Annotated in this window: 74 protein-coding genes and 3 pseudogenes; 41 read left to right on the plus strand and 36 right to left on the minus strand. The window is 60.4% G+C overall.

The window, feature by feature from the left end; genetic code table 11:
- Window positions 1-126: 126 nt before the first annotated feature.
- Window positions 127-948, minus strand: a pseudogene (locus OO306_RS13885) (aldo/keto reductase); the annotation flags it as partial.
- Between the two features lie 247 nt (window positions 949-1,195).
- Between OO306_RS13885 and OO306_RS13890 the strand changes: the two are divergent.
- A complete protein-coding gene (locus OO306_RS13890) occupies window positions 1,196-2,074 on the plus strand; it encodes a DMT family transporter (RefSeq protein ID WP_265969068.1) in 879 nt (292 codons plus the stop codon).
- Window positions 2,075-2,086: 12 nt separating this feature from the next.
- On the opposite strand, the gene OO306_RS13895 is transcribed toward OO306_RS13890, so the two are convergent.
- Window positions 2,087-2,992 carry a LysR family transcriptional regulator gene (locus OO306_RS13895; protein ID WP_027595347.1) on the minus strand — a complete coding sequence of 302 codons (906 nt, stop codon included), beginning with the start codon at window positions 2,990-2,992 and terminating at the stop codon, window positions 2,087-2,089.
- A gap of 459 nt (window positions 2,993-3,451) precedes the next feature.
- Between OO306_RS13895 and katG the strand changes: the two genes are divergently transcribed.
- The 3 genes from katG to OO306_RS13910 all read left to right on the plus strand — a co-directional run bounded on the left by katG (window position 3,452) and on the right by OO306_RS13910 (window position 8,624).
- Complete coding sequence (gene katG / locus OO306_RS13900) at window positions 3,452-5,710, plus strand: catalase/peroxidase HPI (RefSeq protein ID WP_265969070.1); 2,259 nt, start codon at window positions 3,452-3,454, stop codon at window positions 5,708-5,710.
- 245 nt (window positions 5,711-5,955) lie between these two features.
- Complete coding sequence (locus tag OO306_RS13905; protein ID WP_265969071.1) at window positions 5,956-7,167, plus strand: M24 family metallopeptidase; 1,212 nt, start codon at window positions 5,956-5,958, stop codon at window positions 7,165-7,167.
- 122 nt (window positions 7,168-7,289) lie between these two features.
- Window positions 7,290-8,624 carry an MFS transporter gene (locus OO306_RS13910; protein ID WP_265969072.1) on the plus strand — a complete coding sequence of 445 codons (1,335 nt, stop codon included), beginning with the start codon at window positions 7,290-7,292 and terminating at the stop codon, window positions 8,622-8,624.
- Window positions 8,625-8,745: 121 nt separating this feature from the next.
- On the opposite strand, the gene OO306_RS13915 is transcribed toward OO306_RS13910, so the two are convergent.
- Window positions 8,746-9,738 (minus strand): GlxA family transcriptional regulator, encoded by a 993-nt coding sequence (locus tag OO306_RS13915; protein ID WP_085274324.1) that lies wholly within the window; start codon window positions 9,736-9,738, stop codon window positions 8,746-8,748.
- Window positions 9,739-9,896: 158 nt separating this feature from the next.
- On the opposite strand from OO306_RS13915, the gene pssA reads away from it, so the two are divergent.
- Complete coding sequence (pssA, locus tag OO306_RS13920; RefSeq protein ID WP_265969074.1) at window positions 9,897-11,225, plus strand: CDP-diacylglycerol--serine O-phosphatidyltransferase; 1,329 nt, start codon at window positions 9,897-9,899, stop codon at window positions 11,223-11,225.
- A gap of 395 nt (window positions 11,226-11,620) precedes the next feature.
- Here pssA and OO306_RS13925 read toward each other — a convergent pair.
- Both OO306_RS13925 and OO306_RS13930 read right to left on the minus strand, forming a co-directional pair.
- Window positions 11,621-11,789 (minus strand): annotated as a pseudogene (locus OO306_RS13925) (transposase); the annotation flags it as partial.
- 134 nt (window positions 11,790-11,923) lie between these two features.
- The gene (locus OO306_RS13930; protein WP_265969075.1) at window positions 11,924-12,700 is read right to left on the minus strand and encodes an RHS repeat-associated core domain-containing protein; all 777 of its coding nucleotides are present in this window, start codon (window positions 12,698-12,700) and stop codon (window positions 11,924-11,926) included.
- 263 nt (window positions 12,701-12,963) lie between these two features.
- Between OO306_RS13930 and OO306_RS13935 the strand changes: the two genes are divergently transcribed.
- Window positions 12,964-14,124 carry a GGDEF domain-containing protein gene (locus OO306_RS13935; protein ID WP_027595353.1) on the plus strand — a complete coding sequence of 387 codons (1,161 nt, stop codon included), beginning with the start codon at window positions 12,964-12,966 and terminating at the stop codon, window positions 14,122-14,124.
- 246 nt (window positions 14,125-14,370) lie between these two features.
- On the plus strand, window positions 14,371-14,502 hold the full coding sequence (locus OO306_RS13940; protein ID WP_265969076.1) for a hypothetical protein: 132 nt from the start codon (window positions 14,371-14,373) through the stop codon (window positions 14,500-14,502).
- A 9-nt stretch (window positions 14,503-14,511) separates the two neighbouring features.
- Here the strand turns inward: OO306_RS13940 and ppnN are convergent, their stop codons facing one another.
- Both ppnN and OO306_RS13950 read right to left on the minus strand, forming a co-directional pair.
- A complete protein-coding gene (gene ppnN / locus OO306_RS13945) occupies window positions 14,512-15,885 on the minus strand; it encodes a nucleotide 5'-monophosphate nucleosidase PpnN (protein ID WP_085274328.1) in 1,374 nt (457 codons plus the stop codon).
- Between the two features lie 50 nt (window positions 15,886-15,935).
- Entirely contained in the window at window positions 15,936-16,997 is a 1,062-nt protein-coding gene (locus OO306_RS13950) for a YeiH family protein (RefSeq protein ID WP_027595355.1), read from the minus strand.
- A gap of 112 nt (window positions 16,998-17,109) precedes the next feature.
- Between OO306_RS13950 and OO306_RS13955 the strand changes: the two genes are divergently transcribed.
- Together OO306_RS13955 and OO306_RS13960 are read left to right on the plus strand one after the other, a co-directional pair.
- The gene (locus tag OO306_RS13955) at window positions 17,110-17,997 is read left to right on the plus strand and encodes a LysR family transcriptional regulator (protein ID WP_265969077.1); all 888 of its coding nucleotides are present in this window, start codon (window positions 17,110-17,112) and stop codon (window positions 17,995-17,997) included.
- A 160-nt stretch (window positions 17,998-18,157) separates the two neighbouring features.
- Complete coding sequence (locus OO306_RS13960; protein WP_265969079.1) at window positions 18,158-19,084, plus strand: glyoxylate/hydroxypyruvate reductase A; 927 nt, start codon at window positions 18,158-18,160, stop codon at window positions 19,082-19,084.
- Between the two features lie 45 nt (window positions 19,085-19,129).
- On the opposite strand, the gene OO306_RS13965 is transcribed toward OO306_RS13960, so the two are convergent.
- From OO306_RS13965 to OO306_RS13995, 7 genes are all read right to left on the minus strand, one after another.
- A complete protein-coding gene (locus OO306_RS13965; RefSeq protein WP_063427187.1) occupies window positions 19,130-19,846 on the minus strand; it encodes an ABC transporter ATP-binding protein in 717 nt (238 codons plus the stop codon).
- Complete coding sequence (locus OO306_RS13970; RefSeq protein WP_063427185.1) at window positions 19,843-20,715, minus strand: ABC transporter ATP-binding protein; 873 nt, start codon at window positions 20,713-20,715, stop codon at window positions 19,843-19,845. Before OO306_RS13970 ends, OO306_RS13965 begins: the two co-directional genes overlap by 4 nt.
- Complete coding sequence (gene livM / locus OO306_RS13975; protein ID WP_265969081.1) at window positions 20,712-21,992, minus strand: high-affinity branched-chain amino acid ABC transporter permease LivM; 1,281 nt, start codon at window positions 21,990-21,992, stop codon at window positions 20,712-20,714. The genes OO306_RS13970 and livM overlap by 4 nt, the downstream gene beginning before the upstream one ends.
- Before the next feature lie 4 nt (window positions 21,993-21,996).
- On the minus strand, window positions 21,997-22,914 hold the full coding sequence (locus OO306_RS13980; RefSeq protein WP_099430890.1) for a branched-chain amino acid ABC transporter permease LivH: 918 nt from the start codon (window positions 22,912-22,914) through the stop codon (window positions 21,997-21,999).
- Window positions 22,915-22,974: 60 nt separating this feature from the next.
- Window positions 22,975-24,090, minus strand: coding sequence for a branched-chain amino acid ABC transporter substrate-binding protein (locus OO306_RS13985; RefSeq protein ID WP_063427181.1), 1,116 nt, complete (start codon window positions 24,088-24,090; stop codon window positions 22,975-22,977).
- A 465-nt stretch (window positions 24,091-24,555) separates the two neighbouring features.
- Complete coding sequence (locus OO306_RS13990; RefSeq protein WP_265969082.1) at window positions 24,556-25,536, minus strand: GTP-binding protein; 981 nt, start codon at window positions 25,534-25,536, stop codon at window positions 24,556-24,558.
- Window positions 25,537-25,545: 9 nt separating this feature from the next.
- Window positions 25,546-27,147: an amidohydrolase family protein gene (locus tag OO306_RS13995; protein WP_265969083.1), complete on the minus strand. Its 1,602-nt coding sequence runs from the start codon at window positions 27,145-27,147 to the stop codon at window positions 25,546-25,548.
- Between the two features lie 515 nt (window positions 27,148-27,662).
- Between OO306_RS13995 and OO306_RS14000 the strand changes: the two genes are divergently transcribed.
- The 13 genes and pseudogenes from OO306_RS14000 to OO306_RS14060 form a co-directional block, all read left to right on the plus strand.
- A complete protein-coding gene (locus OO306_RS14000; RefSeq protein ID WP_265969111.1) occupies window positions 27,663-28,907 on the plus strand; it encodes an MFS transporter in 1,245 nt (414 codons plus the stop codon).
- 243 nt (window positions 28,908-29,150) lie between these two features.
- Window positions 29,151-32,057, plus strand: coding sequence for an FAD-binding and (Fe-S)-binding domain-containing protein (locus OO306_RS14005; protein ID WP_265969112.1), 2,907 nt, complete (start codon window positions 29,151-29,153; stop codon window positions 32,055-32,057).
- A 106-nt stretch (window positions 32,058-32,163) separates the two neighbouring features.
- Window positions 32,164-33,726: a PucR family transcriptional regulator gene (locus tag OO306_RS14010; protein WP_265969084.1), complete on the plus strand. Its 1,563-nt coding sequence runs from the start codon at window positions 32,164-32,166 to the stop codon at window positions 33,724-33,726.
- Between the two features lie 6 nt (window positions 33,727-33,732).
- Window positions 33,733-34,305 (plus strand): hypothetical protein, encoded by a 573-nt coding sequence (locus OO306_RS14015; RefSeq protein WP_265969085.1) that lies wholly within the window; start codon window positions 33,733-33,735, stop codon window positions 34,303-34,305.
- Window positions 34,306-34,508: 203 nt separating this feature from the next.
- Window positions 34,509-35,933, plus strand: coding sequence for a GABA permease (gene gabP, locus OO306_RS14020; RefSeq protein ID WP_265969086.1), 1,425 nt, complete (start codon window positions 34,509-34,511; stop codon window positions 35,931-35,933).
- Between the two features lie 576 nt (window positions 35,934-36,509).
- On the plus strand, window positions 36,510-37,793 hold the full coding sequence (gene gabT / locus OO306_RS14025; RefSeq protein WP_099429039.1) for a 4-aminobutyrate--2-oxoglutarate transaminase: 1,284 nt from the start codon (window positions 36,510-36,512) through the stop codon (window positions 37,791-37,793).
- A gap of 46 nt (window positions 37,794-37,839) precedes the next feature.
- Window positions 37,840-38,169 carry a tRNA-binding protein gene (locus OO306_RS14030; RefSeq protein ID WP_099429040.1) on the plus strand — a complete coding sequence of 110 codons (330 nt, stop codon included), beginning with the start codon at window positions 37,840-37,842 and terminating at the stop codon, window positions 38,167-38,169.
- 68 nt (window positions 38,170-38,237) lie between these two features.
- Window positions 38,238-38,960: a haloacid dehalogenase type II gene (locus OO306_RS14035; protein WP_238217181.1), complete on the plus strand. Its 723-nt coding sequence runs from the start codon at window positions 38,238-38,240 to the stop codon at window positions 38,958-38,960.
- 57 nt (window positions 38,961-39,017) lie between these two features.
- On the plus strand, window positions 39,018-39,881 hold the full coding sequence (locus OO306_RS14040; protein WP_265969087.1) for a DMT family transporter: 864 nt from the start codon (window positions 39,018-39,020) through the stop codon (window positions 39,879-39,881).
- 268 nt (window positions 39,882-40,149) lie between these two features.
- On the plus strand, window positions 40,150-41,559 hold the full coding sequence (locus OO306_RS14045) for an amino acid permease (RefSeq protein ID WP_265969088.1): 1,410 nt from the start codon (window positions 40,150-40,152) through the stop codon (window positions 41,557-41,559).
- Window positions 41,560-42,087: 528 nt separating this feature from the next.
- Window positions 42,088-43,563 (plus strand): NAD-dependent succinate-semialdehyde dehydrogenase, encoded by a 1,476-nt coding sequence (locus OO306_RS14050; protein WP_265969089.1) that lies wholly within the window; start codon window positions 42,088-42,090, stop codon window positions 43,561-43,563.
- 86 nt (window positions 43,564-43,649) lie between these two features.
- The gene (locus tag OO306_RS14055) at window positions 43,650-45,002 is read left to right on the plus strand and encodes an aminotransferase class III-fold pyridoxal phosphate-dependent enzyme (protein ID WP_265969090.1); all 1,353 of its coding nucleotides are present in this window, start codon (window positions 43,650-43,652) and stop codon (window positions 45,000-45,002) included.
- A 189-nt stretch (window positions 45,003-45,191) separates the two neighbouring features.
- A pseudogene (locus OO306_RS14060) lies at window positions 45,192-45,378 on the plus strand (hypothetical protein); the annotation flags it as partial.
- Between the two features lie 24 nt (window positions 45,379-45,402).
- Here the strand turns inward: OO306_RS14060 and pncB are convergent.
- On the minus strand, window positions 45,403-46,602 hold the full coding sequence (gene pncB / locus OO306_RS14065; protein ID WP_265969091.1) for a nicotinate phosphoribosyltransferase: 1,200 nt from the start codon (window positions 46,600-46,602) through the stop codon (window positions 45,403-45,405).
- Window positions 46,599-47,249, minus strand: coding sequence for an isochorismatase family protein (locus OO306_RS14070; protein WP_027595358.1), 651 nt, complete (start codon window positions 47,247-47,249; stop codon window positions 46,599-46,601). Before OO306_RS14070 ends, pncB begins: the two co-directional genes overlap by 4 nt.
- A 138-nt stretch (window positions 47,250-47,387) precedes the next feature.
- Between OO306_RS14070 and OO306_RS14075 the strand changes: the two genes are divergently transcribed.
- Complete coding sequence (locus OO306_RS14075) at window positions 47,388-48,098, plus strand: NUDIX hydrolase (protein ID WP_265969092.1); 711 nt, start codon at window positions 47,388-47,390, stop codon at window positions 48,096-48,098.
- Between the two features lie 26 nt (window positions 48,099-48,124).
- On the opposite strand, the gene OO306_RS14080 is transcribed toward OO306_RS14075, so the two are convergent.
- Both OO306_RS14080 and OO306_RS14085 read right to left on the minus strand, forming a co-directional pair.
- On the minus strand, window positions 48,125-49,054 hold the full coding sequence (locus OO306_RS14080; RefSeq protein WP_265969093.1) for a DMT family transporter: 930 nt from the start codon (window positions 49,052-49,054) through the stop codon (window positions 48,125-48,127).
- Between the two features lie 294 nt (window positions 49,055-49,348).
- On the minus strand, window positions 49,349-49,942 hold the full coding sequence (locus OO306_RS14085; protein WP_027595361.1) for a cupin domain-containing protein: 594 nt from the start codon (window positions 49,940-49,942) through the stop codon (window positions 49,349-49,351).
- Window positions 49,943-50,214: 272 nt separating this feature from the next.
- Here OO306_RS14085 and glnT point away from each other — a divergent pair, with 272 nt between their 5' ends.
- The 5 genes from glnT (at window position 50,215) to OO306_RS14110 (ending at window position 56,012) form a co-directional block, all read left to right on the plus strand.
- Window positions 50,215-51,549, plus strand: coding sequence for a type III glutamate--ammonia ligase (gene glnT, locus OO306_RS14090; RefSeq protein WP_027595362.1), 1,335 nt, complete (start codon window positions 50,215-50,217; stop codon window positions 51,547-51,549).
- A gap of 65 nt (window positions 51,550-51,614) precedes the next feature.
- Window positions 51,615-52,520, plus strand: a complete 906-nt coding sequence (locus OO306_RS14095) for a glutamine amidotransferase family protein (RefSeq protein WP_027595363.1) — start codon at window positions 51,615-51,617, stop codon at window positions 52,518-52,520.
- 27 nt (window positions 52,521-52,547) lie between these two features.
- Complete coding sequence (locus OO306_RS14100) at window positions 52,548-53,222, plus strand: protein glxC (protein ID WP_099453777.1); 675 nt, start codon at window positions 52,548-52,550, stop codon at window positions 53,220-53,222.
- Between the two features lie 15 nt (window positions 53,223-53,237).
- Window positions 53,238-54,563 carry an FMN-binding glutamate synthase family protein gene (locus OO306_RS14105; protein WP_027595365.1) on the plus strand — a complete coding sequence of 442 codons (1,326 nt, stop codon included), beginning with the start codon at window positions 53,238-53,240 and terminating at the stop codon, window positions 54,561-54,563.
- Between the two features lie 147 nt (window positions 54,564-54,710).
- Window positions 54,711-56,012: an ammonium transporter gene (locus OO306_RS14110; RefSeq protein WP_238216757.1), complete on the plus strand. Its 1,302-nt coding sequence runs from the start codon at window positions 54,711-54,713 to the stop codon at window positions 56,010-56,012.
- Window positions 56,013-56,134: 122 nt separating this feature from the next.
- Here OO306_RS14110 and OO306_RS14115 read toward each other — a convergent pair whose 3' ends face one another.
- The gene (locus OO306_RS14115; RefSeq protein ID WP_027595367.1) at window positions 56,135-57,547 is read right to left on the minus strand and encodes a cytosine permease; all 1,413 of its coding nucleotides are present in this window, start codon (window positions 57,545-57,547) and stop codon (window positions 56,135-56,137) included.
- Between the two features lie 472 nt (window positions 57,548-58,019).
- Window positions 58,020-58,472, minus strand: coding sequence for an Lrp/AsnC family transcriptional regulator (locus tag OO306_RS14120; RefSeq protein WP_099429055.1), 453 nt, complete (start codon window positions 58,470-58,472; stop codon window positions 58,020-58,022).
- 111 nt (window positions 58,473-58,583) lie between these two features.
- Between OO306_RS14120 and OO306_RS14125 the strand changes: the two genes are divergently transcribed.
- The 3 genes from OO306_RS14125 to OO306_RS14135 all read left to right on the plus strand — a co-directional run bounded on the left by OO306_RS14125 (window position 58,584) and on the right by OO306_RS14135 (window position 62,120).
- Entirely contained in the window at window positions 58,584-59,198 is a 615-nt protein-coding gene (locus tag OO306_RS14125) for a LysE family translocator (protein ID WP_265969096.1), read from the plus strand.
- 66 nt (window positions 59,199-59,264) lie between these two features.
- On the plus strand, window positions 59,265-59,897 hold the full coding sequence (locus OO306_RS14130; protein ID WP_265969098.1) for a LysE family translocator: 633 nt from the start codon (window positions 59,265-59,267) through the stop codon (window positions 59,895-59,897).
- 87 nt (window positions 59,898-59,984) lie between these two features.
- Window positions 59,985-62,120 (plus strand): response regulator, encoded by a 2,136-nt coding sequence (locus OO306_RS14135; protein WP_265969099.1) that lies wholly within the window; start codon window positions 59,985-59,987, stop codon window positions 62,118-62,120.
- A 3-nt stretch (window positions 62,121-62,123) separates the two neighbouring features.
- Here the strand turns inward: OO306_RS14135 and OO306_RS14140 are convergent, their stop codons facing one another.
- From OO306_RS14140 to OO306_RS14185, 10 genes are all read right to left on the minus strand, one after another.
- A complete protein-coding gene (locus OO306_RS14140) occupies window positions 62,124-63,920 on the minus strand; it encodes an ATP-binding protein (RefSeq protein WP_265969100.1) in 1,797 nt (598 codons plus the stop codon).
- A gap of 206 nt (window positions 63,921-64,126) precedes the next feature.
- Complete coding sequence (locus OO306_RS14145) at window positions 64,127-64,690, minus strand: NUDIX hydrolase (RefSeq protein ID WP_027595373.1); 564 nt, start codon at window positions 64,688-64,690, stop codon at window positions 64,127-64,129.
- 2 nt (window positions 64,691-64,692) lie between these two features.
- On the minus strand, window positions 64,693-65,457 hold the full coding sequence (locus OO306_RS14150) for a GntR family transcriptional regulator (protein WP_033697319.1): 765 nt from the start codon (window positions 65,455-65,457) through the stop codon (window positions 64,693-64,695).
- Between the two features lie 89 nt (window positions 65,458-65,546).
- The gene (locus tag OO306_RS14155) at window positions 65,547-65,936 is read right to left on the minus strand and encodes a carboxymuconolactone decarboxylase family protein (protein ID WP_016499260.1); all 390 of its coding nucleotides are present in this window, start codon (window positions 65,934-65,936) and stop codon (window positions 65,547-65,549) included.
- A 195-nt stretch (window positions 65,937-66,131) separates the two neighbouring features.
- Window positions 66,132-66,617, minus strand: a complete 486-nt coding sequence (locus tag OO306_RS14160) for a flavin reductase family protein (protein WP_265969101.1) — start codon at window positions 66,615-66,617, stop codon at window positions 66,132-66,134.
- A gap of 13 nt (window positions 66,618-66,630) precedes the next feature.
- Window positions 66,631-68,112, minus strand: a complete 1,482-nt coding sequence (locus tag OO306_RS14165; protein WP_027595376.1) for an aldehyde dehydrogenase — start codon at window positions 68,110-68,112, stop codon at window positions 66,631-66,633.
- The gene (locus tag OO306_RS14170) at window positions 68,109-68,942 is read right to left on the minus strand and encodes an alpha/beta fold hydrolase (RefSeq protein ID WP_265969102.1); all 834 of its coding nucleotides are present in this window, start codon (window positions 68,940-68,942) and stop codon (window positions 68,109-68,111) included. The genes OO306_RS14165 and OO306_RS14170 overlap by 4 nt, the downstream gene beginning before the upstream one ends.
- 68 nt (window positions 68,943-69,010) lie before the next feature.
- The gene (locus tag OO306_RS14175; protein WP_003256068.1) at window positions 69,011-69,607 is read right to left on the minus strand and encodes an amino acid synthesis family protein; all 597 of its coding nucleotides are present in this window, start codon (window positions 69,605-69,607) and stop codon (window positions 69,011-69,013) included.
- A gap of 334 nt (window positions 69,608-69,941) precedes the next feature.
- The gene (locus tag OO306_RS14180; protein WP_027595378.1) at window positions 69,942-70,982 is read right to left on the minus strand and encodes an LLM class flavin-dependent oxidoreductase; all 1,041 of its coding nucleotides are present in this window, start codon (window positions 70,980-70,982) and stop codon (window positions 69,942-69,944) included.
- Between the two features lie 66 nt (window positions 70,983-71,048).
- Window positions 71,049-71,534, minus strand: a complete 486-nt coding sequence (locus OO306_RS14185) for a flavin reductase family protein (protein WP_027595379.1) — start codon at window positions 71,532-71,534, stop codon at window positions 71,049-71,051.
- 317 nt (window positions 71,535-71,851) lie between these two features.
- Between OO306_RS14185 and OO306_RS14190 the strand changes: the two genes are divergently transcribed.
- Window positions 71,852-73,255: a cytosine permease gene (locus OO306_RS14190; protein WP_099453786.1), complete on the plus strand. Its 1,404-nt coding sequence runs from the start codon at window positions 71,852-71,854 to the stop codon at window positions 73,253-73,255.
- A gap of 145 nt (window positions 73,256-73,400) precedes the next feature.
- Here OO306_RS14190 and OO306_RS14195 read toward each other — a convergent pair whose 3' ends face one another.
- Together OO306_RS14195 and OO306_RS14200 are read right to left on the minus strand one after the other, a co-directional pair.
- Complete coding sequence (locus OO306_RS14195; protein WP_099429060.1) at window positions 73,401-75,026, minus strand: methyl-accepting chemotaxis protein; 1,626 nt, start codon at window positions 75,024-75,026, stop codon at window positions 73,401-73,403.
- A 230-nt stretch (window positions 75,027-75,256) separates the two neighbouring features.
- Window positions 75,257-76,459 carry an NAD(P)/FAD-dependent oxidoreductase gene (locus tag OO306_RS14200; RefSeq protein ID WP_265969103.1) on the minus strand — a complete coding sequence of 401 codons (1,203 nt, stop codon included), beginning with the start codon at window positions 76,457-76,459 and terminating at the stop codon, window positions 75,257-75,259.
- Between the two features lie 586 nt (window positions 76,460-77,045).
- Here OO306_RS14200 and OO306_RS14205 point away from each other — a divergent pair.
- Window positions 77,046-78,425, plus strand: a complete 1,380-nt coding sequence (locus OO306_RS14205; protein WP_265969104.1) for an NAD(P)-binding domain-containing protein — start codon at window positions 77,046-77,048, stop codon at window positions 78,423-78,425.
- 93 nt (window positions 78,426-78,518) lie between these two features.
- Entirely contained in the window at window positions 78,519-79,058 is a 540-nt protein-coding gene (locus tag OO306_RS14210) for an Rrf2 family transcriptional regulator (RefSeq protein WP_265969105.1), read from the plus strand.
- A 154-nt stretch (window positions 79,059-79,212) separates the two neighbouring features.
- Here the strand turns inward: OO306_RS14210 and OO306_RS14215 are convergent, their stop codons facing one another.
- Window positions 79,213-80,121, minus strand: coding sequence for an AraC family transcriptional regulator (locus OO306_RS14215; protein ID WP_265969106.1), 909 nt, complete (start codon window positions 80,119-80,121; stop codon window positions 79,213-79,215).
- A 102-nt stretch (window positions 80,122-80,223) separates the two neighbouring features.
- Between OO306_RS14215 and OO306_RS14220 the strand changes: the two genes are divergently transcribed.
- The 5 genes from OO306_RS14220 to OO306_RS14240 are packed head-to-tail and all read left to right on the plus strand — an operon-like array spanning window position 80,224 to window position 84,661.
- A complete protein-coding gene (locus tag OO306_RS14220; RefSeq protein WP_099454458.1) occupies window positions 80,224-80,784 on the plus strand; it encodes a carboxymuconolactone decarboxylase family protein in 561 nt (186 codons plus the stop codon).
- Between the two features lie 47 nt (window positions 80,785-80,831).
- Window positions 80,832-81,896: an acyl-CoA dehydrogenase family protein gene (locus OO306_RS14225; protein WP_265969107.1), complete on the plus strand. Its 1,065-nt coding sequence runs from the start codon at window positions 80,832-80,834 to the stop codon at window positions 81,894-81,896.
- Window positions 81,893-82,714, plus strand: a complete 822-nt coding sequence (locus OO306_RS14230; protein WP_027595388.1) for an ABC transporter ATP-binding protein — start codon at window positions 81,893-81,895, stop codon at window positions 82,712-82,714. Before OO306_RS14225 ends, OO306_RS14230 begins: the two co-directional genes overlap by 4 nt.
- Window positions 82,701-83,906 (plus strand): ABC transporter substrate-binding protein, encoded by a 1,206-nt coding sequence (locus OO306_RS14235; protein ID WP_085274347.1) that lies wholly within the window; start codon window positions 82,701-82,703, stop codon window positions 83,904-83,906. Before OO306_RS14230 ends, OO306_RS14235 begins: the two co-directional genes overlap by 14 nt.
- Window positions 83,906-84,661: an ABC transporter permease gene (locus tag OO306_RS14240; protein WP_099429067.1), complete on the plus strand. Its 756-nt coding sequence runs from the start codon at window positions 83,906-83,908 to the stop codon at window positions 84,659-84,661. Before OO306_RS14235 ends, OO306_RS14240 begins: the two co-directional genes overlap by 1 nt.
- Before the next feature lie 33 nt (window positions 84,662-84,694).
- Here OO306_RS14240 and OO306_RS14245 read toward each other — a convergent pair whose 3' ends face one another.
- On the minus strand, window positions 84,695-85,381 hold the full coding sequence (locus OO306_RS14245; RefSeq protein WP_027595391.1) for a GNAT family N-acetyltransferase: 687 nt from the start codon (window positions 85,379-85,381) through the stop codon (window positions 84,695-84,697).
- A gap of 80 nt (window positions 85,382-85,461) precedes the next feature.
- Window positions 85,462-86,403, minus strand: a complete 942-nt coding sequence (gene argC, locus OO306_RS14250) for an N-acetyl-gamma-glutamyl-phosphate reductase (protein ID WP_265969109.1) — start codon at window positions 86,401-86,403, stop codon at window positions 85,462-85,464.
- A 103-nt stretch (window positions 86,404-86,506) separates the two neighbouring features.
- Between argC and OO306_RS14255 the strand changes: the two genes are divergently transcribed.
- Window positions 86,507-87,385, plus strand: a complete 879-nt coding sequence (locus OO306_RS14255) for a LysR family transcriptional regulator (RefSeq protein WP_099429069.1) — start codon at window positions 86,507-86,509, stop codon at window positions 87,383-87,385.
- Window positions 87,386-87,438: 53 nt separating this feature from the next.
- Here OO306_RS14255 and OO306_RS14260 read toward each other — a convergent pair whose 3' ends face one another.
- Window positions 87,439-88,089 (minus strand): TIGR04211 family SH3 domain-containing protein, encoded by a 651-nt coding sequence (locus tag OO306_RS14260; protein WP_265969110.1) that lies wholly within the window; start codon window positions 88,087-88,089, stop codon window positions 87,439-87,441.
- A gap of 243 nt (window positions 88,090-88,332) precedes the next feature.
- Between OO306_RS14260 and OO306_RS14265 the strand changes: the two genes are divergently transcribed.
- Window positions 88,333-88,812, plus strand: a complete 480-nt coding sequence (locus OO306_RS14265) for a VOC family protein (RefSeq protein WP_252823726.1) — start codon at window positions 88,333-88,335, stop codon at window positions 88,810-88,812.
- The last annotated feature ends 79 nt before the right edge of the window (window positions 88,813-88,891 follow it).

An 88,891-nucleotide genomic window follows, 5' to 3' on the forward strand; every position in this document is an offset into this window, starting at 1 on the left:
CTGCCTGCATAGCGCACACAGTTGTTCAGCGACTTCTGCCGGGCAATGCTCAGGGTATTGCCCCAGGCCAGGCCACCTTCGCCCGTAGTCGGTACGGCCTTGGCGAAGCAGTTGGAGCCAACGGTGGGTATTCCAGTCAGGCGCAAAGTCGGGGCTGACCACGCGCTGATCCTTCGGCAAACCCGCAATCAATGCCCGGTCTTCATCATCCAGCTGCACGTCCAGCGCCGCCAAATTCGCCAACTGGTTCTCGCGGCTGCTGGCCTTGGGGATCACCGCGACGCCGTCCTGGTCGAGCAACCACTTCAGTGCCACCTGGCTCGGCAGGACGCCATGCTTACGGGCAATCGCCTGGATCACCTCTTGTTGCGCCGCCTGCCCGCGTGCCAGCGGGGTGTAGGCCGTGAGCAGCAAGTCGTGGCGGCGCGCATAGTCGAGCAACGGCTGCTGGTCGAGCAGCACGTGGTACTCCACCTGAATGGCCGACAACGGCGCGCCCAGCGTCTCGACCACTTGGCGCAGCAGGCCAAGCGGGAAGTTGGCGACACCAATGCTGCGCGCCTTGCCTTCGTCACGCAGGGCTACCAGGGTCTCGATGCTGCGGGCCAAGTCCCAGTCCTTGCCCGGCCAGTGGATGTGGAACAGGTCGACCTGCTCGGTGCCCAGCACGCGCAGGCTGTCTTCCAGCGACTGACGCATGGCCTTGGGGTCCAGGCGGTCCCACCAGACCTTGGTGGTCAGGTGGATCTGCTCGCGTGGCACGTCGCTCTCGCGCAGGGCCTGGCCCACGGCCGCTTCATTGTTGTAGGCGGTGGCGGTGTCGATGTGTCGGTAACCCAGGTCCAGAGCCTGGCGCACAGCCTGGGTGCACTCGCTGCCGGTCATCGGCCAGGTGCCCAGGCCGATGCAGGGCAGGTCCAGGCCGTTAGGGGTGGTGAGCCTTCGCATGACAGTTCCTTGTAGTGGTTACAGAGTCCGTAGGGGATGGTCTTCGATCAGCCCGGCGCGGACCATGCGCGGCGGGGCGAAAGTGGTCGATCAGCGAACGGAAATTGCGTTTGGCCTGGACAAGCGCCAATTGAACTTCCTTATCCTCGTCTATCTCTTCTAGAATTCGAGCTGTTTCATCCGCCAGGCCAGCCCTGTGCGGCTTTTCCTGGGCGCAGCATCCGGCCGCGCCGCCGTCGAGAACGCCATGAGTTCCAGCACACCGCTGTCCGGAGTCAACCAACCGCTGCGTGGTATCGCCCTGGTGGTGGTGGCGACGTTCCTGTTCGCCAGCCACGATGCCCTGTCCAAGTTCCTCGGCGGCCTGTACCCGATCATCATGGTGGTGTGGGCGCGTTATGTGGTGCACACCCTGCTGATGGCCGGGATCTTCCTGCCCAAGTCTGGCCTCAATGTACTGCGCACCCGTCGCCCGCTGTTGCAGACCCTGCGTGCCCTGAGCCTGCTCAGCACCAGCCTGCTGTTCACCACCGGCCTGCAATACCTGCCGCTGGCGGAGGCCACGGCGGTCAACTTCCTCGCGCCCGTGCTGGTCACGGCCTTGTCGGCACCCCTGCTCAAGGAGCGGGTGACGGTGGGGCAGTGGGTGGCGGTGGTGATGGGCTTTATCGGGGTACTGGTGGTGGTGCACCCCGGTGGTGCGATGTTCACGCCGGCGATCCTGTACCCCTTCGGCTCGGCGCTGGGCTTCTGCTTCTATCAGTTGCTGACGCGGATTTTGGCTGCCCATGACAGCCCCACCACCAGCAACTTCTATGCAGGGCTGTGCAACACCCTGGCGATGAGTGCGCTGGTGCCGTTTTTCTGGGAGGTGCCGCGCTGGGACCACGCGCTGTTGATGCTGGCGCTGGGTGGTTTCGGCATGACGGCCCACCTGCTGCTGACCCAGGCGTTTCGCCATGCCGCACCGGCGCTGCTGGCGCCGTTCAGCTACTGCCAGATCGTGTTTGCCGGGCTGCTTGGGCTGCTGTTCTACAGCCAGGTGCCAGACAGCCTGGGCCTGGTGGGGATCTCGATCATCTGCATCAGTGGCCTGGGCGCGGCGTGGATGCAGCGGAGCAAGTGACACGGCCTGGGTTCATGGCGATGCCATGAACTGCAGGATCCGCTCACGCAACCAGCGCTCGGCCGGGTCGTTGTCCTGGGCGCCACTCCAGACCATCGACAATTCTGCCTCGGTGATTTCGAAGGGCGCTGGGTCGGCGCGCAAGCTGCCGTCATCGGCCAGGGCGCAGGCGGCGTAGTCCGGTACTGTGGCGATCAGTTCGGTGTTGCGCAGCAGTGCGCGCAGGCTGCCGAACTGCGGCACGGCCAGCACCACCTTGCGGCAACGGCCGATACGCGCCAGGTCCAGGTCGATGTTGCCGCTCATGTCGCCAGAAAACGACACCATCACATGCGGGCGGGCGCAGTACTCGTCGAGGGTCAGTGGCCCCGGTCGATCGTCGGCGCGCAGCACGCGCACGCCAATGTCGCGCAACTTGCGGCGCTTGGCGTTGGCCGGCAGGTCGGTGGTGTAGCTCACGCCCACCGAAATCTCGCCGCTGGAGAGCAGGCCTGGCATCAACAGGAAGTTGGCCCGCCGCACCACCACGCTGATTTCGGGTGCCTCTTCGCGCAAGGCTTGAAGCAGGGCAGGGAGCAGGCCGAACTCGGCGTCGTCCGAAAGCCCAAGGCGGAATACGTTGCAGCTGTTGGCGGGGTCGAACGCCCGCGCACGGCTGATGGCGGAAGAAATCACATCCATGGCCGGCCCCAGCTCGGTGAAAATCTGCATCGCCCGTGGCGTGGGCTCCATGGCCCGACCGTTGCGGATCAGCAGCGGGTCGTCGAACAGCTCGCGCAGGCGGGCGAGGGCGGCGCTGACGGTGGACTGGGTGATGAACAGTTTTTCGCCGACGCGGGTCAGGTTGCGTTCGATCATCAGGGCTTCGAACAGCACCAGCAGGTTCATGTCGACGCGGCGCAGGTCGTTGCGGTTCATGGGGGTTGGCTCACGGGGTCTGAGGGGATTGGCGGTGTATTGAAGCACGGCGCAGGCCCGATTGCCTTGTATGGATGTGCGGGCCTCTTCGCGGGGCAAGCCCGCTCCCACAGGTTTGGTACGGGGCTCGAATCTCCTGTGGGAGCGGGCTTGCCCCGCAAAGAGGCCGGCACGGCAAAACGCTGACAGAGCCAGCCTATTACCCCGTAATACTCGCTCTATTAGAAGTCTGCCCAAGCTCGGCTAGTCTTTCCCCTGGCCCTGTGAATTCCGCGGCCGGGGCGCGCCTGAGCACCTGTGTTCAAGACCGTAGCGCCCCGCCGTGACAGCTTCGCAAGCCCCGTGTCGGCAAGACACCGACCAGACCTGATGAGGGGTAGGCACGAGCCCAAGCGCTCGGCTGATAGAACACCTGGCATAGACCGGAAATCTGGATAACCGACCCAAAGGTACCCACAGATGTCGAACGAATCGAAATGCCCGTTCCATCAAACCGCAGGTGGCGGCACCACCAACCGTGATTGGTGGCCTGACCAGCTCAACCTGAGAATCCTTCACCAACATACCGCCAAATCCGATCCGATGGACCCGGATTTCGACTACGCCAACGCCTTCAAGAGCCTCGATTTCCAGGCCCTGAAGCAAGACCTGACGGCCCTGATGACCGACTCCCAGGACTGGTGGCCCGCCGACTTCGGCCACTACGGCCCGCTGTTCATCCGTATGGCCTGGCACAGCGCCGGGACCTACCGCATTGGCGATGGCCGCGGTGGCGCCGGTTCCGGTCAGCAGCGGTTCGCCCCGCTCAACAGCTGGCCGGATAACGTCAGCCTGGACAAGGCCCGGCGCCTGCTGTGGCCGATCAAGCAGAAGTACGGCAACAAGATTTCCTGGGCCGACCTGATCGTCCTCACCGGCAACGTCGCGCTGGAGTCCATGGGCTTCAAGACCTTTGGTTTCTCTGGCGGGCGTGCCGATGTGTGGGAGCCGGATGAAGACGTGTACTGGGGCTCGGAAAAGGTCTGGCTGGGCGGCGATACCCGCTACGGCAAGGAGCAGGTCAAGGCACAGGAACCCGGCCAGGGTGACCTGGTGGCCGAACCCGCCAAGCACGGTGAAGAACAGAGCCGCAACCTGCAGGCCGAGCGCAACCTGGAAAACCCGCTGGCCGCCGTGCAGATGGGCCTGATCTACGTCAACCCGGAGGGCCCGGAAGGCAACCCTGACCCGGTCGCTTCAGGCAAAGACATCCGCGAAACCTTCGGCCGCATGGCCATGAACGATGAGGAGACCGTGGCGCTGATCGCCGGGGGCCATGCGTTCGGCAAGACCCATGGCGCAGGCCCCGCCGACAATGTGGGGGCCGAGCCCGAGGCTGCGGGCCTGGAGATGCAGGGCCTGGGTTGGGCCAACAAATTCGGCTCCGGTAAAGGCCCCGACACCATCACCAGCGGCTTGGAAGTGACCTGGACCTCGACGCCGACGCGCTGGAGCCACGACTACCTCAGAAACCTGTTCAACTTCGAGTGGGAGCTGACCAAGAGCCCGGCCGGTGCACACCAGTGGCGGCCGAAGGAAGGCAAAGGCGCAGGCACCGTGCCGGATGCCCATGACCCCAGCAAAACCCATGCGCCGTCCATGCTCACCTCCGACCTGGCGCTGCGCTTCGATCCGATCTACGAGCCGATCGCCCGCCGCTTCAGGGACAATCCCGAGCAATTAGAGGACGCGTTCGCACGTGCCTGGTACAAGCTGATCCACCGCGATATGGGCCCGCTGGCGCGCTATCTCGGGCCAGAAATGCCCAACGAGGAATTGCTGTGGCAAGACCCGCTGCCTAAAGCCGACCCGGTATCGTTGGGCGAGCAGGATGTCGCAGCGCTCAAGGCCAAGATTCTGGCTTCAGGCTTGAGCGTGGGCGAGTTGGTATCGACTGCTTGGGCCTCAGCCTCGACCTTCCGTGGGTCCGACAAGCGCGGTGGAGCCAATGGCGCACGCTTGCGCCTGGCACCGCAGAAAGACTGGGCTGCGAACCAGGGCGTAGGCAAGGTCTTGGCAGCGCTGGAGAAGATCCAGGGCGAGTTCAACAACGGTGGCAAGAAGGTCTCCCTGGCCGACCTGATCGTGCTGGCAGGTACCGCCGCCGTCGAGAAGGCTGCCAAGGATGCGGGTTACAGTGGCAGCGTCGGCTTCCGCCCCGGCCGCGTCGATGCGTCCCAAGAGCAGACCGATGTTGAGTCGTTCGCTGTGCTGGAACCGCTGGCCGATGGCTTCCGCAACTTCACCAAGGACCGTTACAGCGTCAAGGCCGAGAAGCTGCTGCTGGACAAGGCCCAACTGCTGACCCTGACGGCGCCCGAGCTGACCGCGCTGATCGGCGGCCTGCGTGTGCTGGGCGCCAACCATGGCGGCAGCAAGGACGGGGTGTTCACCGACAAGCCGGGTACGTTGAGCAACGACTTCTTCCGCAACCTGCTGGACATGGGCGTGGAATGGACGCCGACGTCAGCCGACAACGAGCGCTTTGAAGGCCGGGACCGCAAGACCGGGCAGGTTAAATGGACGGGCAGCCGTGTTGACCTGGTGTTCGGTTCGCATGCCCAGTTGCGGGCGTTGAGCGAGGTGTATGGCAGCAGCGATGGCAAGGACAGGTTTGTGAAGGCCTTCGTTGCGGCTTGGGTAAAAGTCATGGAGCTGGACCGCTTTGATCTGAAATAAAGCGTGCCTGAAACCCCACAACCTGTGTAGGAGCAGCCTTGTGCTGCGAAGAGGCCGGTACAGAGAGCCGCAATTCGGGCTGCCTGTGCCGGCCTCTTCGCAGCACAAGGCTGCTCCTACACGTCGGTGGCCATCCCGCCAATTCCAGGTCGGATAGATACAAAAGCGTCCTCGTTCGTTCTGTTGCAATGCTTCTCAGGCGGCCGGCCTGAAACAGCGTGCTCACAACGACAAGGAACCCGACCATGCACATGCCAAAAACCCTGAAGATCCGCAACGGCGACAAGGTCAAAGCGACCTTCTCCGCTCAGGAATACGCAGCCCGCCACGCCCGCCTGCGGGCCTACATGGCCGAGCAGGACATCGAAGCGGCGATCTTTACCTCGTACCACAACGTCAATTACTACAGTGATTTCCTCTACTGCTCGTTTGGCCGCCCCTATGCACTGGTGGTGACCCAGGACAAGGTCGTCTCGATCAGCGCCAACATCGATGGCGGCCAGCCTTGGCGGCGCACGGTCGGCACCGACAACATCGTCTACACCGACTGGCAACGCGACAACTTCTTCGTCGCCATTCAACAAGCGCTGCCGCTGGCCTCGCGCATCGGCGTGGAATACGACCACCTCAACCTGCAAAACCACGCTAAGCTCGCCGCCTGCTACCCCAAGGCCGAGTTGCTGGACATCGGCGCCCCGTGCATGCGCATGCGCATGATTAAGTCCGCAGAAGAGCAGGCGTTGATCCGGCACGGCGCGCGGGTGGCCGATATCGGCGGCGCGGCAGTGGTCGAGGCCCTGCGTGAGCATGTGCCCGAGTACGAAGTGGCGCTGCATGCCACCCAGGCGATGGTTCGCGAGATCGCCAAGTCTTTCCCCGACGGCGAGCTGATGGACACCTGGACCTGGTTCCAGTCCGGGCTCAACACCGACGGCGCGCACAACCCGGTCACCAGCCGCACGGTGGGCAAGGGTGAGATCCTCAGCCTCAATTGCTTCCCGATGATCGCTGGCTATTACACCGCCCTTGAGCGCACCTTGTTCCTCGACCATTGCCCGGATGATCACCTGCGCCTGTGGCAGGCCAACGTCGAGGTGCATGAGGCTGGGCTGAAACTGGTGCGCCCGGGCATGCGCTGCAGTGACATTGCCCGTGAGCTGAACGAGATCTTCCTGCGTCACGACCTGCTGCAGTACCGCACGTTTGGCTATGGCCATTCGTTTGGGACGTTGAGCCACTATTACGGTCGCGAGGCGGGGCTTGAGCTGCGCGAAGACATCGACACCGTGCTGGAGCCGGGCATGGTGGTGTCGATCGAACCGATGATCATGCTGCCCGAAGGGCGGCCGGGTGCTGGCGGCTACCGCGAGCACGATATCCTCATCGTCAACGACAGCGGCGCCGAAAACATCACCAAGTTCCCGTACGGGCCGGAGCACAACATCATCCGCAAATGATGCTGGGTGCCGGCCCCTGTAGGAGCGGGTTTACCCGCGAAGAGGCCGGCACCAACAACAATAAAATCACTGTATGACCACCAGACCCTGCCTCCAATTAGAAGAACCAGAGGGTACCCGTCATGTCCAGCACCACCCTGAACGCCTCAACCCTCGGCGGCGCCGTGTACAGCGCCGAACGCCAGGCACTGCGCAAGGCCGCGCGCGCCAGTTTCATGGGCAACTTCGTCGAATGGTTCGACTACGCCGCCTACGGCTACCTCGCCACCATCATTGCCGCCACGTTTTTCCCGCAAACCGACAAAACTACCGGCCTGCTGGCGACCTTCGCGGTGTTCGCCCTGTCGTTTCTCGTTCGCCCGCTGGGCGGCGTGGTCTGGGGCCACTTTGGTGATCGCCATGGGCGACGCAACGCGCTGTCGTTGTCGATCCTGATCATGTCGATCTCGACCTTCTGCATCGGCCTGCTGCCTGGCTATGCGCAGATCGGCCTATGGGCACCGTGCCTGTTACTGGTGATACGCCTGGTGCAGGGCTTTTCGGCGTCGGGCGAATACGCGGGGGCATCGGCCTTCCTGGCCGAATACGCGCCCCAGGGCCGGCGTGGCCTGTACACCAGTATCGTGCCGGCCAGCACGGCAGCAGGGTTGCTGTTCGGTGCGGCGTTTGTGGCGGTGCTGCATGAGCTACTCAGCACCGAGGACCTGCACAGCTGGGGCTGGCGCCTGCCGTTCCTGCTGGCTGCACCGTTCGGGCTGGTGGGCCGTTACATCCGCATGAGCCTGCAGGACACCCCAAAGTTTCTGGAGATGGAGCAGCGTCTTGAGAACAAGGCCTGCATGACCCCGGCACCGATTCGCGAGTTGCTGACCCAGCATCGCCGCAGCCTAGGCATCGGTATCGGCGTCACGTGCCTTAACGCGGTGGCGTTCTACCTGCTGCTCAGCTACATGCCGACGTACCTGTCCACAGAGCTGGGCATGACCGAGCGAGATGCCTTCATTGCCTCGACGGTTTCATTGGCCACTTACATCGGCCTGATTTTCCTGATGGGGCGGCTGTCGGATCAGTTTGGCCGCAAGACCATGCTGGTGATCGCCTCGCTGCTGTTTTTGGGGCTCACCGTGCCCTTGTTCACGTTGCTCGATGGGCAACCGCTGCTGGTGATTCTGGCCATCCAGATTCTGTTTGGCGCGATGCTGGCGATGAACGATGGGACCTTGCCGTGCCTGTTGGCGGAGATCTTCCCGACGCGGGTGCGCTTCAGTGGTTTTGCCCTGAGCTTCAACGTGGCCAATGCCTTGTTTGGCGGGACGGCGCCGTTCATTGCCACTTGGCTGATACAGGCGACCGGCAGCAAGCTGGCGCCGGCGGGGTACCTGTTGGCCGCAGCACTGGTGGCGCTGGTGGCGATGCTGATGTGCCGGGAGACGGCGCATGCGGCCCTGAAGGATTGATTCAAGCTGTGCCGGCCTTTTCACGGGCAAGCCCGCTCCCACCGGTCCCCCACCGCGCTCAAGGTGAGTGGAAATTCTGTGGGAGCGGGCTTGCCCGCGAAGAGGCCAGCACTGTTTGATATCAGTGCAACGAAGCCTGCCGCCGCTCCCCCAGCGGCGACAGCCCAAAAAACCGGCTGTAACTCTTGGAAAAATGCGCCGGCGAGCTGAACCCACAGGCCAGCGCCACCTCACGCACCTGCACATCGCTGCGCAACAACAACTCCCGCGCCCGCGACAGCCGCAACTCCAGGTAATACTGGCTGGGCGTGCGCTGCAGGTATTTATGAAACAACCGCTCCAATTGGCGCACGGTCACTTCATTGAGGCTGGCCAGCTCCTCCAGCGCCAGTGGCTCCTCCAGGTTGGCTTCCATGATCGCCACCACCTGGCTCAACTTGGGCTGAGCGCTGCCGAGCAGGGTGCGCAGGGGCACCCGCTGGCGTTCGCGCTCGCCACGCACACGGTCGCACAGCAGCAGTTCGGCGGCCTTGGCGGCGATGTCCTGGCCACCTTCTTCGCGGGCCACCAGTTGCAGCATCATGTCCATGGCCGCCACACCGCCCGAGCAGGTGTAGCGGTCGCGGTCCAGTTCGAACAGCTGGCCAGAAATGACGATACCGGGGAACTGCTCCTGCAACGTCTGCATGTCTTCCCAGTGGATGGTGCAGCGGTAGCCCTTGAGCAACTCGGCCTTGGCCAGCAGGTAACTGCCTGTGCAGATGCCGCCCAACGGCAGGCGTTGACGGGCCAGCTGGCGTAGCCAGTCGATCAAGGGCCGGTTGCCACGGCTGCGATCGATCGGGTTGGCCCCGACCACCAACAGGGCGTCCAGCGCCGGGGCGTTGCCGATGCTGTAGTCAGGCAACACGCGCATGCCGTTGCTGGCCGCCACCGGTTCATCGCTGGCGGCGATCAGCACGGTGCGGTACATCGGCCGGCGGGCCGCCAGGTTGGCCATGCGCAGGGTCTCCACCGCCGACGCCAGGCCGATGGTGGTGAAGTTGGGCAAGATCAGAAAACCGAAGGTCTTGGCGGGCGAAGGCGTTACGATTGCAGAAACGGGGTGGACCATTGCGATCTTCCTGTGCAAGCTGAGGCGTGATTTGTCGGGGGCAGTGAGAAAAACAGGCCTCGCATGGTTCTTGTTGTTATAGGTCGTTACCCGGTCGATCTTACACCCCGGGCTGGTGGCCAGGAATGGACCTGAATGCAGACAGAAGGTGAACCTACGTGAACCCCGAATCCATGCTGGCGGCGCTGCCAGGTTTCGCCCTCGCGCCTGAGGCGATCCAGGTATTGCCCGATGCCGCGGCGTACCGTCGCTGCCTGCTCGAGCGCATCGCGACGGCGACCCGGCGTATCGTCATCGTCGCCCTGTACCTGCAGGAGGACGAGGCCGGGCAGGAAGTGCTCGATGCCTTGTACCAGGCCAAGGCCGCGCGGCCAGGCCTGGAAATCACCATTGTGGTTGACTGGTTCCGTGCCCGCCGTGGCCTGCTGGGGGGCGGGCGGCAGCCGGGTAATGCGGCCTGGTACCAGGCCCAGCGCCAATTGCGGGGGCTGGATGTAGTGATCCACGGCGTTCCGGTGCAAACCCGCGAGCTGTTTGGTGTGTTGCACTTGAAAGGCAGCATCATCGACGACTGTGTGATCTACACCGGTGCCAGCCTCAACAACGTGTACCTGCACCGTTTCGACCGCTATCGCCTGGATCGCTATCACCTGTTCCAGTCGCCTGCGCTGGCCGATGCCATGGTCGACCTGGTTAGACGTTTGCTGCACCACACCGCCACACCGCGGCTGGACTTGCCGGCACCGCCAGCGACCCGCAGCTTGCGCGGTGACATCCGGCGTTTGCGCGCGCGGCTGCGGCGCATGGTCTATGAGGTACCCGCCGGCGAAGCGGGGCAGGGCTTGCGGGTCATCCCGCTGCTTGGCGTTGGGCGGGGCAACCCGCTCAACAAAGCACTTTGCGCACTGCTGGCCGCTGCACGCACGCAGATCATCATCAGCACGCCTTATTTCAACCCGCCTCGGGTATTGATGCGCGAAATTGACCACGCGCTTGACCGTGGCGTGCGCGTGGAGCTGATCGTTGGCGATCGCACGGCCAATGACTTCTATATAGCCCCGGGTGAGCCGTTCAGTGCTAGCGGCGCGTTGCCCTACTTGTACGAGGACAACCTGCGCGCCTTTGCCCGCCGTCGCCAGACCGCGCTTGCCAATGGCCAGCTCGAAGTGCGGATTTGGAACGACCCCGGGCACACCTTCCATGCCAAGGGGCTGTGGATCGACCAGCGTTATTCGCTGCTGACCGGTAACAACCTCAATCCGCGTGGGTTCAACCTGGACCTTGAGAATGGCTTGCTTATAGATGACGCGCAGGGGCAGTGGATCGTGCCGCGTGAGGTGGAGCTGGAGGGCATTCGCCGGCATGCGCCGAAGATCAGCTCAGCCGAAGAACTGGGCGTCAAGGCCGAGCACCCCAAGGAAGTGCGCAAGTTCCTGCGGCGATTGCGTTACAGCCGCCTGGAACCGTTGATCAAACGAGTCCTGTGAGTATCTGCAGCGGCATCACATCCGCCACCGCAGCGCAGCTCGGGTGGCCGCTGCTGACTTGATCGCAGAGCCCTGGTAGGAAAGCTCCCGGACGACGGAACGTCACATGAAGAGTAAAAGGCAAGTCAACAAAGATCTGACTGCTAGCCTCGCCGACAGCTACAGTGATGGATATTTAAGTCATGCCAGCATCGCTAGATACGGTCAACTGCGAGCCGGCGATAGCGGCGAAGTTATCAGTGCAGGCTACATAAGTAAATTTGATGGCGTCTTTGTTTTGAATAATTATTCAGGGCACTACCAGCCACCGATAGAGCGGCTAGGTCCACCCAGGGATTACCTTGAGAGGTTAGGTATGAAAATAAGACTTGCGGAGTAGGCGCTGTACGAAAAAGCTGTCGCAAACAACGCATGGAACAAGCCAGTGAAGCCATGGTGGCATAGCTTTTCGCGAGCTTATCGAAGCGTGTCACGACCCGGCGGTTCTCTTTCAGCCAGCCAAACATGCGCTCGATGATGTTGTGCTGTCGGTACTTGGGCCGAATCCCGTGGTTTATCCAGCCCCGAAATCATTGATAAACCGTTGTTCCGGCCTATCTCGCTACGCAGCACCCGAGCAGAGCACCAAACTGTACAAAAATTCAGCTTCCGAGAGGCCTTAATTGGGTTTCTAGGGATCTCGTACAGAGCCTAAGTTACTAAAATCGCGGGTTGGTAGCGATAGGGTTATTCAACGACTTTGCCATGACGTGGTCCAATACGGCCCGGACTTGGGAACCAGCTTGTCGACGCAGATTCATGTTGAGAGACGGTGTTGAATTTATCATTTGTACAGCAGTGTCATAATCAAGGCGCCCTAAGTAAAAAGCGCCTAGCCAGGCCCCCATGGTGAGCCTGTATTCAATTACATGCTGTTCTCGCATTGCTGGAAGTGTCGCAGCAATTTGGTTGATGGTGTTGTCCGCTGCGATATATTGACCTAAAGAAATTTGTATTCTCGGACCGGTGGCGGAAGGCGGCGCCTGGAACTGCCCGCTGTTCGAAGAGGTCGTAGGTAGCACATCGCCAAGGTAGGACTGGATTGTCCCAGGTGATAGTGATCGGTTTCGGGTGGCGACCGAGACCTGAGGTGCAGTTGGAACGTTACCGGGAGCCCCCTCTGGCCTAATAACAAGCTGATCAACGCCGGTCTTCATGTGCCCGGTCGGGTCGCTGTTGTTGATAGGGTCACCTTCACAATATGCATAAGCATTTATACCTCCGGCTTCGAAGGGGCTTACGTTATCGGGCGACAAGAATCGCATAAGGATCGGACTGTAGGCGCGGTATCCATTGCCCAACCAATAGACTGCCATAAGCGAATCTTTTCTCTGACCATGGAAGCCACAGACGGTTTGAGAATACACAGATGTTGGAATAAAACCGTAGGCAGTGTAGTCACCGGGAAAATTAGGGTAAAGCTCATTTGCATTCATTTATGCAGCCATCGGAGGTGAGCGCTTCAGGCATTCTTAACGTTCAACGCTGAATGTGCTACTGGTAAAATTGCTAGGTTCATAGATGCGTAGTGAAAATGGGTACTGATACGCAACCTGGAGCACAGTCAACAACTGGAGGGTGCTGCGCTGTGAGGGCGCTTCGAATTGATATGATCGTTTGCGTGTTCCCCCTCTGAAAACCAATGGCAAACGAATACAATGAGGCGTTTCCCACGTTAACCAGATAGGCCAAACCGTCTATGGCGCTTGATCCACCCACGATGCTGACGATTACGATCGCCCTGGCAGCCGCTGCTGCTTTGTACCTGGCGATCGAATGGCGCAGCGTTCGCGAGGCTTCACTCCTGTTTTGGAGCGCGGGCTTCGCCACTATTACCGTTGGCTCCACTCTGGCCCTGTTGCGTGGCATTGGCTTGCTGTTGATCGGCATCTGGTTCGCCAACGGGTTGCTGGTGGTGGCGCATGCGTTTTTCCTGATGGGGGTGCTGCGCTTTACCCAGAACCGCCTGTCGCGCACCTGGCTGCTGATGGTGCCGGTGTGGTTCGCCTTACTGCTGCTGCCCGCGGGGCCGGAGTGGTCGAAGGTGATGCTGATGGTCAACTCGTTGCTGGTGGCGCTGTTGACCCTCAAGGCCAGCTTTTTGTTGAAGCCCCACGGCAGGTCGCTGAGCGTGGGCGCGGTGCAATTGCGCTATGTGTTGCTGATCCATGGGTTGTTCTATGTGGCGAAGGCGATCATTGCGATCACGCCGGGCACCTTGATTGACCTGGCGACCTTTGGCGGGCTGATCATTCAAATTTCCCTGGTCGAGGGGGCGATGGCGATCATGTTGATTGCGCTGTCGATGACGGGGACGGTGCGTTATCGCCGTGAAGAACGTATCGCCAGGCTGGCGGCGCGCGATCCGTTGACGGCACTGTACAACCGGCGGGCGCTGGAAGTGCGGGCGCCGCACTTTTTCAAAGAGGTCAGCCCGGCGCGGCCGGGGGCCTTGCTGTTGATCGATATCGACAACTTCAAGCTGGTCAACGATTTGCACGGGCACATTGCGGGGGATCGGCTGTTGATCGCCTTGAGCGAGATGATTCGTGCGGTGTTGCCGGAGCGCTCGCTGGCGGCGCGGCTTGGGGGGGATGAGTTTGTGATTCTGCTCAGTGAGGCGACGCGGGAGCGGGTGGTGGAGCTGGGTAGCCAGTTGCGTGAGCGGTTTCAGCTGTTTGCTGGGCAGACGGTGCCCACGCCGCAGGCGGTTACGTTGAGTATTGGGGCTAATGTGTTTGATCAGCCGCCGGTGAGTTTGGCGGCGTTGATTGAGCAGGGGGATGTGGCGTTGTATGAGTCGAAGCGCGGGGGGCGTGACAGTATTCGGCTGGTTGAGCGGGAGGGTTTGGTTTCTTGATCGTTGGTGTGGGTGTTGGTGTTGGTTTTGAGGGGGTGGTTGATCCAGCATTGGGGCGACGCTTAGTCACCTTTCCGCCCTTACGGCGGGTCACTTTTTGGCAAACGCCCCAAAAAGTAACCAAAAAGGGCTGCGCTCCATCATACGGCCCCTACGCTGCGCTTCGGGGTCCCCTCGCTACGGCCTTGCTCCCGGGAGGACCGCGCTGCAGGGCCCATCCTGGGCCCCAGCGCTTGACGGGCATCCTTGCCCGTCACCTCCCTCCGCAAGGCCTGCGCTCGGCCTCCTGAGTCGCTGAAGGTCAAAAGCCAGATCAAGATCAAGATCAAGATCAACAGCCAGATCAAGATCAACAGCCAGCTCGAGAGCTGGCGCTAGACATCGTTTTCAGGTCACTACCTGGTAGCACGGCACATAGGCGGCACCACCCGGCAATTTCATGCGGTGCTGGTCGACGAATGCTTGTAACAATCGCCCCAGTGGCTCCAATACTGCGCTGTCGCCGCGGATCTGGTAGGGGCCGTGTTCTTCGATCAGGCGGATGCCTTTGTCCTTGACGTTGCCAGCAACGATGCCGGAAAACGCTCGGCGCAGGTTGGCGGCCAGTTCATGGGGCGGTAGCTCGCGGCGCAGGGCGAGTTCGGCCATGTTTGCGTGGGTCGGGTCAAACGGGTGCTGGAAACCCTCGTCGATCTTCAGCAGCCAGTTGAAGTGGAAGGCGTCGTTGCGCTCGCGGCGGAACTGTTTGACCTCCTTGAGGCCTTCGACCATGTGGCGCGCGACTTCGGCCGGGTCATCGATGATGATCTGGTAGTGGCTTTGCGCGGCTTCACCGAGGGTGGCGCCGACGAAGGCGTGCAGTTGCAGCAGGAACTGCTCGGCACTGCGGGGGCCAGTGAGCACGACCGGGAAGGGCAGGCCTTGGTTGTCCGGGTGCATGAGGATGCCGAGCAGGTAGAGGAACTCTTCGGCAGTACCGGCGCCGCCCGGGAAGATGATGATGCCGTGGCCGACACGAACGAAGGCTTCCAAGCGCTTCTCGATGTCCGGCAAGATCACCAGCTCGTTGACGATCGGGTTGGGCGCTTCGGCGGCGATGATGCCCGGCTCGGTCAGGCCCAGGTAACGGCTGCCGTGCATACGCTGCTTGGCGTGGGCGATGGTGGCGCCTTTCATCGGGCCTTTCATTACGCCAGGGCCGCAGCCGGTGCAGACGTCCAGCTTGCGCAGGCCCAGTTCGTGGCCGACCTTTTTGGTGTATTGGTATTCCTCGCTGCTGATCGAGTGGCCGCCCCAGCACACCACCATCTTCGGCTCCACGCCTGGGCGTAGGGTGCGGGCGTTGCGCAGCAGGTGGAACACGTAATCGGTGATGCCCTGGGAGCTTTCCAGGTCGATGCGCTGGCTGGCCAGCTCGCTTTCGGTATAGACGATGTCGCGCAGGGCGCTGAACAGCATTTCACGGGTGCTGGCGATCATTTCGCCATCGACGAAGGCATCGGCGGGAGCATTCAGCAGCTCAAGGCGTACGCCCCGGTCTTGCTGGTGGATACGCACCTCGAAGTCCTTGTAGGCCTCGAGAATGGTTTTGGCATTGTCGACATGCGCGCCGGTGTTGAGGATGGCCAGCGCGCACTGGCGGAACAGGGTGTAGAGGCTACCGGTACCGACTTCGCTCAGTTGCTGGACTTCACGTTGCGACAGCGTCTCCAGGCTGCCTTTGGGGCTGACGGATGCATTTATGACATGGCGTTGGGGCATCTAAGTCTTTCCTGTGCAGGTAAAACATCCTTCTTAGACAACACCATAAGTCATGCGAAGAGCTTTTGCACACCCAGCGTAATTGCCAGCCCGCCCCCCACCAGCCAAAGGTTCAGTATCGCCCCGGTCAGCAGCGCCCGTGGCCCTGCCTGGCGGATCTGGCTGAAGCGTGTCTCCATCCCCAGCGCCGTCATGGCCATGGTCAGGGCAAAGGTGTCGAGGCTATTGATCGCCTGGGTCACACTGCCAGGCAGCACCTGCAGCGAGTTCACCAGCACCAGCGCCAGGAAGCCGAAAGCGAACCAAGGCATGGCGATGCGGCCGTTGCCTTGCGCCTGGCCCGGCTGGCGCGAGCGGCTGATCCACAGGCCTACCACCAGCAGCACCGGCACCAGCAGCATCACCCGGGTCATCTTGACGATGGTGGCGATGTGCGTCGCCTCGGGGCTGACGTTGCTGGCTGCACCTACCACCTGGGCCACTTCGTGGATTGTGCCGCCCAGGAACAGGCCCGCCCCCAGGGTATCCAGGTGCAGCCAGCCGGCATTGATCGCCAAGGGGTAAAGGAACATCGACAGGGTGCCGAACAGCACCACGCTGCCAACGGCCATGGCACTCTTGTGCGGGGCGCTGCGCAGCGCCGACTCGAACGCAAGTACTGCAGCGGCGCCGCAAATGGCACTGCCAGCAGCGGTGAGCAGCGCGGTGTCGCGGTCCAGCTTGAGCAGCTTCATGCCGCACCAGAGCCCGATCAGCAGGGTGCTGACCACCACCAGCAGCGAAACCGTCAGGCCAGACCAGCCGACTTCGGCGATTTCCTGCAGGCTGACCCGCAGGCCGAAAAAGGCCACGGCGATGCGCAGCAGCCCGCGGGCCGAGAAGTTGATGCCCGCCGCCCAGCTCGCCGGCACACCATCGCGCAGCGCGTTGCCGTACAGGGCACCGGCAACGATACCGACGATCAGCGGGCTGATGCCCAGGTTGGCGATGGCGGGCAAGGCTGCCAGTTGGGTGACAGCAAGCGCGAACAGCGCCACGAACAAAATGCCATTGAGCCGCCCTCGGGTAGAGAGGGTAGGCGCGTAGGCGGGGTGGGATGGAACCGTGGCCATGTGAGTCCTCCGGGAAAAGTATTTCGACAAGGCCTACGTTAATCTGGTTATAAGCTTATAAAAAATCGTAATTCAGGATGTGAAGTATCCGTTTAGCTGATATTTTGAATTCATGACCCCAGAACAGCTGATAACATTCGCCACCGTCGCCGAGCATGGCAACATCAGCCACGCGGCCCAGGCGTTGCACCTGTCGCAGCCCGCCGTGTCCGGGCAGCTCAAGTTGCTGCAGGAGGCTTTCGGTGAGCCCCTTTACCAACGCGCGGGGCGCGGCGTGCGCCTCACGGCTGCAGGTGAGCAGTTGTTGGCCCATGCCGAGCGGCTGCGCGATACCTTCCGCCAGGCCCAGGCCCTGCGCGAGGCCATGCGCGGCCTGGAGCGCGGCACCTTGCTCATCGGCGCCAGTACCACGCCGGCCAGCTACCTGCTGCCGTACCTCATCGCCGACTTCCACGCACGCTACCCAGACGTGTCGGTGAGCACCTCCAATGGCAACACGGCTGAAATTGTCGCCGCGCTGGGCAGTGTCGATATCGCCTTGATCGAAGGGCCTCCCGGGCAGGAGTTGCCGTTGGGCACCGGGGTCACGCCGTGGCGGGAGGACGAGATCGTCGCGATCGTGCCCAGTACTCATCCGTTGGCCGGTGACGAGGCGCAGACCTTGGAATCTTTGGGGGCCTACCCACTGGTGCTGCGCGAGAGTGGCTCCGGGGTGAGGCAGATTGTCGAGCGGGCGTTTGCCCGCAGTGGCGTGGCAATGCGCGTCGCGATGGAAATCGCCGGTGTGGAAGGGGTAAAGGAAGCGGTGCGGGCAGGTATGGGAATTGGCTTTGTGTCGGCCATGTCGATTCGCCATGAGGATGGCGTGTTGCGGCGGCTGCGCATTACGCCGCAGCCGTTGGTCAGGCGCTTTTCCATCTTGATGCCCCATGCCGCCACGCCGTCGCGGGCGGCGGCGCGGTTCATGGAGTTGTGTGTGGGCGAGCCGAAAGAGGGTTAGCAGAGCTGGTCTCTAGCGGTGGTATTAACCCACATTCAACACGTGCTGCGTAACAACCGGCTCCGAGTAGTAATGAGCGCGAGCTCTATAGTGTTTTGGTGTCAAGCAATCACTGCTGAAAGGCAGGCATGATGTCTGGTCAGAAATCTAGGAGCTAGACATGTGTATCCTGTACATGGCCGAGCCCAGCAGCGCAGCTGAATGGCGTCAGGTTTTTTCTCAACAGGCCCCAGAACTTGATTTTCGTCTGTGGCCAGATGCGGGTAATCCAGAAGAGGTTCAGTACATCATCGCCTGGGAGCCGATTCCGGATCTCATGCAGCGATTCCCAAACCTCAAGGCGCTGTACTCAGCCGGCGCCGGTGTCGATCAGTTCGACCTGTCCCAGCTGCCAGAGCATGTCTCGATGGTGCGCCTCATCGAAACGTCGATGGCCGATATCATGGCCGAGTACGTAGTGTTTAGCGTGCTCGCCCTGCATCGTGACATTTTTGATTACCAGATCAGTCAGCGGGAGAGATGCTGGACGCCCATGCCCATCATTCCAGCCAGCGAGCGCCGCGTTGGCATCATGGGCGCAGGTAATTTGGGGCTAGTCGCTCTCGACCGTTTGCGACCCTTCGGCTTTCAGTTGAGCGCATGGAATCGCTCCTACAAAGAGGTACCGGATGGGCGGTGTTATGTCGGACGAGAAGAGCTGTATGACTTCTTGGAGCAGTGCGACATTCTGGTCAACCTTCTGCCTTTAACTCCTGAAACTCAGGGGATTCTGAATGCTGCCACGTTGAATCGGTTACCGCAGGGTGCTGGGCTTGTGAATGTCGCTAGAGGTGCGCACGTAGCTGAAGAAGACCTTCTGCAGGCATTGAATGGAGGAAGGCTCGGAGGAGCGGTTCTGGATGTTTTCGATCAGGAGCCACTTTCGCCTGATCATCCGTTCTGGTGCCACCCTCGAGTTTTGGTGACGCCGCACATTGCGAGCAACGTGCAGGTCAAAGGTGCCGTGGCTGTGATTAAGGCGAATGTGGAGCGGGAGCAGCGTGGGTTGCCACTGCTCAACGTTGTTGATCGTTCAAAGGGCTATTGATGCGCTTGGGGGAGGGAGGCGTGTGAGGAGCCTCCCTCTCTTCATCTAGTGTCCGCCCAGATACGCCTCGCGCACCTCTTGGTTGCCGAGCAGTTCCTCGCCAGTCCCTGTCATCCTGATTTCGCCGGTCACCATGACATAAGCCCTGTCACTTAGGCGCAGGGCATGGTTGGCGTTTTGCTCCACCAGGAAGATGGTCATGCCTGACTTCGCGAGCTCTCTTAGAGTTGCAAAGATTTGCTTCACTACGATAGGTGCCAGTCCGAGTGAGGGCTCGTCCAGTAGCAGGAGTTTGGGTCGGCTCATGAGTGCTCTGGCAATGGCAAGCATTTGCTGCTCGCCACCCGACATTGTCATTGCTCGTTGATTGCGCCGCTCCCTGAGGCGAGGGAAAAGATTGAACATCTGCTCTCGATCCTCCTCGGCGTGACTCATGCCGACAGGAATGGTACCCATAAGAAGATTTTCTTCGACTGTCATGTCCGGAAAGACGCGCCGTCCCTCGGGCGACTGAGCGATACCGTTAGACGCCACGAAGTGGGTGCTCTTGCGCGTGATGTCCTGCCCTTGATAGAGGATCTGCCCGCTAGTGGCTCGTGGCTGTCCAAATATCGACATTAACAGCGTCGACTTGCCCGCTCCGTTAGCCCCGATCAGGCTTACAGTTTCTCCGGTGTTGATGTGGAGGTTCACCTTTCGCAGAGCCTGGATAGGGCCATAGTGAACGTCGACGTCTTTGAACGCGAGAATGGGTGTGCTCATGCTACTTCCTCTTCTTCTGCACCGAGGTAAGCAGCGATTACCTTCTGGTCATCTTTGATCGCGCTTGGTGCGCCTTGAGCGATGACCAGGCCATGATCCAGCACGATAACGTGATCAGAAATGCTCATGACCATACCCATGTCATGCTCAATCAACAGTACGGTCAGCTGATGATCATCCCGAAGCTTGCGGATGATAGCGCTCAGAGCAATTGTCTCGGCAGGATTGAGGCCGGCAGCGGGTTCGTCAAGGCATATCAGCTCCGGGCCGGTACACATCGCTCGGGCGATCTCCAAGCGTCGCTGCTGGCCATAAGAGAGCTCACCTGCCAGTCTGTTGCAGTGCTCGACCAGGTCGACTACTTCCAACCAGTAGAAGGCCGTATCGAGTAGCTTGCTCTCTGTTTTTCGATAAGCGGGGGTGTTCAGGATGCCAGTCAGCAGGTTGCGTTGAGCCAGCATGTGCTGAGCGACCAGCAGGTTTTCCAGGACAGTCATTTCCTTGAATAGACGGATGTTTTGAAAGGTACGCGCAAGTCCTGCGCGGTTAACCAGATGCGTTCCGCCGAACATCTTGTACCAGAGCCGTGACCCGAACTGTCCAGGCTTGATGAAGTCCTGAGCTTTGAAGGGTTCACCCAACACTTGGATGACGTCCGTCTGTTTACCTTGTGCATTGAGCAGGATCTTGCCGCCAGTGGCTGAGTAGAATCCCGTCAGGCAATTGAACACGGTGGTCTTGCCGGCGCCGTTGGGGCCTATCAACGCTGAGATCGAATGCCGCTTGATTGAGAAATTGACATCGTTGAGTGCTTTGATGCCCCCAAAGTGCATCATGAGGCTGTCCACGGTGAGGATATTGTCTTTCATGGAGCTACTCCTTTGCGCGGGGCGATGCCAATTCGATTAATGCGAATCAGCCCGCGCGGACGCCAGATCATCATTAGCACCATCAGGATGCCGAACATCAGCACACGGTAGTCGGCGAAGCTACGCAAAAGCTCCGGCGCAATCGTCAGGACAAATGCTGCAATTACCACTCCGACGGTTGATCCCATGCCTCCAAGTACCACGATGGCGAGAATCAGTGCCGACTCGAAGAAGGTGAACGAGGTCGGGTTCACAAAGCCTTGATAAGTTGCGAAAAATACGCCCGCTATCCCGGCAGTTGATGCGCCAATCATGAACGCGGAAAGCTTCACCAAAACATGGTTGAGGCCCATCGAACGGCAAGCAATTTCGTCCTCTCGCAGCGCTTCCCATGCGCGCCCGACTGGCATACGGGTCAAGCGATGCTTGATGTACAGCACTGCGAGAACGATCAACAACAGGACGGTGTAGATGAAGATAAACTTCATGTTCGAGTTGTAGGTGATTCCGAAAAACTCGTGATACGGAACGCCACCATCCTTGGCGCGGCGAGCGAATTCGAGACCGAAGAATGTGGGGGACGGTGCCGTCATCCCATTGGGGCCGTTGGTGAACGAAACCCAGTTGGTGAGAACAAGCCTGATGATTTCACCGAAGCCCAGGGTGACGATCGCCAAGTAGTCGCCATGCATCCTCAGCACCGGGAATCCGAGAAGCATCCCTGCAAAAGCAGCGAGCAGGGCGGCCAGCGGCAGCATGCTCCAGAAGCCCAGACCAAGATATTCGTATCCTAAGGTCAACCCGTAGGCACCAATCGCATAGAATCCGACAAAGCCGAGGTCGAGCAGTCCTGCCAGCCCCACGACGATGTTGAGGCCTAGCCCGAGCAAGACGTAGATCAGGCCCAGGATCACAACTGTCAGCAGATACTTGTTGGCGTAAAACGGCAGCACGAGCGCCATCAAAATCAGCACAGGGAGAACCCAGCGCATGATCGATGCGTGTCCCGGCGGCTTTACTCCAACGCCACCGCCTGCTCGGTCGAAGCGCTCCATGAGTTTATGGCCGCTGGCAGTCTGCAGAAACAAGCTCAGCACGAATCGGCCAGCCATCACTGTCCCAACGATCCAGCCAACACGGTCAAATCGCGGGGTGAAATCGTAACCCTGCAAAACCACACCGACGATGGGCCCAAACACGATCAGAGCGATCAGCCCGGCCATCACGGTATCGATCAAGACTTTCTTGAGATTGATACTTTTCATTTTATCGCTCATGACTTCATACCTTGGTTACTTGAGGTCGGCCAAGGAGGCCTTGGGGCCGGAAGATGAGGATCAGTACGAGAAGGGAGAAGCTGAAGACGTCTTTGTAGTCAGCGTTCACCATCCCAGAGAACTGAGCTTCGGACACGCCAAGGATCAGGCCGCCCAGCATTGCGCCCGGGAGTGACCCGATGCCGCCGAGGACAGCAGCTGTAAAGGCTTTGATCCCGATGATGAACCCTGCATAGAAATCGAAGGTTCCGTAGTTGAGTGTGATAAGCACGCCCGCCAACGCACCCATCGAGGCGCCTATGACGAACACATAGGAGATGATTCGGTCAGTGTTGATGCCAAGAATTTGCGACATCTTTCGGTCTTGCTGAGTCGCCCGACACATCCGGCCCAGGCGGGTACTTTTGATCATGAATGTCAGTGCAAGCATGCCGATGATGGCCGCAGCCAAGATGAACAGCTTGGTATGCGTGATCATGACGAAGCCATCACCCACCGAGATGCGAAGCGTGCCCTCCAGTAGTGTCGGGATACCCTGCTGTCGAGCGCCCTGGCTGATCTGTACGTAATTTTGTAAAACGAGTGATATGCCGATGGCCGAGATCAGAGGAGCCAAGCGCGTAGAGTTACGCAATGGTTTGTAGGCAACCCGCTCGATTGCCAGGCCGTAAACCCCGGTTACGACGATTGTGAAGATCAAGGTACCAAGAATGATAAGTGGGAACGAATCAACGCCCCAGAAACTCAGTACGGCTATCGAGATCGCGGCCAGGTAGGCGGAGATCATATAAACTTCGCCATGGGCGAAGTTGATCATGCCGATGATGCCATACACCATGGTGTAGCCGATCGCTATGAGGCCATACACCGAGCCCAGCGTTAGTCCATTGACTAGCTGTTGAATAAATGTATCCACGAGAATTTCCCCAAACGGGCAGAAGGGGTGCAGACTGGATTCAATCTGCACGCTGCAAAGGAAAAGTTAGAGCTGTCCGAACTTTCCGTCTGCGTCCCATTTGTACATTACATAGGGAGACTCTTTGAGGTCGCCTTTTTCGTTCCAGCTCTTGGTGCCCAGAACAGTATCGACTGAGTGGCTTTTCAGCCATTCACTTGCCTTGTTGCCATCTGTAGTGCCGGTCGCGCTGAAAGCGGCGGCAAGCGCCTGCAAGGATGCATAGGAGAAAAGTGTGTAGCTCTCCGGTTCATACCCAGTGTCTCTAAATTCCTTAACGACAGCTTTACCTGTTTCCAGATTGCGTGGATCTGGGTAGAAGGTCATCAGCACGCCATCGGTGTACTTCTTGCCGCCAGCGGTGGTGACCAGTTGATCGGTTACCGTGCAGTCGGTGGTCACGAAGGGAATGGTGAGACCTTGTTCGCGCATCTGCCGTACCAAGGGGCCCGCCTCTGGGTGGCAGCCGCCGAAGTACACCACTTCGGCCTTCGACGAGCGGATTTTGGTGACGACTGCGTTGAAGTCCTTCTCACCCCGCGTCAGACCTTCATAAAGCACTGTCTCGACGCCTTCAGCCTTGAGTGCAGCCTTAGTGGTGTCTGCTACGCCTTGGCCGAAAGTATCCTTATCGTGAATGACCGCTACGGTTTTGGCTTTGAGGTTCTTTGCGATGTAGTCAGCGGCGACTTGTCCTTGTTGATCATCGCGACCGGCCATGCGGAAGACACCAACCAACCCTCGCTCGGTGATGCTTGGTGCTGAGGATGCGGGGGTAATGGAGACGATCTGTGCTTCGTCGTAGATTTCCGAGGCTGGAATTGTGGAGGAAGAGCAGTAGTGACCAATGACTGCAACTACTTTGGCGCTATCAACCATTTGGTTGGCTGCAGCGACTGCTTGCTTGGGTTCACATGCGTCATCGCCTTTGACCAGGGCGATCTGCTGACCGTTGATGCCGCCCTTGGCGTTGATGTCTTTGGCTGCTTGTTCTGCGCCTCGCCATATCTGCTCGCCGAAGGCAGCATTGGGGCCAGTCAGTGGGGCTCCGACACCAATTTTGATATCGGCCATGGCGGTCATGGAAAGGGCCATGGAAATGGCGGCGGGGAGTGCAACTGATGCCTTGAAGATCGTTTTCATGCTCTTGCCTCTTTATTATTTGCTTTGATGCTCATTCGGGCAGCGTGAGAGGTATCAATGACGATTCTCACTGGCCGGCCCAGTGTCGGCTTTGGCAGTTTGAGGTTTTAGATTTGGATCTTTTTGGTATTATTATTCTTGTGTGCTATTGGGCATCTTTTCTTGGTGTTTTTTTAATTGCTCCTGTGTGGTTTTTAGATTGGAAATTCCTGTTTTGGTAGTGTTGCGAGAAATTTCGCGCAATCAGCTCGGCTTTGTAGCTGATCATTTATCGCTCACTTTTTTGAATGCTAACGACGATCGAACTGTGCTGCTATCTACCTCGGATAGAGTTTTAAAAGCCCAGATTCCACTCCGTGGTAGGAGGATTAGGCTCAGCGAGTTCGGCACAGAGGAATTGGTTGCAGATGGGTAAGGTGGTCGCGAAATTTGACTCCCTGATCCGATCCAGGGAGTCATTCAGAGCTATTTGGCTTCGTCTAACCAGGTGACGGCGAATGCACTGGGAATCTGCTTGAGCTCAAGTAAATCGCAGTCTTGGGTGATGAAGATGGCGACAGATCGTTCACCGTGCTGTTTTTGCAGCACGCGTGGAGCCGAGAAAGCTGTGCCAACAGTCTGCATCAGCAGATCACGCTCAGGAGCGCAGATGAGCGTTTTGCATCGCAGGAGCTTTTCCCCTAGGTAGCCCGTGATGTTTTCTAGCCAATCAATGGCGTCACCTGGGTCTGGGTCGGTCAGCAGGGCTTGGTAGACATGAATACGAGGATGGGCGGCAGCGAGTACCAGCTTAAGTTGGGGGCGTGCGGTATCCGGGGGGCGCTGTGAGGAAGTCAGGAATGCCCTTTGACTGCGCACAGATGGAGATTCCTGCTCGATAATTACTGCGAAGGGGTTGATGCGCTGGACGGTGGCGCGAGCATCGATCAACGCTTGCTCAACAACTTCATCAATCTTTGTCAGCACTACCGTGTGCGCTGCGCTTAGCTGCGCTGCTACTGCATCAATCTGCGTCTGTCGTAGCGGAGGCCTGGCGCAGTCGTACGTGCAAATGATCGACACGGCCATTTGTAGATGAGCAAGGCCCGTCATGGTGCGCACTACTTCGCCTGGCATTGAGAGCCCGCTGCACTCCAAGATGATCCGCTCGAATGGAGGCAAATTCATTCGGGCTCTGGTTTCGATCAGGCTTAGCACTGTGCTAACCAGGTCATTGCCAAGACTGCAACAGACGCAGCCATTGCTCAGTGTTTCGATCACCATCCCATCAGCCGAATCCATGAGCACAGCGCCGTCAATGTTGACGGCCCCTGCGTCATTGACGATCACCGCCGTTCCGGTGCTGTCCTCTAACGTGTAGAGGAGGTGCTCCAGCAAGGTGGTTTTGCCGCTGCCCAGCGGCCCGGTCAAAATGAAGAAATCGATGCCCTTGGAAGGAGGAATCATGTGTGCCTCCTAAATGCTTGACCTGTGGTCGCTGCTCCAGGTTTCACCAACCATTTCTCTCACATCGGCGAGCAGTTCCTCGGTATCAAAAATGACGCCGCCCTTGATTGTGTAATCAAGGCAACGTTTGCGCTCGGCCACATTGGTGTCGTCATTAAGCCGGACGGCGCCAGTCCCGTAGAGAAGCTTGAAGTCGGCCATGGGATTTTGATTGTGAATGAGAATATCGGCTTCTTTGCCGACCTCCAGCGTACCGGTTTTGTGCTCAATACCCAGTAGTTCAGCGCCCTGCATAGTGGCTGCACGCAAGACCTCTTGCGGCGTGAAGCCTGCCTCCTGCAGGAGTTCGAGCTCGCGGATGTAGCCGAAGCCGTAAACCTGAAACATGAACCCGGAGTCACTGCCAGGGCACACTCGGCCTCCTCGATTTTTGTACTCATTCAGAAACTGCATCCAGATCCTGAAGCTTTCCTTCCATTCCAACTCGTTCTTGGTTGACCAGCGGAAAAAGTAGGCCCCGTGCCCACCACGTTGAGGTTGGAAGTAGTTCCAGGACGTGGCGTCGGTGTACTCCTCATGCCAATCGGCGCGGCGGGCGCGCATGACGTCACGGTTGCTGTCGTAGACGTTCATGGTCGGAACAAAGGTGTGGCCCGCTTCGAGGAATGCCTCAAGCACCTCATTCCATTTGCCGCTCCCGGGTTTTGTTGCCTGGAGGAACGTTTTGCCGGCGGTGGCGAAGCGTATGTATTCGTCGTTGTAGTTGTAGTCGTCGTCAATGAACTGGAGGGTGCTGCCTTCCATGAGCGCCTCGGGAAGGCCGTAAGAATGTTCCGTGCTGGTCAGTCCCCACATCGCTGTTTTTAGCGCGTTCATTCGCCCAACTGAGAGCTGAGCGTGATGGCAGCAAGTCTTGAGGCCGAGCTTTTTGCACTCGTCCAGAGCGGCTTCCATGATGGCCGGCGGAGATCCAAAAAACTTCACGCCACATGCGCCTTTCTCGCGAACCTGTCGCAGCCACTCACGCCCTTGCTCAGGGCTGTAGATCACCTTCAGGTAGTCGTTCACTGCAGGGAAGTAAACGTAAGGGTATAGGTTCGGGGCGCCGATGGCGTTATCGGCTGCTGCGCGTTGCTGTTCGCATGTCCAGGCAAGCCCGTTCATGCAGCCTGCTTCCCGCACGGATGTGACACCGTGAGCGAGCCAGAGCTTGTATACGTAATCTGCTGGGAGCATTTCTCCGCTTTCTGCGTGGAAGGGCGTACCAACATGGGCGTGGCAATCGATAAAGCCTGGCGTGGCGAATTTGCCATGGCAGTCAATTTCACGGGTGCCTTTGGCGGGGCGCCTGGCGGGATTTATCGGAAGCCCAGGAACGCCTACTGCCGCGATCTCAGTGATGATGCCATTTTCGATAACGATATCGGCAGGCCCCCAGGGCGGGGCTCCGGTGCCATCGATAACTGTGATGCCTCGAAGAACCAGTCGGACGAATGGCCCGGTACCGCGTTCATTGCTGGTGGCGGGTTTGACTTGGCCAAGACCTTTCTTGGCGAAGCCAGCGACCATTTCTTCGCCTACATCGATGGGGGTATCTGCGCTCGACTTCACGTTGTCTCCCATTATTCTAGTGAGCACTCAGCAACGGCTTTGTGCTGGAGCTATTGGAGCTGAGGGCTCAGCCAGCACGGTGTCGAGCCACTCAGGTTGGGACTGTGGCATTGGGCAGTCCCTAGGCAGATGGGCAGTAATCAAATTGGCCTGAATCGAATGTGCTGCTCAGGCTCGTGATGGGCTATCTCAGCTGCCCCGTTGGCGCGGCTTGAATGCACGGCTGGATCAATTGCCCTTCAATCATCCTAGCTGGGCGATGCCTCAGATTCTTAGTGTTTGGAGTGCAAATGGTTGAGTGGAAAATCCATTTCGAGGTAGGTGGAAATGTGTGAAATAGGATTTTCTTAGTCTGAATTCCTATTTTTGTGCGGTAGAAACGAGCCGTTCTCGGGCGCTCAATGATCGAACCCTACTACAACGACAAAAGGCGCGGCTTTCACAGAAAGCTCGAAGGGGATTTGAAAATGAGTGCAGTAAGCGTGGATGTAGGTCATGCAGTGGACGCGAATGCGATGCGGCGCAAAGCCATCATCGCCACTGTTCTAGGGAATGGATTCGAGTGGTTTGACTTCATGGTGTATGGCTTCTTCGCCATAATCATCGGGAAGTTATTTTTCCCTACCGGAGATGACTTAACGTCACTGATGCTATCGGCGGCGACCTTTGGTGTCGGTTTTTTAGTCCGGCCCATAGGTGGCGTTCTCATTGGTATCTACTCTGATCGTTATGGTCGCAAGGGTGCGCTGTCGCTCACCATCATTTTGATGGGTGTCGGCACCGCCATGATTGGCCTGGCGCCGACCTACGAACAGGCAGGTCTTTTGGCGCCGTGCATCATTGTCTTTGCTCGTCTGCTGCAGGGTGTTTCTGCAGGCGGTGAAATGGGGGCGGCTACTGCCTATCTCACCGAGCAGGCGCCAGAGGGCAAGAAGGCTTACTATTCCAGTTGGATTCAAACCAGTATCGGTTTTGCCGTGCTGCTGGGGGCTTGTTTCGGTACTGGTATCACCCTGGGTCTTAGTCCTGAAGAGGTTGAAAGCTGGGGGTGGCGGATTCCTTTCCTGTTCGGCATCTTGATCGGCCCGATCGGGTACTTCATCCGTCGAAATCTGCATGAGTCGCCCGTCTTTGAGGAGTCTTCGGATCTTACTGAGACGCCGCTGCGCGATGTGCTTCGTGATTACCCATGGCAAGCAGTTGCCAGCTTCTCCATGATCGTGCTGTGGACGGTGTGCATCTATGTGATCCTATTCTACATGCCCACCTATTCAGTGAAGGTGCTCAAGCTTCCTCAGTCGGCATCGTTCATTGCGGCAATGGTAGGGGGTGGCGTGATCACCCTATGCTCACCAATTACCGGTTGGATTTCTGACAAGATCGGACGCAAGTATCTGTTGGTGGGGGCTTCCGCGTCGATGCTGCTGCTGGCTTGGCCCATGTTCAACATGATCGCTAGCGCTCCATCGCTGTACACGCTGTGCGTGTTTCAGGCTGTATTCGGTGTGCTGATTGCGGTCTACACCGGCCCTATCTTGGCGGCTCTGTCCGAGACGTTCCCGGCCAAAGTGCTTTCCACTGGCCTGTCCCTGGCCTACAACCTCGCGGTGATGACTTTCGGTGGATTTGCCTCGCTGATTCTGACTTGGCTGATCAGTGCAACAGGCACCGTCACGGCGCCTGCCTTCTACGTAATGATTGCTGCTGCATTCAGCCTGGTGGGTGTCATGTTTGGCTATAGGCAGCCGGGCCGTCGATAACCGAGAAAATCCCAGGCCCTCGGTGAGTCAGGGGTTTGGGATTTTGATGCAGTCAAATGGGTTCAGCGCCAATTGTCGTTCCTTCTTAGGGGTGGAAAAGGGCGCTGCTACTTCCTATTTTGAGTGGGTAGAGCGGCGTCTGCTCTCGGCTTACAGTTGTTATCGTCCGTCGCTCTACCTCTATCAGCCGTTGTAGAGCGCCTCGTTGCAACCGTGCTGCTGATCGAGACCAGGCTTTTCCAAATGACAAAAAATAATCCTATCCCGTTCGACCTTAACCTCCTGTTGAGCCTGCGCTCAAAGCTTGAGGCGCAGACCTCGGCTGAGGTTCGATTTGATGCCGCCACTCGCGCCATCTATGCCTCTGAGGCTTCGAACTATCGTCAGTTGCCCATTGGTATCGTAATTCCGAGAAGCATTGCCGATATCGAGGCCACGGTTCGCCTCTGCCGTGAGGTCGGCATCCCCATTCTGCCGCGTGGTGCTGGCACTTCCATGTGTGGCCAGGCCGTGAACGCGGCAGTCGTTATCGACGCATCAAAGTACCTCCATGCCATCCATGAAATTAATCCTGAAAAGCGATTGGCTCGCGTTGAGCCTGGGGTGATTTGCGATCAGTTGAAAGGTGAGGCTGCGAAAGTCGGCCTTACATTCGGCCCAGATCCGGCAACGCATAGCCGTTGCACCTTGGGCGGGATGATCGGCAACAACTCCTGCGGTGCGCACTCAGTGATGGCGGGCAAAACCGTAGAGAACGTCGAGCGTTTGGAGGTGCTGACTTACGACGGTGAGCGTTTCTGGGTGGGGCCGACTGATGAGGCGGCTTATCAGGAGCATATTGAGGCTGGTGGCCGGCGGGCAGAGATCGTTCGGGCGCTGAAGGATTTGGTTGATCGTAACGAGGAGCAGATTCGACAGGGCTTCCCCAAACTCAAGCGTCGTGTGTCCGGCTACAACCTTGATCAGTTGCTGCCTGAAAACGGGTTCAACATTGCACGGGCGTTAGTGGGTGTCGAAGGAACCTGTGTGACCGTTCTGCAAGCCGAAACCATTCTGGTGAAGAATCCGACTCACCGGGTACTGGTGGTTCTGGGTTACGAAGAAATCTATTACGCTGCTGACTCAGTGCCGCAGCTGCTGCCTCTGAATCCGATTGCTATGGAAGGTCTGGACGACGGCATCATTGATGGTTTGAAAGTACGCGGTATGAAGCTGGCTGACATTGCCGAACTGCCAGCAGGTAATGCCTGGTTGATGATCGAGTTCGGTGCATTATCCACTGAAGAGGCAACGGCCTTTGCTCAGAAAGCAGTCGACATCGCTCCTGATTTGCCGGGGCGACCTAGTGTCCGATTGGTTACCGACTCAGGGTTGATGAATCGGATTTGGACAATACGCGAGACCGGCGCGTCTGCTACTTCGCTGGGCTTGGATCCGAACGAGCCTGATCCAGTTGTGGGTTGGGAGGATGCTGCAGTTGAGCCAGAACACCTGGGTAAATACCTGCGAGAATTCAAGAGCCTGGTCAGCAGCTATGGCTACAAGACAAATCTTTACGGTCACTTTGGTGACGGGTGCATTCACTCCCGTATCACGTTCGATTTGAAGTCTCGGGATGGCGTGGATAACTGGCGTGCGTTCTTGGATGAAGCGGCGCATCTGGTCGTACGGTACGGCGGATCGCTCTCTGGCGAGCATGGTGATGGGCAAGCTAAGGGTGAGTATCTGCGCATCATGTACTCGGACGAGATCATGAATGCCTTTGCAGAATTCAAGTCCATCTGGGATCCGCTGAACAAGATGAACCCAGGCAAGCTCATCCATGCCATGCCTGTCGATGCCAACCTGCGGTTGGGCCCGGATTACCAGCGCCGTGAAATCCCCAGTCAATTTACCTACGACGCACGGTTAGGTGACAAGGGCCTGGCCCGTGAAACCGAGCGCTGCATTGGGATGGGCAAGTGCCGCTCCCTCGATGGCGGCACCATGTGCCCGAGTTTCAGAGCAACCCGCGAGGAGAAATACTCCACCCGTGGCCGTGCGCGTTTGTTCTTCGAGCTTTTGAAGGGTGAGGTTATTGAGGATGCCTGGCAGAACGAGGAGGTAAAAGACTCCCTCGATCTTTGCCTTAGCTGCAAGGGCTGTAAAACGGACTGCCCAACCAATGTGAACATTGCCAGGTACAAGACGGAATTCCTCAGCCGTTATTACAGCGAAAAACGCCGCCCTGTGATGGACGCTATGATCGGGCGTATTGGTGAGTGGTTGCCTCATGCGACCAAGCTCTCGCCTGTCCTCAACTACGCTATGGGCAATCCGTTGGTGCGCACGGCTGGAGCCTATTTCGGGTTGGCACGGCAAGCCAAGTTTCCAAAGATCGCTTCCAAAAGCTTCCGAAGCACCGCCACCGCCAAGCGCATCCTGCAGAATGAAGGCATCAGGGCCGGTAACGATGTGCTCTTGTGGGTAGATAGCTTTAACAATGGCTTCACACCCAAGGTGCTTGAAGCAGGGGTAACCGTACTCGAAGCACTTGGCTTCACTGTGAAGTTGATGAAGCGGCACGTCTGCTGCGGACGGCCTTATTACGATGTCGGCATGATCGATGAGGCCAAATCTAATCTTGAACAGATCCTTACTCAGCTGGAGCCGGTGCTCCAAGACGGACTGCCCGTCATCGTACTGGAGCCAAGCTGTCTGTCTGTGTTCCGGGATGAGATGCCAGGCCTTTTCCCGAATGATCAGCGTGCCAAGCAGCTTGAGAAGTCGATCATGACCTTGAGCGAGTTCATCAAGAGCCGAGCTCTGGCGCTACCTTCCATCAACGAGGATGTGCGTATTCACGGTCATTGCCATCAGAAATCCTGTGGTGGAATGGGGGGAGAGCAGGGCGTTCTGGAGAAGCTGGGTGGCAAGGGGCAGGTCATCGCCGCTGGCTGTTGTGGCGTTGCAGGTGCGTACGCGTACCACAGCAAAACTGCTCCGATTGCGAAGATCATCGGTGAGAATGAGTTCAAGCCTCACATCGACAAGATTCCGCAGGAGGCAGCGGTAGTTGCGGATGGCTTCAGCTGTCGAGGGCAGATTCGAAATGTGAGCGGCAGGGAGGCAATGCATTTGGCGGAATACCTCGCAAAAATTCTGGGCTAGATGCGCCAGGGGCTGCATTCTCAAAGCGTTAGGCTGCTGTGGCCGTTACACCTAGGCAGCCCTCGAATGCAGTCGTATGTATTTTTTTGAGTGAGATAGGTAGGTCATGAAACTCGACGCAGCGATAGAAAACACAGTGCTACGCGAGGCCTCTGTAGTGGCGGGAGAAACCGCCATGGCTCGCGAAATTACCTGGGTTCACATCGTCGACCATCCTGAAATCACCAATTGGCTCAAGCCTGGCGAGCTACTGTTGACCACGGGCTACAACTGGCCCGTGGACGACGAAGAGTGTCGCGTCATGGTGCAGAGGCTGGCCGAAATCGGTTTGGCTGGCGTAGTACTGGCTGTCCCGCATTTCCGTGAGCATTTCACACAGGCAGCTATTGATGAAGCGAACCGATGTGACCTACCGCTGCTTGAGTTGCCGTGGGACATTCAGTTCAGCGAAATCATGCACGATGTGTTGGCACGTATCATCAATATCCAGGCCGAGACCATTCGCCGCTCAGACCATATTCACCGGACGCTGACTGAGGCAGCCCTTGAGGGGAACAACCTGGAGGGCTTGGCGAGAGCGTTGAAATCGGCTTTAGACAAGGATGCAACGGTCGTCTCCGTGGATGGGACTGTGTTGGGTGCGTCTGACTCCGCAGTTGACGAGGTGGCGGAGCGCGCCCTCATAAAGAAAATCACCGAGCTGGACACACTGGCCGGGTTCTTCGACTTCAGTACTGCAAAAGTCGTGACGGAGAGTGTAGGGCGGCCCCGATTAGGCGGTGCCATTAGGCTACGCGGCGAGGTGGTTGGTGTTGTCTGGTTGCACAGTGACGAGGGCGTTTTTGAGGAGCTGGAATCCCGTGCTCTCGAACATGCGGCGGTGATTGCAGCGCTTCATCTGGCCTACCAGCGTCAGCTATCAGATCAGGAGACCCGTCTGGGTTACGCATTCGTCGCAGGTCTGTTGGAGGGCAAGTTTTCCGCCACTCCAAGTGCGATAGAGCGAGCACAGGCATCTGGTTGGGGTGAAAACAGGGACTACAGAGTTTGCTTGGTGCTGCTGAATGAACCCATCCCGCTTTCTGTGGAAGGTTTCAATCGCCGCTCAAAAACGGCTGACCGAATTGCTCAGTCGATGCGCGGGCTGGGGATTGCTCCACTGGTGTCTGTGTCGCTGAATCAGATCAGTTTTCTGCTGCCGGCAGAGAACTCTCCAGACACGATTTGGAGGTCAGTGCGCACCGAGGGCAGTGCGATGGCTGTTAGTCGTGTGCATCAAGGCGTGACCGGTATGGCTCTGGGTGCAGAAGATGTATTCGCACTGGTACCACTGCTTAAACCGGGCAAGCTGCATGACTTCGATGAAGTTCTGTTCCCTCGGGCTCTGATGGGCGATGCGGATGCTCGACGCTTGCTGATGGAAAAGCTGATTGCGCCATTGGGTAATCCTAAGCGAGGCAATGCCCTGATTGAGACTGTGCTGACCTTGGCCAGGGAGGGCTTTCAACTGCTCAATACAGCCAAAGCATTGGAAATCCATATCAGCACCCTGCGATACCGGGTCGAGCGAATCGAGTCGATGCTGAACATCTCACTCGATAATCCAGATGACAAATTCAAGCTGCAGGTGGCTGCTCAGATGTATGTATTGGCAGCCGATGAAAAATGAGATTGCTTGGACACATGGCGCGACTTTAATGATGCGGTCGCACTGTGTTCGCAGGGGAGAGTTACCGTGACAAGGCGGGTTTTAAAGACCTCATGTGGGTTGCATCTGGTTTCTCAATCGGAAAGCACTCTTATTGATCCCATGGGTAAAGTGATTGAGCACGAGCTTGAGGATCTAGCCCGAAATGCAATCGGTCTGAAGCTGGCGGGACATCGCGTCGTGGTGGCGATCGGTGAACCTCCTACAACGAGAAATGATTTCCCTGGCAACCAGGTCTATCGAACCGGGTATGCAGCCATGGTGGTATCGCAGACAAAGCTGATGGCTGAATGGAAAAAATGCTTCGATGGCTGCAATGAGCTGTCGGCTCAAGTGCTGGTGGACGCGGTGGTCTTTCACAATAAACACAGGGCACAGCAGCTGGAGGGTGTTCTTACCGAACTGATCGATATGAGTGTCATCCCGGTGGTGGGGCTTAGCGCTGCAGGGAGGGGGGTTGGGAGCTCGTTATTGGATGCTTTCCTGGTAAACCTGTTGGATGTGAGGGGGAGTGGATCCCGTTCCAAGGTGGCAGTCTAAGGCCCGGTAAAGTAGGTAGCCTGATAGAGGGGGAGGAAAAAAATCTCTTCAATTTGTTCCTTGAGTAGGTAGTTCGGTGCTCGGCTCATCCGGTTCAATGACGACCGTTAAGACCCATGGATAGGGCCTGCCGGTCGCGCTACAGCCGATTAGTCAGTTACATGAATGTTTGCCTGCCTAATAATAACTCGAGGCTTGAATTGATGTCCCATGCTCCCCAGACGACCCATTCAGCGAATGCTGATGGTTCGAACCTCGCCACAGGGTTGAAACAGCGCCACGTCACGATGCTCTCCATTGCAGGTGTCATCGGTGCTGGTCTTTTTGTCGGCTCTGGCCATGCAATTGCTGCAGCCGGCCCAGCTGTCATCCTTTCCTACATGGCCGCCGGTACGCTCGTCGTATTGGTCATGCGCATGCTAGGGGAGATGGCTGTCGCTTCGCCTGATACCGGTTCGTTTTCCACCTACGCTAACAGAGCCATCGGCCCATGGGCTGGCTTCTCCATAGGCTGGCTTTACTGGTGGTTCTGGGTGCTTGTCATCCCGCTTGAGGCCATTGCGGCAGCCGCTATTCTAAACTCGTGGTTCCCAGGTATTGAAACGTGGGCATTTGCCTTGGCGATCACAGCCCTGCTTACAATCTCAAACCTGTTCAGTGTGGCCAAGTACGGAGAGTTCGAATTCTGGTTTGCGTTGTCAAAGGTTGTAGCCATCATGGCGTTCATCGTCCTGGCTGCCGTCGCTCTGGTAGGTGGTCTGCCAGGTCGGGAGGTTGATGGTTTCATCGCGACCATGAACGCGAATGGTGGTTTCGCTCCAAATGGCTATGGCCCGGTTCTCGGGGCATTGCTGACTACCATGTTCAGCTTCATGGGCACTGAGATCGTCACCATTGCAGCAGCAGAATCCAAGAACCCCTCGCAGCAGATCGCTCGGGCCACCAACTCGGTTATCTGGCGGATCGGCATTTTCTACGTCGTATCCATCTTCATGGTCGTCTCCATCGTTCCATGGAATGACGCTCAGCTATCGGTCGTGGGTTCATACCAGCGGGCCTTGGAGCTGCTGCAGATTCCTTACGCAAAGCTCATCGTTGATATCGTAGTGCTTGTAGCCGTAGCGAGCTGCCTTAACTCGGCAATCTACACCGCTTCTCGCATGCTCTTTGCGTTGGCTAAGCGGGGTGATGCCCCGCAGGGATTGAAAAAAACCACAGCTTCCAATGTGCCCCTCAAGGCCGTGTTGGCCAGTACTGCGATCGGCTTCCTCACAACTGCAATCAATTACTTCGCACCCGAGAAGGTCTTTGCCTTCCTGCTTGCAACCTCGGGTGCGGTAGCGCTCCTGGTTTATCTTGTCATCGCTGTTTCGCAGTTGCGTATGCGTAAGCAGTTGATCGCCAGTGGGCAGAAGCTCGACTTCAAAATGTGGCTCTATCCATGGTTGACCTGGCTGGTGATCATTTTCATCACCGGCGCGCTGGCTCTGATGTTGACGCTGCCAAAGCACACGGGTGAGGTGGCTGCTACTGCAGTGCTCGCAGCCGGGATCGTTGCCACTGGGCTGTACACCAAGCGTCGTTCCAAGGCAGCCTCTTGGTCTCGAAGGGCAGTAGTCGATCAGTAGTTCGATTGTCGAAGCTTATTCGATGCGGGGGTGATACCTAAGGTAGTCACCCCTTTTCTCATTCCGGTGCTTACGGCACCGCTGTGGCCCGACATCTATGTGCAGGATGCGGAGCGCCGTCATGATATGACCGCCGCGCTAGTCGAGTTTGAGCGATTACAGTGCACTTATCCGCTCTGAGCTATGCGGTATCGCTATTGCCCAAAGTCAGTGTGGCGCAGCGCGCCGACGTTGTATTGGCGACTCTCGCTGCCTTACGGCATCCCCGGTGCGCTTTATGTCTCGTAGCCGATTTACCGCCGGTGCCCTTTGCCGTATTGCATTCTCCACCTGGTTGCGGTCGGTAAGGTGCAGACCTCCTGATAAGGCTTGAACGACCAGGATCGCCCACGAATGCGCGGATTGGTGAGCTCGCCAAGCGTTTATGCCTTCCGACGCTTAATCCGGCAGACTGCGGGCTCAGGTGGGATCCTATTTCAGGAAGTATTTTCTTGCGGTTTATTCCTGTTTGAAGTGCGTAGTTCGAGGGTGTGGGTATGGGTAGCATTTCCAAACTGACACACAAAGGTGAATGCCATGTCTTCTCAACAAAAACTGTCTGTATCGCCTCGCGCACAACACGTATCAAACGGTATTGCGGTTGCTCACCCGATCACTGTGAGCCGCGCTGCAGGTGCTTACCTTTGGGATGACCAAGGTAAGAAATACTTGGACTTCGTAGGTGGTATCGGCGTGCTGAACGTCGGTCACAACCATCCACGCGTAGTCGAAGCGGTACGTAAGCAGTTGGATACCTTCTCGCACATCTGCTTCCAGGTGGCAGCTTACGACCAGTACACCGACCTCGCTGCGAAGCTGAACAACCTGGTGGGCGGCCCGGAGCACTACAAGTCGGTGTTCCTGACTACCGGTGCTGAAGCCGTTGAGAACGCCATCAAGATCGCGCGTGGTTACACCAATCGTCCGGGGGTGATCGCATTCCGTGGCGGTTTCCACGGGCGTACCTTGATGGGTATGACCCTGACTGGCATGAGCCAACCTTATCGCCAGAATTTCGGCCCATACGCCCCGGATATTTACCACACCCCGTACCCGAACGAGTACCGTGGCGTGACCACCGAGAAAGCGCTTGCCGCCTTGCAAGAAGTCTTCGACACGCAGATTGCTGCCGACCGCGTGGCGGCAATCATCATTGAGCCTGTTCAGGGTGACGGCGGTTTCATTCAAGCACCGGTTGAATTCATGCGTGCTCTGCGCAAGAAAACCGAAGAGCTGGGCATCGTTCTGATCTGCGACGAGATCCAGACCGGCTTCGGTCGTACTGGCAAAATGTTTGGCTTCGAGCACTCGGGCATCCAGCCCGACCTGGTAACTGTTGCCAAGAGCCTGGCCGGTGGTTTGCCAATTTCGGGTGTTGTAGGTCGTGCCGCGATCATGGACGCACCTCTGCCTGGTGGTCTGGGTGGTACCTACGGCGGTAACCCGCTGGGCTGCGCAGCAGCACTGGAAGTCATCAAGATTTTCGAGTCCGAGAACCTGACCGAGCGCAGCCGTGCCATTGGTGCGCAGCTCCTGGAAGGCTTCAAGCCTCTGGAAGGTCGTTTCAAGGGCATTGGTCACGTACGTGCCACCGGCGCCATGGCCGCCGTAGAGTTCGTTACCGATCGCGATACCAAAGAGCCCGATGCCGCCACTGCCCAGCGCGTGATTGATGCTGCCCGTGAAGAAGGTCTGCTGGTCATCAAGTGTGGCGTTTACCGTAACGTCGTTCGCTTCATCTGCCCTCTGGTGATTTCCGAGCAGGATGTTGCTGAGGCGCTGGGTATGTTCGAGCGTGCGCTGGTTGCCGCCAAGGCCTGAGCCTGACGGTCTATCGTTTTAGCACCGCAATTATTCTGGAGTGGTTATGACCCCGTTTGAAGCGTTCAATGAGGTTGATATTCGTGTCGGCGAAGTCGTGCGAGTAGAGCTCAATGAAAAAGCAAACAAGCCAGCTTATAAGTTCTGGATCAATTTTGGTGAGCTGGGTGAGAAGACCACCAGCGCTCAGTACACCAAGCTCTACAGCCCTGAAGAACTTGTCGGTAAGCAGGTGGTTTGCGCCGTCAATCTGGGCTCAAGGAAGATTGCAGGCTTCACCTCAGAGGTGTTGATGCTGGGCGTGGATCGCGAGCCGGGTGAGGTGGTTTACCTGACCACTGAACGCCAAGTGCCAATCGGAAGCAAAATTTTCTAACCCTTAGTTGCTGAGCTTCTGTTTGGCGACTAACCCAAAACAAGTAAACCTAAAAGTAGGATATCAAGATGCAACTGACCGACTTCAAAGCGCTGACCTTCGATTGCTACGGCACCCTGATTGACTGGGAAACCGGTATTGTCAACGCTCTCCAGCCGCTGGCAAAGCGCACCGGCAAAACTTTCACTTCCGATGAACTGCTGGAAGTGTTCGGTCGTAACGAGTCGCCTCAGCAGACCGAGACTCCAGGTGCTCTGTATCAGGACATCCTGCGCGCTGTGTACGATCGCATTGCCAAAGAGTGGGGCCTGGAGCCCGACGCCGCTGAGCGCGAAGAGTTCGGCACCTCTGTCAAAAACTGGCCTGCTTTCCCAGACACCGTTGAGGCTCTTCAGTACCTGAAGAACCACTACAAGCTGGTGATCCTGTCCAACATCGATCGCAACGAGTTCAAGCTGAGCAATGCCAAACTGGGTGTTGAGTTCGACCATATCATTACCGCCCAGGATGTTGGTTCGTATAAGCCAAATCCAAACAACTTCACCTTCATGATCGATGCTCTGGGTGAAGCTGGAATCGAGAAGGGCGATATTCTGCACACTGCAGAGAGCCTGTATCACGACCACATCCCTGCCAACGACGCAGGCTTGGCGTCGGCCTGGATCTACCGTCGTCACGGTAAAGAAGGCTATGGTGCTACCCATGTGCCGTCGCGTATGCCAAATATCGATTTCCGTTTCAACAGCATGGGCGAGATGGCTGAAGCCCATAAGAAAGCCCTGAAAGGCTGAGTCAAGAGCCGGTAGCCTTAGGGCTGCCGGCTTTTTCACTTCAATGGTACAAAAGCTATGAATTCACTCGATACGGCAGCAACTAAAACTGGTTTTGGTATGTTGCCTGCCATAGCGGCGGTCATTATCTGGAGTACTCTGGCCGTAAGCGTAACGTTTTGTAGTAATGTTTCGCCCATGTTTATTACGGGTGCTGCGCTTTTCATTGGTGGTGTGATTGGCCTTCCTTGGCTTAAGCTCTGGAAGATGCCTCGCGAATTGTTTTTGATTGGTACGTTTTGCATGTTGACGTACCATGTTATCTATTTTTATGCCTTGCAGCTTGCCGATCCAATCGGCGTTAGTCTGCTTCACTATCTTTGGCCTGTATTCATTGTTTTGCTGGGCCCATTGTTTGTTCGCGGCGGCAAACTAACAGTCAAATCTGTTCTCGCAGGTCTTATTGGCTTTGTAGGTGCTATGATTAGCTGTAACCCTGATCACTCGATCAGCGTTGGCGACTCTTCTAACACCTGGCTGGGCTACACCCTTGCTTTTGTTTCTGCAATCTTCTGGGCTGTATATTCGCTATTAGCGAAGAAGTACCCTCATGTGCCTAGCGCCTCTGTTGGCTTGTATTGTCTTGTTTCTGGAGCTGTTTGCTTAGCGCTTTATCGTACGGGTGCACAGTGGCCGACATTAACCACTAACGAAATCTGGGCGATCTTGTACATGGGCATTGGCCCGATGGGTGGGGCATTCTACCTCTGGGACTATGCGATGAAGAAAGCAAACCATGAACAAGTCGCCGTGCTCAGCTATGCCACGCCTGTGCTATCAACAGCCTTTTTGGCGCTTTACCTGAATGTAGGTATGCAGTGGTATATCTGGGTGGGGGCAGCGTTGGTTGTTGTATCGATGGTCATGTCCAAGAAGACTTAGGCCCCGGCTCTCAAGTAACGAATCAGGAATCTTCGTACTGCGCAGTAATGGTAGAAAGGATTGAATTGGTCACTCGGTTCTGGTCTCTACCTTTTTGTTGTGCTTGCCCCCTCCACACTGGGGGCTTTTTTTTGAGCGTATGTAGCCACCGATCGCTGTGGGCCGAATATCAGTGCGTTGTACTTCTCTCCTGGATGGCTATTTCACATGAGGGGATTCGACCTGCCCGTGATTGATACTTGATTAAAATAAAATGAGGAAAGCAGTTGTGGATACAGTTACAGCAAACAGCAAGGTACAGAGTCAGGAGGGTCAGCTCAAAGCTGGCCTTAAGTCCCGACATTTGACAATGATGTCCATCGCGGGTGTTATCGGAGGATCCCTATTCGTCGGCTCCGGAAGCGTTATCCATAGTGCAGGCCCCGCAGCGTTCCTAGCGTTTCTGGTCGGTGGGGTCTTGATGATGCTCATCATGCGAATGCTTGGTGAAATGGCCACGTCCTCCCCCGACACAGGTTCATTTTCAACGTATGCCGATCGCGCTATTGGCCGCTGGGCAGGATTCACCATTGGCTGGTTGTACTGGGGATATTGGGTGAGTTTAATGGCTTGGGAGGCCTATGTAGCTGGCAAAATTTTAAACGGTTGGTTCCCAAGTATTAGTGTCAACGTCTTTGTGCTGGCAACGACACTCCTATTGATCAGTATCAACTTTTTCAACGTAAAAAACTATGGCGAGTTTGAGTTTTGGTTTGCGCTAATTAAAGTAGTGGCGATTTTTTGCTTCCTAATCGTTTGCTGCCTGGCAGTCACTAACATCTGGACGCTAGGGGAGGTGAGAGGCATCAGCAACCTGACTGCGCACGGCTTCATGCCAAATGGAATAGATCCTGTCGTAGGTGCCATGCTGGGTGTGATGTTTGCGTTCCTGGGCGCTGAAATTGCGACTATTGCAGCGTCCGAGTCTGCAAATCCAGCGCAGCAGATCGTCAAAACGACTAAGTCAGTCGTTTGGCGCGTAGGCTTATTTTACGTCGGGTCAATCTTCCTTATCGTGTGCTTGGTGCCGTGGAATGACCCTATGCTTGGCGAGTCGGGTTATGGCTCATACCGGCGTACACTCGAGCTGTTGGGAGTACCGGGTGCCGAAATGCTGATGAACTTTGTAGTATTGACGTCGGTTAGTAGCTGTCTGATTTCAGCTCACTACACGGCCTCACGCATGCTTTATTCTTTGGCGACACGTGGCGATGCACCATCGTTCTTCAAGTTCACGAAAGCAGAAACGGGAATTCCGTTGTATGCGATCATCGGCTCTTGCGTCGTGGCGGTTGTGTTAGCGTTGATCAATTTCAGCGAAGTGCTGCGCCCTAAGGATATTCTTGATACGCTGATGAACATGACGGGAACCATCGCCCTCTTGGTTTATCTCGTTATCGCGTGTTCACAGTTGAAGATGCGTCGCAAGCTTGAGGCGAGTGGCAGTGACATTCCGTTAAGAATGTGGCTTTTCCCTTGGCTGACATGGGCAGTAATAATCTTCATCGTAGTTTGTCTGGGGGTGATGTCGTTCATGCCTGAGTATCAGGTTCTGGTCATCTCTACTGGTACTGCAGCAATGGCGTTGGTGATCATTGGTGTTGTGCATCAGATACGATGCAGTCGCGCGAGGCTTTGAGAGTACTCACGCTGTGATCTGGGCGTGGTCACATTGAGTTGTACAACCTGGATCAATTCTGGTGGGTGGTGCCAGCGGCTGCCGTCGGCTTACCACCTGCCTTCATTCTGTTCCTAAAGTCTGTGACGTCGGCTCCTATTCAAAGGGCCTGTTTATGCGGGCGGGAACTGGTGGGTGCAGCCGAATGTGTTCAGATGAATTCACTGCATGACGATCGTCCGACCCTGCAACACAAGCTGGGTGCTAGGCGTTTCACTAGATACGAGCGCGAAGCTGAAATTCCTACTCAGAAGTCTCATTCAGCACATGTTCATCCTATTTCGGGTAGGTAGAAGGTTCCAGCCTCGGCGCATAGCATTTACTTTAAATCAATGGTTAAAGCTAGGTCGCATCAGGCTCAACTGCGGGCACATCAAATGGGTGTTCACTGCGCGTTAATCATCGTTGCTATCGGGTAACGCATGCCTTCTTTGTATTCGAATGAAGGCACTACGTTTGCCTACTTTTTTGCATTTCTCTGGAGGTTTTATGAGCTTTAAGCTGCAGCGCGAGGAGTTGATTCTCACCAAGAACTTCATCGCTGGTGTGTGGCAGGACGCAGTATCTGGCGCAACCCTCCCAGTGAACAATCCAGCCTCTGGGGAGCGCGTTAGCCTGGTTCCAGACAGCAACGAGAAGGACGCAAAGGCAGCGGTCGAAGCGGCAGTTGATGCGTTTGAAGCTTGGCGCTCGACGCCTGCCAAGCAGCGAGCGGTAATCTTGAAGCGTTGGAATGATTTGATCATGGCCAACGCTGAAGACCTGGGTAAGATCATTTCTACTGAGCAAGGTAAACCGCTTGCTGAAGCCGTAGGCGAAATTGCCTACGCCGCGAGCTATGTCGAGTGGTTTGCTGAGGAAGCAACTCGGGCAAATGGTGACATCATTCCTCAAGCCGTACATGGCCGCAAAATGGCGGCCTACAGGGAGCCAGTCGGTGTTGTGGCGGCCATCACACCCTGGAACTTCCCGGCGGCGATGATCGCTCGGAAAATCGCTCCAGCATTGGCTGCAGGCTGTACTGTTGTATGTAAGCCTGCGGCGGAAACGCCGCTCACTGCTTTGGCACTGGTCAAGCTCGCCGAAGAGGCTGGCGTCCCGGCTGGCGTCCTTAACATCGTTAATACTTCCGCGTCCAAGACGGTTGCGGATGTGTGGTTAGATGATCCACGTGTTCGCAAAATTACCTTCACTGGCTCGACGCCTGTCGGTAAGCACCTGGCCCACGAATCCTCGCGTACCTTGAAAAAGCTGGCATTGGAGCTGGGCGGCAATGCGCCGTTCATCGTGTTTGAGGACGCTGACATTGATGCCGCCGTAGAAGGCTTGATGGTGGCTAAATTCCGAAACGGCGGGCAGACCTGCGTGTGCCCTAACCGGGTATACGTCCAGTCCAAGGTCTACGGTAATTTCCTGGAAAAACTCACTGCTCGTGTGTCGGCCCTGGTAGTTGGCCCGGCCAGCGATTCGAAGTCGCAGATTGGCCCGATGATCAACGCGAAAGCGATCGCCAAGATTGAAGAGCATGTCAACGATGCAGTAGCTCGGGGTGCTCGCGTCATGGCGGGAGGCAAGCGCCTTTTCACCGAGCAGCGTGCTGAGTCTACCTACTACGCTCCAACCGTTCTGGCCGACGTAGATCCGTCATCCAAATGCTTCCATGAGGAAACTTTCGGCCCGGTAGCCCCGATCACCCGGTTTGAAACCGAGGAAGAGGTCGTCAAGATGGCCAACGACTCGCCTTTCGGCCTGGCATCCTATTTCTACACCAACGATATGCGCCGTGTGCATCGTGTAACCGACGCACTTGAGTGCGGCATCGTCGGTGTGAACGAAGGCGCTCTGGCTGCCGAAGCCGCTCCGTTTGGTGGCGTGAAGGATTCGGGATACGGTCGAGAAGGCTCCGTTCACGGCCTCGAAGAGTACATGCACATCAAATACGTCTGCCAAGGCGGACTGGATTAATTTCCAAGTCCAAGACGTGGGTTGGCTCTGGCCGATGTTGTTTTGGACAGAGCCAACTGTTCATGCATGTATTGCTGAGAGGTCGTATGAAAAAGCTTCAGGAAAAAGATCAACACTGGGTTCACCCGGTCACCGCCCTGATGGATCACCAGGCGAAGGGCGTATGCGCTTGGGAAAGCGCCGAGGGTATCCATTTAGTGGATGTGAACGGTCACCGTGTACAAGACGCATTTTCGGGGCTCTGGTGCGTAAACGCTGGTTACGGCCAACAATCGATTGTTGAAGCGGCGAAGAAGCAGCTCGAAGTCCTGCCGTACGCAACCGGATACTTTGGCTTCGGGAGCGAGCCTGCAATCGAACTGGCATATCGCTTGGCCAAGCTGGCTCCACCAGGCCTGAATCACGTCATCTTTGGCCAAGGTGGATCGGACGCTGTCGATACCGCTATTCGTACTGTTCGCTATTACTTCAATGCCATCGGACAACCCGAGAAGAAACACTTCATCGCGGTGCAACGTGGCTATCATGGCTCGTCGGCTGTAGGGAGCGGCCTGACCGCACTTCCAGTTTTCCATCGATATTTCGATGTGCCTACGTCAACTCAGCATCACATCGAAGCACCTTACCCTTACCGCCACAGCGCCGGGCCAGACGAGACTGCTGTCTTGGCAGCCACCGTTGCCGCACTCAAAAGCAAGGTTCAAGAAATTGGGCAGGGTAACGTAGCGGCATTCATCTGTGAGCCCATCATCGGCTCTGGTGGAGTCATTGTGCCTCCGGCTGGCTATTTGAAAGCGATGCGGGCTACTTGCGATGAGCTTGGAATCCTGCTGATCGTTGACGAAGTTATCACTGGGTTTGGCCGCACCGGCCCGATGTTCGGCTGTGAGCATGAAGGCGTCAGTCCGGACGTTATGACCATGGCTAAGGGCCTGACATCCGGTTACGCGCCAATGGGCGCGACTATTATTTCTGAACGAATGTACGCGGCGATTGCGGAGGCTGGATCTGACGGCACACCCTTTGGTCATGGTCAAACCTATGCCGGCCATCCTGTCAGCGCGGCCATCGCCAATGCTACGCTCGACCTTTACGAGAATGGGCTCCTGAAAAATGGCACTGAAGTAGGTGAGTACTTCCAGAGCAAACTGCGGTCGTTGGAAAAACTGGATGTGGTAGGCCAGGTACGTGGACGCGGGATGCTGGCGGGTGTCGAACTGGTAGCAGACAAACACACCAGAGCGAAGCCTGATGCCAAGTTGAAGGTGGGCCAAAAGATCCTTGCCCATGCGTTCAGCGAGGGCCTTGTATTCCGAGCTTTCAACGACGACATCCTCGGGTTCGCTCCTTCGCTGAACTATACCCACGCTGATGTCGACAAGTTGATTGAGATTCTGACCTTCTCTATCGAGAAGGTGACGGGCACAAGGTGGGGCTGAACGTCAGCTGGTAGGGCAGTGTAGATATCGTTGTGGGAGCGGGCTTGCCCCGCGATCTGCCGCAACGCGGCAGCAAAGCCTGAATTCGCGGCGACTTTGACGCTAGTCGATATCGGGTATAGGAGCGCTTCGCACTCCATCGCGGGGCAAGCCCGCTCCCACAAGACTTGTCGTATAGAGCCTAGCAGTCATCCGTTGGCCGTTGACCAGGTGCAGACCTTGGAAACCCTGGTGCCTACCCGTTGGTGCTGCGCGAGAGTGGGGCGGGGGTGAGGCAGATTGTCGAGCGGGCCTTGTGATGCCCCATGCCGCCACGCCGTCGCGGGCGGCGGCGCGGTTCATGGAGTTATGTGTGGGCCAGCTGAAAAAGGGTTAGCAGAGCTGGCCTCTCGCGGCGGCATCAACCCACCTTGAACACGTGCTTGAGATACGCCACGAAGTTCTCGTCCCGGCATTGGGTCTTGCCCGGGCTGTCGGAAATCTTCGCCACCGGCGCCCCATTGCACGCCGTCATCTTGATCACGATGTTCATCGGCTCCACCCCTGGGATATCGCAGGTGAGGTTGGTGCCGATGCCAAAGCTCACGTTAATCCGCTCATGCAGTGCGCGGTACAGGCCAAGCGCCTTGGCGAAATCCAGCCCATCCGAGAAGATCAGCGTTTTGCTTCGCGGGTCGATCCCCAGTTTTTCATAGTGGGCAATGGCCTTTTCTGCCCATGCCAGCGGGTCGCCCGAGTCGTGGCGCAGGCCATCGAACAGCTTGGCGAAGTACAAGTCGAAATCCCCCATGAACGCATCCATGGTGATGCAATCGGTCAAGGCGATGCCCAGTAGCCCGCGGTATTCCCGTACCCAGCATTCCAGCGCAGCGGCCTGGCTGTCGACCAGGCGCGGGCCCAGTTGCTGGTGGGCCATGAACCATTCGTGGGCCATGGTGCCGATGGGCTTGAGTTCCAATTCGCGGGCCAGGTGCACGTTGCTGGTGCCGACCAGGCGGCCAGGGAAGTCGCGCTTGAGAATGTGCACGACCTGCTCCTGGACCCGGTACGAGAAGCGCCGTCGGGTGCCGAAATCGGCCAGTTGAAAGCCTGCCAGCTCATCGGCATTCGCTTCGGCCTTGAGCCAGTCAAGCTTCTGGTACAGCCGCTCGCCCACGTGTTCCATCACCACTTCCCGATAGCGGTAGCGGTTGCGCGCTTCGCTGATGATTGCCAGCAGCGGGATCTCGTAGAGGATCACGTGCAGCCACGGCCCGCGCACGCGGATTGCCAGCTGCCCGGCGTCGTCCAGGCCGACCTGCACGTAGCGCAGGTTGAAACGGAACAGGCTCAGAAAGCGGATGAAGTCCGGTTTGATGAACGGGATTTTTTCGAGGTAGGCCAGTTGGTCGTGGGTGACGGTGACATCGGCCAGTTGCTCGACCTGGTAGCGGATTTCTGCCAAGTAAGGGGAGAGGTCCTCACCGTTACGGCAGCGGAATTCCCATTCCACCTCGGCGTTGGGGTAGTTGTGCAGCACCGCCTGCATCATGGTGATCTTGTAGAAGTCGGTGTCCAGCAGGTTCTGGATGATGCGCGGGCCGAAAACGCTGTCACTCATGGGCGGTCTTCCTTGATCAGCGAGAGTTGGTAGTCGAGCGCGGCTTCGTCGCCGCAGAGGATGACACCCTCGGCGGCCAATGCGCCGCAGGCAGCGATGGCGCCGGCCTGGGTGAGGGCGCGGCAAGCCGGCAGGTACAGCAACACCTGGAACCCGGCCCGGCGCAGCTGGTGGGCGGTGGTCTTGACGCAGTAGTCCAGGGCCAGGCCGCCGACGATCACGGCACCCACCTGCTGCACCTTGAGGTATTCGATCACCCCAGTGGAGCGGCGTTCGGCCAGGTCGTGGTAGCAGGCGCCATAGGGGTGCAAGTCGGGTTCGACGCCTTTCCACACGAAGTAGTCGTAATCGATGGGGGCGGGCAGGCCAGGCAGCAGTTCGAAGCCGGGTGTGCCTGGCACGCAGTGGCTGACCCAGGTCAGGTCGGCATTGGCCAGCGGCAGGGATTGCAGCATCTGGGCCGGGTCGGCAACCACCCAGGCTGCATTGGCCGGGTGAGCGTCCTTGCTGCCCAAGCGCAAGTCTGCACGCAGGGCCATGGCGTTGAGGTCGGCGGCGATTTCATCGCCCTCGGGCACGGGTAGTTCCTGCGGGGCGTTGGCGGTGAAGCCGTTTTGCGCGTCGACATCGAAACTGGCGATCTTCATGGTGCTCTCCTCGCTGGCATGGCTATATATTCCACCTGGTGCATTAAGTGTGTCAAGCACTAGCTAATGAAACAAAGCCCCTTGTGCTACTTAACTGCTCTGGTGGATTATTGAGTTACTGAAGCGTGGAGCGTTCCCTTGAGTAGCACTGAAGTCTTGGCCAGCGTCGATATCGTCGCCTTGCGCATGGCCCCTGAAGCCCAGCATCTGCAAGTGTTGTTGCACCGCCGTGAGCGCGAACCGCACGCCGGCCAGTGGGCCTTGCCGGGTGTGATCGTCAACGGCCGTATCCCCGACACCAGCCTGGAGGGCGCGGCCGACCGCGCTTTGCGGGAGAAGGCCCGGGTGGCGCCGTGCTACATGGAACAGGTGGGTACCGAAGGCAATGCGTTCCGTGACCCGCGTGGCTGGTCGCTGAGCACCTACTACCTGGCCTTGCTCGCCCCTGGGCAGACCGTTGAAGGTGAGCAGCTGGCGTTTGTCGATATGGACAGCGTGCTGGGGCGCGGGGTGCTCTTGCCATTCGACCACAACTTGCTGGTGGAGCGCGCCCGCGAACGGCTGGCGGCGAAGACTGTGTATAGCAGCTTGCCGCTGTACCTGCTGGCCGAGAAGTTCACCGTGCTCGATGCCTTGGGGGCAGTGCAGGCGTGCCTGGGGCAGGCGGTGAACAACACCTCGCTGCGCAAACGCCTGGAGCGCTTGCGCGAGCTGGGGTGGGTGAGGGATACCGGGGAGAAGAACCAGCCTAAGCTGGGTAGGCCGCAGCAGTTGTTTCAGTACACGCCGCAGGGGGAGCGGCCGTTCATGTTTGACCGCAGTTTGTTGCCGGAAGGCGGGCTGTCTTAACTGCGGGCAGGCTACTGTCGCTGGAGCTAGTGCGCGCAGCGGCTGGTATCACCGTGCTCCACCGGCGCCTTGCGCGCCGCAGCCAGCAGCGTCGCCAACACGATCAACGCCGCCCCCGCCGCCATGCGCACACTCGGCTGCTCGCCAAACAACCACCACGCCCCAAGAATCGCATACACCGGCTCCAGCGCGATGATCATGCCGGCGGTACGCGCTTCAAGGCCTTCCAGGCTCTTGACGAACAGGAACTGCGACAGCCCGGTGCAGAACACGCCCAGCAGTGCCAGATTGAGCCAGTCATGGCTGCCTAGGCTAGTGCTGCCCAAGTGGGTGAAGGCGAACGGTGCCACCAGCGCGGCCACGACCACGTTCTGCCAGAACGCCACCTGCATCGCGTTCATGCTCGATGCGCGGCGGCGGTTAGCGACCGTCAGCAAGGCGAAGGCAAGGCCAGACCCCAAACCCCACAGCAGGCCGACAGTGCCTTTGTCGAGCAGGTCGAAGGTGGGCACGACCAGCACCAGGCCTGCCGTCACCATCAGCAATAACAAACCTTGGGTGGCGCCAATGCGTTGGCCGAACACACCGCGCTCGATCATGGCGATAAAGGCGGGGAAGCTGGCAAAGCCCAGGGTCGCCACGGCCACCCCACCGACCTTGACGGCAATGAAGAAGGTCACCCAGTGGGCAGCCAGCAGCGCGCCGGTCAGGCCGAGGATTGGCAGGTTGCGCAAGGTCAGGGCGTCGAGCAAGCGGGTGCCCTTGAGCCCGGCGACAAAACCCAGAGCAATGAAGGCAAAGGTGGCGCGGCCGAAGGTGATGATGCTGGCGTCGGCTTCGATCAAGTGGCCCAGGATGCCGGTCAGGCCGAACAGGACGGCGGCGATGTGGGCAACGAGCAGCGCGTTGCGGTGGCCGGTGGAGGCACCGGCTACGGGGAGGGAGGTAGCGATCATGGCAGTCAAATTCTTCACAATGTGCGCGCGCAAGCACTCCCGGCCGACGCGTCGCGGGTCTTCAAAACTGGGAGTTTTATCGTTATGAGCCCGGACGAATTGCCCGGTGCAAAAAGGCGCCACAGCGTTGGAATTGTGAAGCGAGGCTGTTTACTCGCAATTACCGCGTCTGCCAGCCCACGGCGCGGGGCTGGCTGATATGTGTATTATTTTTGTATACAGGGTTGCGAGGCCGGTCGCGGGCGACGTCTGGTTGTCTGATCGCGACATTGATCGTTGTCGCGCCGCGCCGCCTTACTCTTCGCCGTAGTTCATGATCGACAGCAGGCGGATGGGCACCTGCACGAGCTGCTCCGGCCCGTGCGGGGTTTCGCCATCAAAGGTCAGGCTGTCACCCGCGTGCATGTGATAGAGCTGGTTGCCGTGGCGGTACACCAGTTCACCCTCCAGCAAATGCAGAAACTCCGTGCCTGGGTGGGCGAAGGTCGGGAACTCTTCGCTGGCGTCATCCATGCTCACCATGTAGGCCTCGAAGTGCTTCTTCGGGCCCCTGGCGTGATTGAGCAAATGATAGGTGTGGCCCTTTTCCGTGCCCCGGCGCACCACCTCCAGCCCTTCACCGGCCTTCACCAGCAGTGCATTGCCGTCAGGTTGGTCGTACTGGCTGAACAGCTTCGCCATCGGCATACCCAGCACATCGCACAGGCGGCTGAGGGTATCGAGGCTGGTGGACACCTGGGCGTTCTCGATTTTGCTCAGCATCCCTTGGCTGATACCGGCGATGCGCGCCACATCGGCGAGTTTGAGGGACTGGGCCTGGCGCTGGCGCTTGATCTGCAAGCCCAGGTACTGCTCCAGGCGAAGGCGCGGTTGGGTTTCGGTCGGCATCTAATGTCCTGCACGGTTTCAGTTCAAGAATAAAGATTTCGCACTGAGAAAGTGCGAAATGCTGCTGCGGTGGCAGCCGTTTTCCTCAGGTGAAAACAAGTTTCCCATATCTACAACGGAATTTCCTGGGTAATGGCGGCTGGCCTCTTCGCGCCGAACCGCCGCGAAAAGGCCGGTGGAGGTAAACCTGGCAAGCGCTTTGCATTCCTGTGATGAAAGTAAGTTTCCCATGCGGAATTACAAGCAGCCCCTTACCCAGGAGTGTTCAACCCATGTTGCCAGCAGAAACCCAGCGCACCCTCGATCAGCACGGCATCAAGTATGTGCTGGCGCAGTTTGTCGACATCCATGGCTCGGCAAAGACCAAATCGGTGCCGGTCTCGGGCCTCAAGATGGTGGCCGAGGAGGGCGCCGGTTTTGCCGGGTTCGCCATCTGCGGCATGGGCATGGAGCCACACGGCCCGGACTTCATGGCCCGGGGCGACCTGGCCACGTTGATCCCGGTCCCCTGGCAGCCCGGCTATGGCCGGGTGGTGTGCGTCGGCCATGTCAACGGCCAGCCCTGGCCTTATGACAGCCGCTACGTTCTGCAGCAGCAGGTGCAGCGCCTGGCCGACAAGGGCTGGACGCTGAACACCGGGCTTGAGCCCGAGTTCAGCCTGTTCCGCCGTGACGAAGGCGGCAAGCTGCAATTGGTGGATGCCTCCGACAACCTCGACAAGCCGTGCTACGACTACAAGGGCCTGTCGCGTTCGCGGTTGTTTCTGGAGCGCCTGACCGAAGCCTTGCAACCCGTGGGCTTCGACATCTACCAGATCGACCACGAAGACGCCAACGGCCAGTTCGAGATCAACTACACCTACAGCGACGCCATGGAGTCGGCCGACCGCTTCACGTTCTTCCGCATGGCGGCCGGCGAAATCGCCAACGACCTGGGGATGATCTGCTCGTTCATGCCCAAGCCCGACCCCAAGCGCGCTGGCAATGGCATGCACTTTCACCTGTCGCTGGCCAGCAGCACCAACAAGAATCTGTTCCATGACGCCAGCGACAGCAGCGGCATGGGCCTGTCGAAGCTGGCGTACCACTTCGCCGCTGGCCTGATGGCCCACGGCCCGGCGCTGTGTGCCTTCGCGGCGCCAACCGTCAACTCCTACAAACGCCTGGTGGTTGGCCGCTCGTTGTCCGGCTCGACCTGGGCCCCAGCCTTCGTTGCCTGGGGCGCCAACAACCGCTCGGCGATGGTCCGCATCCCCTACGGGCGCCTTGAGTTCCGCTTGCCGGACGCGGGCTGCAACCCGTACCTGGTCACTGCCGCGATCATCGCTGCTGGCCTGGATGGTATCGACCGCCAGCTCGACCCAGGCGAGATGTGCAACGAGAACCTCTACACCCTGAGCCTCGAAGAAATCGCCGCACGCGGTATCAAGACCCTGCCGCAATCGCTCAAGGAAGCCGCCGACGCGCTCGAGGCCGACCCCCTGTTCCGCGAGGTGCTCGGCGCCGAGATCGTCGACGAGTTCATCAAGCTCAAGCGCATGGAGTGGGTGGAGTATTGCCGCCACGTTTCCGACTGGGAAATCCAGCGCTACACCGAGTTTTTCTGACCGCCCCCATCCCTTGGGCGGCCCTCAAAACAGCGGTCGCCCACTGCCTAGTAAGGAGCATCACCATGTGTGGAATCGTAGGTCTGTACCTGAAGAAGCCTGAGCTGGAAGCCCAGCTCGGCAAGCTCTTCGAACCCATGCTGCACGCCATGACCGACCGTGGCCCTGACAGCGCTGGCTTTGCCATTTACGGCGATGAAGTGGCGGACGGCTGGGTGAAACTGACGTTGCAGGCCCTTGATGGGGGCTATTCGTGGGCCAGCTTGATGGGGCAGCTGGAAGGGCGCCTGGGCTGTTCGCTGGACTGGTTTCAGAACGCCAGCGCCGCCGTGCTCAAGGTGCACACCACGGAAGCCGCCGCCCGTGCTGCATTGGCCGAGCTGGCCCCCGAAGTACGCATCATGAGCGCCGGGCAGAGCATCGAAATCCTTAAGGGCATGGGCCTGCCGGCTGAGATTTCCAGCCGCTTCGGCCTGGCCGGCATGAAGGGCAGCCACATCATCGGCCACACCCGCATGGCCACCGAAAGCGCGGTGACCCTGGAGGGCAGCCACCCGTTCTCCACCGGCGCCGACCTGTGCCTGGTGCACAACGGGTCGCTGTCCAACCACTTCCGCCTGCGCCAGGAACTCAAGCGTGAAGGCATCAGCTTCGAGACCGACAACGACACCGAAGTGGCTGCCGGCTACCTGACCTGGCGCCTGCAGCAGGGCGACACCCTGGCCAAGGCTTTGGACGGGGCTCTGCAAGACCTGGACGGGTTCTTCACCTTTGCCATTGGCACCCGCAACGGCTTCGCGGTGATTCGCGACCCGATCGCCTGCAAGCCAGCGGTGCTGGCCGAAACCGACGACTACGTGGCCATGGCCTCCGAATACCAGGCCCTGGCCAGCCTGCCCGGTATTGAAAACGCCAAGGTCTGGGAGCCGGCGCCGGCCACCCTGTACGTCTGGGAGCGCGAAAGCGCCTGACCTGCCACCGAACCTCTGGAGAACCTTATGAAGACGATCGACCTTTCCAGCACTTCGGTGCGTGTCCTTAACCAGTCCCTGCACGGTGAGGTGCAAGACCGTGAGTGGCGCGTGATGCGCCCCGACGGCAAACACAACCTGGCTGTCGGCATCAACGAAGACGTTTCGGTAGAGATCGACGGCCATGCCGGCTACTACTGCGCCGGCATGAACCAGAAAGCCAACATTACGGTGCACGGCAATGTGGGCGTGGGCGTGGCGGAAAACATGATGTCCGGCTCGGTGCGGGTCAAGGGCAGTGCCTCCCAGGCCGCCGGTGCAACCGCCCACGGCGGGTTGCTGGTGATCGAGGGCGACGCTGGTGCCCGTTGCGGTATTTCCATGAAGGGCGTCGACATCGTGGTCGGCGGCAGCATTGGCCACATGAGCTGCTTCATGGGCCAGGCCGGGCGTTTGGTGGTGTGCGGCGATGCCGGCGATGCGCTGGGCGACTCGCTGTACGAGGTGCGCATCTACGTCAAGGGCACGGTCCAGTCGCTGGGTTCGGACTGTATCGAGAAAGAGATGCGCGCCGAGCACCTGCAAGAGCTTCAAGCGCTGCTGAACGACGCGGGCCTCGATCATAAAGCCGCCGATTTCAAACGGTATGGCTCGGCCCGTCAGCTGTACAACTTCAAAGTCGACAACGCCTCCGCGTACTGATCAAGGAGCAACCCCATGAGCGAGCAATTCCCCCCGGTACTGCGTGAGTCGGCCACTTTCGATCGCCTGACCATCCAGGAAATCCAGCGTGCCGCCGAAACCGGCATCTATGACATCCGCGGCGGTGGCACCAAGCGCCGCGTGCCGCACTTCGATGACCTGCTGCTGCTCGGCGCCAGCGTGTCGCGCTACCCGCTGGAAGGCTACCGCGAGAAATGCGGCACCGACGTGGTGCTGGGCACCCGCTTTGCCAAGAAACCGATCCACCTGAAAATCCCGGTGACCATTGCCGGCATGAGCTTCGGCGCGCTGTCGGCCAATGCCAAGGAAGCGCTGGGCCGTGGTGCGACCATCGCCGGCACCAGCACTACCACCGGTGACGGCGGCATGACCCCGGAAGAGCGGGGCCAGTCGCAGCACCTTGTGTACCAGTACCTGCCGTCGCGCTACGGCATGAACCCGGACGACCTGCGCAAGGCCGACGCCATCGAGATCGTCCTTGGCCAGGGCGCCAAGCCGGGCGGTGGCGGCATGCTGCTGGGCATGAAAGTGACCGAGCGCGTGGCCGGCATGCGCACCTTGCCGATCGGTGTCGACCAGCGCAGTGCCTGCCGCCACCCGGACTGGACCGGCCCGGATGACCTGGCGATCAAGATTGCCGAGCTGCGCGAGATCACCGATTGGGAAAAACCCATCTACGTGAAAATCGGTGCCAGCCGCCCGTACTACGACGTCAAGCTGGCGGTGAAAGCCGGCGCTGACGTGATCGTGCTCGACGGCATGCAAGGCGGTACTGCCGCGACCCAGGAAGTGTTCATCGAGCACGTCGGCATCCCGATCCTGCCGGCCATCCCGCAGGCGGTGCAGGCGCTGCAGGAGATGGGCATGCACCGTAAGGTGCAGCTGATTGTCTCGGGTGGCATCCGCAACGGCGCCGATGTGGCCAAGGCCATGGCCCTGGGCGCTGACGCAGTGGCCATCGGCACCGCTGCTTTGATCGCCCTGGGCGACAACCACCCGCGCCTGGATGCGCAGTTGAAGGCACTTGGCTCGGCCGCCGGTTTCTACGATGACTGGCAGAACGGCCGCGACCCGGCCGGTATCACCACCCAGGATCCGGAACTGGCCAAGCGCCTGAACCCGGAAGAGGCCGGCAGGCGCCTGGCCAACTACCTGCGCGTGCTGGTGCTGGAGGCGCAGACCATGGCCCGTGCCTGCGGCAAGTCGCACCTGCACAACCTGGACCCTGAGGACCTGGTGGCGCTGACCGTCGAGGCGGCTGCCATGGCCCGGGTGCCGCTGGCCGGTACTGCCTGGGTACCAGGCCAGGCTCAGTACTGATCCAACCTTCTGGGGCCGCTTTGCGGCCCTTTCGCGACACAAGGCCGCTCCTACAGATGATCGCGATCCGTTGTAGGAGCGGCCTTGTGTCGCGAAAGGGCTGCGAAGCAGCCCCCGATGCATCCCCATTCGCACAGGAGTGACGCCATGAAGCTTGCCCTTGCTGTTGTACTGTTGGCATTGACGCCGTTGGCCCACGCCGCCGAGCCCACCCTGGACACCGGCAACACCGCCTGGATGATCTGCGCGGCGATGTTCGTGCTGATGATGTGCATCCCGGGCCTCGCGCTGTTCTACGGCGGCATGGTGCGGGCCAAGAACTTTCTTTCGGTGTTCACCCAGCTGTTCGCCGTGGCCGGGCTCATCGGCATCCTCTGGGTGCTGTTCGGCTACAGCCTGGTGGTGGATACCCGCGGTATGGTTGAAGGCCAACTGACCTTCAACAGTTTTATCGGCGGCCTGGACAAGGCGCTGATGCTGAACATCGGCCATGACAGCCTGGTAGGGACCATCCCGGAAGGTGTCTTCGCGGTATTTCAGCTGACCTTCGCGATCATCACGCCTGCGCTGATTGCCGGCGGCTTTGCCGAACGCATGAAATTCAGTGCCTCGTTGTTGTTCATGGGCGCCTGGTTCGTCCTGGTGTACGCACCGATTGCCCATATGGTCTGGGGCGGGCCAGGGGCATTGATGGTCAACTGGGGCGTGCTGGACTTTGCCGGCGGCACCGCAGTGCACATCAACTCCGGTGTGGCGGCGCTGGCTGCAGCGTTGATGCTAGGCAAGCGCAAGGGCTACCCACAGGTGGCCATGCCGCCGCACAACCTCGGCTTCACCCTGGTAGGTGCCGGTTTGCTGTGGGTGGGCTGGTTTGGGTTCAACGTGGGCTCGGGGCTTGCGGCCAACGAAGGGGCAGGGGTGGTGATGCTGGCGACCATGGTGGCTGCCTGCGCAGGGATTGTCGGTTGGCTGATTACCGAAAAGCTCATGCATGGGCGGCCCACTGCACTGGGGGCGGCCTCAGGTGCGTTGGCCGGGTTGGTTGGCATCACGCCGGCGTGCGCCTTTGTCGGGCCGTTGGGGGCGCTGGTGATCGGCTTGCTGACGGGGGCTATCTGCTTCTTCGCAGTGACCCGGCTGAAGCAGGCATTGGGGTATGACGACAGCCTCGACGTGTTTGGCCTGCATGGCGTGGGCGGGATGGTTGGCGCGCTATTGACCGGGGTGTTTGCCGCGCCGTCGTTGGGCGGCTATGTGGAAGGCATTACGCCCCTTGGGCAAGCACTGGTGCAACTGAAAGGCGTGGCCTTTACTTTTGTTTATTGCTTTGTGGTGAGCTGGGCGATTCTGGGCGCCATCAAGCTGACTGTCGGGCTGCGGGCCAGCCGGGAGGAGGAAGAGCAGGGGCTGGACCTGGCGGAGCACAATGAGCGGGCTTATAACCTCTGACTACAAGGTGTCTGTACCGGCCTCTTCACGGGCAAGCCCGCACACAGCAGTACCACATTGCCCGAATCTGTGGTCCCCCTGTGGGAGCGGGCTTGCCCGCGAAGAGGCCAGTACAGGATGAGTCAGTGCCCCATGGCCAGCTTGGCACTCACTTGCCGGCGACGATAGGCACTGTCACGGCTAGCCAGCCACCAGTACAACGGCGAGGTAATCGCCAGCCCCACCAGCCACGACAGGTCTGCCCCGTTGATGTGCTCGGAAACCGGCCCGACATACAGCGGCGTGTTCATGAACGGGATCTGCACCACGATGCCCACGGCGTAAGCCACCAGCGCCTGCGGGTTGTAACGCCCGTAGATACCGCCATCGACCTTGAAGATCGACTGGATGTCGTAGTCACCCTTGTGGATGGCATAGAAGTCGATCAGGTTGATCGCCGTCCACGGCACCAGCACCACCAGCAGCACCAGCACCATGTCGACGAAGTGGCCGATGAAGTCCTTCGATGCGCACACGGCCACCACACTGCAAGCCGCCAGCACGATCAGCGACAGCACCGCACGGCTTTTGGCGGTGGGGATCCAGCGGTAGGCGAAGGTCTGGATCAGGGTAATGATCGACAGCACCGCGCCATACAGGTTGAGGGCGTTGTGGCTGATCACGCTGAGCAGGAACAGCACCAGCATGATCGGGCCCAGGGTGCCGGTGGCGAGTTTCACCGCGTCCATGGTGTCCATGCCGGCCGGAATTGCCAGCACCGCGACCGCGCCGAAGATGAACGACAGGCTCGAGCCCAGCACAGAGCCCAGGTAAGTGGTCCAGAAGGTCGAACTGACCTTGACGTCGGCCGGCAGGTAGCGCGAATAGTCCGACACATACGGGGCAAAGGCGATCTGCCACAACGCTGCCAGCGACACCGTGGCCAGCCAGCCGGCCAGGTTGAAACCACCGCGGGTGAGGAAGTCGTCACTTTGCACGTGGGTGAAGATATAGCCGAAGCCGACCACGATACCGATGCCCAGCACCCAGGTGCCGATGCGGTTGAGCACATGGATGAAGCGGTAACCGATGATGCCGATGATGCCCGACCCCAGTGCGCCAATGACGATCCCCACCGGTACCGGCACGGCTTCGACCACGCCATGCAGCGACTTGCCCGCGAGGACGATGTTGGAGGCGAAGAACCCGATGTACATGACCCCAGCGATCACCACCACCAGCAGCGCGCCAAGCGTGCCGAACTGGGCGCGGCTCTGGATCATCTGCGGGATGCCCATCTGCGGGCCTTGGGCCGAGTGCAGCGCCATCAGCACCCCGCCGACCAGGTGGCCGACCAGGATGGCGACGATGCCCCACACCAGGTTCAGGTGAAACAGCTGCACGCCCAGCGCGCCGGTGACGATGGGCAGGGGCGCGATATTGCCCCCGAACCACAGTGTGAACAGATCCCTTACCTTTCCATGGCGGTCTTGCGGGGGCACGTAGCCGATCGTGTGTTTTTCTATGAGGGGTGCCGAGTTGGCTGCACTGGTCATGACTGACTCCAAGGCAAGGTAGGGCATGGGGTACTGCCCGGGTGCGTGCCGGCGAAGGGCGACGCGTTCTTGTTGGAGGGATGATGGGGGGTGCGGGGATAACGAGAAATTAGTAAATATGTGCCCATAAACCTTAAAAAACCTAAGGCTGACAAAAGGTTAAGGGACGAGTGGTAGCAAGGAGCGGGCCATACCGCTGGAAGGCCGGGGCCTGGGGGGGTTGGCGCCCTCCGGGTGAATGGGCCGGGAACCGGGCTGGTGCGCGGTGCGCGTTTTCAGTGCAGATAATAGTCCGCCTGTGCCGTAATGCTGTTCACTTAACTTATCCATCGCCTGTATTGGGGCCGCTTTGCGGCCCATCGCGGCACAAGGCCGCTCCCACAATGTTCGCGCATGCCCTGTAAATAGGGGCATAACGCGGTCGGTGTGGGAGCGGGCTTGCCCGCGAAGAGGCCAGAGCAGGCCTGCACAGCTACATCGGCAACAGCCGGTCCTGGATCACTTCCTTCATCACCAACGTCGAACTCAACCGCTTCACGTTGGGAATGCTGGTCAGGTGTTCGTCATACAGCTTCTGAAACGCCGGCAGGTCCTTGGCCACCACGTGCAGCAGGTAGTCCGGGTCGCCGAACAGCCGCTGCGCCTCGACGATCTGGGGGATTTCGGCCAACGCTGCCTCGAAGTCCGCCACCGGCTGGCGCGTCACCTCGCGCAGGGTGACGAACACCAGCGCGGCGAAGTTCAGCCCCAGTGCAGTCGGCGCCAGGCGCGCGTGGTAGCCGAGGATAGCGCCCGATTCCTCCAGCGCCTTCAGCCGGCGATGACAGGGCGACAGGCTCAGACCCACGCGATCCGCCAACTCGGTCACCGACAAGCGACCATCTTTTTGCAGCTCGGCAAGGATTTTTCGATCAGTTCTGTCCATTGAGAAGAATCTTCTAGCATATGTGCGATGGCGGGGAATATACGAAAGAAAATGCCCCGAAGGAATCCGTAATCTTTCTGCATACCAAGCCAAGACATAAGGAAGATTCAAGTGGCAATCAGTGTGCTGACGGCGTTCTGGGCCGTGTCGTTGCTGTTCGTGATTACCCCTGGTGCCGACTGGGCCTACGCCATCTCGGCGGGCATGCGTGGCCGCTGGGTGATGCCTGCGGTGGCGGGCATGTTGTCGGGGCACTTCCTTGCGACGCTGGTGGTGGCGGCCGGCGTGGGCAGCCTGTTGGCGGGGCACCCGTTGGCGTTGATGTTGCTGACCTTGGCGGGTTGTACCTACCTGCTGTGGCTGGGCGGCAACCTGCTGCTCAGCCCGGCGGTGCCGGAAGCCGGGCAGGGCGGTGTTGGCGATAGCGGTTCACGCTGGGCCTTCAAAGGCTTTTGCGTGAGCGGGCTCAACCCCAAGGTGTTTCTGCTGTTCCTGGCCTTGCTGCCGCAATTCACCGACCCGCAGTCAAGCTGGCCGGTGCCGGTGCAGATCCTGCTGCTGGGGCTGGTGCATCTGTGCAGCTCGCTGGTGATCTATTCGCTGGTGGGGTACGGCGCCAAGGCCGTCTTGAGCACCCGGCCAGGGGCGGCGAAGATGGTCGGGCGGGTGTCGGGCGTGGCGATGATCGCCGTGGCCTTGGGGCTGATTGCCGGGCAGTTGGGCTGACGCTACCGGCGCTGACGCCGCTCGGATACACTCGCCGCTACTTTTCGCACAACCAGGATGTGCCCCATGCCCGAAACCGCCCAACTGCTGACCTTCGCATTGATCTGCCTAGGTATGGTGCTGACGCCCGGCCCGAACATGATCTACCTGATTTCCCGGTCGATCTGCCAGGGCCGAAATGCGGGGTTGATTTCCCTCGGTGGTGTGGCCTTGGGCTTCGTCATCTATATGCTCTGCGCTGCACTGGGCATCAGCGCGCTGGTCATGGCGGTGCCGTTTGCCTACGACGTGCTGCGCATCGGTGGCGCACTGTACCTGTTGTACCTGGCCTGGCAGGCGCTTCGGCCTGGCGGCAACTCGCCATTCCAGGTCCGCGACCTGCCAGCGGACAGCCCGCGGCGGCTGTTCACCATGGGCTTTGCCACCAGCCTGCTGAACCCGAAGATCGCCGTCATGTACCTGTCGTTGATGCCGCAGTTCATCGAGCCCGGGCACGGCAGCGTGTTGGTGCAGTCGCTGGTGCTCGGGTCTACGCAAATCGCCATCAGCGTTTCGGTCAATGCCTTGATCGCGGTGATGGCTGGCTCCATCGCCGTGTTCTTAGGCGGGCGGCCCCTGTGGCAGCGCGTTCAGCGCTGGTTGATGGGCACTGTGCTGGCCGGGTTGGCCTTGCGCATGCTGGCTGAAGGGCGCCGTTGAAAAACGTCTGAAAGCAAGGGAACGAACGGGTACTTGCAGGCCTCCTATCCATCAGATGGATGGCAATGTGCCCGGGACTTCCCTGACATGAGATCGCTTCAACAACCCCCCACCGACGCGGGCAATCCACCGTTGGGCTTTCTGCTCAACGGCGGTAGCGTCGGCAGCCTGCTCCAGTCGATGGACTGGCGCGGCTCGCCGGTGGGCCCACCCCACACCTGGTCGCCGCACCTGCAGACGGTCATGGGCACGCTGCTGCCGGCGCAAGCGCAGTGCGTGCTGTTCTGGGGGCCGGCCTACGTGGCGTTGTACAACGATGCCTATGCGCCGAGCATTGGCACCAAGCACCCCCAGGCATTGGGGCGGCCGGCCCAGGAAAACTGGAGCGAGCTGTGGGACGACCTGGAGCCGTTGCTGCGCGGTGTGCGCGAGAGCGGCCAGACCTTCTCGGCCAAGGATCGCCCTTTCTACATCGAGCGCCACGGCGTGGGTGAAACGGCCTATTTCGATGTGTCCTATTCCGCCGTGCGCGAGGCTGACGGCAGCGTTGGCGGCGTGCTGTGCCTGGTGACCGAGACTACCGAGCGCGTACGCTTCCAGCAGCGCCAGGCCTTTTTGCTGGAACTGGGCCGTGCATTACCCGCGCTGGGGGATGCAGAGCGGATCGAAGCGTTCGCGGTAAGTCGGCTGGCACGGCGACTCGGCGCGGCACGGGTCTACTTTGGTGAAGACCAAGGCGACGGCAGCAACTTCCAGGTAGCACATGACTGGTCCGAGGGCTTGCCCTCGTTCGTCGGCCAGCATGCCTACGCGAGCTTCGGTGCTTCGTTGCGCGAGCAACTGGCAGCGGGGCAGGTGGTGCAGCAGCCTCACAGCTTGCATGTGCCGGTCCTGCGCGCTGGCCGGCTGGAGACCACCCTGAGTGTGCATTTCCATACCCCGCACCTGTGCCCTGAAGACGAATGCCAGCTGGTGGAAGAGAGCGCCAAGCAAGCGTGGGCGGCGATTACCCATGCCAGGGCCGAGCGCGCGCTGCACCTGCTCAACGAAAGCCTGGAGGAGCGCGTGGCGTCGGCCCTGGCTCAGCGCGAATCGGCGATGCTGCAGCTGCACGAAGCCCACAAGCTGGAAATGATCGGGCAATTGACCGGCGGCATCGCCCATGACCTCAACAACATGCTCACGCCGATCATTGCCTCGTTCGAATTGATGCGCCGCAACCCACAGTCCGAGCGTGCCCCCAGGCTGATCGACGGCGGCCTGCAGGCTGCCGAGCGGGCGCGCAACCTGGTCGGTCGGCTGCTCAGTTTCGCCCGCCGGCAAACCCTTAAACCCCAAGCCGTGTCTCTGGCGGCGCTGGTGGAAGACATGCGTGAGCTGATCGCCCGTTCCCTGGGGCCGACCATTACCGTGCACGTGCAGGTCGACCCGGCGCTACCGGCCGTGGTGGCCGACCCTCATCAACTGGAGCTGGCCTTGCTCAACCTGGTGGTCAATGGCCGTGACGCGATGGCTGACGGCGGCGAGTTGAGTATCGTCGCCGGTATCGATGCAAACGGCCCGCCGAGGCCGGATGGTGTGGCCGCGGCGCGGCTGGCCTGGCTACAGGTGCGCGACAGTGGCTGTGGGATGGACGCTGAACAACTGCGCCGCTGCTTCGAGCCCTTCTACTCGACCAAGGCGGTGGGCAAAGGCACCGGCCTAGGCCTGCCGATGGTGCAGGGCTTGGCCGTGCAGTCGGGCGGCGGTTTTACCCTTCGTTCGTGGCCAGGTGAGGGCACCGAGGCGACCTTGTGGCTGCCGACCAGCGATGTGGCGGCAAGCTGCCGCGACAGCGATACAGCCGAAGCGCCATTGGCCGGCCGGAAGAACCACGTGCTGTTGGTCGATGACGAAGCGATCGTACGCCATGCCACAGCGCTGCAACTGCGCGACCTCGGCTACGAAGTGATCGAGGCCGAGAGTGCGGCGGCGGCCTTGCAGCTGGTAGAGCGGGGGCTAGTACCGGATGTGCTGGTGACCGACCATGTGATGGCCGAGATGACCGGCGTGCGCTTCGCCCAGCAGATGCGCCAGCGCCAGGCCAACCTGCCGGTGCTGATCATTACCGGCTATGCCAACCTGACACCGCGCGAACTCAAAGGCTTCGAAGTGCTGCGCAAGCCGTACCGGCGTGCCGAGCTGGCACAGAGTGTGGCGCGGTTAATGGCCGCGCAACGGTAGCCGCTATTCAGAAGCCTCAGGGCCGGCGGAGGGCGCTTGTTGCGGCAGGTACAGGGTAAACGTCGTGCCCTGGCCTTCGACGCTGATCACCTCTACATCGCCTTCGGACTGCTTGGCAAAGCCGAACACCTGGGACAGGCCAAGCCCGGTGCCTTCACCGGGCGCTTTGGTGGTGAAGAAGGGGTCGAAGATGCGATCGAGCAGCTCGGTGGCGATGCCGACACCGCTGTCCACTACCGAGATGGCTGCAAAGGGCCCGGCTTGCGCGGCCTGCCCACGCAGGCCGGGCAGGCGTTGGTTGGCCTGAAGGCGCAGGCGCAAGGTGCCTTCCCCGGCCATGGCGTCGCGGCCGTTGAGCATCAGGTTGATGATCGCGGTTTCGAGTTGGCTGAGGTCGGCGCGGATATGGCAAGGCGCCTCTGGCAGTTCGATTTCCACCTGAACCCGTGCACCGGTAGCGGTATCGAGCATATCGGCCATGGCCTGCAGCCGCGGCCCGGCCTCGAACACTTGTGGGCTCAAGGCCTGCCGACGGGCGAAAGCGAGCAGTTGGCCGGTCAACTTGGCGCCGCGTTCGACGGTGTCGGCAATGGTTTTGAGGTAGCGCTCGCGGCGTGCTTCGTCCAGGTTGGGACGCTGCAAAAAGTGCAATGACGAGCGGATGATGGTCAGCAGGTTGTTGAAGTCGTGTGCCACACCGCCAGTCAACTGGCCGATGGCCTCGAGCTTCTGTGCCTGGCGCAGCACGGCTTCGGTGTGCAGCAGCTGGGTGGTGCGCTCTTCGACGCGGTGCTCCAGGGAGGCGTTGAGCGCCTCCAGCGCGGCCAGGGCTTCACGCACTTCGGCGTGGGCCTGCACCCGTTGGATATGCGACCAGCAGCGTTCGGTGACTTCGCGGATCAGGCGCAGTTCATAGCCCGTCCATACCCGGGGCGCCTTGTCGTGAATAGCCATCAGGGCGGTCAGGCGACCGTCCTTGATCAGCGGCATGCAGATGGTCGCGGTGATGCCGATGGCCTGGAACGTCGCGGCTTCATCGGCGGCCAGTTCGCTGAGGTTGTCATTGATCACCAGCGGTTCGCCTGCGCGCAGTCGGCTGACTGCCAGGCGACCGAAGTCGGCCAGGCGGTATTGGCCGATCAGCCGCGGTGAGCCGGGGGCGACGCTGTCGCCGCAGATGTTGAAGCCGTCCTGGTCGGGGTCCATCACCGCGTAGGCGCAACTGGACAGTTGCAGGTGTTCCACCAGCATGCGGGTGGTGATCGCCATGATCCGCTCGGGGTCGGTGGCATTGGCCACTTCGCGGCCCAGGCCGTCAAGAAAGTTCAGGCGCTGGCTGTTGACCACGCTGGTGGTGGTTTCGGTCACCGTGTCGAGCATGCCCAGTACCGTGCCGTCTTCGCCGCGGATCGGGCTGTAGCAGAAGGTGAAGTAGGCGCGTTCGGGGGCACCGTTGCGGTCGATGACCAAGGGAAAGTCTTCGATGTAGACCGCCTCACCGGCCATGGCGCGTTCGGCCATGGCGCTGATTTCGCTCCAGGCCTCCTGCCACACTTCACTGAACGGCCGGCCCAGGGCCAGGGGCTTGCTGCCGAGGATTTGCGTGAAGGCGTCGTTGTACAGGGTGATCAGCTCGCTGCCCCATAACACGGCCTGTGGGAAGCGCGAGGCCAGGCACAAGGCCACCGAGGTCTTGAGCGCGCTCGGCCAGGCCTCGAGCGGGCCCAGTGGGCTGTGGGTCCAATCGTGCTGGCGGATGCGTTCGGCCATCAGCCCGCCGCCGTCTAGCCATTTCGCCATATGCGCTCTGCCGGTCCTTTTTGCCTGGGAGGATAAGGGTGCACCGAGAATAGCGAATTGGCGAGGGCTTTATGTCGTCTGTGCGGGCCTCTTCGCGTGTAGGAGCAGCCTTGTGCTGCGAAGAGGCCAGTGACAGCAGCGAAGATCTCCGCTGTTATCCCCGGCTTCTTCGCAGCACAAGGCTGCTCCTACCGAATCGCGCTGGCTCAACGAATGAAATGCACCTTGCCGGTATCGTCATTGCCCATGTAGATGCCGTACACCCCGGCCTGGCGTTCCAGGATATAACGCTCGAGAATCTGCCGGATGGCCGGGTAGTAGATCTCGTCCCAGGGGATTTCGTCCGGCTCGAAAAACTTGTAGGCCAGTGTTTCCGGGCCGAACTGGCCGGTCTCCTGCGTGGCGATGGCGCGGAAGATGATGTACACCTCGCTGATCTTGGCCACGCTGAAAATCGAGTAGGGCGAGACGATTTCGGCGTGCACGCCGCTTTCTTCCCACACCTCGCGCAACGCCGCCTGCTCGGTGGTCTCGCCCGCTTCCATGAACCCGGCGGGCAAGGTCCAGGTGCCAGGGCGGGGTGGAATGGCCCGCTGGCACAGCAAATACTTGCCATCGCGCTCGATGATGCAGCCGGCAATGATTTTCGGGTTGATGTAGTGGATGTAGCCGCAGCCGGTGCAATGCAGGCGTTCGTGGGTGTCGCCTGTAGGAACGCCCCGGGCCAGTTCCGTGGTGCAGTGCGGGCAGTAGCGCGGGGCGTTGGGCATGGTCAGCGGCCTATGCGGGGTTCTATACGTGGCTCTTTGAGGGCCAGGGGCTCGACCATGTCGCGCACCTTGGTGTTGTCATCCTGCTTCTGGCGCAGGTAGTCCAGGGCCACCTTGGCGGCGGCGCGGACGTGATCGACCGAGGCTTGGTGGGCGACCAGTGGGTCACCGCCCTTGATCGCCTCGACGATCTTTTCCATCTCCCGGTTGCTGGCACCGCGGCGGTTTTCTTGCGACACCGAGGTGGCGCGCAGGTAGCTGATGCGGGCCTGCAATTGGCGCAGCTGTTGGGCGGCAACCTGGTTGCCGGAGCCTTCCAGCAGCACATCGTAAAAGCCTTGCACCGAGTCGAGCACCTGTTGCAGCTCGCCTTCTTCCAGGGCTTCGCGGTTGACCTCCAACGCGCGCTCCAGGGCGCGAATGTCCTTGGCCTTGGCATTGAGGGTGAACAGCTGGACGATCAGGCCTTCGAGCACGCAGCGCAGCTCGTAGATATCGCGGGCATCTTCCAGGGTAATGATGGCCACGCGCGGGCCTTTGGCGTCGGCGAACTCGACCAGGCCTTCGGATTCGAGGTGGCGCAGGGCTTCACGTACAGAGGTGCGGCTGACCCCGAGGCGGTCGCAAAGGTCGCGCTCCACCAGGCGGTCACCTGGCAGCAAGTGGAAGTTCATGATCGCGGCGCGCAGCTTGTCGAGCACGATTTCGCGCAGGGTAACGGGGTTGCGGTTGACCTTGAAGCTGTCGTCGAGTGGCTGGCGTTTCATCAGGTGCGCTCTTTATGAGGCTGTTGCGCCAACCCGCGGAGCACGCCGAACCGGGCGCTGCTCCTTACGGTGGTTCGAACAGCCCGTTGTTAACGGGTTGACTCCGCATCGGCTTCGGCGAACGCTTCGCGGGCCAGGCGGAAACTGTCCACCGCCGCGGGTACGCCGCAATAAATGCCGACTTGGAGCAGGATCTCGCGAATCTGTTCTCGGCTCAGGCCATTACGCAATGCGCCGCGGATGTGCAGCTTGAGTTCGTGGGGCCGGTTGAGCGCGGAAATCATGGCCAAGTTTATCATGCTGCGCTCTTTGAGCGACAAGCCTTCGCGGCCCCAGACATGGCCCCAGCAATACTCGGTGACCAGCTCTTGCAGGGGCTTGGTGAATTCGTCGGCATTCTGGATCGAACGGTTGACGTAGTCCTCGCCCAGCACTTGGGTGCGGATCTGCAGGCCTTTCTCGTACTTTTCGTTGCTCATTGACCAGCTCCGAATCAAAACAGGGGCCGCAACCGAGGGTGAGAGGGTAGCGCGGCCCCTAAAAACAGGGTTATCGGCGGTGGCTTCTTCGCGGGCAAGCCCGCTCCCACAGGTACTGCACTGAACTTGGGATCTGCGCGATCCCTGTGGGAGCGGGCTTGCCCGCGAAAAAGCTACCGCCGGCTCTAAGGTCTATCAGCCCAGCGGGGGCAGGGCGCCCAGCTTGCCTTTGTGGTAGACCATCGGGGTGACCGGATCTGCCGGCAACACCAGGTTTTTCACCGCGCCGACGATGATCGCGTGGTCACCGCCGTCATACTCGCGCCACAGTTCGCACTCGATGATCGCCGTGGCCTTGGCCAGCAACGGGTTGCCCAACTCGCTCAGGTGCCAGTCGATGCCCTTGGCCTTTTCCTTGCCCTTGCCGGCAAAGGCATACGCCTCGGCGGTTTGCTCGGCAGACAGCAGGTGAATGGCGAACCGCTTGCTGTCACGCAGGATCGGGTACGTGTCGGAGGCGTAGTTGGGGCAGAACAGCACCAGTGCCGGCTCGATCGACAGCGCGCTGAACGCGCTGGCGGTGATACCGACGATGCCGCCGTCGGCGTCCAGGGTGGTGACCACCGTAACGCCGGACGGGAAGGAGCCCATCACGTCTTTGTAGATGCCTGGTTCGATCATCTCGTGCTACCTCTTAACGCATCACAAACGGGTCGGGCATCGGCGCGGTGGACAGGTTGATCCACACGGTCTTCAGCTCGGTATAGGCCAGCACCGAATCGATGCCGCTCTCACGGCCGTAGCCGCTGTTCTTGAAGCCACCGATGGGCGCCATGGCCGACACCGCGCGGTAGGTGTTGACCCAGATGATGCCCGAGCGTACGTCACGGGCCAGGCGGTGGGCGCGGCCCAGGTCGCGGGTCCAGATGCCGGCCGCCAGGCCGAACTGCGAGTCGTTGGCAATGGCCAGGGCCTCTTCTTCGGTCTTGAAACGAATGACCGCGGCAACGGGGCCGAACACCTCTTCCTGCATGATGGTCATCGAGTTGCTGTCGCACTCGAACAGGGTGGGTTCGTAGAACCAGCCGTCACCCTCGACCTCGGCTCGCTTGCCCCCCAGGTGCAGCTTGGCGCCTTCGGCCTTGGCCGCAGCGACCAGGCCTTCGACCACGGCCAGTTGCTGGGCGGTGGCCATCGGGCCCATTTCGCTGGCGTCGTCCTGTGGGTTGCCGATGCGGATGCGCTTGGCGCGCTCGACCAGGCGGCTGACGAATTCGTCGAAGATCTCGTCCTGTACCAGCAGGCGTGAACCGGCCACGCAACTTTGCCCGGAGGCGGCATAAATGCCGGCCACGGCGCCGTTGATGGCGCTGTCCAGGTCGGCGTCGGCGAAGATGATGTTTGGCGACTTGCCGCCCAGCTCCAGCGACAGCTTGGCGAAGTTCTCGGCGCTGCTGCGCACCACATGGCGGGCCGTGGCGGCGCCGCCGGTGAAGGCGATCTTGCGTACCAGCGGGTGGCGAGTCAGGGCCGCGCCGGTGCTAGGGCCATAGCCGGTGACCACGTTGACCACACCCGGCGGGAAGCCGGCTTCAAGGGCCAGGCGAGCCAGCTCGAGGATGGTCGCCGAGGCGTGTTCGGACGGTTTGAGCACGATGGTGTTGCCAGCGGCGAGGGCCGGGGCCAGCTTGATGGCCGTCAGGTACAGCGGGCTGTTCCACGGGATGATCCCGGCGACCACGCCAATCGGCTCGTGCACGGTGTAGGCGAACAGGTCTGGCTTGTCCAGCGGCAGGGTGCCGCCTTCGAGCTTATCGGCCAGGCCTGCGGTGTAGTGGAAGAACTCGGGCAGGTAACCGACCTGGCCGCGGGTTTCGCGGATCAGCTTGCCGTTATCACGGCTTTCCAGCTGGGCCAGGTGCTCTTTGTTCTCGGTGATCAGGTCGCCCAGCCGGCGCAGCAGTTTGCCGCGCGCCGTGGCGGTGATGCTGCGCCAGGCAGGGCTTTCGAAGGCACGCTGGGCGGCCTGCACGGCCAGCTCCACATCGGCTTCGTCGGCGTCGGGCAGTTGCGCCCAGGCTTGCGCGGTGGCCGGGTTGAGGCTGTCGAAAGTCTTGCCGCTCTGGGCATCGAGCCATTGGCCGTCGATGCACATCTGGAAACGTACGAGGGTCATGCAACAATCCCCTTGGCGGATTCGGTGAGGGTGCGGGCTTGCTTGAGGAAGTCCAACAGCATCTTGTTGACTTCACGCGGTGCTTCCACCGGCATCATATGCCGTTGCTCGGCGAGGACCACACTGTGCGCCCCAGGGATGCTGGCGGCGAGCTGGCGGGTCATGGCCGGGGTGGAGCCCGAATCGAGTTCGCCGGTGGCGATCAGCGTCGGCACCTGAATGCTGCCCAGGTCGCTGGCGCGGTACATGTCCTGGGTGGCGAACAGTGAATAAGTAGTGTGGTAGCCCTGCGGGTCGTTGCTCGCCAGCACCTGGCGAATGGCGGCGACCTGCGCCGGGTTGGCAGCCTTGTATTCACGGCTGAACCAGCGGTCGAGGGCGGCGTCGACGTTGGCGTCGGGGCCGAGCTCCGCCGCCTGGGCGGCGCGGGCGATAACGCCGGCACTCTGCTCGGGGGTGCGGTTGAACACGCTGTTGAGCACCACCAGCGCAGAGAGCCTGTGCGGGTAGTTGAGGGCGAAGGCACGTGCCACCAGGCCGCCCATGGAGAAGCCAATCACGGTGGCCTGGGGAATCTGCAGGTGGTCGAGCAGTTCGACGAGCTGGGCGGCGTAGCCTTCCAGGCCGGTGTCGGCGGCTGGCAACGCGCTCTGGCCGTGGCCGAGCATGTCGTAAGCGATGACGCGGTAGTCGTTGGCCAGGCCAACGAACTGACCGCCCCACATTTCCTTGTTCAGGCCCACACCGTGGATCAGCACCACGGGTTGGCCCTGGCCTTGGTCCAGGTAACTGGTCCCGGCCGGTGTACGTTCAGCGACAGGCTGAATCATGGAGGGCGCTCCTTGAAGGTCGGGCGCGGCGGGTAAGCACGCCACGCCCCGGCCCGTCTTGGTTGTTGTTATTGAGCGTTGGCTTTTTCGGCAGCCAGTTCTTCCAGGTCGATGTAGCGGTTGCCAATGCGCGGGTGCAGACGACCGCCGTCGGCAGCGCCCAGGACCACGACGATTTCGTCGGCACGCGGGGCGTCTTCGATCTGCATTTCAAGGGTGATGTAGTGCGAACGCAGGCCTTCGTCGTCCTTCTGCATCATCGGGATCTGGATCGAGGTGCCTGGGCCGCCGCGCTTGTTGGTGAAGCTCAGGTAGCTCTTGGCCTGTACCGCTTCGCGGTAATGGTTGCCGAAACGCAGGGTGTGGATCACGGCAGAGGCGTGTTCGATTTCGCCGTCGGCGCCGACCACAGCGGCTTTACCGTAGGCTTCGATCTTGTCGGCACCGCCAATGGCGGCGGTCAGGCGCTCGACCATCAGTGCGCCCAGCTCGGAGCAGTTGGCACGGATTTCCGGCTTCAGATCTTCTACAAAACCACGACCCGCCCACGGGTTCTTGATCACCACGGCCAGGCCGACCATGGTCACCGGTTTGTCGGTGGCCTTGCCGCCTTCGATGCGGGTCTCTTCGGAGTAGGTGACGATCTTGCGGATTTCGAAACTCATGGGTGGCTCCTGGTGAGGGTTATCAGCTCTTGTTGTCTGATGGTATACCATAATATTTGTTGTGCAATAGGTGTCTGGAAATTTCTATTGCCAGGGGACGAAAGGTGGGCTGATCCCTTGAATCTTGTGGTGTCTGTACTGGCCTCTTCGCGGGTGAACCCGCTCCCACAGGTACCGCGCAGGCCTTGAAAGCTGTGGGGAACCTGTGGGAGCGGGTTTACCCGCGAATGGGCCGGTGCAGGCTGTCACTGAACTTCAAAAAAAGCCCGCTCACGCGGGCCGCAAGGGCCCCCGGGAGCGGGCTGATCCCGCGACTACTTCAGGCAAAGGGAATTCAGGCGAACGCCGGCACCACTTCCTTGATGAACAGCTCGAGCGACTTTTTCTTCTCGGCGTGGGGCAAGCTGTTGTCGCACCAGAAGCTGAACTCGTCGACGCCGAGCTCTTGGTAGTACTTGATGCGCGCGATGATTTCTTCGGGTGTGCCGATCATGGTGTTCTTGCGGATGTTTTCCAGCTGGAACGCCGGCACTTCGGCAAACTTCGATTCCGGGCTCGGCTCCAGGAAGCCGTTGACCGGCACAGTCTTGTTGCCGAACCAGGCGTCGAAAGTGCGGTAGAAGCGCGAGATGGCCTGGGCGCCGACCTTCCAGCCTTCAGGCTCGGATGGGCTGTGCACGTGGGTGTGGCGCAGCACCATCAATTGTGGACGTGGCACATCCGGGTTGTTGTCCAGGGCCGCCTGGAACTTGTTTTTCAGGTCCAGCACTTCTTCGTCACCCTTCATCAGTGGGGTGACCATGACGTTGCAGCCGTTGGCCACGGCGAAGTTGTGCGAGTCTGGGTCGCGGGCGGCGATCCACATCGGCGGTGTAGCGTTGAACGGTTTCGGCACGCTGGTGGAGGTGGGGAACTTGTACACCTCGCCGTCGTGGGCGTAGTCGCCTTCCCACAGTTTGCGCACCACCGGGACCATTTCACGCAGGGCCTTGCCGCCGTCGGTGGCAGGCATGCCATTGGCCATGCGGTCGAATTCGAACTGATAGGCGCCGCGCGCCAAGCCCACTTCCATGCGGCCGTTGCTGATCACGTCGAGCAGGGCGCATTCGCCTGCCACGCGGATCGGGTTCCAGAACGGCGCGATGATGGTGCCGGCGCCCAGGCGGATCTTCTCGGTGCGCGCGGCGAGGTAGGCCAGCAGCGGCATCGGGCTTGGCGAAATGGTGTACTCCATGGCGTGGTGTTCGCCGATCCACACGGTGCTGAAACCGCCGTTCTCGGCCATCAGGGTCAGTTCGGTCAGGTCTTCGAACAGCTGGCGGTGGCTGACCTGTTCATCCCAACGTTCCATGTGTACGAACAACGAAAATTTCATGGGGCTTTCCTCGGAGCTTGAAAGTCTCGCCTGGCGCACCAGGCGTCAGTAATAAGGCTAGGTGCTTCAGGCGAAGGCGGGCAGGCTGGCCATCTTGCCGCGGCAGTAGATCATCGGCTGCGGGGCTTGCTCGGGGACGATCAGGTTGTGCACCTTGCCGACCATGATGGCGTGGTCGCCACCTTCATATTCACGCCACAGTTCGCATTCGATGATGGCGGTGGCATTGGCCAGCAGCGGGTTGCCCAGCGCACTCAGGGACCACTCGATGCCGGTGGCTTTGTCTTTGCCTTTTTTGGCGAACGCGTAGGCTTCGGCTTGCTGTTCACCAGAAAGCAGGTGAATGGCGAAGCGCTTCTGCTTGATCAGCACAGGGTAGGAGTCGGAGCTGTAGTTGGGGCAGAACAGCACCAGCGGCGGGTCCATCGACAGGGAGGAGAAGGCGCTGGCGGTAAGGCCGACGATCGAGCCGTCGTCGTCCAGGGTGGTGATGACGGTAACGCCGGACGGGAAGGAGCCCAGGACGTTCTTGTAGACGGTTGCGTCGATCATCTCATGTACCTCAGAAGGGCTGCGGTGGTCCGCGGTTTTTATCGTTGATGTGTCTGATGGTATACCGTAATACTCGATTTGCAAGCGGAATTTTCCGCCGTAGCAAAATCACGATGAATGGCGCAAAGCCGCATGGATAGGGGGCTTGGCGGAACTTCAATGCCCCAGCGTCAGGTGCTGAACCGGATCAGTTAGGGTTTTTTAAGCCGAATCAGTGTTGTCAAAAGTTTGGAATACCATAATATGGTCCGCAGCTGAGAGGCCGCCTAGACGCGGTTTCCTTACAAAGATAAAAACGACCTTTCGAGCTGAAAACCATGTCCCAACCGTCATCGCAACACCAGTTTGTCGAGAATCACACGGTCGATTACGTTCCACCTGCCGAGCGCCATGGGAAGGCGCGCGACCTGTTCACCCTCTGGTTCAGCACTAACATTGCGCCCCTGCCCATCGTCACGGGTGCCATGGTGGTGCAGGTGTTCCACCTGAACCTGGTGTGGGGGCTTGTCGCTATCGTGCTGGGCCACCTGCTCGGGGGCGTTGTCATCGCCCTGGCCTCTGCGCAGGGACCGCAGCTGGGCATTCCACAGATGGTCCAGAGCCGCGGCCAGTTCGGCCGTTATGGCGCCCTGCTGATCGTGTTCTTCACGGCGCTGATCTATGTGGGCTTCTTCATTTCCAACATCGTGCTGGCGGGCAAGACCATCCACGGTATCGCCCCGAGCGTGCCGATGCCTGGTGCCATCGTCATCGGCGCCCTCAGCGCGACGGCCATTGGCGTGATTGGCTACCGCTTCATCCATATCCTCAACCGTATCGGTACCTGGGTGATGGGGTCGGCGCTGCTGGCCGGGTTCATCATGATGTTCATCCAAGAGCTGCCGGCCGACTTCTTCAGCCGCGGTGCATTCAATTTGTCGGGCTTCATCGCCACGGTGTCGCTGGGCACCATCTGGCAGATCAGCTTCTCGCCGTACACCTCCGACTACTCACGCTACCTGCCTAAGGAAGTCGGCATCGCCAAGCCGTTCTGGGCCACCTATTTCGGTGCCACGCTGGGCACCATCCTGTGCTTCAGCTTTGGTGCGGTGGCGGTGTTGTGCGTACCGGAAGGCACGGACGCGATGGACGCCGTCAAGCAAGCCACCGGCTGGCTCGGCCCGATCCTGATGGTGTTGTTCCTGCTCAACATCATCAGCCACAACGCGCTCAACCTGTATGGCGCGGTGTTGTCGATCGTCACGGCCATCCAGACCTTCTTTGCCAAGTGGACGCCGAGCATCAAGGTGCGGGTGATCCTGGCCTCGGTGATTCTGGTGGGCTGCGGCCTGGTGGCGCTGAATGCGTCGGCGGACTTCATTGGCCAGTTCATCGGCTTGATCCTGGCGCTGTTGCTGGTGTTGGTGCCGTGGGCGTCGATCAACCTGATCGACTTCTACCTGATCAAGAAGGGCCAGTACGACATCGCGTCGATCTTCAGTGCCGACGGCGGCATTTATGGGCGCTTCAACCACCACGCGATCATTGCCTATGCGTGCGGGATCGTGGTGCAGCTGCCGTTTGCCAATACGGCGCTGTATGTGGGGCCGTATTCGAACATCGTCGAAGGGGCTGATTTGTCCTGGCTGATCGGGTTGCTGGTGACGGTGCCGCTGTATTACTGCCTGGCGACGCGCGGGCAGAGTGTTAACAGTGCGCGGGCTGTCAGCGTGAACGACTGATGATCAAAACTGGGGCCGCTGTGTGGCCCCTTCGCGGGGCAAGCCCGCTCCCACAGAGCTGTGAGCTGACCTCAAGGCTGGCGTCCTGCCTGTAGGAGCGGGCTTGCCCCGCGATGGGCTGCAAAGCAGCCCCAGCTATCTTGAGTCAAACCTTGAACTGGGCAACCATCCCATTCAGGTCCACTGCCAACCGCGACAGGTCTTGCGCCGCCGCACTGGTCTGATTCGCACCCGCCGACGTCTGCATCGCCAGGTCGCGAATATTCACCAGGTTACGGTCTACCTCCCGCGCCACCTGCGCCTGTTCCTCCGACGCACTGGCGATCACCAAGTTGCGTTGGTTGATCGAGGCAATCGCTTCGGCAATCACCTCAAGTGCCTGGCCTGCAGACTGGGCCACTTCCAGTGTGCCCGTGGCACGCCCTTGGCTGCTGTGCATGGCGCTTACCGCGCGCTCGGTGCCGGTCTGGATACCCACGATCATCTGCTCGATTTCTGCCGTGGACTGCTGAGTGCGGTGGGCCAGTGCGCGCACCTCGTCGGCGACTACCGCAAAGCCACGGCCTGCCTCACCGGCCCGTGCTGCCTCGATGGCGGCATTGAGCGCCAACAGGTTGGTTTGCCCGGCGATCGCGCCGATCACATCGAGCACGCGGCTGATCTCGTTGGCGTTGTTGGCCAGCAGTTCGATCTCGGCCGAGGTACCGGTCACGTCGTCGACCAGGTGCTGGATCGACGCCAAGGCCTGGTTGACCTGGTCGCGACCGTCGCGGGTGGTGCGGTCGGCGCCTTTGGACGCGTCTGCGGTACTCACCGCGTTGTTCGCCACTTCTTCCACGGCGGCGGTCATCTGGTTGACAGCGGTAGCGGCCTGGTCGATCTCCGCACTTTGCTGGTGCAGGCCGCGGCTGGTGTCCTCGGTGACGGTGTGCAGCTCTTCCGAGGCCGAGGCCAGTTGGTCGGACGATGCGGCAATCTTGCGCAGGGTGTCGCGCAGGCTGTCTTGCATGCGGCTCAAGGCGCGCAGCAGTTGCGCCGGTTCGTCGCGGCCGATCACGCGAATTTCGCGGGTCAGGTCGCCGGTGGCCACGCGCTCGGCCACGGCCACAGCGTCGGCCAGGGGCACGACGATGCTGCGGGTCAACACCGTGGCGATGGCTGCCAGCGCGAGCATGATCACCAGCAGTGAACCGATGATGGCGGTCAACGCTTGGTCCGCGACATCGCTGCTACGCTGCGAAGCCACTTCAGCGCCTTTGCTGTTGTAGGCGATCAGTGCCGCCATGGCTTTCATCATGCTGTCGGCGTGCAGGGTGAGCGGGCCGTTGATTTTCTGCCTGGCCTGGTCAATGTGCCCGGCGGCGATGTCGTCGAGCACCTGCGCCTGCAGGTCGACGTACTGTTGGTGGGCAGTGCTGAAGGCATTGAACAAGGCGCGGTCGTCGGCGGCGATGATGGTGCTGTCGTAGTCCTGGAGGCCATCCTTGAGCTGCACGTTGATGCCTTTGAGCATCTCGAGGTTACGTGCGCGCTCGCTGTCATTGTCATCCAGCGCCGCGCGCAGCGTCACGGCGCGGGCCCGGCCGAGGTTGCTGCTGATTTCACTGAGTGCGACCACGGCGGGCAACCAGGTGACACGGATCTCGTCCGTGGCCGTGTCCATTTGCCGGGTCTCGTAGAGGGCGATCAGGCCCATGCCCAGCACCAGTGCGCCCAACAGGGCGAATACGCTGGCTGCGCGAATGCCGATCTTCATATTCCGTAACTGCATGGAATGCTCCTTGACGGTGGCGTGCAGGCGTCAAGAGCATGGACGGAAGGCCGGGTCACCGGGGGTGGTGCCAGCTCTCGATGCGCTGCGGATTTAGTGTGTGTGCCTCACCCTCGGAAATGTTTTATTTAAATGATGGCATATAGACATCATTATTGACCAGTCATTCAATGTAACGACATGTGCGGACAAATCCGTCGTTTTTTGACGGATTTATCCGCTTTCAGGTGTCAGACGATCGGGATCAGCGGGTCGGCAGCGGCCAGCGCCAGTGCCCGGTCTGCGGCGGGTGGGTAGATCCACACCGAGTTGATCTGGCGCTTGAGTGCCTTACCTTCCTGGCCGTGCAACTTCAGCTCTCGCGCCCAGCCCTCGCTGTAGGCCGCACCCCAGTCGCCGAGGTCCAGGCAGGTGACGTATTTGGGCTGGCGATAGATGACCGGGTCGATGCCCAGCAGGTCGGCAGCGGCATTGTTGCCGCAGTGACGGCCCATGGGGATGGCGTGCTGGCAGGTCATCAGGGCGTGGTTGCCCAGCTCATCGACAGCGGCCCAGGCGGTGTCGCCGGTGGCATAGATATGCGCCTGGCCAATCACTTTCAGGTGGTCGTCGACCCGCAGGCGGCCTGTGGCGTCACGCTCGCCGGCGACCTGTGCGGTCAAGGGGCTGGCCTTGACCCCTGCGGTCCAGATCACCGTGCTGCTGGCGATGTACTCGCCGTTGTCCAGGGTGACGCCGCCGGCATCGACGGCCACCACCGAGGTACCGGTCAGCCATTCGACACCTGCCTGAGCGGAGGCGGCCTCGATCGATGGGGTGATGCCCGCGCCCAACGCCGCGCCGACACGGGCGCCACGGTCGACCACCAGCACACGCACCGCACTGCCGTCACCGAGCAGGGCGCGCAAGCGTGCGGGCATTTCGGTTGCCGTTTCGATGCCGGTGAATCCGCCACCACAAACCACGACCGTGTTACGCGCCGGGGAGGCGGGCAGGGCGGCCAGCCCCAGCAGGTGCTGTTCCAGGCGCACGGCCGACTCCATCTGGTCGACATCGAAGCTGTGTTCGACAAGGCCTGGTACAGCCGGGCGCGCCACCTGGCTGCCGGCGGCGAGGATCAGGCGGTCGTAGTGGATTTGCTGGGGCTGCCCCTGGGCATCGGTGTAGCTCACGCTGCGCCAGTCGGCGTCGATGCTGTCGGCGTTGCCAGGGATGAAGTGCACGCCCACGGCCTCGAACAGCTCGCCCAACGGCGCCTTCATGCCATGCACATCCGCTTCGTAGAAGCGTGGGCGAATGCGCAGCTCCGGTTGAGGGGCGAGCACGCTGATACGTAGGTCTTCACGTTGTGCCTGGTCCAGCAGGCGAGCAGCGCTCAGGGCGCTCCAGACACCGGCAAAGCCGGCACCGATGATCAGGATGTTGGATTTCATGCAGGTGCTCCGCAACGGTCATGTAGGGAAAAGGGCTTCGATGACACGGCAGGTGCCTTTCGAATAACTACGACTGTATTGATCGTAGTTTGCGTCTGCAAGTTTTTTTTAGTCCCAGGTAGGGGCGCAACCCGCCGGTCAAAACCTGGGAAGGCCGTGTTTTGATGGGTTTTTGGCGGTGAAACGAAGATTTTGCTGGCGACGAGCGGTCGTTCGGGTGCAGGGGGGGAGGGCCGCCATCCTTGATATCCCCACCCCCATCCGTTATAGATAAAAAAGAAACCATAAAGAAAAGAGGCCATTTCAGCCCCCATGTACGAGATCACACGTATCTTGCGCCCCTCAGGCCCCCATTACGCACCCTGCGCTAATGGATACGGGCCCACCCCCATGACACGCTCCCCGCTTTCGAGCCTGTACCACGTGTTGTCGATCCCGCCCGTCAACATCCTGCTTAGCCAGATGCGCAAACGCCCCGTCCCTCCACCTGCACCGTAACGCCTGGATTTCACCACCCCCGGCCTTTTGCCGTTTGGGGTTGGGGAGCCTTTGCATTTTTTCAGCGTTCAACTGTTCAGGAATCACTATGACTCTTCGTGTCGCTATCATCGGCGCCGGCCCGTCCGGCCTTGCACAATTGCGTGCGTTCCAATCCGCCCATGCCCAGGGCGCCCCCATGCCTGAAATCGTGTGCTTCGAGAAGCAAGCCGACTGGGGCGGTATGTGGAACTACACCTGGCGCACCGGCCTCGACCAGCATGGCGAACCCGTGCACGGCAGCATGTACCGTTACCTATGGTCAAACGGCCCCAAGGAATGCCTGGAATTTGCCGACTACAGCTTCGATGAGCACTTTGGCCGGCCGATCTCCTCGTACCCGCCGCGCGAAGTGCTGTGGGACTATATTCAGGGCCGCGTGAAGAAGGCCGGGGTGCGCGATTACATCCGCTTCAATACCGTGGTCAAGCACGTCAGCTTCGATGAAACCACCCGCGAGTTCACCGTTAGCGCCCACGACTACAGCGCAGGGCTTGGTATCGAGCAGGTGTTCGATTATGTGGTAGTGGCCAGTGGGCACTTCTCCACCCCACACGTGCCGGAGTTCGAAGGTTTCGAGCGTTTCACCGGGCGCATCCTGCACGCCCACGATTTTCGCGAAGCGATGGAGTTCAACGGCCAGGACCTGCTCATTGTCGGCAGCAGCTATTCGGCCGAGGACATCGGCTCGCAGTGCTACAAGTACGGTGCACGCTCGATCACCACGGCCTACCGCACGCAACCGATGGGCTACAAGTGGCCCAAGGGCTGGGAAGAACGCCCGCAACTGGTCCGGGTCGAGAACGACCTGGCATTCTTCGCCGACGGGTCGAACAAGCGCGTCGATGCGATCATCCTGTGCACCGGTTACCAGCATCACTTCCCGTTCCTGCCGGACGAACTCACCCTCAAGACCAACAACCGCCTGTGGCCTGCGGGGCTGTACCAAGGCGTGGTATGGGAGCAAAACCCGCAGCTGATTTACCTGGGCATGCAGGACCTCTGGTACAGCTTCAACCTGTTCGACGCACAAGCATGGTTTGCACGCGACTACATGCTGGGGCGCATCACGTTGCCTGCCAAGGCCGCCATGCATGCCGACAGCGAGCGCTGGCGCGAGGATGAGCTGGGCCTGGAAACCACGGCCTCGATGTACGAATTCCAAGGCCGATACATCAGGCACCTGATCGAGCAGACGGATTACCCAAGCTTCGATATCGAGGCGGTGAACCGCATCTTCCTGCAATGGAAGACCGACAAGAAGCACGACATCATGGGTTATCGCGACAAGTCGTATCGCTCGGTGATCACCGGCACCAAAGCGGTGCCCCACCATACCCGCTGGATGCAGGCGATGGACGACTCGCTGCAGGAGTACTTGCGCGAAACGGACGGCAAACAAGGTGAGGTGAAGGTGCTGCGCGGGTAGGCGCCACCGGTTTTCTATCGCTTCAAACAAGGGAATGCTTTCGGCGCTGGCGCTATCGGCGTATTATTGCGACAAAGTTGGTCGGAGATTGATATGTCGCTGTACAGTGCTGGCGTCGAATATGGCATCCATTGCCTGCTGTACTTGGTGGATGAGCGCGGAGACACGCGCGAGTCCAGCGTGCGCGACCTTGCGGCGCTGCAAGGCCTGCCGCAGGAATACCTGGCCAAGGTGTTCACCAAGCTGGCTCGCGCCGGCTTGGTGGTTGCCACTGAAGGGGTGCGCGGCGGTTTCCGCCTGGCGCGGCCGTCGGATGAGATCACCGTGCTGGATATCGTCACGGCTATCGACGGGCCGAAGAAGATCTTCGATTGCCGTGAGATTCGCGAGCGTTGCACGCTGTTTGATGGCTCACCACCGGGTTGGGCGACCGAAGGCACCTGTGCAATTCATGCGGTGATGCTGGGCGCGCAAAAGCGCATGGAAGAGGCGCTGGCGCAGCAGACCATCCTAGACCTGGCGCGGCGCGTGGGGCGCAAGGCGCCTGCCGCGTTCGGGCAGCAGGTCAATGAATGGATGGGGGAGCGGCGGGATGGCAAGGGTGGCGGTGATATCCCGGTGAGTCAGGTCTAAGTCAACCTGCCCAGGCCTCTTCGCGGGCAAGCCCGCTCCCACAGGAACTGCACAGAACCTGAGGACAGCCCAGGAACTGCACAAAACCTGAGGGCAGTGCCGTCCCTGTGGGAGCGGGCTTGCCCGCGAAGAGGCCCGACCAGGCAAACACAAATCAACGCCCCTCATGCTGCCTGCGATACGCCCCCGGCTGCACCCCAACGGCCTTGGCAAACGCCCGGGTAAACGCCGCCACCGACTGATACCCCACCTGCGCACCCACCTGCTCCACGGTGTTGCCTGCTTGCAACAGCTGGGACGCATGGCGCATGCGCAACGCCAGCAGCACCTGCCCCGGTGACTGCCCGGCCAGTTCGTTGAAACGCTTGAAAAACGCTGACCGCGACAGCCCCGTGCACGCGGCCATGCTCTCCAGCGTCCAGGCTTGCCCAGGCTGTTCGATCAGTTGCACCAGCAACGCGGCAAATGGCGGCTGCCGGGCCAGCGCCACCAGCCCGCCGAGGGGCTGCCCGGCATGCACTTGCTGGCGCAGTACGTACAGGAACAACAAATGCGTCAGCCGCTCCAGCAAGGTCTGCGACGGCGGTAGGCGTTCGCATTCTTCCAGGATCAGCCCGAACAGTGCCCGCGCCGCATGCCCGGCGGGCTCGTTGGCGCGCAGCAGAATCCAATCGGCCAGGCCTTCCACGATCAATGACGACAGCCCCGGGCGAAAGTGAAAGAACCCGCACACCAGCCCCACGCCATCGCCGGCAGTGGCATCCAGAGCCTGCATCGCCTGGCGCGGCTGGGCGCAGGCGCTGACGGGGTTCTGGTCACTGGACAGCCGATACGCCAGGTCACGCAGCAAAAAAACCGCATCCCCAGCTTCCAGCCGCACTGCCTCGGCCTGGCCATCGAGGTGCAGCCAGCAATGGCCCTGCACGACCAGGTGGAAACTGGCGCGGCCCATGCCTTGCGTGCTGGCATGCCAGCCGCCGCAATAGCGGCCGACATGAAACAGGCTGGCGTCGAGCTCCAGGCCTTCTAATAACCAATCGACAAGGTGGCTGGACGAAATCATCTAATGCAAAGACTCAGGAGCAAGGAAAGGCGACTGATGAATATGGAGGGTAGTTCTTATAACCAACAGACTGTAAGGACACCCACCACAGGAGACCCCTCCATGTCCTCGCGCATTACTTTACACACTCTGCAGAGCGCCCCGGAAGCGGCCCGTCCATTCCTTGAAAATGCCCAGAAAAATTCCGGCTTCATCCCCAACCTGCTCGGCGTGCTGGCCAACGCCCCGGCAGCGCTGGAAACCTACGTGACCGTGTCGGCGCTCAACGGCAAGTCCGAGCTGACCTTGGCCGAGCGTGAAGTGGTGCAGTTGATTGCCGCCACCCAGCATGGCTGCGACTTTTGTGTCGCCGGCCACACTGCAGTCGCGCTGAACAAGGCCAAGCTGCCGCAGGCAGTGGTCGATGCGCTGCGTGCGCGGGGCGAACTGCCCGATGCCCGTTACGAGACCCTGGCCGCGTTCGCTCGCGAAGTCATCGCCACCCGTGGCAACGTCAGCGAGGCCACCTACCAGGCATTTCGTGAGGCCGGCTTCAGCGAAGGCAACGCCTTGGAAGTGATTCTGGGCGTGAGCCTCGCAACCCTGTGCAACTTTGCTAATGTTTTCGCCCAGACGCCGCTCAACGACGAACTGAGCAAGTACCGCTGGCAGCCTTCTGCGTAATCCGCGTGTGGTGCCGGCCCCGCCGGCGTTTTCAAAGGAGTACAGACATGCAAGATTGTGCATTTCGGCAATGGCTGGATGCCAACGCCGAGGCCATTGACCAGGGCACGTGCGAGCCGCACCTGGTGCTGGCGCAGATCGCTGAAGCGCAGGTGCTGCGCATCGGCGTCGATCCGGCCCAGGGCGGCACGGGCGGGCAGGTGACCGATGCGGTCGAAGCCATCGCCGCCATTGCCAGCCGTTCGTTGGCGGCGGCGTTCGTCTGCTGGGGCCAGCGCGCCTTCATTGAATACCTGCTGCAAAGCCCTAATCAGTCACTGCGCGAACGCCTGCTGCCGAGGTTGCTGACAGGCGAGCTGGCAGGCGCCACCGGGTTGTCCAACGCCATGAAGTTTCTCTCGGGCATCGAGCGCCTGCAGGTGCGCGGGCGCCCCAGCAGCGAGGGGTGGAACCTGGAGGGCCGCTTGCATTGGGTGACCAATCTGCGCAAGAGCGGTTTTGTGGTGGCTGCGGCCATCGAGTGCGATGCCGAGCGCGCGCCCTTCGTGTTGGCCATTCCGTCAGAGGTGCAAGGGCTGGAGCGCTCGGACGACTTGCAGTTGATGGGGCTGCAATCGAGCAATACCGCCGCGCTGGCGTTCCATCAGGTCGAGCTGGGCCGCGAGTGGCTGCTGCATGAAAACGCCCGTGAGTTCCTGCCCAAGGTACGCCCGGCCTTCCTCGCGCTGCAATGCGGCATGGCCATCGGCCTGGCGCGGCGCGCGTTGGATGAAGTGGCGGCGCACCTGCAAGGCCGTGGTTCGTTCCTCGAAGAGGCCCGCCAGGTGCTCAAGGAACGCCTGGAAAACACCGTGAGTGAACTCAAGCAGGGCCTGCTTGACGGGCGCTTTCTGCAGCAGCCAGCGGCGTTGTTCAAACTGCGCATCATCCTTGCCGAGAGTGCTGCCGACGCGGTGCAGCTCGAGCTGCAGGCCAGTGGTGGCAAAGCGTACCTCAGCGAGTACGGCCAAGGTTTCGCGCGCCGTTGGCGCGAATCGGCGTTCGTGCCCATCGTCACGCCAAGCCTGGTGCAGCTGCGCGCCGAACTGCAACGCCAGGCGGGCACGGCATGAGCGAAGTCGTGCTGCAAGCCCGAGCTATCAGCCTCGGCTACCCCCGCGAGGGTAGCTGGCACGAGGTGTTGGCGCGGTTCGACCTGCAGTTGGCACCGGGCGAAGTGGTGTCCATCCTGGGCCCCAGCGGGGTTGGCAAGTCCAGCCTGTTGCGGGTGCTGGCGGGCTTGCAGGCACCGCGTGGCGGCAGCGTGATGTTGCATGGCGAGCCGTTGCAAGGGCCGCATCCGCGCCTGGCGGTGGCCTTCCAGGACCCCAGCCTGTTGCCTTGGCTGAGCCTGGAAAAGAACGTCGCCTTCGGCCTGGATTTCGCTCGCCAACCCAAGTTGGCCGCCACCGAACGGCGTGCGCGTATCGACCATGCCATTGCCGCCGTGGGCTTGGACCATGCCCGTAACCAGTACCCGGCGCAGCTGTCCGGTGGCATGGCCCAACGCACGGCGTTGGCGCGCTGCCTGGCGCGTCAGCCTGAAGTGCTGTTGCTCGACGAGCCGTTTGGTGCGCTCGACGAAGTGACCCGCGCCGACATGCAGCAACTGCTGCTGCAACTGATCGCCACCCACAATACCGCTGCGGTGCTGATCACCCACGATATCGACGAAGCCCTGCTGCTGTCCGATCGGGTCCTGCTACTGGGCAACCACCCAGCGCAGGTGCTCGGCCAGTGGCGCATCGACCTGCCGCAACCGCGTACGCAGCGGGTCGAGGAACTGGGCGCGCTGCGTATCGAGATTGTCAAAACCCTTCGGCGGGCAAGCCGCACAGACCCACCTTCCTCAACCCCCTTGCCCTCGGAGGCTGTCCATGTGCATGGATGACTGCTGTTCCGCTTCTTCGCGTCGCGACTTCCTCAAGCTTGGCGCCATGCTTACTGCCGCCGGTGCGTTGCCGCTGCTGTCGAGCCTGCAGGCCCGTGCGGCTGCCGAGCCGGACGCGCCGGTGCGCATCGGCTACCTGCCGATCACCGACGCCACGCCGTTGCTGGTAGCGCACAACAATGGCCTGTTCGAGGCCGAAGGCATCAAAGCCGAGCGCCCAGTGCTGCTGCGCAGTTGGGCGCAGGTGATCGAGGCGTTCATTTCGGGCCAGGTCAACGTCATCCATTTGCTGTCGCCGATGACCGTCTGGGCACGTTACGCCAGCAAGGTACCGGCCAAGGTCGTGGCCTGGAACCATGTGGGGGGTTCGGGGCTGACCGTGGCGCCCGACATTACCGACATGAAGCAGTTGGGCGGCAAGACCGTGGCCATCCCATTCTGGTATTCGATCCATAACGTGGTGCTGCAGCAGATGCTCAATGACAGCGGCCTGACCCCGGTGTCGAAACCCGCCAATGCGCAGCTGGCGGCCACCGAGGTCAACCTGCTGGTGCTGCCACCGTCCGATATGCCCCCGGCGCTGGCCAGCAAGCGTATTGCTGGCTACATCGTCGCCGAACCGTTCAACGCCCTGGCCGAGAACCTCAAGGTGGGCCGCGTGCAGCGCTTTACCGGCGATGTGTGGCGCAACCACGCCTGCTGCGTGGTGTTCATGCACGAGCACGACCTCAACAACCGCCCGGAGTGGTCGCAGAAGGTGGTCAACGCCATCGTCAAGGCCCAGCAGTGGACGCGCGAGCACCGCGCCGAAGCCGCCGCGCTGCTGTCCAAGGCCGGCCCCAACAAGTACACCCCGCACGAAGTGGCGGTGTTGAGCAAAGTCCTGGCGCCAGCCGCCGAAGACCGCGCAGGCTATATCGCCAGTGGCGCGATCCAGCATCAGCAGTGGGACGAAAAACGTATCGACTTCCAGCCGTACCCGTTCCCCAGCTACACCGAAGCACTGATCAAGCGCCTGCAGCACACCCTGATCGAAGGCGACAGTGGCTTTTTGGCCGGCCTGGACCCGGCGCACACCGCCCGCGACCTGGTCGACGACCGTTTCGTGCGCAATGCCATCGCCGCCGTTGGCGGGCCGTCGGTGTTCGGCATTGCCGACAACTTCGAGCGTAGCGAGGAGTTCGCGGTCTGATGCGCAAGCATGTCGTTCATACCGGCCTGGGCTTGGCCGGGCTGCTGGGGTTGCTGCTGGCGTGGTGGGCCGGCGTGGCATGGTTTGGCGAGGCCGATGGCCTGTCGGCGCGTTTCTCGCCGGCGGCGACCCTGGCCAGCCTGGCCGAGCTGCTGGGGCAGGGCGAGGTTTACGGCCACGTGTGGGTCAGCCTCAAGCGTATCCTGATCGGGCTGTTGCTGGCCTTGTTGATCGGTGTCCCCCTCGGCTTGCTGGTGGGCAGCTATCGGCACCTGGAGGCGGCGACCACGCCGGCCTTCCAGTTCTTGCGGATGATCTCGCCGCTGTCGTGGATGCCGGTGGTGGTGATGCTGATGGGGGTGGGTGACCAGCCGATCTATTTCCTGCTGGCATTTGCCGCGCTGTGGCCGATTTTGCTCAACACTGCGGCAGGTGTGCGTCAGCTCGACCCGCGTTGGTTGCAACTGAGCCGCAGTTTGAGTGCTACGCGCTGGGAGACCTTGTGCAAGGTCATCGTGCCAGGGGTGATCGGCCATGTGCTGACGGGCGTGCGCCTGGCCATCGGCATCCTTTGGATCGTGCTGGTGCCCTGCGAGATGCTGGGGGTAAGTGCGGGGTTGGGGTATTTCATCCTCGACACCCGTGACCGGCTGGCGTATTCGGAGCTGATGGCGATGGTGCTGCTGATCGGGGTGCTGGGGTTCATGCTCGATGCCCTGGCGCGTGGGTTGCATCGGCGTTGGGTGCATGGCTGAAAAGAGCTGGGGCCGCCGTGCGGCCCCACAGCATCAGTGCACGGTCTTACGCTGGCGGACACATTCCTGCGCTTGAATGGCCAACTGGTCCAAGCGCTCGTCGCGCAGCTGTTCGGCCTCGATCATCGCATCCTCGCCTTGCTGGTTGAGCAGGTAGGTGTGGATTTGATGCACCTCGGTGGTCTGGTAGATCGGCCCGATATCCAGCCGACCGATCAGCGCCTCGCTGGCGTGCCCGGTGCTGCTCATCAGCACCTGTGGCCCGTTGGCTGCCACCACCTGCATGCCCATCGCTTCGAACCACGGCACCTGGCCGGCAAAGGTGTTCAGCTCGACATAGGCATGTTGCGCCTGCAGATCACCTAACAGTGCGCGGGCGATACCTTGGCGGCGATGGCTGGCGCGCACGGCAAGAAATGCCAGTGCGCAGGTTTGCGCATCATCATCGGCCGGCAACGCCAGGGCGAAACCGAGCAGTTGGTCCGGGGCATCGGCGTCCAGCGCCAGGGTCAGCGTCACCGACAGGCCGCGTTTACCGTCCATGGCCTGCAAGTACTGGTGCACTTCCATGCCGACGCCGTACTGGTACAGCGGATACAGCGGGTTGTCGGCAAGAATGGCGACGCTGCTCAATTCGCCGACGTGATGGATCACCAGCTCACGGATCTGGTTCTGGAAAGACTCGGGCGGCACGCTGTCAAGGCGGCTCAGGATGAACATCGGGGGGAAGGCTCCGGCGGCTAGGAATACAACCCGCGCCATGCTGACGCGGGACGTACAGTTTAACCGGTTTTGCCTAATCAGCCTTGCGCCTGTAGCGCGGCGAGCATCAGGTCGAGGTTTTGTACCGCCGCCCCGGACGCGCCTTTGCCCAGGTTATCGAATACAGCGGTCAGCAGCACCTGGCCATGCGCCGGGTTGGCGTACAGCGCCAGGCGCAGGTCGTTGCTGTCGTTCAATGCTTCGGGGTCGAGTGCTGCGGCGGGGCCTTGCTGGTGCAGGGGCATCAGCTGAACGTGGCGAGCCCCTTGGTAGTGCTGTTCCAAGCAGGCCTGCAGGTGTTCGGCGCTGACCTGGCCGGGCAGCAGGCGCAACTGCAGCGGGATACTGAGCACGATGCCCTGGCGATAGGCGCCGTAACCAGGCATGAACACCGGCCGTGCCGACAGCCCGGCGTGTTGCTGGATTTCCGGTACATGCTTGTGTGCCAGTTCCAGGCCATACAGCTGCAGGGTTGGGGTGTTCTCGGCACTCGGCTGCTCATGGCGTTCGACCGCGGCGCGGCCGCCGCCGGAGTACCCCGAGATGGCGTGAATGCTCAGCGGGTAATCCGCTGGCAGCAACCCGGCGGTGATCAGCGGGCGCAGCAGGGCAATCGCGCCGGTGGGGTAGCAGCCAGGGTTGCTGACGCGTGTGCTGTGGGCGATGCGCTCGGCTTGCTGCGCGTCCAGTTCCGGCAGGCCATAGACCCAGCCGGGGCTGGTGCGGTGGGCGGAGCTGGCGTCGATGACCCGAACGTGCGGGTTGTGGATTGCCGCGACGGCCTCGCGGGCGGCGTCATCGGGCAGGCAGAGCACAGCGATGTCGGCGCTGTTGATGGCTTCGGCGCGGCGCTGCGGGTCTTTACGCTCGGCCTCGGGCAGGGTCAGCAGGCGCACATCATTGCGCCCGTGCAGGCGGGCGTGAATCTGCAGGCCAGTGGTGCCTTGGTCACCGTCGATAAAGACAACAGGGGTATGCATGGTCGAGGTCCGGTCAGGGGAGGGTGGCCTATGCTCGCCTGAGACTGGACTAAAGGAAATTTGAATATCATGATGCTGATATTCATTATTTCTGAAGCTATTCATGCGCGAAATCAGCCTCGACCGCCTCCGCACGCTGGTCGAAATCACCGACCTCGGCTCGTTTGCCGAGGCCGCTCGCCGGCTCAACCTGGCCCCTCCTACCATCAGCCTGCATGTGGCCGAGCTGGAGGCACGGGTCGGCGCGCCGTTGCTCACCCGCAACCGTGGGCAGGTTCGGCCTACGGCCATCGGCGAGACGCTGCTGGCCCGAGCCCGTCGCTTGCTGGCCGATGCCGACCTGGCGCTGGACGAGGTGCGCCGTCAGGTCGAGGGGCTGACTGGCCGGGTCCGCCTGGGGGCTTCGACTGGCGCCATTGCCCACCTGTTGCCCAAAGCGCTCGAGTACCTGCGCGAAGTGCACCCGGGGATCGATGTGCAGGTGCAGGTGCTGACCTCGCAGGCGTCGCTGGCGCGGTTGCGCGAGGGGGCCTTGGACATTGGCCTGGTGGCCTTGCCGCAAGTGGCAGGCAAAGGGCTCAAGATCACCCCGTGGCGACGCGATCCGATCTTGGCCTATGTGCCGGCCGACTGGCAGCCGCCGGCCAAGGTGACCCCGGCATGGTTGGCGCAGCGGGCGTTGATTCTCAATGACAGCAGCACGCAGTTGTCGCGGGTGACGGGGGAATGGTTCGCTGCGGCGGGGTTGTTCCCCGAGCCGCGCATCGAGCTGAACTACAACGATGCGATCAAAAGCCTGGTGGGGGCCGGCTACGGCGCGACATTGCTGCCGCAGGAGGGCGAGGCGCCCGAGCTGGACCGGCGGATTGCCCGGCGACCGTTGCGTCCGGGGTTGTGGCGGCAACTGGGCATCGCCTGCCGTGAAGGGCAGGCTGAACGTGCCACAGCGCATGTGCTCGAGGCTTTGGAGCGGCTGTTGTAGGGGGCGGGTGCATGCCTCCTGGCGCCCGCCTCAAGCCCCTGATGCACCCCAAATCAGAACCAGCGGTCATTCTTCTTCCGCCCACGCGTCAGCGCCGGCAAGATCAACCCCATCAGCAGGCCCGCGCCTGCAATACTGCCGCCGTACACCATATAGCGCATCATCACCTGTTTGTTCTCATCCCCCAAGCGGGCCTGGGTATCGCGCAAGGTCGACTGGCTCTGGTCGAGCTGTTCGTTCAGCGCTTTGTTGCGCGCTTCCAGTTCGTCGATCAGGTGCTTGCGCGAGTCCAGTGTCTCTTGCATGCCCTGCACGCGGTTTTTCCAGCTGTCATCGATGCTCTTGAGCTGCCCGGACAGGTTGGCGACCTGGGCATCGAGCTGCGGCAGGCGTTCGCCCTGGCCTGGCACCGCCTGCAGGTCGCTGCTGAGGATCCACACCAGGTCGCCATTCTGCCCACGCACCTGGCTGTAGTTGCCTTGGGTGGTGACCAGCGTCAGTTTCTGGCCGGACTTGAGGGTGCCGACAATCCGGTGGCCATCGGTCGGGCCGCTGCGCACGTAGGTGCTCAGGCTGTCGCTGACCCAGCGCGCATCGCTGGCAGGCTCCTCGGCATGCACCGGGGCGGCGAGAGCCACCAGGGCTGCGATCAGGCCGCCGCGCAGGGCTGGGAGGGCGGAGAATGTGGGGCGGGATTCGGGCATGTTGGTCTTCGCTGAAACAGGACAAAAGTAGGCCCGCTGACTGGGCCGGTGAACCGGTCGGTGAGTTGACCGTCAGCGAAAGACCTTTTTTATGTAAGCAGGTTCACTACCTAACGTCGGAAATGTCTGCAGAATGTTGCAAAGACCGGCCGTCCTGAAGGCGTATGCCGGGCCACGCAGCGGCGCCGACGGCAAGGCCGTGAACTAGACTCAAAGGCCCACTCTCATTCATGGAGCCCTGCCATGACTGCCAAAAACACGATCTGCCTGTGGTACGACCATGACGCCGAAGAGGCGGCCAACTTCTACGCCCGCACCTTCCCCGACAGCCGGGTAGTGGCGGTGCACCAAGCCCCTAGCGATTACCCGTCGGGCAAGCAAGGCGATGTGATTACTGTCGAGTTCATCGTCATGGGTATCCCTTGCGTTGGGCTCAATGGGGGTAAGGCCTTTAGCCATAGCGAGGCGTTCTCGTTTCAGGTCAGCACCGAGGACCAGGCCGAGACCGACCGGTTGTGGGATGCCATCGTCAGCCATGGCGGCGAGGCCAGCGTCTGTGGCTGGTGCAAGGACAAGTGGGGGCTGTCGTGGCAAATCTGCCCACGCATCCTGATCGAGGCCATTGCCAATCCCGACCGGGCTGCTGCCAAGCGGGCGTTCGAGGCCATGATGGAAATGGGCAAGATCGATGTCGCCAAGATTGAGGCAGCATTGAAGGGGTGACCCACTTACCCGGTAGGAGCAGCCTTGCGCTGCGAAGAGGCCGGTGATAACACTAAAGATTCACTGTGTTATCACCGGC

Origin of the sequence: Pseudomonas sp. DCB_AW (assembly GCF_026240895.1) — a bacterium.
In the GTDB taxonomy this organism is placed as follows: Bacteria; Pseudomonadota; Gammaproteobacteria; order Pseudomonadales; family Pseudomonadaceae; genus Aquipseudomonas; species Aquipseudomonas kermanshahensis.

Bases quoted from the DNA above. Each gene is read 5' to 3' on its own strand.
- OO306_RS14080 (WP_265969093.1), bottom strand. From the start codon at position 49,054: ATGATCGCTACCTCCCTCCCCGTAGCCGGTGCCTCCACCGGCCACCGC.
- OO306_RS14085 (WP_027595361.1), bottom strand. From the start codon at position 49,942: ATGCCGACCGAAACCCAACCGCGCCTTCGCCTGGAGCAGTACCTGGGC.
- glnT (WP_027595362.1), top strand. From the start codon at position 50,215: ATGTTGCCAGCAGAAACCCAGCGCACCCTCGATCAGCACGGCATCAAG.
- OO306_RS14205 (WP_265969104.1), top strand. From the start codon at position 77,046: ATGACTCTTCGTGTCGCTATCATCGGCGCCGGCCCGTCCGGCCTTGCA.
- OO306_RS14000 (WP_265969111.1), top strand. From the start codon at position 27,663: ATGCGGCGCAAAGCCATCATCGCCACTGTTCTAGGGAATGGATTCGAG.
- OO306_RS14245 (WP_027595391.1), bottom strand. From the start codon at position 85,381: ATGTTCATCCTGAGCCGCCTTGACAGCGTGCCGCCCGAGTCTTTCCAG.
- OO306_RS14175 (WP_003256068.1), bottom strand. From the start codon at position 69,607: ATGAGTTTCGAAATCCGCAAGATCGTCACCTACTCCGAAGAGACCCGC.
- OO306_RS14230 (WP_027595388.1), top strand. From the start codon at position 81,893: ATGAGCGAAGTCGTGCTGCAAGCCCGAGCTATCAGCCTCGGCTACCCC.
- OO306_RS14105 (WP_027595365.1), top strand. From the start codon at position 53,238: ATGAGCGAGCAATTCCCCCCGGTACTGCGTGAGTCGGCCACTTTCGAT.
- OO306_RS14155 (WP_016499260.1), bottom strand. From the start codon at position 65,936: ATGAGCAACGAAAAGTACGAGAAAGGCCTGCAGATCCGCACCCAAGTG.
- OO306_RS14160 (WP_265969101.1), bottom strand. From the start codon at position 66,617: ATGATCGAACCAGGCATCTACAAAGACGTGATGGGCTCCTTCCCGTCC.
- argC (WP_265969109.1), bottom strand. From the start codon at position 86,403: ATGCATACCCCTGTTGTCTTTATCGACGGTGACCAAGGCACCACTGGC.
- OO306_RS14225 (WP_265969107.1), top strand. From the start codon at position 80,832: ATGCAAGATTGTGCATTTCGGCAATGGCTGGATGCCAACGCCGAGGCC.
- OO306_RS14195 (WP_099429060.1), bottom strand. From the start codon at position 75,026: ATGCAGTTACGGAATATGAAGATCGGCATTCGCGCAGCCAGCGTATTC.
- OO306_RS14095 (WP_027595363.1), top strand. From the start codon at position 51,615: ATGTGTGGAATCGTAGGTCTGTACCTGAAGAAGCCTGAGCTGGAAGCC.
- OO306_RS13910 (WP_265969072.1), top strand. From the start codon at position 7,290: ATGTCCAGCACCACCCTGAACGCCTCAACCCTCGGCGGCGCCGTGTAC.
- OO306_RS13950 (WP_027595355.1), bottom strand. From the start codon at position 16,997: ATGGCCACGGTTCCATCCCACCCCGCCTACGCGCCTACCCTCTCTACC.
- OO306_RS14260 (WP_265969110.1), bottom strand. From the start codon at position 88,089: ATGCCCGAATCCCGCCCCACATTCTCCGCCCTCCCAGCCCTGCGCGGC.
- OO306_RS14190 (WP_099453786.1), top strand. From the start codon at position 71,852: ATGTCCCAACCGTCATCGCAACACCAGTTTGTCGAGAATCACACGGTC.
- OO306_RS14235 (WP_085274347.1), top strand. From the start codon at position 82,701: ATGTGCATGGATGACTGCTGTTCCGCTTCTTCGCGTCGCGACTTCCTC.
- livM (WP_265969081.1), bottom strand. From the start codon at position 21,992: ATGAGCGATAAAATGAAAAGTATCAATCTCAAGAAAGTCTTGATCGAT.
- OO306_RS14165 (WP_027595376.1), bottom strand. From the start codon at position 68,112: ATGACCCTCGTACGTTTCCAGATGTGCATCGACGGCCAATGGCTCGAT.
- OO306_RS14110 (WP_238216757.1), top strand. From the start codon at position 54,711: ATGAAGCTTGCCCTTGCTGTTGTACTGTTGGCATTGACGCCGTTGGCC.
- OO306_RS13930 (WP_265969075.1), bottom strand. From the start codon at position 12,700: ATGAATGCAAATGAGCTTTACCCTAATTTTCCCGGTGACTACACTGCC.
- OO306_RS14220 (WP_099454458.1), top strand. From the start codon at position 80,224: ATGTCCTCGCGCATTACTTTACACACTCTGCAGAGCGCCCCGGAAGCG.
- OO306_RS14035 (WP_238217181.1), top strand. From the start codon at position 38,238: ATGCAACTGACCGACTTCAAAGCGCTGACCTTCGATTGCTACGGCACC.
- OO306_RS14150 (WP_033697319.1), bottom strand. From the start codon at position 65,457: ATGAAACGCCAGCCACTCGACGACAGCTTCAAGGTCAACCGCAACCCC.
- OO306_RS14215 (WP_265969106.1), bottom strand. From the start codon at position 80,121: ATGATTTCGTCCAGCCACCTTGTCGATTGGTTATTAGAAGGCCTGGAG.
- OO306_RS14135 (WP_265969099.1), top strand. From the start codon at position 59,985: ATGAGATCGCTTCAACAACCCCCCACCGACGCGGGCAATCCACCGTTG.
- OO306_RS14265 (WP_252823726.1), top strand. From the start codon at position 88,333: ATGACTGCCAAAAACACGATCTGCCTGTGGTACGACCATGACGCCGAA.
- OO306_RS14050 (WP_265969089.1), top strand. From the start codon at position 42,088: ATGAGCTTTAAGCTGCAGCGCGAGGAGTTGATTCTCACCAAGAACTTC.
- OO306_RS13955 (WP_265969077.1), top strand. From the start codon at position 17,110: ATGACCCCAGAACAGCTGATAACATTCGCCACCGTCGCCGAGCATGGC.
- OO306_RS14115 (WP_027595367.1), bottom strand. From the start codon at position 57,547: ATGACCAGTGCAGCCAACTCGGCACCCCTCATAGAAAAACACACGATC.
- OO306_RS14070 (WP_027595358.1), bottom strand. From the start codon at position 47,249: ATGAAGATCGCCAGTTTCGATGTCGACGCGCAAAACGGCTTCACCGCC.
- OO306_RS14210 (WP_265969105.1), top strand. From the start codon at position 78,519: ATGTCGCTGTACAGTGCTGGCGTCGAATATGGCATCCATTGCCTGCTG.
- OO306_RS14170 (WP_265969102.1), bottom strand. From the start codon at position 68,942: ATGATTCAGCCTGTCGCTGAACGTACACCGGCCGGGACCAGTTACCTG.
- OO306_RS13895 (WP_027595347.1), bottom strand. From the start codon at position 2,992: ATGAACCGCAACGACCTGCGCCGCGTCGACATGAACCTGCTGGTGCTG.
- OO306_RS14010 (WP_265969084.1), top strand. From the start codon at position 32,164: ATGAAACTCGACGCAGCGATAGAAAACACAGTGCTACGCGAGGCCTCT.
- OO306_RS13985 (WP_063427181.1), bottom strand. From the start codon at position 24,090: ATGAAAACGATCTTCAAGGCATCAGTTGCACTCCCCGCCGCCATTTCC.
- ppnN (WP_085274328.1), bottom strand. From the start codon at position 15,885: ATGCCCCAACGCCATGTCATAAATGCATCCGTCAGCCCCAAAGGCAGC.
- OO306_RS14180 (WP_027595378.1), bottom strand. From the start codon at position 70,982: ATGAAATTTTCGTTGTTCGTACACATGGAACGTTGGGATGAACAGGTC.
- OO306_RS14240 (WP_099429067.1), top strand. From the start codon at position 83,906: ATGCGCAAGCATGTCGTTCATACCGGCCTGGGCTTGGCCGGGCTGCTG.
- OO306_RS14005 (WP_265969112.1), top strand. From the start codon at position 29,151: ATGACAAAAAATAATCCTATCCCGTTCGACCTTAACCTCCTGTTGAGC.
- OO306_RS14040 (WP_265969087.1), top strand. From the start codon at position 39,018: ATGAATTCACTCGATACGGCAGCAACTAAAACTGGTTTTGGTATGTTG.
- OO306_RS13960 (WP_265969079.1), top strand. From the start codon at position 18,158: ATGTGTATCCTGTACATGGCCGAGCCCAGCAGCGCAGCTGAATGGCGT.
- OO306_RS14030 (WP_099429040.1), top strand. From the start codon at position 37,840: ATGACCCCGTTTGAAGCGTTCAATGAGGTTGATATTCGTGTCGGCGAA.
- OO306_RS14145 (WP_027595373.1), bottom strand. From the start codon at position 64,690: ATGCCCAACGCCCCGCGCTACTGCCCGCACTGCACCACGGAACTGGCC.
- OO306_RS13905 (WP_265969071.1), top strand. From the start codon at position 5,956: ATGCACATGCCAAAAACCCTGAAGATCCGCAACGGCGACAAGGTCAAA.
- OO306_RS14120 (WP_099429055.1), bottom strand. From the start codon at position 58,472: ATGGACAGAACTGATCGAAAAATCCTTGCCGAGCTGCAAAAAGATGGT.
- gabT (WP_099429039.1), top strand. From the start codon at position 36,510: ATGTCTTCTCAACAAAAACTGTCTGTATCGCCTCGCGCACAACACGTA.
- katG (WP_265969070.1), top strand. From the start codon at position 3,452: ATGTCGAACGAATCGAAATGCCCGTTCCATCAAACCGCAGGTGGCGGC.
- OO306_RS14055 (WP_265969090.1), top strand. From the start codon at position 43,650: ATGAAAAAGCTTCAGGAAAAAGATCAACACTGGGTTCACCCGGTCACC.
- OO306_RS14255 (WP_099429069.1), top strand. From the start codon at position 86,507: ATGCGCGAAATCAGCCTCGACCGCCTCCGCACGCTGGTCGAAATCACC.
- OO306_RS14200 (WP_265969103.1), bottom strand. From the start codon at position 76,459: ATGAAATCCAACATCCTGATCATCGGTGCCGGCTTTGCCGGTGTCTGG.
- OO306_RS14100 (WP_099453777.1), top strand. From the start codon at position 52,548: ATGAAGACGATCGACCTTTCCAGCACTTCGGTGCGTGTCCTTAACCAG.
- OO306_RS14130 (WP_265969098.1), top strand. From the start codon at position 59,265: ATGCCCGAAACCGCCCAACTGCTGACCTTCGCATTGATCTGCCTAGGT.
- OO306_RS14140 (WP_265969100.1), bottom strand. From the start codon at position 63,920: ATGGCGAAATGGCTAGACGGCGGCGGGCTGATGGCCGAACGCATCCGC.
- OO306_RS13970 (WP_063427185.1), bottom strand. From the start codon at position 20,715: ATGAAAGACAATATCCTCACCGTGGACAGCCTCATGATGCACTTTGGG.
- OO306_RS13890 (WP_265969068.1), top strand. From the start codon at position 1,196: ATGAGTTCCAGCACACCGCTGTCCGGAGTCAACCAACCGCTGCGTGGT.
- OO306_RS14185 (WP_027595379.1), bottom strand. From the start codon at position 71,534: ATGATCGACGCAACCGTCTACAAGAACGTCCTGGGCTCCTTCCCGTCC.
- OO306_RS13990 (WP_265969082.1), bottom strand. From the start codon at position 25,536: ATGATTCCTCCTTCCAAGGGCATCGATTTCTTCATTTTGACCGGGCCG.
- pncB (WP_265969091.1), bottom strand. From the start codon at position 46,602: ATGAGTGACAGCGTTTTCGGCCCGCGCATCATCCAGAACCTGCTGGAC.
- gabP (WP_265969086.1), top strand. From the start codon at position 34,509: ATGTCCCATGCTCCCCAGACGACCCATTCAGCGAATGCTGATGGTTCG.
- OO306_RS13935 (WP_027595353.1), top strand. From the start codon at position 12,964: ATGGCGCTTGATCCACCCACGATGCTGACGATTACGATCGCCCTGGCA.
- OO306_RS13915 (WP_085274324.1), bottom strand. From the start codon at position 9,738: ATGGTCCACCCCGTTTCTGCAATCGTAACGCCTTCGCCCGCCAAGACC.
- OO306_RS13965 (WP_063427187.1), bottom strand. From the start codon at position 19,846: ATGAGCACACCCATTCTCGCGTTCAAAGACGTCGACGTTCACTATGGC.